Annotated in this window: 99 protein-coding genes (2 of these 99 only partly in view); 36 read left to right on the forward strand and 63 right to left on the reverse strand. The window is 44.3% G+C overall.

Annotated features, from left to right (window positions below):
- Positions 1-1,322, forward strand: partial view of a SulP family inorganic anion transporter gene (locus BUB19_RS10665; protein ID WP_178371478.1) — the 3' portion only. The gene continues 247 nt to the left of window position 1, outside the view; the window shows 1,322 of its 1,569 coding nt (coding positions 248-1,569); the start codon falls outside the window, past its left edge; its stop codon occupies positions 1,320-1,322.
- Positions 1,323-1,371: 49 nt separating this feature from the next.
- Here the strand turns inward: BUB19_RS10665 and BUB19_RS10670 are convergent, their stop codons facing one another.
- The 5 genes from BUB19_RS10670 to BUB19_RS10690 form a co-directional block, all read right to left on the reverse strand.
- Positions 1,372-3,438, reverse strand: coding sequence for an alginate lyase family protein (locus BUB19_RS10670; RefSeq protein WP_073094515.1), 2,067 nt, complete (start codon positions 3,436-3,438; stop codon positions 1,372-1,374).
- Between the two features lie 178 nt (positions 3,439-3,616).
- Complete coding sequence (locus BUB19_RS10675; protein WP_073094516.1) at positions 3,617-4,156, reverse strand: hypothetical protein; 540 nt, start codon at positions 4,154-4,156, stop codon at positions 3,617-3,619.
- A 134-nt stretch (positions 4,157-4,290) separates the two neighbouring features.
- Complete coding sequence (locus BUB19_RS10680; RefSeq protein ID WP_073094517.1) at positions 4,291-4,479, reverse strand: type II toxin-antitoxin system antitoxin; 189 nt, start codon at positions 4,477-4,479, stop codon at positions 4,291-4,293.
- Between the two features lie 4 nt (positions 4,480-4,483).
- Positions 4,484-4,966 carry a hypothetical protein gene (locus BUB19_RS10685; protein WP_073094518.1) on the reverse strand — a complete coding sequence of 161 codons (483 nt, stop codon included), beginning with the start codon at positions 4,964-4,966 and terminating at the stop codon, positions 4,484-4,486.
- A 3-nt stretch (positions 4,967-4,969) separates the two neighbouring features.
- The gene (locus BUB19_RS10690) at positions 4,970-5,818 is read right to left on the reverse strand and encodes an SPFH domain-containing protein (RefSeq protein ID WP_073094519.1); all 849 of its coding nucleotides are present in this window, start codon (positions 5,816-5,818) and stop codon (positions 4,970-4,972) included.
- A 554-nt stretch (positions 5,819-6,372) separates the two neighbouring features.
- On the opposite strand from BUB19_RS10690, the gene BUB19_RS10695 reads away from it, so the two are divergent.
- The 11 genes from BUB19_RS10695 (at position 6,373) to BUB19_RS10745 (ending at position 27,368) form a co-directional block, all read left to right on the forward strand.
- Complete coding sequence (locus BUB19_RS10695; RefSeq protein WP_073094520.1) at positions 6,373-9,624, forward strand: S41 family peptidase; 3,252 nt, start codon at positions 6,373-6,375, stop codon at positions 9,622-9,624.
- Between the two features lie 602 nt (positions 9,625-10,226).
- Entirely contained in the window at positions 10,227-11,462 is a 1,236-nt protein-coding gene (locus tag BUB19_RS10700; RefSeq protein ID WP_073094521.1) for an MFS transporter, read from the forward strand.
- A gap of 239 nt (positions 11,463-11,701) precedes the next feature.
- Positions 11,702-13,555 carry a hypothetical protein gene (locus tag BUB19_RS10705; RefSeq protein ID WP_073094522.1) on the forward strand — a complete coding sequence of 618 codons (1,854 nt, stop codon included), beginning with the start codon at positions 11,702-11,704 and terminating at the stop codon, positions 13,553-13,555.
- Between the two features lie 143 nt (positions 13,556-13,698).
- Positions 13,699-14,433 carry a DUF2589 domain-containing protein gene (locus tag BUB19_RS10710; RefSeq protein WP_073094523.1) on the forward strand — a complete coding sequence of 245 codons (735 nt, stop codon included), beginning with the start codon at positions 13,699-13,701 and terminating at the stop codon, positions 14,431-14,433.
- 7 nt (positions 14,434-14,440) lie between these two features.
- Positions 14,441-14,725, forward strand: a complete 285-nt coding sequence (locus tag BUB19_RS10715) for a hypothetical protein (RefSeq protein WP_073094524.1) — start codon at positions 14,441-14,443, stop codon at positions 14,723-14,725.
- Positions 14,726-14,729: 4 nt separating this feature from the next.
- Entirely contained in the window at positions 14,730-15,278 is a 549-nt protein-coding gene (locus tag BUB19_RS10720) for a DUF2589 domain-containing protein (RefSeq protein WP_073094525.1), read from the forward strand.
- Between the two features lie 34 nt (positions 15,279-15,312).
- Positions 15,313-16,305 carry a glycoside hydrolase family 25 protein gene (locus tag BUB19_RS10725; protein ID WP_073094526.1) on the forward strand — a complete coding sequence of 331 codons (993 nt, stop codon included), beginning with the start codon at positions 15,313-15,315 and terminating at the stop codon, positions 16,303-16,305.
- Positions 16,306-16,486: 181 nt separating this feature from the next.
- Entirely contained in the window at positions 16,487-17,605 is a 1,119-nt protein-coding gene (locus tag BUB19_RS10730; protein ID WP_073094527.1) for a mechanosensitive ion channel family protein, read from the forward strand.
- Between the two features lie 92 nt (positions 17,606-17,697).
- Positions 17,698-20,130 (forward strand): right-handed parallel beta-helix repeat-containing protein, encoded by a 2,433-nt coding sequence (locus BUB19_RS10735; RefSeq protein WP_084097179.1) that lies wholly within the window; start codon positions 17,698-17,700, stop codon positions 20,128-20,130.
- Positions 20,131-20,601: 471 nt separating this feature from the next.
- Positions 20,602-21,402, forward strand: coding sequence for an alpha/beta hydrolase family protein (locus BUB19_RS10740; protein ID WP_073094529.1), 801 nt, complete (start codon positions 20,602-20,604; stop codon positions 21,400-21,402).
- Positions 21,403-22,436: 1,034 nt separating this feature from the next.
- The gene (locus BUB19_RS10745) at positions 22,437-27,368 is read left to right on the forward strand and encodes a malectin domain-containing carbohydrate-binding protein (RefSeq protein WP_073094530.1); all 4,932 of its coding nucleotides are present in this window, start codon (positions 22,437-22,439) and stop codon (positions 27,366-27,368) included.
- Between the two features lie 351 nt (positions 27,369-27,719).
- Here BUB19_RS10745 and BUB19_RS10750 read toward each other — a convergent pair whose 3' ends face one another.
- From BUB19_RS10750 to BUB19_RS10835, 18 genes are all read right to left on the reverse strand, one after another.
- The gene (locus tag BUB19_RS10750) at positions 27,720-28,826 is read right to left on the reverse strand and encodes a glycosyltransferase (protein ID WP_073094531.1); all 1,107 of its coding nucleotides are present in this window, start codon (positions 28,824-28,826) and stop codon (positions 27,720-27,722) included.
- A 17-nt stretch (positions 28,827-28,843) separates the two neighbouring features.
- Complete coding sequence (locus BUB19_RS10755; RefSeq protein WP_073094532.1) at positions 28,844-29,803, reverse strand: glycosyltransferase family 47 protein; 960 nt, start codon at positions 29,801-29,803, stop codon at positions 28,844-28,846.
- A 74-nt stretch (positions 29,804-29,877) separates the two neighbouring features.
- On the reverse strand, positions 29,878-30,993 hold the full coding sequence (locus BUB19_RS10760; RefSeq protein WP_073094533.1) for a glycosyltransferase family protein: 1,116 nt from the start codon (positions 30,991-30,993) through the stop codon (positions 29,878-29,880).
- Positions 30,994-31,027: 34 nt separating this feature from the next.
- The gene (locus BUB19_RS10765; protein ID WP_073094534.1) at positions 31,028-31,783 is read right to left on the reverse strand and encodes a WecB/TagA/CpsF family glycosyltransferase; all 756 of its coding nucleotides are present in this window, start codon (positions 31,781-31,783) and stop codon (positions 31,028-31,030) included.
- A gap of 81 nt (positions 31,784-31,864) precedes the next feature.
- Complete coding sequence (locus BUB19_RS10770; RefSeq protein WP_073094535.1) at positions 31,865-33,100, reverse strand: glycoside hydrolase family protein; 1,236 nt, start codon at positions 33,098-33,100, stop codon at positions 31,865-31,867.
- The gene (locus tag BUB19_RS10775) at positions 33,087-34,226 is read right to left on the reverse strand and encodes a polysaccharide deacetylase family protein (protein WP_073094536.1); all 1,140 of its coding nucleotides are present in this window, start codon (positions 34,224-34,226) and stop codon (positions 33,087-33,089) included. The genes BUB19_RS10770 and BUB19_RS10775 overlap by 14 nt, the downstream gene beginning before the upstream one ends.
- Positions 34,213-35,316, reverse strand: coding sequence for a glycosyltransferase (locus BUB19_RS10780; protein WP_245802826.1), 1,104 nt, complete (start codon positions 35,314-35,316; stop codon positions 34,213-34,215). Before BUB19_RS10780 ends, BUB19_RS10775 begins: the two co-directional genes overlap by 14 nt.
- Before the next feature lie 5 nt (positions 35,317-35,321).
- On the reverse strand, positions 35,322-36,218 hold the full coding sequence (locus BUB19_RS10785; RefSeq protein WP_073094537.1) for an AAC(3) family N-acetyltransferase: 897 nt from the start codon (positions 36,216-36,218) through the stop codon (positions 35,322-35,324).
- Positions 36,219-36,266: 48 nt separating this feature from the next.
- Positions 36,267-38,429, reverse strand: a complete 2,163-nt coding sequence (locus BUB19_RS10790) for a bi-domain-containing oxidoreductase (protein WP_073094538.1) — start codon at positions 38,427-38,429, stop codon at positions 36,267-36,269.
- A gap of 24 nt (positions 38,430-38,453) precedes the next feature.
- The gene (locus tag BUB19_RS10795; RefSeq protein ID WP_143156003.1) at positions 38,454-39,134 is read right to left on the reverse strand and encodes a glycosyltransferase family protein; all 681 of its coding nucleotides are present in this window, start codon (positions 39,132-39,134) and stop codon (positions 38,454-38,456) included.
- A gap of 338 nt (positions 39,135-39,472) precedes the next feature.
- The gene (locus tag BUB19_RS10800) at positions 39,473-40,810 is read right to left on the reverse strand and encodes a glycosyltransferase (protein WP_073094540.1); all 1,338 of its coding nucleotides are present in this window, start codon (positions 40,808-40,810) and stop codon (positions 39,473-39,475) included.
- Between the two features lie 46 nt (positions 40,811-40,856).
- Complete coding sequence (locus BUB19_RS23965) at positions 40,857-41,390, reverse strand: hypothetical protein (RefSeq protein ID WP_143156004.1); 534 nt, start codon at positions 41,388-41,390, stop codon at positions 40,857-40,859.
- Between the two features lie 719 nt (positions 41,391-42,109).
- A complete protein-coding gene (locus tag BUB19_RS10810) occupies positions 42,110-42,793 on the reverse strand; it encodes a CatB-related O-acetyltransferase (RefSeq protein WP_073094542.1) in 684 nt (227 codons plus the stop codon).
- A complete protein-coding gene (locus BUB19_RS10815; protein WP_073094543.1) occupies positions 42,790-44,160 on the reverse strand; it encodes a lipopolysaccharide biosynthesis protein in 1,371 nt (456 codons plus the stop codon). Before BUB19_RS10815 ends, BUB19_RS10810 begins: the two co-directional genes overlap by 4 nt.
- Positions 44,161-44,196: 36 nt before the next feature.
- Positions 44,197-46,569 (reverse strand): GumC family protein, encoded by a 2,373-nt coding sequence (locus tag BUB19_RS10820; protein WP_084097181.1) that lies wholly within the window; start codon positions 46,567-46,569, stop codon positions 44,197-44,199.
- Positions 46,570-46,576: 7 nt separating this feature from the next.
- On the reverse strand, positions 46,577-47,374 hold the full coding sequence (locus BUB19_RS10825; RefSeq protein WP_073094544.1) for a polysaccharide biosynthesis/export family protein: 798 nt from the start codon (positions 47,372-47,374) through the stop codon (positions 46,577-46,579).
- Between the two features lie 403 nt (positions 47,375-47,777).
- Positions 47,778-48,359: a sugar transferase gene (locus BUB19_RS10830; protein WP_245802827.1), complete on the reverse strand. Its 582-nt coding sequence runs from the start codon at positions 48,357-48,359 to the stop codon at positions 47,778-47,780.
- A gap of 659 nt (positions 48,360-49,018) precedes the next feature.
- Complete coding sequence (locus tag BUB19_RS10835) at positions 49,019-49,711, reverse strand: sugar transferase (protein ID WP_073094546.1); 693 nt, start codon at positions 49,709-49,711, stop codon at positions 49,019-49,021.
- 117 nt (positions 49,712-49,828) lie between these two features.
- Between BUB19_RS10835 and BUB19_RS24660 the strand changes: the two genes are divergently transcribed.
- Positions 49,829-49,957: a hypothetical protein gene (locus BUB19_RS24660; RefSeq protein WP_262485837.1), complete on the forward strand. Its 129-nt coding sequence runs from the start codon at positions 49,829-49,831 to the stop codon at positions 49,955-49,957.
- A gap of 110 nt (positions 49,958-50,067) precedes the next feature.
- Here BUB19_RS24660 and hemE read toward each other — a convergent pair whose 3' ends face one another.
- From hemE to truA, 7 genes are all read right to left on the reverse strand, one after another.
- Positions 50,068-51,093: a uroporphyrinogen decarboxylase gene (gene hemE, locus BUB19_RS10840; RefSeq protein ID WP_073094547.1), complete on the reverse strand. Its 1,026-nt coding sequence runs from the start codon at positions 51,091-51,093 to the stop codon at positions 50,068-50,070.
- 112 nt (positions 51,094-51,205) lie between these two features.
- Complete coding sequence (locus BUB19_RS24160; RefSeq protein WP_073094661.1) at positions 51,206-51,751, reverse strand: hypothetical protein; 546 nt, start codon at positions 51,749-51,751, stop codon at positions 51,206-51,208.
- Between the two features lie 139 nt (positions 51,752-51,890).
- A complete protein-coding gene (locus BUB19_RS10850; protein WP_073094548.1) occupies positions 51,891-52,439 on the reverse strand; it encodes a hypothetical protein in 549 nt (182 codons plus the stop codon).
- Between the two features lie 152 nt (positions 52,440-52,591).
- The gene (locus BUB19_RS10855) at positions 52,592-53,107 is read right to left on the reverse strand and encodes a hypothetical protein (RefSeq protein WP_073094549.1); all 516 of its coding nucleotides are present in this window, start codon (positions 53,105-53,107) and stop codon (positions 52,592-52,594) included.
- Positions 53,108-53,112: 5 nt separating this feature from the next.
- Positions 53,113-53,700, reverse strand: a complete 588-nt coding sequence (locus tag BUB19_RS10860) for a hypothetical protein (RefSeq protein ID WP_073094550.1) — start codon at positions 53,698-53,700, stop codon at positions 53,113-53,115.
- 114 nt (positions 53,701-53,814) lie between these two features.
- On the reverse strand, positions 53,815-55,590 hold the full coding sequence (locus BUB19_RS10865) for an ABC transporter ATP-binding protein (RefSeq protein WP_073094551.1): 1,776 nt from the start codon (positions 55,588-55,590) through the stop codon (positions 53,815-53,817).
- A gap of 11 nt (positions 55,591-55,601) precedes the next feature.
- The gene (gene truA / locus BUB19_RS10870) at positions 55,602-56,357 is read right to left on the reverse strand and encodes a tRNA pseudouridine(38-40) synthase TruA (RefSeq protein ID WP_073094552.1); all 756 of its coding nucleotides are present in this window, start codon (positions 56,355-56,357) and stop codon (positions 55,602-55,604) included.
- A gap of 104 nt (positions 56,358-56,461) precedes the next feature.
- Here truA and BUB19_RS10875 point away from each other — a divergent pair, with 104 nt between their 5' ends.
- Together BUB19_RS10875 and BUB19_RS10880 are read left to right on the forward strand one after the other, a co-directional pair.
- Positions 56,462-56,941: a DUF4293 domain-containing protein gene (locus BUB19_RS10875; RefSeq protein ID WP_073094553.1), complete on the forward strand. Its 480-nt coding sequence runs from the start codon at positions 56,462-56,464 to the stop codon at positions 56,939-56,941.
- A gap of 280 nt (positions 56,942-57,221) precedes the next feature.
- Entirely contained in the window at positions 57,222-58,328 is a 1,107-nt protein-coding gene (locus BUB19_RS10880) for a trans-sulfuration enzyme family protein (RefSeq protein ID WP_073094554.1), read from the forward strand.
- Here BUB19_RS10880 and BUB19_RS10885 read toward each other — a convergent pair.
- The 5 genes from BUB19_RS10885 to BUB19_RS10905 form a co-directional block, all read right to left on the reverse strand.
- Positions 58,325-58,792 carry a bactofilin family protein gene (locus BUB19_RS10885; RefSeq protein ID WP_073094555.1) on the reverse strand — a complete coding sequence of 156 codons (468 nt, stop codon included), beginning with the start codon at positions 58,790-58,792 and terminating at the stop codon, positions 58,325-58,327. The genes BUB19_RS10880 and BUB19_RS10885 overlap by 4 nt on opposite strands.
- A gap of 136 nt (positions 58,793-58,928) precedes the next feature.
- Positions 58,929-60,467, reverse strand: coding sequence for a YifB family Mg chelatase-like AAA ATPase (locus BUB19_RS10890; RefSeq protein ID WP_073094556.1), 1,539 nt, complete (start codon positions 60,465-60,467; stop codon positions 58,929-58,931).
- A 46-nt stretch (positions 60,468-60,513) separates the two neighbouring features.
- The gene (locus BUB19_RS10895; RefSeq protein WP_073094557.1) at positions 60,514-60,867 is read right to left on the reverse strand and encodes a hypothetical protein; all 354 of its coding nucleotides are present in this window, start codon (positions 60,865-60,867) and stop codon (positions 60,514-60,516) included.
- Between the two features lie 35 nt (positions 60,868-60,902).
- Positions 60,903-62,735 carry an ABC transporter ATP-binding protein gene (locus BUB19_RS10900; RefSeq protein ID WP_073094558.1) on the reverse strand — a complete coding sequence of 611 codons (1,833 nt, stop codon included), beginning with the start codon at positions 62,733-62,735 and terminating at the stop codon, positions 60,903-60,905.
- Between the two features lie 73 nt (positions 62,736-62,808).
- Positions 62,809-64,479 carry a hypothetical protein gene (locus BUB19_RS10905; protein WP_073094559.1) on the reverse strand — a complete coding sequence of 557 codons (1,671 nt, stop codon included), beginning with the start codon at positions 64,477-64,479 and terminating at the stop codon, positions 62,809-62,811.
- Between the two features lie 201 nt (positions 64,480-64,680).
- Here BUB19_RS10905 and BUB19_RS10910 point away from each other — a divergent pair, with 201 nt between their 5' ends.
- The 9 genes from BUB19_RS10910 (at position 64,681) to BUB19_RS10950 (ending at position 72,891) form a co-directional block, all read left to right on the forward strand.
- The gene (locus BUB19_RS10910) at positions 64,681-64,926 is read left to right on the forward strand and encodes a type B 50S ribosomal protein L31 (RefSeq protein ID WP_073094560.1); all 246 of its coding nucleotides are present in this window, start codon (positions 64,681-64,683) and stop codon (positions 64,924-64,926) included.
- 73 nt (positions 64,927-64,999) lie between these two features.
- Positions 65,000-66,202 carry a GlmU family protein gene (locus BUB19_RS10915; protein ID WP_073094561.1) on the forward strand — a complete coding sequence of 401 codons (1,203 nt, stop codon included), beginning with the start codon at positions 65,000-65,002 and terminating at the stop codon, positions 66,200-66,202.
- A 9-nt stretch (positions 66,203-66,211) separates the two neighbouring features.
- Entirely contained in the window at positions 66,212-67,345 is a 1,134-nt protein-coding gene (locus tag BUB19_RS10920; RefSeq protein WP_073094562.1) for a DNA polymerase III subunit, read from the forward strand.
- Positions 67,346-67,400: 55 nt separating this feature from the next.
- Entirely contained in the window at positions 67,401-67,832 is a 432-nt protein-coding gene (locus tag BUB19_RS10925) for an ATP-dependent zinc protease family protein (RefSeq protein WP_073094563.1), read from the forward strand.
- Positions 67,833-67,844: 12 nt separating this feature from the next.
- Positions 67,845-68,756 (forward strand): 30S ribosomal protein S6--L-glutamate ligase, encoded by a 912-nt coding sequence (gene rimK, locus BUB19_RS10930; protein WP_073094564.1) that lies wholly within the window; start codon positions 67,845-67,847, stop codon positions 68,754-68,756.
- Positions 68,753-69,691, forward strand: coding sequence for a hydroxymethylbilane synthase (gene hemC, locus BUB19_RS10935; protein WP_073094565.1), 939 nt, complete (start codon positions 68,753-68,755; stop codon positions 69,689-69,691). The genes rimK and hemC overlap by 4 nt, the downstream gene beginning before the upstream one ends.
- Entirely contained in the window at positions 69,684-70,535 is an 852-nt protein-coding gene (locus tag BUB19_RS10940; RefSeq protein WP_073094566.1) for a peptidylprolyl isomerase, read from the forward strand. The genes hemC and BUB19_RS10940 overlap by 8 nt, the downstream gene beginning before the upstream one ends.
- A complete protein-coding gene (locus BUB19_RS10945) occupies positions 70,510-71,457 on the forward strand; it encodes an SDR family oxidoreductase (RefSeq protein ID WP_073094567.1) in 948 nt (315 codons plus the stop codon). The genes BUB19_RS10940 and BUB19_RS10945 overlap by 26 nt, the downstream gene beginning before the upstream one ends.
- 42 nt (positions 71,458-71,499) lie before the next feature.
- Positions 71,500-72,891 (forward strand): sodium-dependent transporter, encoded by a 1,392-nt coding sequence (locus BUB19_RS10950; protein WP_073094568.1) that lies wholly within the window; start codon positions 71,500-71,502, stop codon positions 72,889-72,891.
- Positions 72,892-72,979: 88 nt separating this feature from the next.
- Here BUB19_RS10950 and BUB19_RS10955 read toward each other — a convergent pair whose 3' ends face one another.
- Both BUB19_RS10955 and BUB19_RS10960 read right to left on the reverse strand, forming a co-directional pair.
- Positions 72,980-73,546, reverse strand: a complete 567-nt coding sequence (locus BUB19_RS10955; RefSeq protein WP_073094569.1) for a bactofilin family protein — start codon at positions 73,544-73,546, stop codon at positions 72,980-72,982.
- 4 nt (positions 73,547-73,550) lie between these two features.
- Positions 73,551-74,600, reverse strand: a complete 1,050-nt coding sequence (locus BUB19_RS10960; protein WP_317041585.1) for a ParM/StbA family protein — start codon at positions 74,598-74,600, stop codon at positions 73,551-73,553.
- 360 nt (positions 74,601-74,960) lie between these two features.
- On the opposite strand from BUB19_RS10960, the gene BUB19_RS10965 reads away from it, so the two are divergent.
- Positions 74,961-75,554 (forward strand): porin family protein, encoded by a 594-nt coding sequence (locus BUB19_RS10965; protein ID WP_449390448.1) that lies wholly within the window; start codon positions 74,961-74,963, stop codon positions 75,552-75,554.
- A gap of 17 nt (positions 75,555-75,571) precedes the next feature.
- Here BUB19_RS10965 and BUB19_RS10970 read toward each other — a convergent pair whose 3' ends face one another.
- The 12 genes from BUB19_RS10970 to rpsT form a co-directional block, all read right to left on the reverse strand.
- On the reverse strand, positions 75,572-76,108 hold the full coding sequence (locus BUB19_RS10970; RefSeq protein ID WP_178371479.1) for a helix-turn-helix domain-containing protein: 537 nt from the start codon (positions 76,106-76,108) through the stop codon (positions 75,572-75,574).
- 259 nt (positions 76,109-76,367) lie between these two features.
- Entirely contained in the window at positions 76,368-76,946 is a 579-nt protein-coding gene (locus BUB19_RS10975; RefSeq protein ID WP_073094573.1) for a hypothetical protein, read from the reverse strand.
- A 374-nt stretch (positions 76,947-77,320) separates the two neighbouring features.
- Entirely contained in the window at positions 77,321-78,073 is a 753-nt protein-coding gene (locus BUB19_RS10980) for a hypothetical protein (protein WP_143156006.1), read from the reverse strand.
- Positions 78,074-78,131: 58 nt separating this feature from the next.
- Entirely contained in the window at positions 78,132-81,242 is a 3,111-nt protein-coding gene (locus BUB19_RS10985; RefSeq protein WP_073094575.1) for an efflux RND transporter permease subunit, read from the reverse strand.
- Between the two features lie 30 nt (positions 81,243-81,272).
- The gene (locus BUB19_RS10990) at positions 81,273-81,566 is read right to left on the reverse strand and encodes a hypothetical protein (protein WP_073094576.1); all 294 of its coding nucleotides are present in this window, start codon (positions 81,564-81,566) and stop codon (positions 81,273-81,275) included.
- A 160-nt stretch (positions 81,567-81,726) separates the two neighbouring features.
- Complete coding sequence (gene rny, locus BUB19_RS10995) at positions 81,727-83,292, reverse strand: ribonuclease Y (RefSeq protein WP_073094577.1); 1,566 nt, start codon at positions 83,290-83,292, stop codon at positions 81,727-81,729.
- A gap of 70 nt (positions 83,293-83,362) precedes the next feature.
- Entirely contained in the window at positions 83,363-83,647 is a 285-nt protein-coding gene (locus BUB19_RS11000; RefSeq protein WP_073094578.1) for a cell division protein ZapA, read from the reverse strand.
- A gap of 1 nt (position 83,648) precedes the next feature.
- Complete coding sequence (locus BUB19_RS11005) at positions 83,649-83,936, reverse strand: hypothetical protein (RefSeq protein WP_073094579.1); 288 nt, start codon at positions 83,934-83,936, stop codon at positions 83,649-83,651.
- A 1-nt stretch (position 83,937) separates the two neighbouring features.
- Positions 83,938-86,349, reverse strand: a complete 2,412-nt coding sequence (gene pheT, locus BUB19_RS11010; protein ID WP_073094580.1) for a phenylalanine--tRNA ligase subunit beta — start codon at positions 86,347-86,349, stop codon at positions 83,938-83,940.
- A 54-nt stretch (positions 86,350-86,403) separates the two neighbouring features.
- Complete coding sequence (locus BUB19_RS11015; RefSeq protein ID WP_073094581.1) at positions 86,404-87,021, reverse strand: DUF1684 domain-containing protein; 618 nt, start codon at positions 87,019-87,021, stop codon at positions 86,404-86,406.
- A 6-nt stretch (positions 87,022-87,027) separates the two neighbouring features.
- On the reverse strand, positions 87,028-87,723 hold the full coding sequence (radC, locus tag BUB19_RS11020) for a RadC family protein (protein ID WP_073094582.1): 696 nt from the start codon (positions 87,721-87,723) through the stop codon (positions 87,028-87,030).
- Between the two features lie 175 nt (positions 87,724-87,898).
- Positions 87,899-88,153, reverse strand: a complete 255-nt coding sequence (rpsT, locus tag BUB19_RS11025; RefSeq protein WP_073094583.1) for a 30S ribosomal protein S20 — start codon at positions 88,151-88,153, stop codon at positions 87,899-87,901.
- Between the two features lie 454 nt (positions 88,154-88,607).
- Here rpsT and BUB19_RS11030 point away from each other — a divergent pair, with 454 nt between their 5' ends.
- Entirely contained in the window at positions 88,608-89,666 is a 1,059-nt protein-coding gene (locus tag BUB19_RS11030) for a zinc dependent phospholipase C family protein (protein ID WP_073094584.1), read from the forward strand.
- Here BUB19_RS11030 and BUB19_RS11035 read toward each other — a convergent pair.
- Together BUB19_RS11035 and ettA are read right to left on the reverse strand one after the other, a co-directional pair.
- The gene (locus BUB19_RS11035) at positions 89,557-90,888 is read right to left on the reverse strand and encodes a pyridoxal phosphate-dependent aminotransferase (protein ID WP_073094662.1); all 1,332 of its coding nucleotides are present in this window, start codon (positions 90,886-90,888) and stop codon (positions 89,557-89,559) included. The genes BUB19_RS11030 and BUB19_RS11035 overlap by 110 nt on opposite strands.
- Positions 90,889-90,985: 97 nt before the next feature.
- Positions 90,986-92,665, reverse strand: a complete 1,680-nt coding sequence (ettA, locus tag BUB19_RS11040; protein WP_073094585.1) for an energy-dependent translational throttle protein EttA — start codon at positions 92,663-92,665, stop codon at positions 90,986-90,988.
- 131 nt (positions 92,666-92,796) lie between these two features.
- On the opposite strand from ettA, the gene BUB19_RS11045 reads away from it, so the two are divergent.
- Both BUB19_RS11045 and BUB19_RS11050 read left to right on the forward strand, forming a co-directional pair.
- Positions 92,797-94,047, forward strand: a complete 1,251-nt coding sequence (locus BUB19_RS11045; protein WP_073094663.1) for a DUF349 domain-containing protein — start codon at positions 92,797-92,799, stop codon at positions 94,045-94,047.
- Between the two features lie 78 nt (positions 94,048-94,125).
- Positions 94,126-94,347: a DUF2795 domain-containing protein gene (locus BUB19_RS11050; protein WP_010855875.1), complete on the forward strand. Its 222-nt coding sequence runs from the start codon at positions 94,126-94,128 to the stop codon at positions 94,345-94,347.
- Between the two features lie 90 nt (positions 94,348-94,437).
- On the opposite strand, the gene BUB19_RS11055 is transcribed toward BUB19_RS11050, so the two are convergent.
- The 5 genes from BUB19_RS11055 to BUB19_RS11075 all read right to left on the reverse strand — a co-directional run bounded on the left by BUB19_RS11055 (position 94,438) and on the right by BUB19_RS11075 (position 98,536).
- Entirely contained in the window at positions 94,438-95,181 is a 744-nt protein-coding gene (locus BUB19_RS11055; RefSeq protein WP_073094586.1) for a LytR/AlgR family response regulator transcription factor, read from the reverse strand.
- Entirely contained in the window at positions 95,178-96,221 is a 1,044-nt protein-coding gene (locus BUB19_RS11060) for a sensor histidine kinase (protein ID WP_073094587.1), read from the reverse strand. Before BUB19_RS11060 ends, BUB19_RS11055 begins: the two co-directional genes overlap by 4 nt.
- A gap of 14 nt (positions 96,222-96,235) precedes the next feature.
- The gene (locus BUB19_RS11065; RefSeq protein WP_073094588.1) at positions 96,236-96,988 is read right to left on the reverse strand and encodes a LiaF transmembrane domain-containing protein; all 753 of its coding nucleotides are present in this window, start codon (positions 96,986-96,988) and stop codon (positions 96,236-96,238) included.
- A 193-nt stretch (positions 96,989-97,181) separates the two neighbouring features.
- Positions 97,182-97,880, reverse strand: coding sequence for a 2-C-methyl-D-erythritol 4-phosphate cytidylyltransferase (locus tag BUB19_RS11070; protein WP_073094664.1), 699 nt, complete (start codon positions 97,878-97,880; stop codon positions 97,182-97,184).
- An 8-nt stretch (positions 97,881-97,888) separates the two neighbouring features.
- Positions 97,889-98,536, reverse strand: coding sequence for a metal-dependent transcriptional regulator (locus BUB19_RS11075; RefSeq protein WP_073094589.1), 648 nt, complete (start codon positions 98,534-98,536; stop codon positions 97,889-97,891).
- Positions 98,537-98,737: 201 nt separating this feature from the next.
- On the opposite strand from BUB19_RS11075, the gene BUB19_RS11080 reads away from it, so the two are divergent.
- On the forward strand, positions 98,738-99,556 hold the full coding sequence (locus BUB19_RS11080; protein WP_073094590.1) for a ZIP family metal transporter: 819 nt from the start codon (positions 98,738-98,740) through the stop codon (positions 99,554-99,556).
- A gap of 8 nt (positions 99,557-99,564) precedes the next feature.
- Here the strand turns inward: BUB19_RS11080 and BUB19_RS11085 are convergent, their stop codons facing one another.
- Both BUB19_RS11085 and BUB19_RS11090 read right to left on the reverse strand, forming a co-directional pair.
- Positions 99,565-100,545, reverse strand: coding sequence for a 2-hydroxyacid dehydrogenase (locus BUB19_RS11085; protein WP_073094591.1), 981 nt, complete (start codon positions 100,543-100,545; stop codon positions 99,565-99,567).
- 54 nt (positions 100,546-100,599) lie between these two features.
- Positions 100,600-101,667: a M20/M25/M40 family metallo-hydrolase gene (locus BUB19_RS11090; RefSeq protein WP_073094665.1), complete on the reverse strand. Its 1,068-nt coding sequence runs from the start codon at positions 101,665-101,667 to the stop codon at positions 100,600-100,602.
- Positions 101,668-101,932: 265 nt separating this feature from the next.
- Between BUB19_RS11090 and BUB19_RS11095 the strand changes: the two genes are divergently transcribed.
- From BUB19_RS11095 to BUB19_RS11105, 3 genes are all read left to right on the forward strand, one after another.
- Positions 101,933-102,898: a Ppx/GppA phosphatase family protein gene (locus BUB19_RS11095; protein WP_073094592.1), complete on the forward strand. Its 966-nt coding sequence runs from the start codon at positions 101,933-101,935 to the stop codon at positions 102,896-102,898.
- Between the two features lie 75 nt (positions 102,899-102,973).
- Positions 102,974-104,053 carry an Ldh family oxidoreductase gene (locus BUB19_RS11100; RefSeq protein WP_073094593.1) on the forward strand — a complete coding sequence of 360 codons (1,080 nt, stop codon included), beginning with the start codon at positions 102,974-102,976 and terminating at the stop codon, positions 104,051-104,053.
- 8 nt (positions 104,054-104,061) lie between these two features.
- Entirely contained in the window at positions 104,062-105,312 is a 1,251-nt protein-coding gene (locus tag BUB19_RS11105; protein WP_084097205.1) for an NRAMP family divalent metal transporter, read from the forward strand.
- A gap of 403 nt (positions 105,313-105,715) precedes the next feature.
- On the opposite strand, the gene tnpA is transcribed toward BUB19_RS11105, so the two are convergent.
- Positions 105,716-106,168: an IS200/IS605 family transposase gene (gene tnpA / locus BUB19_RS11110; protein WP_073094595.1), complete on the reverse strand. Its 453-nt coding sequence runs from the start codon at positions 106,166-106,168 to the stop codon at positions 105,716-105,718.
- A 636-nt stretch (positions 106,169-106,804) separates the two neighbouring features.
- Between tnpA and BUB19_RS11115 the strand changes: the two genes are divergently transcribed.
- Positions 106,805-107,437 (forward strand): porin family protein, encoded by a 633-nt coding sequence (locus BUB19_RS11115; RefSeq protein ID WP_073094596.1) that lies wholly within the window; start codon positions 106,805-106,807, stop codon positions 107,435-107,437.
- 380 nt (positions 107,438-107,817) lie between these two features.
- On the opposite strand, the gene BUB19_RS11120 is transcribed toward BUB19_RS11115, so the two are convergent.
- The 4 genes from BUB19_RS11120 to BUB19_RS11135 form a co-directional block, all read right to left on the reverse strand.
- The gene (locus BUB19_RS11120) at positions 107,818-108,555 is read right to left on the reverse strand and encodes a DUF4397 domain-containing protein (protein ID WP_073094597.1); all 738 of its coding nucleotides are present in this window, start codon (positions 108,553-108,555) and stop codon (positions 107,818-107,820) included.
- Between the two features lie 219 nt (positions 108,556-108,774).
- Positions 108,775-110,967 carry an APC family permease gene (locus BUB19_RS11125; protein WP_073094598.1) on the reverse strand — a complete coding sequence of 731 codons (2,193 nt, stop codon included), beginning with the start codon at positions 110,965-110,967 and terminating at the stop codon, positions 108,775-108,777.
- A gap of 83 nt (positions 110,968-111,050) precedes the next feature.
- A complete protein-coding gene (locus BUB19_RS11130; RefSeq protein ID WP_073094599.1) occupies positions 111,051-111,743 on the reverse strand; it encodes a head GIN domain-containing protein in 693 nt (230 codons plus the stop codon).
- Positions 111,744-111,779: 36 nt separating this feature from the next.
- Complete coding sequence (locus BUB19_RS11135) at positions 111,780-112,859, reverse strand: DUF5060 domain-containing protein (RefSeq protein WP_073094600.1); 1,080 nt, start codon at positions 112,857-112,859, stop codon at positions 111,780-111,782.
- Positions 112,860-113,052: 193 nt separating this feature from the next.
- On the opposite strand from BUB19_RS11135, the gene BUB19_RS11140 reads away from it, so the two are divergent.
- The 3 genes from BUB19_RS11140 to BUB19_RS11150 form a co-directional block, all read left to right on the forward strand.
- Entirely contained in the window at positions 113,053-113,451 is a 399-nt protein-coding gene (locus BUB19_RS11140) for a DoxX family protein (protein WP_073094601.1), read from the forward strand.
- Positions 113,452-113,744: 293 nt separating this feature from the next.
- Complete coding sequence (gene fdhA / locus BUB19_RS11145; RefSeq protein WP_073094602.1) at positions 113,745-114,935, forward strand: formaldehyde dehydrogenase, glutathione-independent; 1,191 nt, start codon at positions 113,745-113,747, stop codon at positions 114,933-114,935.
- A gap of 151 nt (positions 114,936-115,086) precedes the next feature.
- Positions 115,087-115,343 carry the 5' portion of a sulfatase gene (locus BUB19_RS11150; RefSeq protein WP_084097189.1) on the forward strand. The gene runs 1,288 nt beyond the window's last position, so 257 of the gene's 1,545 nt are visible here — the first part of the coding sequence; the start codon lies at positions 115,087-115,089; its stop codon lies beyond the right edge, outside the window.

Consider the following 115,343-nt stretch of genomic DNA (forward strand, 5'->3'; position numbering starts at 1 on the left):
AGGCTTATGAACTCTTTCTGACGGCCCTTGTTCTGGCCGGCATCATTCAATTTGCATTGGGTGTCATCAAAGCCGGAGTGATCGGATACTATTTTCCGACATCGGTCATTAAAGGCATGCTGGCCGGTATCGGTATCATCCTTATCATTAAACAAATACCGTTTATATTTGGCACGAATTCCAGTGAACTGGTGGAGGATTTTATTCCTCTGGTGAACGATTTACAGGCAGTGATGGCGCTTCAGTCTCTTCGAGAGACCATAGATTACGGGGCTGTGATTATCGCAGCAATTTCCTTACTGATACTGATCGCATGGGAAAAGCCTGCCATCAAAAACCACCGTTTTCTGCAATTTATTCCAGGCCCCTTACTTGCTGTAATGTTAAGTATTGGAATAAACAAATTTTTTAAATTTGTCATTCCGGGCACGGGTCTGTATGTGGATGCCGAAGACAAAGTAACACTTCCGGAAATATCCGGGTTCTCGAGCCTGGGCGAGCACCTTTTCTTTCCTGATCTTTCGGGAGTCTTTATTCCTGAGGTTTGGGTTATTGCCATAACGATCGCTATCATTGCCAGCCTGGAGACGTTATTATGCCTGGAGGCTTCGGATAAAATTGATCCCCAAAAGCGGGTGTCACCTCCAAACCGTGAATTACTGGCACAGGGAGCCGGAAATTTTGTCAACGGTATGGTGGGAGGTATGCCCATCACCGCTGTTATCGTAAGGAGCTCCGCAAATATCAATTCCGGAGCAAAAACAAAAATGTCAGCAGTTTTCCATGGAATCTTGCTTCTTGTCAGTGTTTTGCTTATACCCAATTTACTGAATTTGATCCCGTTGGCGAGTTTGGCCGCTATCCTATTGGTGATTGGGTATAAACTGGCCAAAATATCCCTCTTTAAATCCATGTATAAATTGGGTTTGGACCAGTTTCTACCCTTCCTGATTACCATTCTTGGCATTATTTTCTTTGATTTGCTAAAGGGAATAGGGATGGGCATGATTGTAGGCATTGTCTATATCCTGAAAAGGAACTATAAAAACTCTCACTTTTTCAAAGATGCCCGGGAGGATGACGCAAATATCGTTCACATCATCCTGGCAGAAGAAGTAAGCTTTTTAAACAAAGGTTCACTGATCAAAACCTTAAAACAGGTGGGAGAGAACAAAAAAGTCATCATTGATGGCACCAATTCCAGAATCATTGATTATGATGTAATTGAAGTGATCAGGGACTTTCAGGTCAATGCCAAAGAAAAGAATATTACAGTAGAGGTCATCAATATTGACAAAGAAAACACTACTGTTTTAAATTAAATTGAAATCACGGATCTCCCATTAAAAAAACATGGGAGATCCTTATGGTTTATTCAATATTTTCGAGTTCAGCAGCATAGCTGTTTAGAAAAGGGATAGTCAATTGCCACTTTTGGTTCTCCCGTACAATTTCCAATTTCACCCGGTTTTCATTTTCACTCAGGATCCTGGCATCCGGCAGGGACTCATCGCCTCTATGGGGCACCAACAGCCAAACCAGATTTTTTGAATTGTTAGTAGCTATTTCGTATGCACTTACAGAATTGGGTTCATACAGGTTATATTCCGGACTGTACCAGCCTTGGATATCCGGTTCTTCCTGGCCCCTGATCATTCGGACTTCATGGTCTCGTTGGTTTCCTACCGGGACAATGGACAACTTATCCCCTCCCTGCTCACCTGTCACCATCTTTTCGTTTTGGGACAATGTAATATCGGGATGCCAATGCCATAGCGCCGTTAGCTTACGGGCTTGCCCGGTGAGTACCCGGTCCACTACCACCCAAAATTCATCGCGAACATAGAAAAGGCTACGAATGTGGGTCACCTGGCTTTCCATTCCCTCAAATTGGTCAAAGCTTTGAGAAGCGTAATCAAAATCTGCTGCTATTTTTACATATTTCTGATCCAATGCTTCAACTGCGTGAGTAGGGCCTGGGAGTTGGCCCTTGTCGTCAATGAGTAGCAGATTATGGCCTCGGCTACTTCTGGCATAAGGCCTGAATTTCTCTGCAACAGCACCGGTATAGGCAAATCTGCCGGCATCCACCAGAAAATCTTTTCCGAAAGCCGCAAGAGAAAGGTGCAATTTATCATTGTGCTGGTGTCCGCTCCCCCAGGGTCCCACATCAAAAAACGACCAATGTGCTTCAGGATCAAATCCACTTCTGGATATCAAATGCCCCGCCCAGGGAAAAAAGTAGGAAGGACCTGATTCAGGAGCAGAGCCTTTTTCACCATTAGTCGCTATAAAGATCCAATCCGCCTGATTAAATTTTTCCGCACCCTGTAGGATCAGCTCACGGTCGCTTCCCCGGTCTCCATCATTATTGAGAAGTCGGTGTCCGTCTGGTCGTACTGCATGGGCTATATAAGCATACATATCCTTGATGGTACTGGTAAAATAATCAGGTAGCTCCCGTCCGGCTTCCTTGCAAAGCGATTGGAACAACTCAAAATTATGCATGGACACATTGTGGTAGTGGGAGGCAAGTTCGGTTTGTACTCCGTCTGGATAAACCTGGTCCTTCATGCTTTCTACCATGGATTCGACGGCATAATCCAACCACTCATCAGATTTCTTAAACTCCGGAAAATAGGCTGCAATGGTAGCCAGAGCAGAAATCTCCATGGTAAGCCAGTTGTTACCCCCATGAAAGTTCCGGCTGTAATGAGCATGGTCCGGCAGACTGCTCAGGATCAGCAGACGGGTGGCCGGAGAAAGGTATTCGCTGTCCAACATACCGTAGAAGACCCTGGACCAGGCTTTGGCCCTGGCGGCTACCTCCAGGCCTCTCCAGATGGATCCTGTCCCTTTCTCTCCAGGGTAAGGCATGCTTTTGATGATAAAATCCCGCAAGAACAAATCCATATATTCCGCATACCTGGGATTACCGGTTTCAAAATACGCATGCATCACTTGCATCAACTGACTGTGTCGGTTTGAAAGCCATGCCCATTCTCTGTCATTATTTGGACCCTTATAATACCAGTCCCGGTGTCCATCAGGCAGCACCGGCACTTTGCCTCTCACATTCTGAATGGTAAAAATATCCTGCAAAATGGTATCTGCGGCGGCAACCCTTTGCGATGTTGGCGAGGCCGGAAGCTCTTTTCTCAGTGAAAGGCCATTGGCACTGTTTTCATAATAATCCAGTAATTTCTCCGCTGCCTCCACCCATTTGTCCTGCGCTACTGCTGCCTCCACCATATTTAAACCGGAACGACTTAAATCCAGGTGATCGAAAATACCTCTAACTGTTTCAGGATAAGCCTGGTAAAGATCTTCAGCAGTCTGGATGGCTTGCCAATTTTTCTGCGCCGATACTTTGATTACGGCAATCAGAGTGATAAAAAGAATCAGCAGGCATTTTTTGGGTTTTGAATTTATACACATCACTTTTCAAAATTGTTCATTATTAAATGTACCTAAAAACAGCAAAAAATACCTGTCATTTCGGAGGTCTTATGAAAAAAACCGGATCTGTGCTTGCCCGATGCTACTAAAAAAAGAAGGTGTTTACCAATAAACAATCAAATGTCTACAGCATTATCAGAAATAAAAAAATTCTGATTCACTCCGACAACAAATCTTCTAACTCCTTTAATATGGTTTCAGCTTCCTCCCTTTTCAACTCAAAAGCCTCGTCATGTGAGGCATTATTCAAAAAATGCTTCCAATGCTTTTCCGCCTTTTTCAACGTTCGGGGACTGATATCGAATTCGGTATAATCGAGGTGAACTTTGGCCAGTGCAGCCGCTTTGAAGTTACCAAAAAGGTAGATGCGAAACAGGTCCACAAACTTTTGGCTTAAATCAAATTCTTCCAACAAAGAAACCAACCCGCCATTATGGGTATGGTTAGCGGGTTTATGAATGACAGCCAATAGCGCATTTAATGATTTGTCACTTTCCTCCGGTATCATGGATAAAGTCTTCGCCGCCAGAAAAGCGTCTTCCATATCTCCTTCGTTCATTACCTGTATCAACTTATTACGTATCTCTGGGTTTCCCATGCGGGCCAGGTGCTCTCCATATTTTAAAGGCTCTTCCTGGTTCTTGTCCAGCATTTTCTCCAGTAAGCCATTGATTTTTTGTTCCTGTTCTTCAGTCATAAATTTAATATTGAATGATTAAATCCTTATTGAAGGTTAATTTTAGCAATTATTTCAAAACAAAAAACAATCCCACAAAAATTCGGGGATTGCAAGACAATTTAAACCAATTGGATTGGAACTGAGCATTACAGTTACCCTGAATCATTATCAGACTGGTTTTGCTGGTTTTTTTTAGGAAGCCGGCCTGCTTTTTTTAAAGCATCGTGAATTAGCCACTCCAGCTGTCCGTTGGTGCTTCTGAATTCATCCGCTGCCCACTTTTCCACAGCCTTCATCATTTTCTCATCTATCCTCAGGGCGAAGGGTTTCTTTTGCGCCATTTTATTATTTTACGAGTTTCCAATTTTCCCATGCTGCCATCAGTTCCTCCGGTTTTTGGGTACTCAATACAAAACTACCCTTTTTCAGGTGAACCCTTATGGCATGCCTTACACTGAAAATGTAACGCCACTCTCCGCTCAGGCTGTACCTGATCCCGATGCCTCCTGTTCTCCAGGTTGCACGGGTAGAGACAGGTTCAATATGCTGAATGTTCTCCCAGGAATACTTTTTCCAGGAATTGACAAAAGGCGGACTCTTAAAACTTAGCCCCCAATCATCCATCCTGATTTCCAGCTTCATCGTCAGTAACAACCATAAAACCAAGCCCATTACAGCCATGAGCAGTGTCAGGGCAATGCTATCCTGAAGGCCGGCATCTCCGAAGAGAGTCCTCAACAGCTGAATAATACCAAAAAGCAGCGAAAGAACCAGAAAAAGGGGAAGCAACCAGATTTTTCTGAGGTATTGCTCTTCCTTAAAAACCATGATCTATGAGTTGAGGGTTCCTACATTCACTACCGGACTGGCATTTTTGTCCGAGCAGAGTACCACCATCAGGTTGCTGACCATGGCCGCTTTCTTCTCGTCTTCAAAGTCGATGATTCCTTTGATTTTCAAATCATCGAGAGCCATCTCCACCATGCCAACCGCCCCATCCACGATCATTCTCCTGGCTGCCACTATGGCTGTTGCCTGTTGCCTTTGCAACATGGCGGAAGCTATCTCCGAGGAGTAGGCCAAATGGGAAATCCTGGCTTCGATCACTTTTATCCCGGCATGTTGCAGGCGGTCACTGATTTCATCCTCAAGGGACTTATTTACATCCTCCACCCCGGAACGAAGGGTCACTTCTGCATGTTCGTCCTCAAAATTGTCGTAAGGATAGGTCCCGGCCATTTTTCTGACTGCGGCATCTGCCTGAAGGTGCACGAAATTCTCGTAGTCATCTACATCGAAGGACGCCTTAAAGGTATCCTCCACCTGCCAGACCACAATGGTACCTACCATTACCGGGTTACCGATTTTGTCATTCACCTTTAATGGTTTGTTTTCAAAATTTCTTACCCGCAATGAAATCTTCTTTTTACTTATAAAGGGATTGACCCAGAAAAAACCATCCGCTTTCACCGTACCTTTATAGGATCCGAAAAGCAGAAGCACCATGGCTTTATTGGGCTCTACGATAAAAAACCCGGGAAGAATAAGAAAGAATGCCAGTGCGACCGGAAAGGCCAAAAGAAAGGCTTTTACTGCAAAGGCAAAAATGGTGAGGGCCAGAAGGCCTAAAGCTACAAGGATAAACAAGTATCCGGACTGGGGTTTTACAACTTTCTCCATACTATTTTAATATTAAATTGATATCATTTTAATTATACGAAATAATTTTCAGTCGGTTCGGTTATATTGAATTAATTATCAGGGCTATGCCTTAAAACAGACGGATCATCATATTTTTTCTAATTTCCCGTGCCGGACAGACCTGATCCTACCTGATAATCTAAAGAAAAAATAAACAGGTTGACCTTGCTTTAGCGCACACAGCATCAATTGAGGTTGTAACCTGAACCTGGCTCAGGTTTTCCCGTTGGGATACGAAAAAATTACCAGGAATCATAAATGCTGTCCGGAAATGGGACGAAAGTGTCCAGATAAGAAGCAAATCACTCTGCTGCTAATATCGTTATTTGTTTGAATGTGAGGCTGATAATAAAATGGCATGGTACTGGATCAATTATCCCGAGAATGGATTACATCGTCTATTTACCCGAATAACTGCTTATATTTAAAACCATTAAATCCAATTTCTGGTCGTTGTTTTAAACAAATATTTGTTTTTGAGATAAAAAATTACCATTGTCCGCCGACACTTCAATTGTAAATAATTATTAGTTATGAAAGGTAAAATATTCACTCTGTTTATACTGATGGTGACCTGGCCAGGATTTAGGGCCAGCGCACAAATTGATGCTAAAATTGCCCAATACCCGGATGTCTCCTCCACATCTATAACGTTTTCCTATGGAGGAGACATCTGGATAGTGCCAAAAAAAGGTGGGCTTGCCCAACGGTTAACCAGCGCAAATGGGGAAGAATCGTTTCCCCGATTTTCCCCTGATGGATCTGAGATAGCTTTCAGTGCGAATTATGATGGAAATGTGGACGTATATGTGATGCCTTCAGAGGGGGGTGTACCGGAACGAATCACCCACCATGGAATGAGTGACAGGGTAGTAGATTGGCATCCGGACGGCAAGCATCTGATTTTTGCTTCAGGAAGAGAAAGTGAAAAACAGCGCTTTTCACAATTTTACCAGGCAACTTCTCGCGGAGGATTCCCTCATAAGCTTCCTGTACCCTATGGCGAGTTTGGGATGCTTTCTCCCGATGGACAGAAAATTGCCTATACTCCTAAAAGTCGTGCGTTCCGAACCTGGAAGCGGTATACAGGGGGCATGGCTACCGATATTTTTATTTTTGATCTTGAGAATTTTGCTGCCGAAAACATCAGTAACAGCCCCTATAACGATGAATTTCCCATGTGGGCTGAAAACGAAAACATCTATTTTCTTTCTGACCGGGGTGAAAACCAACGCAATAATATCTGGCGATATGATTTGAAAGAAAAGTCTTTGCATCAAATCACACATTTTATGGATTTTGATGTGCATTTTCCAAGCCTGGGATCCGGAGATATCGTTTTTGAAGCTGCTGGCAAAATTTATCTTCTGGATCTAAGCTCAGAAAAATATGAAGAAGTGGCAATACAGGTCAGTGCTGATCTGGCCACTTTGATGCCGCGGAAAATCAAAGTTGAAGAACATTTGGCCAATGCCTGGCTGGCATACGATGGCAATCGTGCAGTGGTGGAGGCAAGGGGAGAATTGTTTTCGGTACCGGCCGTAGATGGAGCAGTGATCAACCTCAGTCAAAGTCCCGGTGTTGCGGAGCGCTATCCCTCCTGGTCTCCTGACGGCAGGTACATTGCCTATTGGAGCGATCGCACGGGGGAGTATGAATTAACTCTTAGAGATATGGAGATCCCCGGGGAGGAAACAACCTTAAGCGATTATGGGCCAGGATACCGTTACCGTATTTTTTGGTCGCCGGACAGTGAGAAAATGGCCTTTATAGATAAGACCATGACACTGTACATTTACGATTACAACACAAAAGTCACCACCCGGGTCGATCAAATGAAATTCCTATATGAAGGGGGATTGAGAAATTTTTCGGTTTCCTGGTCTCCGGATAGTCGATACATTACGTTTGAAAAGGACTTGGGTAACCGGAAAACTGCCATTGCCATATACGACTACCAGGAGAAATCCCTTCAGCAGGCGACATCGGGTTTTTATGACGACCAAAACCCAGTCTTCGATCCGGAGGGAAAGTTTATCTTTTTTATTACCCAAAGAAATTTTGACCCTGTATACAGTGATTTTGAAGGAAGTTGGGTATATGTCAACAGCAGTCAACTGGCGGCAATTCCCCTTTCAAGAGAAACGCCTTCCCCGCTTTCCCCTAAAAATGACCATACCCCGGTAAAGGATGAAACAGAAGAAAAACCCAAGGAGGAAGAAGATACTTCAGAAAAGAAGAAAACAGAGACAGAAATCACTACCATAGACTGGGAGGGAATGGAAGAGCGATTGGTAATTTTACCTCCTAAGGCTGGAAATTACAGGACCATGGGCGCTGCAAAAGGTAAAGTGACCTATTTGAAATATCCGGTGGCTGGTACTCCGGAGGCCAGGGCCGACCTGGTTTACTATGACATGGAAGAAAGAAAAGAACATACCATTCTGACAGAAGTGGACGGGTACCAATTGTCGGCAAATGGCAAAAAGGTACTTGTCAATAGCAATGGTTCATTGGCGGTAATCCCAATGAACAAAGACCAGAAAATAGAGGAAAAATTGCCCCTCTCAAAAATGGAAATGACGTTGGACCCAAAAAAGGAATGGAGGCAGCTCTTTATGGACACCTGGCGTTTTGAAAGAGATTTCTTCTATGACCCCAACATGCATGGGGTAAATTGGGAAGCCATGAAATCCCGTTACGAGAAACTGCTGGACCATGCCATTACCCGTTGGGATGTCAATTACATTTTGGGGGAACTGATCGCTGAAATTTCGGCATCACATACTTATCGGGGAGGCGGTGATACAGAAAAGGCGCTCAGTAAGCAAACAGGTTACCTGGGTATAGATTGGGGATTGAAGGAGGGAGCCTATTATATAAAAAAAATCATTCGTGCAGCTGCCTGGGATACGGAGGTCCGGTCCCCCCTGACCCAGCCTGGCATCGGGATAAAAGAAGGTGATTTTATCCTGGCAGTCAATGGCCTACCTTTGGATACAGGCAGGGATCCCTGGGCTCTGTTTGAAGGATTGGCTGAAGAAACAGTTGAGCTGACAGTCAACCACACTCCGGAAATCAAAGGGGCGAGGAAGGTATTGGTCAGGACCCTGGCAGATGAAACCCGGCTTCGAAACCTGGCCTGGATAGAATCTAACAGAAAAAAAGTAGCCGAGGCTACCGGGGGAAGGATCGGCTACATTTATGTGCCAAGCACGGGTCAGGATGGACAGGAAGAACTGGCCAGGATGTTTTACGCACAGTTTGACAAAGAAGGCCTGATTATCGACGAACGCTTTAACAATGGCGGCCAGATTCCCGATCGGTTTATAGAATTGCTAAACCGCCCTGCCCTTGCTTTTTGGGCGGTGCGAGATGGACAAACCTGGCAGTGGCCTCCGGTGGCCAATTTTGGTCCCAAAGTCATGTTGATCAATGGCTGGAGCGGCTCCGGTGGGGATGCATTTCCTGATTATTTCAAAAAATCCGGTTTAGGGCCCTTGATCGGTACCCGAACCTGGGGAGGATTGATAGGCATCAGCGGAGCACCCAACCTGATTGATGGAGGTAATGTAACGGTGCCCACTTTCCGGATGTATGATCCTGACGGGGATTGGTTCAGGGAAGGTTATGGTGTCGACCCTGATATTGGAGTCCCGGAAGACCCCACTCAGTTGGCACAGGGAAAAGATCCCCAATTGGAAAAGGCCATTGAAGAGGTATTGCATTTGCTGAAAATCCAACCAAACAATACACCTGTCGTTCCAGCCTATGAGGAAAAATAATGTGTATAACTTGAGTTTTTATCAAATTTATCTGTGTAAAAATTGTTTACAAATAAAATCTTATAAAATTGCTAATGGTTCAATAACTCACTATATTTAACAGTATCAAGTAAGAGATAAAAGATCGGAAGTAAAGTTCCGGGCAAGGGTAAGGACACAGGATAGAGAACGAAATGTACAGCGTCCGAAATGACACTGTTTGAAACGGGAAACCGCAGATGTTCCATAATCCAATGCCGATTTCCGAAAGGATTTAAGTGTAGTGTCATCGATACCTAAAGTCATTCCTCTGGGAAACTGGAGAAAAATCAAAATAACTGTAGCTTGGCATGATATGAAGACCACGGTCTTTACATCGTGAAACGGGAAATATTCACTAAGAATGCTTCCCGTTTTTGTTTTTATCCGGTTTCGGCAGCACAGGTTTCCATACCGCTAATAAAAAAATACACCTTCCTCTCCCTACCCTCTCAAACCGGTATTTTGTCATTCTTCACAATTTTTTACAAAAGCCAATAGATAAAATCATTTTTTTATATATTGTCGAAAAGTTTTGATTAATCAACCTCAAACAATATTTAAAACTTCTAAACCCAATCTCAATGAACGAAAACATCAACAAAAGCGCGCTCTTTAACGGGAGTTGTTTTGCTTTGATTACCACCGCCTTTACGTTTAGTATCAGGGCTGGGATCTTGCCGCAGCTTGGAGAAGATTTTGGCCTTTCCGCATCTCAACTTGGCTTTATCAATTCCATGTGGTTTTTGGGATTCCCCATCTCGATGATTATTGGGGGTATAGTCTATCACTCGTTTGGTGCTAAAAATATCATGCGGGTAGCTTTTGTCGCCCACACCCTGGGTATCTTGCTCACCATTTACGCGGGGGGCTATACTACATTGCTGATTTCCACACTTTTTATCGGATTTGGTAATGGCTGTACCGAAGCAGCCTGTAATCCAATGATTGCAGACATGTACTCCGGGGTTAAAATGAACAAAATGCTTAACCGCTTCCACATGTGGTTTCCCGGCGGCATCATGTTGGGCGCTATCATTTCCAACGTAATGACTACGATGAATTTGGGTTGGGAGGCACAGATGTGGATTACCATGGTACCGACTGTAATCTATGCAGTACTCTTTTACGGAAAAGCATTTCCAAAAGCAAAAGTGGAAGGAGCTACCTCCCTTGGAAATAATTTCAAGGCCTTGTTCAGCCCGGTCTTCCTGTTTTTGTTTGTTTGCATGTCGCTCACAGCCATTTCGGAATTTGGACCTCAGCAGTGGGTCAACATCGTATTGGCTAACAGTGGTGCCAACGCCATGATTATACTTGCATTGACTACAGGAGTAATGGCAGTAGCCAGATTCTTTGCAGGCCCGGTCGTTGAAAAATTGGGGCAGACTGGCGTATTGCTGGCCGGGTCCATCCTTGCCACTATAGGAATCTATCTATTCAGCATGGTTACCGGAGGAATTGCCTATTTTGTAGCCATCATTTTTGCCTTGGGAGTAGCTTACTTCTGGCCGGTAATGGTAGGTGCTGTAGCCCAGCGAGTACCGCTCAGCGGCGCATTGGGCATGTCTATTATTGGTGGCGTAGGTATGTTTTCAACGGCCATCTGGCAACCCATAATTGGTGGTTGGATCGACAGCTCCAGGGAAACCATGAGAGCCGAGGGTTTTTCAGGTGATGAGCTCGAATTGATGGCAGGTCAGGAAACTTTGCAGAACATGGCTTTATTTCCCGCCATCCTGATCGTACTCTTTATTATATTTTTCTTCTGGCAGAAGAATTCAAAAAAAACAGAAATGGTGAGCCCGGTTTCTCATTAAGAAAAATCATTCACAGAATAACTAAGGGAGTCGATAAAAATCGGCTCCCTTTTTTTTGGACTTAAGAATACCTGGTGGTAAAAGGTTTATTTTCAATTATTATTAAATCTTTGTTGTTTGTGCACTCCCATTGATAATTAAAAAAGGCGCTTTAGGATTGGTTAAATTTTTATACTAAATTTAAAAACAGAATATCTGGCTGATATTCAAGCCATATGGCAAACCAAACAGCATGAGTCGTGACCAAGGTTACTTTTTTTATACTGGCTACATTTATTCAGTTGGGGAATATTCAGGCGATCGGCTTTCAGCAGGAGGTAGATAATTTTGACAGCCTTCGCTTGCTTTTGGATCTTTCCAATCAATTGGCCTATACCCATCCCGAACGATCCTATTCCTATGCCCTGCAGGCATATGAGACCGCCAGATTTTCTACCTCTCCCGCAATCCATTCTGAGGCTGCCCAGGTGCTTGGATACAGTTATTACGATCAAAGAGAATATGGGAAGGCAGAAAAAAAATTTCTCGAAGCCCTGTCCATCAGCAAAAGGTACAAGATGGACACCTTAAATGAAAAAAACCACAACGCGCTCTATCAGCTTTACCGCAGAATGGAAGATTTTGACAGGGCAAAAACACATATTGATCTGGCACATGACTTTGCCATTGCGAATGGAGACCCAATACGGTTGGCCAATATTCTGAAAGGAAAAGGGCAGTTATTTAAAGAAATGGGGATATTGGAAAAAGCCGTGTCAAGTCTCCTCCTGGCCATCCAGGTAATCCAAAGTAAGCACAAACCACTGGACTACCCCTTATTTATCGACTGTGAAACAAGTCTGGCACTGGTCTATACGGAAATGGAGGACCATAACAAGGCCAGGTATTACCTGATCAGTGCCCTTGACCATGCAAAGACCCAACAACTAGCCGTCCAGACCCTTTATGCGCACCTTAATTTGGGATTGGTTTATAAAAAGCTGGCTGACAACTCCGGGCAGGAAAGTTTGTATGATTCCGCCAGGGCGCATAACATCCTGGCGCTTTCTCTCGCAGAAAAGCAACATCGAAAACCAGAAATCGCCATGATCCTGAATAACATGGCCTTCCTGGCCTTCGAGCAACAAGAACTTTCCGAGGCGAAAAGACTCCTTTCCAAAGCCATACCGATCAAGATTGAAATGGGCAACCACAGAAGCCTGGGTTATGCCTATTGGTTAAAAGGAAAAATTATCGCTGCCGAAAACCGGTCACTGGATGCTGTAAAAGTCTACCAGGAAGCCATTTCCTATGCCCGGAAGGGAAAAGCTCTTTCCCTACACAGGGATTTGCTAGAAGATCTTTCTGAGGAATATTACAAACAAAAAAACCTGCAGGCCTATCGCGCTAGTCTTCAGTTAAAAGAAAAATTAGCTGACAGCCTGATCAACCTGGAGAAAGCCAAAAATATTGCCAGTGCCGAAATGCTTTACCGCCAGGAGAAAAATACGGCATCAGCGCAAATCCCGAATGCATTCCCAAAAGAAACAACTGCATCCATTCAAATAGGCCTCGCGCTACTGGCATTGTCAAGTTTCATTTTTTTAGTCTACTTTTATTACAGGCTAAGCATTAAAGAAAAATTGCTTCGTGTTTTCGACACACAACTCAGGGACAGTAAAAAGAAACAGGAAAAGTTACAAAAAAAACTGCTGGTCTACTCAGAAAACCTGGCCAACTCCCTGAATAAAAACCAGGAACTGGTTAGGGAGCTGGAAAAATCGGCTACTAACTATGCCCGGCAGGAAGCCCTGGAGGCTTTGGCTCAATTCAAGATTTCAAGACAGGAAGATTGCCGCACTTTCAGGTTGTTGTTTGAAAAAGCATTTCCGGGGTATTGGGAACTCTTGAAAAAAGATCTTCCCCAACTAACTGAAAACGAACTGATGTTGGGAGCTCTTTTCAAACTGGGATTCAGCACCCAGGAAATGGCTTCGGTATTAGGGATTTCCTACGATGGTACCAAGAAAGCCAGATACAGGTTTAAAAAGAAAATCAGCAGCCTTTCAGAAAGCCATAAAAATGGGCAGTTCTCCAATGGTATGACCAAATAACCGTCCAAATTGAAAATTTGGTCTGCCTGCGGTATTGTCTACTTTTTGTCCACCCCTGGTTTTAAAACAATTCGTAGAAAGAATAGCATATTACCTCCTGCAAAACAGTATATATATTTTTAACCAAAAAAAATCAAAATAAAATGGCAGAAGGTTTAGTAAACATGTCAGATCAATTCAAGGGATTACCCATGCAGGACCTGATCGGAGGCCCCCTGAATGCAGCGGTATCAGCGAATGTTAGACTGGCACAGGCAACAGCGGATATTATCAATACCGTAGGATTTACCCAAGTCCCGGTAGACAAAAAGCCAGGGGAGTTCACCACCGGTGCCGCCCGGATGCTGGACTTTGAATTTGAAAGGCCTGGTATATATGTGCCAGAAGTCAGTGATAAAAATCCAAATCCAACACCACAGCGAACAATAGAGGAGGTAAAAATCCGCGTACCCATGTTGGCAGTAGTACCCATCCCCAACCTTCAGGTAGACACCGTAGACATTACCTTTGACATGGAGGTAAAAAGCTCAACCTCCGAGACCAGTTCTACGGACATGAATGCCTCTGCGGACGTGTCCGCCAAAATCGGATGGGGGCCGGTAAGTGCCACAGTAAAAATTCATGGCTCGGTGGCTACTCATAAAGAAAACACCAGAAGCTCGGACAATTCCGCCAAATACCACGTGGAGGTAACTGCTTCCAATCATGGTACTCCGGAGGGCCTGGCCAGGGTACTGGACATGATGGAAACAGCTGCAACTCCTATGGATGTAAACGTCGCACCTCTGGAGGCTGCTGGCAAAAGAGATCCAAAAACCGGCAAACTGGTGGATACCAAACCGGTAAGTCCGGATGGGTCTCACCCATCGCTCAGCTGATTATACAATGATCCAACAGCAAAACAAGGCAGCTGATTTGGGGGATGTTACCTATGTAAAAAGAGTCAGCATAGGTAACATCAACCCCAACCACCCACTCAATGAGGAGCAACAGGAAAATCAAATGGCCCTATTGAATAAATGTCTCAACGAATACCCGAAAGGCAGGATAATCGGAAAAGACATTTCTGTTGGCGTTTTTCAGGTGGGGGACCACCAGATCACCCTACAGCGAACCACCTATCATGTGGGATTTTTAAGAAAACCTGTATGGTTGGAGAAAAACAAATAAGCTCATGGCGAAAACGATAAAACTGGATAACCTGCTTCAAGCCATTCACCAGGCTGTGCTCGAAGCCCAGTTGCTCACCGAACAGCAACACCTGGAGCAATTGGACAGGTATTTTGAATGGCCTGAAGATGAAAACAAGAAAAACGAAGAAATGGCGGCCCATATGCACAGAAATGGAGGGATCGCCAAAACCTGGGCAGTAGAAGTACCGAACATGGATCCCAATGCCGAAAAAGGCAGCACGACGACCATTCAGGTTCCATTAATGAGCCTTATTCCCCCAACAGCCATAAAAATAAAAAATATGGAGGTTGAATTTAAGGTCGCCCTGGGCAATTTGGTGGAAGACCGGAAAGCAGGCCGGAATCTTTTCAAAAAAAATCAGCCCCGGGAAGAGGACCAATCCCTTGGAATTGACCTGGGAGGAGTGTCAGGGGGCGGCTTTTTCGGAAAAAAATCTTCTCTGGCAAAAATAAAAATAAGCTTTGAGGCAGGAGAACCCGCAGAGTCCTTCCTCAGGATCAATGACCACCTGATTAAATCCATTATCTAAACCATAGGAATGGCCAAATCGATCCTTTGGACCTATGAGCAAAAGGGAAATGTACAGAAGAATTGTATTTATCATGCTGCTTGGTTTTTTTACAATGAGTATCATGCTCCTTGTGATTTTACTTAATATGACCGGCATCGTGAATCTGGGTCAAACTGTGCACGAACACCACATCTATCTCAACCAGAATACATCAGGAGAACCGGAGCATCTTGATTCCATGCAGGTTCAACTGGCTGCAGGTCCTTTGTTTTTTGCGGGCCACTCCGCTCCTGGTGAGTCTGGAGAAATTACATTCAGAGGGCACCACTATGACAGTATACTCCGGATGTTTAACCTGCAGGATGAAGCCTGGAGCCCGGGACACCAAACTCATGGCTACTATGGCATAGATGTTTCTCATTGGCAAAATGCCATCAACTGGTCACAAGTAGAAGCTGACTCCCTCCCACACAAAATTCATTTTTCACTGATCAAAGCCACACAGGGTAGGAAATCCACAGATCCCTATTTCCAGGGAAACTGGAAAGCCGCAGGAAAAGCCGGCATCCTTCGGGGAGCCTACCATTTTTATCAATACAAAGACCCACCGCTGGACCAGGCAAAGCATTATATCAGGCAGGTAAACCTGAAAGCAAACGATATTCTACCTATCATAGATGTAGAATTGGATTGCACGGGCTGCAGCCGCCCGGAAATTTCCAATACCCTCCTGATTCAAAATCTGAAAATTTATTTGGGAGCAATTGAAGATCACTTCCAGGTAAAACCTATCATTTACACTTATGAAGCCTTCTACGAAAGTCATTTAAAGGGGCACTTCGATGATTACATTTACTGGATGGCTAAATTTTCAAGCAAAGCCCCAAAGTCATTTGTTGTAAAAGCCGACTCAACTTCTACCCTTTTGCCCGAAATCGCCATGTGGCAGTTTACGGATTCGGGAAAAGTAAAGGGAATCGCAGGAAAAACAGATATGAGCTTCCTTCCAGCTACATTAAAAGCCAAAATTTTGATTCAGCCCTGATACCTCTCAAGTCAAACCCCTCCAATTTTAACACAGGTAAAAATAGCCCTATACTGTTTTAGTCAAGCTTTATTTTGTTAAATTTGATGAAATCATATGGTGACTAATGACAAATCCATACCATTTAAACTACCTTATGTTCTTTTTTTCTTCTTAAATCCCAACCAAATTTCCACTTGCAATGATACAAGAATATTTAAACCAGGAATTCTGGAACAACAGCATGCAGGATTATTTACAGGCTTTTGCCTTTATTCTTCTTGGCATACTGGTTATCAAAGCATTTAAAAGGACCTTGTTTAAAAAAATCAAACGACTGACGGAAAAAACCGACAACAGCTTCGATGATTATCTGTTTGAGATTATAGAAAAGTTTGTACTTCCCGCCATCTATATTTCTATCGTATTCTGGGGCATACAGATGCTGACCCTCACTGAAAAGATAGCCTATGCGATTTCTACGGGTCATAAAGTCGTACTGACCTATTTTTTCATTCGGATAATCGCCAGCTTTATCATCATGGCACTTCGCACCTATGTGAGGAGGCAGGAAAACGGTGAGGAAAAGGTGAAACAGATCGGTGGAATCATCATTATCGTAAATGTGCTGATTTGGAGCATGGGTATCCTATTCTTGTTTGATAATATGGGATATGATGTTACGGCCATTGTCACCGGCCTGGGAATAGGCGGTATCGCAGTAGCCCTCGCAGCCCAGAATATTCTTGGAGACTTATTTAACTACTTCGTGATCTTTTTTGACCGGCCTATCGAAATTGGCGATTTTGTAGTGGTGGATGACAAGAATGGTATTGTAGAAAAAATCGGCATCAAAACTACCCGAATCAAAACCCTGTCCGGAGAGGAACTGGTCGTGGCCAATAGTGACCTGACCGGATCCAGGATCCACAATTACAAGAAAATGCAGCGGAGAAGGATTTTATTTGGCGTTGGCGTAACCTATGAAACCCCGGTCGGTAAATTAAAACAGATCCCGGATCTACTTCGGGAAATTGTGGAAAAGCAACACCCGGTAACCTTTGACAGGGCTCACTTCAAAGGTTTTGGTGATTCCAGTCTGGATTTCGAAATTGTATATTACATTGAGGATGCAGCCTATAATACCTATATGGACATACAACAACAGATCAACTTTGAGATCTTTGAAAAATTTTCTGCCATGGACGTATCCATTGCATTTCCTACAAGAACTTTGTATGTCAGAAATGAAAATGACCAAAAATTTAATATTGAAACATATGGAAAACAATTCCAAACTTCTGAAAAATCAAATACCTAAGGAGTTGGAACATCGATATTTTAAGAAAATACCAACCTCTCCGAAGCTACCCCGTTCCTATCCGGTACGGCAACAAATAAAATGGTTTGACTATGCACGGGACAAAATTCTTTATCTTAATTTTGTTGATTTGGAATTATAGCCACAGCTATTCTTCAAATTATTACTTTTCATCTTCGGACGGAAACGACGAACGAACTGCTGAGGAAGCACAGCATCCCTCCAGCCCATGGCGCAGCTTGAATAAATTGAATGAGCTTATTCCGAAATTGAATCCAGGCGATTCTGTTCTTTTCAGGTCTGGAGATTTTTTTTATGGGACCATCGACCTGAAAAAATCCGGAACCCCGGAAAAACCCATAGTTTTTAGTCAATATGGAGACGGGGCAGCTCCGGTGATCACCGGATTTACCCGACTTGAATACTGGAAAAAATCCGCTCCGGGGATATACTTCGCCAATACACCTCCCGCCATCGCCCCGATCAATGTATTGACATTAGATGGTAGACCTATGGCCATGGGAAGATTTCCGAACCAGACTGAAAACAATGGCGGCTATCTGATCCCAGATGAGATAATCGGAAAGAACCAAATACGATATCGATCCTTTCGGAATGAGGAACAGTGGAATGGCGCCGAATTGGTAATCAGAAAAAACCATTGGATCATGGACAAAGAAAAAATCATCTCTCATGAATCCAATACCCTCACCTTTATACCTTCATCGAGCTACGAGCCTAAAAATGGATACGGTTTTTTTATTCAAAACCACCTGAACACACTCGACCAGAAAGGTGAGTGGTACCATGATGTAGATGCAGACAGACTCTATATATGTCTGGGAGACGAAACCCCTGAAGACCTCTCCATCAAAGTCAGTACGCAGGCCAATCTCATCACCACACTTACCAATACCAGACATATTGTCTTTCAAGGGATACATTTTGAAGGGGCAAACAAAGACGCAGTGCTGATAAGAGGAGGCGACTCCTTCCATTTTAACTCTGTGACAATAAAAAACTCGGGTGAAAATGGGCTGCTGGTGCAAAATATGGATCGTTTTCGTTTTGAGAATTCGACAATACTACATGCTCAAAACTCGGGAATCTACCTGAAATCAGGAAACTATCAGGCCACCATAAGGAACACAACCATAGACAATACACATATTTTCCCTGGCATGGGGCAAAGTGGCGACAATAACGGGTATGCGATATTTAGTATCTCAGATGCCGACTCCATCACCAACAACACCATCAGGAATTCCGGTTATGTAGGGATTGGTTTCCGAGGCAGCAATGTTTTGGTAAAAAACAATTACATCGATGGTTTCTGTCTTGTAAAGGGTGACGGTGGGGGAATCTACACCTATACCGGAGGCAGCCGTAAGCAGTATACCAATAGAAAAATCATCGGTAACATCGTTAAAAATGGTATTGGAGCAAAAGAAGGAACATCCCTCCAGGGTGCTGACTTTCCTGCGCCTGCAGAAGGAATATACCTGGATGATGACGCGGCAAACATTCTGGTAGCTGAAAACACCGTTTCCGATATAGCCCACAAGGGGATATACCTGCACAATGCCCAAAATATTGAAGTAAGGAACAATCTGGTATACGATGCGAGTTTTCTAGTATTTCTGGCAGACGACGAACTGGGACAATCAATCAAAGACGTGAAAATTATAAAAAATACGCTGATCAGGAAAGAACCTCATCAGATTGGGATGGGAATTCGATCAACAAAGGCTGACTATGGTTTGATGGGCCTGTCCGATCACAACCTATACGTAGATTTAACAGGTTTGGGAATTTCATTTTTTGAACAGGACATCAATACTAAGGTAGAAAAACACCAAACCCTGGCAGATTGGTCAAAAACAACCAACTGGGAAACATCAACCAGGCAGGTGGACTACAGCCTGCAAAATCATTTGAGAGAACAGTATCCGACAAGTCCAGGTGACAACAATTTTTCAAATCTCACGGAACGTATGTACTGTAGCAAAGGTTGCGGGATCACAAAAATGAAGGAGGACGTTTTCTCAATTTCGTGTGAAAGTGAAATAGCATACCTCAAAATAGACCTGGGCCCAATCGACAGTGGGGCAAAATACCTCGCCTCTATAACCGGGTCAGCAGATGAACCAACAATCGTGGAAGTTTTTCTTCGGGAGAGAGGAACACCCTATCAAAAATTAGCAAATAGTCGCATTATTTCATTTAAACGTACTATTGAAAAATTTCAATTTCCGCTTCTGGAAGCCAAAGGAGATGAAGACGCGTCGATTATTTTAAATATATTCGGTCCAAACAAAAAAATCAGAATTAAAGAAGTTAAAATAGAGTTGCTTGCCAGAAAACCAAAACCCGATAGCGGGGAGGCTTTTCGGTTAATCTCTAACCCTGCCTCAACCACAAAGAAATTCGAACTAAAAGGTACTTATAAAAATCTATCCGGTACACTCCAGTCAGGAAGTTTAATGCTTACCCCTTATGAAAGTGTATTCCTGATTCGGCAATAATTCCTTCTCTATTGATTAAAAAAATAAAAATCGTAAATTTGAAAACAACTTTTTTTATTGCTATGAAAACGAGTTTTGATGCCACTGTTTTAAAGCAACATCGATTTAATGGATTACTAATTGAACGAAGAGGTCAAATTGGGGGAGGGATGAGAAAATGAAACTTACTCTGTTTGGCTTTAAACATGACGTTTTTTTGGAGATACATCCTATCGAAGCAGTTAGGCTCTTTTTTACACGTTGCCATGTGAAAACAAAAGCCGCCCGTATTTATCAAAATCCAGATTCTGTCAGTGAATCCTCTGCCTAATAAACACACTTTTCTTCTCATCGGTCTCTACAGCACACAGCAAATCAATAAGGTGCAACCAGAGATCGGTTTACTCATATTTAAAGGTCATTTATAGATAATTGGTAGTCTAAGCTATGTTACATTTACGAAAACATTCTGCATTTGAAACAAATTACAACATGAGCCAGCGAAAGTCTGTATTCGTAATTTTGGTTTCAGCTCTACTTCTATTTGCAGTTTCATCATGTCGACAGGATACAGTATTTGAAGAATATGAGATTAAGGAATTCACATTCATGGGTCGCGAGGCAAAGGTAGTTTTTCCCAAAATCAGGAATCCAGACAATTATTGGATATGGAGAGCAAGATTCTGGGGACATGAACCACAGGTTGACAAAGCCTTGCTGGAGAAAGGATTTCATCTCGTTTATGTTGACGTTGCCGATTTATATGGAAACAACGAGGCAGTAGCATTATGGAACAAATTTTATGACCATTGCATTTCGGAATACGGACTCAATCCTAAAGTGGTATTGGAGGGGATGAGTCGTGGAGGTTTGATTGTATATAATTGGGCATCAAAAAATACAGATAAAGTTTTTTGCATTTATGCTGATGCACCGGTTTGCGACATAAAAAGTTGGCCTGGAGGTATGTATAATGGAAGTGGAAGTCCGGAGGATTGGGAACGTTGTCTAAAGGCATACAATCTTGATACTATTTCGGTTAAAACGTTTGAAGATATCCCTGTAAACAATAGCGTTAATATTGCAAAAGCTGGTATTCCGGTTTTGCACGTGTATGGTGATGCCGATACTATCGTACCTTATAACGAGAACACTGAATTATTAGCTAAAAAATTCAGAGACGCTGGTGGGACAATCGAGATCATAAGAAAAGAAGGTGTAGGACATCATCCACATTCCCTGGAAGACCCTAAACCTATCGTCGAATTTATTTTAAAAAGTATTGAAAAGTAATAATTTCACGGGGTCCAAAATAATCCCGTCATTTTTTCTCCTGCGCTCAATTTAGGATTCACTGGCTGTGCTTGTGTTTTTGCCAGAATGGTAGAACTCAATAGAACGGCCTTTTTTTTTTGCTTAATGCTGTACCTCTCAAGGTTTCCAGTCCGTAATGTCGGAAAGTGTACTTCACAGGCACCATAGGTAATTTCAAATAAAAATGTCCGGAGAAGGCCGTAAAATCGGTAAATAAGGAAAATACTTCCACAAGACGCTCTCCCTTTTTCTTCTATACTGCCTACAAAAAGGAAACAAAGGATTTTCCCTGCTCAAATCAAGAACGGTGCTTTGATATCGAAGCCGACCGACGCTTTGGCGGTCTGAATCCGATTGGCAGCTGCTACTTGTACATCCTGGCCAACCTGTCAATGTTTTCAAAATGACACCTTCTTTTCAGTTTAACAGGTGTCTAATACATGGCACTCCCCCGCACTACCAATAAGTTTTATCGGCTAAAAACGCCAGGATCGGTTGAATCCTTCATTTTTCAGATTAACGGTCGATAACCTGTATGGTTGTAATTCCCCAAATTTTTTTAACGAGCCTCAACAATAAGTGAGTTAATTTTTTCCGGACTATATCATGCTCCCTACCTCCTGCCTTCCTCAAAGATCCACCTATGAAAAAAAAATCACTTTTTTTTTAAAAACCTCAATTTATGATTATCGGCATTAAAAATAATTCCAAAAACAATATTGAAATCACATACCTAAATTATCCAATTTTTTCTACGTCTTGAATAGAGTATAGTTAAAAATAAAATTTGGTAATAAATTTTTTATACCCTTTATTATCAACATAAGACGTTTTTAAAGAATATCATTTTGATATATACGAAATTCAAAAAATTTAATTGTAAGGTCTGAAATACCAAATAGACACTTTATAAACCAGAAAAGATTAAACAAAATGAATATTCTCTCTAAAAATATCAAGACGATTAAAAAACATAAAACACAAATAATTCGAAACTTTTAAATGCCAATTCGATGAAAAAGTTAATCTCAATTCTGCTACTGCTCCTGGTAACCATAGCAATTCCCGCAGTCAGCCATGGAGCCAGTTATTATTTTTCTCAGCAAAACGGAAATGACTCCAGAAGTTTTTCTCAGGCGCAAAACCCGGACACTCCGTGGAAATCTATTGAAAAATTAAATGCAATTTTCCCTTCATTAAAGCCTGGAGACAAGGTACTGTTCAGGAGGGGAGAAACTTTCTTCGGAACCATTGTAATGAGCAATTCCGGCACCTCGACCAGCCCAATTGTAATCGGCGCCTACGGAAGTGGCGACATGCCGGTTATCACCGGACTGGTAGACATAAAAAACTGGAAATCCGTTGGAAACGGTATCTATGAGTCCGTGCAAAGTGGCCTCAAGGCGCAGGCGACCAATATGGTCGTGATCAATGACAAAGACAAAGAAATGGGCAGATACCCCAATAGTGACAGCAAGAATAAAGGATATCTGACCTACGAATCAACCGGATGGAACAGCATTACCGACAAAGATCTTAGCTCCTGGCCAAACTGGACGGGTGCAGAAGTAGTGATCCGCAAAATCTATTGGATATTAGACCGACATAAAATCACCTCGCATTCCGGTAATACGATAAAATATGCGTCCAATAGCGAAACCGCTTATCAACCCAAAGCAGAGTTCGGCTACTTTATACAGAACCATATCAAAACATTAGATCAGGAAGGAGAATGGTACTACGACGCAAAGAATGCCAAAATCAATGTTTTCTTCGGTAGTGAGTCCCCCTCTCAGAACAAGGTACAGGTCGCCACTTTAAACTCTCTTCTGACACAAGTCAAAAGGGTAGACTACGTGACGATAGAAAATCTTTACTTTAAAGGAGCAAACTCCAACGCTATCGAGCTATCTACTGGCAAAAACATCATTATTAGGAACTCCAAAGTAGCATTTGCAGGGGTCAACGGGATCAATGCAGAAGGAAATCACAATTTGTTGCTCGAAAACAACGCAGTTTTAAATATCCACAATTCCGGCTTGGAATTAAAATCCTGTGACCATGCGGTAATCAAAAATAACCTGATCCAGGACATTCAGTTATTGCCGGGTATGGGTAAGTCTGGCGATGGCAGTGGGTTTGGGATTTTCTCACCCAATGACGACAATCTGATTGAAGGAAACCGCATCATCAACTCCGGGTATGTCGGGATTAGATTTGGAGGAAACAACTCAGAGGTCAAAAACAATTTTATCAATAATTTCAATAAGACAAAAAATGACGGAGGCGGCATATATGTCTATACGGGAAACAGCAATGAAACCTTTTACAACAGGAAGGTCATTGGCAACATCATTCTTAACGGTCATGGAGTAGTAGAAGGGACAAACATACGCTCAGCCTTAGCCAAACCACAATCTGAGGGCATTTACCTGGATGACAATACCACCGGTGTGGAAGTAGCTTACAATACCATTGCCCACATATCCAGTAAAGGCATTTACCTGCACAATGCGCGGCAAAATAAAATCCACAATAATCTGATCTACAATAGTACCTACCAGCTTTTCTTCAGAAATGACCATATGGGGGCAGATATCAGGAATAACTCTGTGGAAAATAACATCTTTTTTTCACAAAGAGGCGAGCAGAATAACCTGAACTTAAGCTCCATAAAAAACGACTTATCGCAGATGGCTGGTTTTAGCAACAACGTATACGCCAACCCGCTCACAGATAACTACAGGATAATCAACAAGTACAACATGGGCACTTCCTATGAGAAAACGAGGATACTTGACCTGGATGGCTGGAAGGCGCTTTACGGAAAAGACTATGGGTCAAAAATCCATCCGGTAAATATCCCTTCCTACGAGATAAACAGCCTGATTGGAAAAAACAAGTACTCCAACGAGGGATTCGATGGACATGCAGACTATGTAACAGTCAAGAATGGTAAGACTTCATGGGTAAAAGATTCTAAATTGGACAACGGAGCCCTTAGGGTCACTGGATCTGGAACTTTCGAAATCAACGTAAGCATAGGAAAGATAGTTGAAGGTAAAAACTACCTCGTGAAATTCAGTGGTATAGGCAACAAGGATTTTGCAGGTAAGGCCTACTTCAGGCAAAAATTCTCTCCCTGGAGAACTATTAGTGCGGTTAGCGCAGTGGAGTTTAACAGTGCAAGGAATGAATACGAAATATTGCTTACTCCAGCCACTTCATCGGACGAAACTGTGCTCATGTTTAAGTTTGAAAATGTAAGCAGTGCGGATTTCCAGTTGGATAACCTTAGTGTCTATGAAGCAGACCTTCGGCTGACCAATCCAGATGATAAGATATTTTTTGCTTACAATGACGAGGCCAAGGAAAAATCCTTCAGCCTGGCTGGTGAATATGTGGACATGCACGGCAAAACTTATTCCGGGAGTGTAAAGATTGCTCCATATCGTTCGATAATTCTGATCAAAACTTCGGATAACAAAATATCGCAGCCAGAGCCCATACAGCAGGCTAGAGTAATTATTCCCGAATACGGATCGGGAATGATCGAGGGAGACGACCTTGCGATAACGCTCGAAGTGGATGCAGGTAGAGAACCGGAAGTGGAGAAGGTAAACTACTATTATTGCGAAAAGTTGATTTCTTCCGAAACAGATACCCCATTGGCTTCTACCTGGAAAAGTGTTCCGTACGGCTCCCACTATATCTATGCCGAGGCAGTCGACATATACGGGAGAACCGTATTCTCTGATAGTGTAGCTATTCAGGTGAAAAAAGAAAATGTTTTACCGGTGATCAATTTCGTTGATCCTCTTGAGGATCTAACGATCGAAACACAGCAATCGATTCAAATCAAAGGTTCTGCGATAGATTTGGATGGTACGGTAGCACAGGTAAACTTACTAGTCAACGGCAGGAAGGTTGATACTTCAACCAGTAGTCCTTATGAATTTTCATGGGAATCGTCAGAAGCCGGCATGTATACCCTGGCTTTACAGGTTATTGATAATGACGGAGGTGTAGGCGTGTCAGGTCAGGTAAAAATTACCGTCAATAATATGCTCGGTGAAACCGGGTCGGTCCCTTCTGAGCCTATAGCTTCACCCGGGGAAGATCTCAACCTTGAGCCTCAATTTAGTTTATTTGTGAATCTGGGAACCCAGAAAGAAGTGTCTTATCAGGAAAAATCCTTTCAAGGAGAGCAGCTGGTTGCGGGTGACATTATCGGCAAAACCTATACTTATTCCAATACAAAATTTGCTGAACCCTTATTCCAAACCGAACGAAACGGGGAGGATTTTATGATTGCAGTGGATCTGCCAAACGATACCTATACTGTAACGACCTATCACAATGAATTATACTTTGGCCAATCAGGCCCAACTGCAAGACAGGGACGAAGAATATTTGATATCGCTATTGAAGGAGTTGAAGTTAAGAAAAACTTTGACATCTATGTATCCAGCAACAATCAACCAACTGCGCTGACCTTCAGGAACGTTGAAGTGAAAGATGGAAAACTAGATTTACGCCTGGCAGCTTCAGCCAACCGGGCTACCATCAGCGGTTTGTCCATTGTTTCTGAAACCGAAACTAAGGAATCAGCCTACGAATTGACACCAGTCATGCGGCTAAAAACAGGATACTATAGAGTTGTAAACTATGACGGCGAAGACTATACCCCAGACTATAATTTGGGATATTTCAGTCCTTCTTCTACTTATACCAACAGGAAAGCCAGTAATGATAAACTTTTCCAGAATGCCCGTACTGCAGAGGTATTAAAGTACAGTATCCCTGTGGAAAACGGCACATACACGATAAAAACCTTCCATAACGAACTGTACTACGGAAATGGAGGTCCACAAGGTGTAGCTGGTGGCAGGGTATTTGACATCTCCATAGAAAACAAACTCGTAAAAGACGATTTTGATCTCTTTGTAGAGAACAACAACAAACAAACCATCCTCACTTTTGAAAATATTCAGGTGGCCGATGGAGTATTGAACCTGGATATGGTGGCCAGTAAAAACCGGGCCACAATCTCAGCTCTGGCTATATACAAGGCAACGGGCACTAAGACAACAAGCGAAGTAACGAACCACGCCTTTTATATAAACGCTGGAGGTGACACTGATGAGACCGTGTCTGGTGACAAATACCTGGCAGAGGGAAACAACCAAAGTTATTACAACAAGGCCTCTTATCGCTTTGAAAATACCAGCGCTTCTCGGGAAAAGCTCTTTCAGACAGAACGAAATGGATCTGATCTCCGGTATTCCATTCCTGTCCCGAATGGCAGCTATACTGTTCTTACCCTGCACAATGAGCTTTGGTTTGGACTGGAGGGGCCTTCCGCAAGAGCAGGAAGACGAGTGTTTGATATCAACCTGGAAGGCCAGCTAGTTAAATCTGATTTTGATATCTATCTCGAAAACAGGAATGCCCCTACCATTCTTGCTTTCGAAAACGTAGAAGTAAAAGATGGGATTTTAGATCTGAAAATGATCGCCAAAGAAAACAGAGCCAGTATTTCCGGAATTGCAATAATCGGTACCTCGGCAAAAAGCGGAATAGCGGGTGCCAATCTTCGAGGTTACCGGGAGATGTTTGGCCGGGGCTATAAGGAAATGATAGGCCGGGGATACAAAGAAATGGATATTTACCTGGATGAGCCCATGGGCAACAGTACCAGGATATTCCCTAACCCTGCGAAGGAAAAAACCACCGTTGAATTGGGACAGGAAATAGGCCAGGGAAGGGTCCTGATTCACAACATGAGTGGTCAATTGGTAGGACAATATGAGCTTGACTGGATCAGGACCGCTGGTAATCAATATACCGTCCCGTTAGACAATTTGTCTCAGGGCATGTATCTGATTAGCATTACCGACGACCAAACCGTTGTAGACAAACAAAGGTTGATCGTCAGTCCGTAACAAAACAAATCACAAAGAAAAAAGCCCCGATTTTGTCAGGGGCTTTTTTTATTTTTTATAGGAGAGATCAGTCGTAGACCTACCCTATTAACACTTAAAGAGAGCGTAAATTGACCGCTGCCAGCCTGGATTTCAGGTAGCGTCAATTGACACTATTACTGCAACGACTCATTATCATTGGTTCCATATCGGGGAATAAAAACGTGAGCTGCCTAAGGTTTTAATCCACCAAAAAGGCCACTCTTATTATAATCAGGCACACTACTTCAAGTATGCCTTAATAAAGCCCCTCCTGAATACCAACAGGAAAAAAATCAGGCCCGATTACAACACAACCGAAAAAATCTCAATTCAGGCTCTTTCCACCACTTCATGAAATATCTTTCCCAATTGTCGTGCAAAATTCTCGATATTGTATTTACTAACATGCAATTCCTTGGCCCTTTGTCCCATTTTTACAAGCAATTGACCATCGCTATTCATTTGCTTTATCCTATTTGCCCAGCCTTCACTGGTATTGTCCTTAACCCAAAGTCCAATATTTTCCTTTTCCAAATCAATATCAAGAAAAGGGTGATAGGTCATTAACACTGGCTTACCTACGGCAATAGCATCTAGCAGGACCGTGAGCCCATAGGTGTTGCCCTTGTTTTTGATCTCTTCCTTCAGCGGAATGATTATGAATTCGGCATTAATATAGGCCTGTAACAACTTGTCATAGGGCACCCAGGTAGTATCAACGGACACATTTTTTGGAAGACGATCGGCTTGGGGTATTGTATTGGGTGTACAATAGATTTTGAGATTTAGGGGTATGTTTTCAAATGCCCTGATTAACATATCGTAATCTCTGTCTGCTGTTCCCGCACACACGGCATAGGGAACGTGGTCGGGAGGCTTCACGGCCTTGATATTCCTGTAAAAGTCTAAATCAGCTCCCCATTGGACAGAAAAACATTTTTGTTTAATATCTTCATGAGACAATTTTAAATCCGCAGAAGTTTTTTCTAAAAGACGCCTGGAAAAAAAAGCAAATGCATCAAATTGGCGAATCCGTTTAATTGCCAATTGATTTAATATGGAGTCTTTTTTTTTATAATATATAAAATTTTGGTGAGCCAGGCCAATCATCGGAATTTTTACCAAACCGGCCATTTTGAGTAAAGATAGCAACCGGCTGGTAGACAAGGGATAGGGCATGAAGATCAAATCATAATGTTTCAGCGAAAACAAAGCTCTGATCTGCTGATCCAGATAGGGTATTTTCAGGTACTTACCAACGGTATCCAGCCATCTGTATTTTTGGTGCGGATGAATGTCGACAACAAACTCCCCGGTTCTTTCGAGCTCTACCTTACCCATCAGGTAATGGCTGGGATTGATACCATTTTCCCAGTTGTGGTATATTTTTTCAAAAGAGTAAGAATTGATCAACAGAATCTTTGTCTTTTCTTTCATACTAAAAACTCAATTCACTATACAGCTAAGTTCTCTAACCGTTCAATGATATAATTTGCGGTAGCTTTTTCAGAACATTTCTCCAACCACCATTTTCGGGTTTGCTCGTGGATACGTTCCATTGTGTCTTCATCTTTTAACAGCGATTGAATCACTACTTTCCCCACATCCCAATTTTCAATTTGGATAATTGGCGACTCCTTGTAAAAAGGGGTGGCAGGAAGAGGCTCAGATATGATCACACAGCCTGCCCTCATCGCCTCAAAATGACGAAAACACTCCGTCATGAAGTACCCTTTGGGACACAGCACGATTTTAGAATCCGAAAGCACCTCTCCATATTTTTCAGGAGAGAAACCTACCTTAAACCCATCATTGAACATGACAATAGACTGCTCAAAAATACTGCTGAAATCATTTTTGATCCTAAGCAGAAGTTTCCTGTAGTATTCGTGGGTGGTGATCGACTCAGCGGGCAGCAAATACCTCAGTCTGGAAAAAGTCCTGTAGAAATCAATCCTGTTCATATTCAGGTTCCCTCTGAAAAACACATTGTACTTTCTTTCCTTTATCGGTTTGTCTGGAAATTCAGGTACCGCATTGACGTATCCTAATGCAAGTGGGAATACATTTGATGCCTGAGCTTTGTTGCCTATATAGGCCTTAAATATGGCGAAATATTTGTCGGCATAATCGCTGGGATCCAAACCTCCCTCGTCAGACAAGTACAACAATATCTTTTTTTGTTTCGAAACCAGGTTTCCACTCGGGGGCATGGTGTCCTTAACAGCATCTGGATTTCTTTTATTGACATTGTGATGTGAATAAATAAAAAATTCAAAATTAAAAAACGTATCTCCCAGTGCTTCCCGTAGTTCAAAGATAACTTGTTTTATGAACAAAGACTCGTTGAGTTCATCAAACCTGTAGTTTGACGTTTTTTCGTAAATTACATTGCTTAGTCCAAACAATTTCATGTGCCGTTAGTCTTTTCTAATGATAATCTTGTGACTGGTCCAATAGGCATTTTTAAGGTATTTGTGTGAGGTGCTCAAACATCAATATTGTAACTGTGGCAAATTTTAATTACTGCTTCTTCCAATTTCTTCGCAAACAAATCGGAATTAAACTTTTCCTGATACACCCGAATCGCATTCTTCTCCATTTCTTGAAATGCCGCTTTGTTTTTGACGAGTGACTCTACTGCCGCTACCCATCCCGATACATCTCCTTTTTCAACAGTTATGCCAAACCCCTCGGCTGCTGCATCTAAATTGAGAGACGGGTTTTTGGTAATTACAGTAGGCTTTCCCAATGCCACTACATCCTGAAGGCTTGTCATGCCCTGACATCCTTCCGAGCGCTCAGGGTATTTGAGGGGAATGAGAATCGCCATAGATTCCACGTAGTATTGCATCAGCTCTACATAAGGTATGAACTCAGCATATATGGTGACATTTTCAGGGATATCCGCTATTTGCGGCATAGAATTTGGCGTGCAGAATATTTTCAGGGGATAATTCAATTTTTTGAAAGCTTCGATCAGTGTACCATAGTCCCTCGCTGTATGCCCTGCACTGATAAAGTATCTGCCATTATTCTGAGCCTTAGCGTTAAAATATCGATAAAAGTTCGTATCCGGACCCCACTGGGCCGTATCAATTTTTGACAAGCTCTTTGGATCTTCAATTTTCAAAGCCTTGACGGTATTTTCTTTCAACTTCTCACTTAAAAAAAGAATTCCATCATATTGCAACAAGACTTTTTTCGTCAGCCACCTGATAAATTTGCTTTGGGAGTTTGTTCCCAAAAATGGCTGATGAACAGTAACCAGAATCGGTTTACGGTAGAGCCCCAGTAGCTTTAGGAAAATAAGAAATCGGGTATTGGACAGGGAATACGGGGCATACAAGATATCATAGTCACGCCCATGTGCCAGAATTCTAACTTGCTGGTCCAGGTGTTTGATCCCAAAAAGTTTTCCAATTTTGTTCAGAACTGGATATTTCTCATGAGGGAAGATACGCACCTCCACCTTTCCCCTATTTTCCAGCTCAATCTTTCCCCATACATGATGACTGCCACTATTGCCTTTTTCCCACAGTGCATATGCATTTTCCATGGAATAGTTATTCACCAGCAACAATCTAGGTTTTCTATTGTTCATCCCATTTGTTATATGAATTGGCCAGCCGTTCGATTTAAGCCCTACTGTTAAGTCTCATTCTTTCGGCGAAAAGCATTTTTACAAAGGCTAGATTTGTAGTAAGATATCGTTTCCACATTCTACCCGGCTCTTGCATGGTCCTGAAAAACCATTCTAATCCGATATTCTGCATCCAGAGGGGAGCCCTTCTGATCTTGCCTGAAACCACGTCAAAACTTCCGCCAACTCCCATTATAAAGGGTACCTGCATGAGGTCTTTGTATTTATTCAGAAATATTTCCTTCTTGGGTGAACTAATGGCTACGAATAGAATATCTGCTCCCGAATCTCTGATTTGATGTGCAATTTCTTCTTCCTCTTCTTTTTTAAAATAGCCATTTCGGTAACCGGCGACAATATCTCCACCGTATGATTTTGAGTATTTCTGTACTACACGGGCGACGATCTCCTCTTTGGCTCCGAGAAAGAAAATCTTGTATCGTTTCCTTGCGCTAAGTGCTACCAGATTCTCCATTAAATCTATACCCGCCACCCTTTCCGGTAAATCCTCTTTCAAAAACCTCGCTGCCCAGACGATAGACTGTCCGTCTGCATTGATGATGTCGCAGTCTATAATAGAGGCTCTGAGCTCCAAATCCTTTTGGGCATTGACCAACTTCGCTGCATTTACCACCACATGGTGCAGGCGCTCTTTCTTCTCAATACTATGGTCAATCAATTTTACCGTCTGCTCCATAGTGAGCGCGTCTACCGGTACATTGCAAATTTGTATTCTTTTCACATTTTCCATTTAGATATAATGATGGTTGTTCAATTTGGTTCAGGAAGACCAAAAAACATTCCATTTTTTATTGCCTGATCAATTTTATCATCAGGATTTATCGCTGCGCTCTTCCGCTTCAACTCCTGACTGCAGGGATACTGGCGGATCTTTTCTAAACCAAACCGTAAAACAAAGAAACATCCAGGCCTGAGCCCATCGCATATATGGTATTTTCGATGTAAAGTACTTATTTATCTGATAATAAAAGTATCCCCTGGAAGATTGCATGTTTTCTACCGTCCATTTCAATACCTTTTCGGCCAGTTCATTGTATTGCCCAAACTTACCCATCTTATCCAAAGTGATGACCAGCTGAGTGGGGGCGTGTATGTCTATGGGATAAGTGCTATTGTTGTAATATTTGGGCACTCCTTTTTCTGTGAAAAATGTAGAGATATAGTAATCGAATCCCCTTTCGGCATAATTTTCAAAGCTAATGTCTCCGGTGTACCTTGAAAAATCGGAAAGGCATTCCAGGTTATAGCCAGTGTGAAAATTATCTATCCATTGGTGAAACGGTAGTGTACCATAGCTCCACGCGCCATTTTCCTGTTGATATTTGCAGGCAAAAGCAACGGCCTTTTTTGCCTCTTCATAGAGATTCTGCTCCCGGGTATGGTGATATACCCGACTCAACAACCTTGCTCCCAGCAATGAGGCATTGAAAACCACACTTTTGTCCAGCGGTGAATAGGAAAAGGAGAAGTCTCCGTTTTCGTCATATGTCCTGTATAGGTCCTGCAAAATAAAATCACAGGCGCTCCTTGCTGCGTCAAAATAGGACTGGTTTTTGGTAATATCGAATGCGTCCAATAGAGAACAGGCCACAAATGTAGTTGCCACCACAGTAGGCGTGAAACGCGGCTGAAAAAAAGCCCTGGCCTGCCAATCAAAATTATACCCCCAACAGCTTCCGCTCCAACCTGCAGATTGCAACTCAAGGATTTTATCGCCGAAAAAATAAATTTTTTCGGCGAATTTCTGATCGGGATCGATCCTGTACAAATTGCAATAGCCCGAAAGGAAAAGACCCAGTGCTTTTGGATTATACTCTTTGGGCACACCTACCAATGGCCGTAAATTGAAAGGGGCTCTTTTAAAGAATTGTGTCCAGGCAAGTTTCGCAATTCGGGAGTCAGAAACCAGCGGTAACCGCTGAAAGAAGGTGCTATTCAAGCTGTCGTAAGGATCATAACCTTTGAATCCCTCCGCCTCACAAAATTTTTCCAAAGTAGAAAATGCGTCAAAAAATTGATGCTTGTTTCCGGATTTAAATGATTCCATTTTTTGAAATTTTGTTGTTTGCTGTTCTATAACTTTGCTGAATCTTGTATACTGTATCCTTCAGGGTCAGAAACTGGAGATTCTTTCGATTGGCTTCTACAAACCTTTCAAATGTGTTTGAATAAATAAACTCCTTGGAATGTCCTATCAGCACAAAGGGGTAAAATGATTCAGGTTGCTTCCTTGAAAAACTTCTGGCATACCGAAGGTATTGTTGCATTTTTCCCCGAGAAAACAGACAAAAGTCCCATGTCAGGTGTTCCTTCTCCAGAAAAAAACCTATCTTACTCCATAATGAACTCCTACCCTCTACCTTATCTTTAATTTTCACCATATTGGAACTCTTGTTCTTCAAAGCAATGCGGATGCGCTGCCCATCGTATTTTTTGTACCGTGTGATAGATTTGGAAAATATCGGAATCTCTATCAATCCCTTTGTGGTATCAGCCGGCCTTTCCACAGCCCGGTCTACCATCCAAAAAGGGGTATCCAGAGAAAGATGACGAAAGTCGTAGCTGTAGTATTCATTCTCGATAAAAGCTCCAGGGATCACCGAGGAATCAGCAATGAATCCCAATTTAAGTAAAACCTTCACAATTTCATCCGACGGAGTGAGACTAAAGCCCCCAGCCCTGAAAATATTGCAATCATAACCGGGATCCACCGTTCTGACTACCGACTCTATACCAGCTTTACCCCTGGCAATCAGTTCTTCCAGGCCAATAGGAAAATCCTGATCGGCTGTGAGGGGGACTTTCGTCAACTTCCAATACCTGTGATCCGGATGCCATCTCCCATCAGAATACCTCGCATTTATCCAATGCGGGTGGATATGCAGTTGTATATCGTGTCCTTCAAGATGGGCCTGCTGTATTTGCTTTTCGATGGCCTCCACCGGATTTTCCTCATAGCCCATCCGATTACCTGACGCCCATTCCTCTTCCATCCGCAGATATTCCATCACTTCAAAAAAAATTGTAGCCTTAATTCCATGCTTTTTGCAAACGCTCAGGAAGTTTGCTGTAGGATGAATCATCGTATCGAAAACACTTCCGGAACCATCTCCATAGAGCTCGTAATCCAGTGTAAGCACCAAATGCGAAACGGATGTTTTATTTGTCTTCATCGTAAACATTTTTTTCAATGTATTCTACAAGCTTTTCCCTTCTGGCAGCCCAGGAATTGCTCATAGCAAGATTGATCCTTTGATCAATCAATTGCTGATTATCATCTGTGTAGGCTTTTTTAACCAATGACACGAATTGTTCATCGTCATTAGCCTTATAGACTGTCCCTTCAGGAAAATCCCAATGCCTTACGTTCAACAGATTGGTAATCACAGCAGGTCTCCCGCATGCCAGATATTGCCACAATTTATTTGGCGTCCTGCCGGTATTCGGGTCGTCCATGTAGTACGGCGCAATGGCCACGTCCATTTGAATCAATTGTCGGTGAAGATTCTCTCCCATCATCGTACCATGTGCCACCACCCTGCCGGGTGACGAAAGGTGCTCAAGAAAATCATCTGCAATAGGCCCGATCAAATGAAGCTCTGAGTGAGGAATTTCAAGTATCGCATTCATTAGTCCGACAGGTGTTTTTTTTCTATCAATAAAACCCAATAAGACCACCCTGATAATTCCATCCCGCTTTCTGACCGTTACCGGCAGAGAATTGAATTTTGAAAAATCCGGTGCACCAAGTGGCAACTCAAAAGATCGTGGATTAATCTTTTTGAAGTCATCGACCAACTTCCTGGCTGTTGCGAGGGAAATGGTGGCCGTCTTTAACAATCGTTTTTGGGTAAAAATAGTATATGCCCTCACCAATGCCGGAACCTTAACATTGTTGATGTAATCGTCACTTGCATAATAGATAAACCTATTAAAGTATCGGCCTATCAGATGCGCCCCAAAATCAGAACAAATTAACACGACGTCTTTGCCCTTAAAATGATGTTTCAGTTTTGGAAAAAGCCACAATTGATACATCTCATTTACCAAAGGCATTCTGTATCTGATCCGGCGGCTTACGGGAAAGGAGGGTATGATCACCTGAAAATTATCGTTCACTTGACTGATATCCATTCCCGGGCGGCCATTTCTATTAGAAGAGACAAAGGTGACTTTATATTTCTCTGCTAATGCATGAGCCAACTGGTGCCTTGACCTTGGAGGACTATCCCAGACGGTGTTTGTATAGATCACAAATTCCATTGATATCAATTGGTTGATTTTTTTGAAAAAGTCGTCCTGGAAATCCCTTGTTCCAATAATTTTTTGGCATGCAGGTATACTGACTCGTTTCTGACGGAATAATAGGGTACTCCCTTTACCAGCACCAATCGGTAATCTGGGCAATCAGTCTGCTTAAGGAAATTGCAAGGAGAGATAATTGAATTGACTTTTTCAGGCTGATGCAAATAAGTACGTACTGTCTGCATTTCTCCGTAATAATTCATTTTACCTTCAAATAACTGCTCAGAATATATTTCTGATTTCTCTTGCAAAAATAAATCCTCGCAAGCATGAAAAAAAGAATTGATTTCAACTCCCAAGCCTACCGTTTTGCTGTTGGGAAGGCTTTTGGTTTTGAAGTAAGGGCTGTATTTATCATAAGGGTACCGTGACATGTGATGTTCACCAATTAACCAATCCCTATCCTTACCCCATGCAGATAGGGCCTTCGCTGGATGTGGGCTGAGCTTAACTCCGTTTGATTCTTTGAATTTTTGGGTCAAAATCCCCATGAATGATCGGGACGTGTACACATCAAAAACCCCCCCTTCCTGAATCCAGTAATAAGCATGCCCTGTGGGATAAAACGGCATTAGCAGATTACCCGATTCCCCAACTATTGTTTTCAAGAGTGTAATGGCCTCTTCAGGAGAAAAATCTGCATTCATATTGCCAAAGCTGGAATGAATGATTAGGGTATCTCCCTCTACAATATTCAAGTTTTCCCTAAGTATTTTTTCAAAGGACGCAAGACTTAGTGGAAGCCGATCTTCACCTGATAATTTTACCTGTCGCTCATACCTTCTTTTCACTTTCCTGTAAAAATTTTTCATTTCTACCGGAGTCCAGTATTTAATGTACTTTACTATCCTGTCTATCATCTTTCACCTCGTAAATATTACATTATAGGCCATTGACCTGCCAAAACACTAGGAATAAGCCTCCTCTATATCTACTTTCTGAGGGAGCCCGGTGGAAAGGCTATCGAGAATCTTAAAGGTGGTCAACGTAGTCAGACAGATAGATTCAAATGAAATGGGACTCCCCTGGCCTGATTTTACCTGATCCAAAAACCGGTGCACCTCCTCTTTATGCCCTTTTCCAAATGATTTTAGTTTAAGCTGTTTATTATCCTTATATATACTGCCGCTTCTGAAATCATGGATAATCCCTACTTTACCTCCGGAAAAAACTTCTATGTTCTCTTTAGGCAAAGATTTATCTCCATTGGCCAGGTAGGAAAGGTTGCCCACAGATCCATCACTAAACTTAATATTCACAGCCAGGTTATCTGCAGAGGTAATCTGTTCGTTGGAAGTGTTGATAGACTCCGCAAATACCCTTACTGGTTTCGCTCCGGTAAAGTATTGCATCAAGTCAATAAAATGGCATACCTCGCCAACTATTCGACCACCGCCTATTTCTGGTATCTGTGACCAATGATCCTTTGGTATAAAACCTGCATTCACCCGAATGTTAACCACCACGGGTTCACCTGTATTTTCCAATTCCTTTTTAATCTCTACGGCGACCGGGGCGAATCGTCGGTTGAAACCAACCATTACAGGCTTGTCGAAGGCCTTTTGCGCATGAATTACCTCTTTGAGCTGCTCCAAATTCATGGCTAGCGGCTTCTCAACAAAAACATTCTTACCCGCTTTCAGACTACTGATTACGTAGGCAGCATGAGATACGTGCGGCGTGGCGATAAAAACGGTATTGATTTCCTGTTTATTGAGAACATCATTCCCATCAGACGAGCAGAAATTAAATTTAAATTTATCCAATACACTTTTTGCAGTGATTCCCTTTGAGGTGACCACACCATCTAATGATCCTCCCCAGGATTTTACATTTGGAATCAAATAACTCTGAGCAAAGCTACCCGCTCCGATAAAACCGGCATTTATCTCCTTAAGAGGCTCCTGATTTACCTCGGTCCTGGATTGGAGCTTATTTGCGTGTGCTTCATATTTCAATAAAATACCTATATGTGGTTCATTTACTTTTCCCATCACGATATCGTAGGCCTTCTCTGCCTCAGCAATATCGAAAACGTGTGTAATGAGCGGTTTGATGTTGATGGCTTTTGCAGCGATAAGGTCTAAAAATGCCTCCATATTGCGCTGCTCTGTCCAGCGCACGTAAGCATAGGGGTAGTCATTGCCAAGTTCCTCATAATCGACATCATATCTCCCCGGCCCATAGGAGCAGGAGATCTTTAATTCCAGCTCATTCTTATAAAAATATGGCTCTCTGGGGATATCCATCTTGACGGCTCCCACTACAATTATTTTACCTTTCTTCCTGGCAATTTCGGTAGATAAAACGATGGGATCGTTGTTTGGGGTAGCAGCGGTGATGATAACAGCGTCAAACCCTCTTCCATTGGTGAAGTTTTCGCAGGCACTGATCAAATTGGAATCGTTTCGGTTAAGCGCCTGATTGGCACCGGATTCCTTTGATAGTGCCACCAATTTGTCTGACATGTCAATTCCGAATACGCCGCAGCCATTCGCTTTAAGCAGTTGAACAGTCAATTGGCCTAGAAGGCCGAGGCCGATCACGCATACTTTCTCTCCCAACCTCGGATCTGCCTGCCTGACTCCCTGCAGCGCTATGGCTCCAAGAGTGGTAAAAGCTGCCTCATCTGAATCTACCCCATCAGGAATCTTAGTGACCAAATTTTGTGGTACTGAGATAATCTCGGAATGGGATGCATAATCTGCTCCGGCGCAGGCTACCCTATCTCCTGGCTTGAACAAACCCTTGCTGTCCATTGATGCGATCACTTTTCCAGAGGTGCTGTATCCCAATGCCTTCAACGAATCCAGTTTGGTCCGTACCTTACTTATGGTTGCAGACAATCCCTCTTTCTGAATATTTTGAATTACCTGAGATACGAGATCAGGTCTTTGTTTAGCCTTCCCCAATAAATTCGCCTGCGCTACTTTCACAGTGCTCCTTTCTGTACCGGCACTGATCAGAGAATAATCATTTTCCACCAGCACCATTCCTTCGGAAATCGCCGGAACGGGCACTTCATCGACATACAATTGTCCTGTCTTAAAATTTTGTATTACTTGCTTCATTACCTTAAAAGAATAAATTATATATTACTTTATTGCTGTGATTCTTTCTAATTTCTCTACAAATTTTTCCCAGGTGTTCTCTCGCATAAACCTGGACCTATCGCTTTCGAGCATTTGATCATTTTCTTTGAAATCCTTCATAATCTGACCAATATCATCGAAGTCCCTGAAAGTGTGCATGAAAGCATAACCTTTCAAATCACTGAAAGCGCCATGATCGGGCCCTATAACCACTGCACCCATCCGGATCGCATCTATCAGTGATCCCGAGCTTATTACCGTTTTTGAATCATAGGTAAACAGGGTGAACCGGGACTGCATGGTGTAAGCAGCAATGTCCTCCAAACTCAATAGCTCGTCTTTAAATTCCGCACTATCAGGCAATATAGACATAATATCCCGTTTGTAGTCCTGGTCTTTACACCGCCCCAGTATCAATATCCTTACATTTTTCATCTCAGGGCTGGAATTACAAAATTTCAGGAATTTATCGATGCCTTTGTATCTGAATACACTACCCCAAATCAATAAATCATAGCTTTTTTCCCTTGTTTGATCATTCCCAAAGCCCAAAAGCCCACTAACCGGATGAGGAACAACATGAACCTTGGAAATATGTTCGGGATAGACCGTTCGGACAAATTCTCTTCCGGCATTTGCATGGGTGAGGATATAATCGGCATGCCACATCAAGGCATCAAACATTTGACGGGTTTTTGAATTATCTCCTTTATGATGGGATCCTTTATTGTGCAATACCCATACAATTTTCTTTCCAAAAATTCTCCTTAACCAAAGAAATAATTGAAACAACCATTGTTGAATTATTCCAAACTTCTTTTCTGGTATTGTCTCCGGCCAGTTCAATACAAATAGTTCCGTCTTGAAAAAAAATAAAAAGAAACCTAGCACACCCCGATTAGGAGATTGGGCATTGACTACCGAGTGATTTTTCGCCAGGGCATCTTGAAAATTAAGAATATAAGGATTGGGTGAACCAATCATCTTATCAATTTTGGGATATAAAAAAATCGCTGCCATCGTCACACTTTTCTTGCTGCTTTCTTTTCTAAAGGTATCAATTTAATAATTTCATCTCTGAACGCCTCTCTTACTTTCGCAGCATCGTGTTTATCACCCGCTAGCTGAATGGCGGTTGCTGCCAGTTCTTTACGTAAACTTTCTTTGTCGATGAGCTCCAGTAATGCGGCCTTCAAGGCCTGCACCTGGTCTGATGTGACCACCTTTGCCCATTTGTGCTCACGCGCATAGCTGACCAGAGCGGTATCTGCAGGTGCGAAAACAAGTACAGGGGTACCGGAGATCATATATTCTGAAGCTTTGGTTGGCATAGAATATTTGATAAACGCAGTAGCTGATGGGGTAAAATCATACGGCAGAAACAATATATCAGCTTCGGCAAAGCGGTCTGGCAACTCCTCATAGGGAACAAATCCCCTATGCCTGATACCGGGGTATTTATCCGACCAGGCTGGCTTTTTGCCCACCTGCAAAACAAGTTCAATCGGCAATCTTCTTTCGCGCCTTATTTCTTCCAGGCACCTTGCCATTAATTCCAGGGAACTTTGTATACCCAAACCCATCCGACCTGCATAAAGAATCTGGATTTTGGCTCCAAATGCCTGGCTCTGCCTCTGGCTCTTGCTCCAAAATGTGAGATCGATAGGGTTGTGAAAAGTTTTAAAAGGATGGCCATACCTTTTCTCATATTCCCGGGCCATGGGTTCGCTGATGCTAAAATGCCTGGAACATACATTGAGCATTTCTTTAAACTCTCCTTCGATTTTGTTGTGCCAATAGTCTCCCAGAATACCTTCGCCACGCACCACCTCCAGCCAATCATCCATCATGTGAAATACCATAGGTTTCTTTAAATATTGCTGCACCAATCTACAAAAAACCACCGCTTCCCTCCTTTGTGCCTGAGCGTAGATCACATCCGGTTCAAAAGTATCCAGCCATCTGCAAAGTTCTGGCGAAAGCTGCAGGCTTGAAGCCCAGTTCAATACACCCAATTTCTTTAAAAAAGGATTGACATGTTCCTTTAACAGCATTTCTCTAAGAGGTGATTTTTTTATCAGCTTTACCTTCTTTTTTCTTTTATTAATAGTGATGGGTCCAGAAGGATATTTTCTTTTTAACAGATTTAATGGAAATTTCCAAACGTGTTCTTTCCAGCCTAGTTGATAATACCTATCACAGGGTTCCAACTGGGTATGTTCGTTCAACAGATTCCCCAAACACACCACCGCCAGCTTTTCCTTAGCCCAGCCTTTAAACAGGTTTGAAAGGGTAATCCCACCGCCCGATACATTGTTAAAAGGCTGGTTCAATATCAACACTTTTGGAAAATCCTTCATTATTACTTTCTAACTCAATATTTTTAGTTAATAAAAAAACAGTGGCCTATCCCGAAAAGCTTTCTTTTATGGTTTCATCAGACATATTCCTCAAGTCTTTGGAAAAGCCTATACCGACGCAAACCCACAAGAGCATGTGATTCAAATCAGTATTAAAAACATTAAGCGGATATAGAGATAAAATCCAGAGAACTATCCAGATTCCCGCTGCTTTGGATAACAGATTATTTGAAAAAAAGAAAGCTTTAAAGGCCGCCGGAATAGCCATTATCAGTATCAATCCCAGATAAATGACTCCCCCCTTCAATATGATATTCAAATAATCCGTCTCAATCATAACCCTATACCCGGACGTGTCATTCAGGTCAATGTTAGGACACCAATATTTGCCATTGATTCCCCTTCCTATCACCCAATCTACCGGCTCAAAATCTCTGGCCATGGCTATCTCTACCCCTGTTCTGGTATCTTCGGTTCCCCGTTCATTTAATTCTCCGAAATAGGTATATTTATTCTCCTTGTAAAACTTCGGTCCGTAAACGGCCAGCACTCCGATAAACAATGCCAGTATTCCACTCATAACAAGCTTATAGTTGGATTTCAAATAAAAAATCACCATAAAAATAAGCAGATGAAATGTGGAAAGTACCATAATCGCTCGTCTGGCCTTAAAGGTTGAGGTACCGATAATCATCAGCAATACTAACAATGCGAGCAAAATTCGGTTTTTACTATGGTATTTGTAGGTAAATAGTAAAAACGCAACAGTTATTCCCAAATTCTTAAAAAATCCTTCGAAGGCAAATTTTTGGTTAATATTCTTCTCATAATGGACAAACACAAGATCCGCAAAAATAATATTCAAAAATATGAAAGCTACCGAATAAATGATAATCACATCAAATATCCTGGAATAAAATTTTAAATTCTTTGGTATTAAAAGGATTAGTGGAAAGAAGTACTTGATGAAGCTGGAAAAAAAGAGTCTTTTGGTAAATTCGTAAGTATATTCATAACCATGAAACAAGATAAAAATAGAATACATAACATATAAGACCAGCGTAATCCTCAAAAAATTGTTTTTCACTGAGAACTGGGCCGTGGAAGAAACTACATAAATGATTCCCAGAATGGCAACGGCCTGAATCACCTGTATTACCTTTATCATACCTGTGGAATAGGTAGCCGTAAAGGCAGAACAAATACCATATACTGCGAAACATGACCAAAAAATCACCATTCTTTGGTCCAGATAAGATGTGAATTTTCTGTATAGTAATATTTGACTGGATGGATTCACTATTTAACCTTGTTTTCAGTACTTTCTGCTACTCTGGTAAGAAATTTTTCGACGTCAAAAAACATCTCTTCGACATTCTTTAGTGTAGCCTCATCTTTTTCCCACCATTTCGATGCCAATAATCCCTGAATGGTTTTTTCGTCAAACCGATATTTAACAATTTTGATCGGACAACCTACAGCTACAGCGTAGGGAGGTATATCTTTACTAACTACCGCACCTGCCCCGATCACAGCTCCGTCTCCTATGGTAACCCCATCGAGGATGGTCACATTGGCACCAATGAAAACATCGTTCCCAATAGTAATGGGTATCAGTTCTTTCACTTTTGTCTCTCTGCAATAGGTAAAACCTACCTGGCAGCTCGTCGAATAAAAAACCGGAGAGGTGGAGATTCCATTGATGGGATGTAATCCCCAACCTGCCACCAAATTCGGACCAATCGAACAGAACTTGCCAATCGTCGTATTGTAAATTCTGGCATTCAAAGAAATGTAGGATCCAAGATCTACCTTGGTATTGCTGAGCACATGGTATTTAAAGACCCTGGCCTTGGGGTGTATATCACAATTAATCAAATTGCTTCCCAGGATTTCCCAATGAACCTTCTCATTTTTTGCTGAAGCTTTAATCAGTAAATACAGGTTAGTAAAGAAATTCAGTATGGGTTTGATCGGGTTCATTCGTTCCAAATATTTTTGGCAGTTTTATTCAATATTTTATGGGTTTGTATGGAAAACACAACACCCATCAGAGCAAATATAAGCGTACTTGTCATGGTAATACCTACCAGACCAAACCATTTACCCAGTAATATCGCCAGCGGTATATTCAGCAGGGCAGTGATCATTACCAAATACAATTGAAGTTTAATCTTGCCAATACCGTTCAAAAAGAAAACGTGCATGGTCTGCCAAATGGCCACGATGACGTAAAGGCACATCGCTACAGATAATGGAAAAGGGACATCTACAGAATCTCCAACCCATATTTGATACAAAAACGGAGATGCTAATAAGATGCCTACGGACATCAGCATTGCCATGAACCAAATTTTTCTCATTTTAGCCAGACTATTTTTGATCCAATCGTACTCTTCCCTTACATAAGCATCCGTAAACGCACTCCACATAGGAGTCACCACGATACCAAATCCCATGGTAACGATTGAAAATAATTTAAAGGCAATATTAAACGGAGTTACTTCTTCGGGACCAAATAACTGGGTGATGATCACATTGTTTGTACTAAAAAGGACCAATGCTCCGATCTGAATGATAAAAAACTTTGCTCCCAGAGACATCAGGTCCCTCGCCAGGCTGAAATCTACCTGGCGAAACGAAGGAGCATAACGCTTGTACTCCTGGGTATAAAACCAAATACTCGAACAGATCAACACAAGCACCGGAGTAAAGCTCAATGCAGCACCAAGGTAGATCAAATTACCCTCCGTTGTCTTGGTAAGGATGAAAATTACCAACAACGAAAACAAACTGCCAAGAAAATTGAAAAATGAGGCTTTCGCAGGTTCCTGGTTTGCGGTCAATACGGTAGTCATTAGCTTTAGCACAAACTGCATGCAAAAGAAAGTGAACACAATAAGTGCAACAGTGCTCAATTCACCTTCAAGCTCTGCTGTGGTATTTAGTATACTGGACCAATTTAAAAAAGGGTTAATCCCAACAAAGATTAACAAAACAGCGCCAATTATCAGGCTAAGAATTGCATAGGTGGTACTTACATATTTTTTTGCCAGCAAAAATTCCTCTTTGGCGATGCTCTCAGCGAGCTTATTCCGCAGGCCGTGGCCAAAACCTATATCGAAAAAACCAAACCAGCCCACCATGGAACTTAGCGTGAGCCAAATACCGTAGCTGGTAGGGTTAACGTAATTGATTGTAAGGGGTACCAAAATCAAGCTGATCGCAATGCTTCCTCCCTTGATCAAAAAAGAAGCCAGGATATTTTTTTTTGCTTTTACACTCCTTTTGTGCCCTTTATTGATCGTTTTATTGATATACAAATAAAGCGATGCAAATTGATCCTTCATACAAAAAACCTTCCCTCTAAATAAAATAAAAATCCACTATATTTTTTTGGCCATTTTTTTATACACCGTCTTCTTTTTCTTTCTGATATCGCCTTTCTGATAATAATCGTAGCCGTAGCTTAACTTGGCTTTGGCATCATTAAGTACAATGACAGGATTTCTAAGCTTCTTTTCCTTCTTGTTTTCATTGATAAAATCAATCATCTCCGAGGTGGTATAATTGTACCTCATGATGTAAGTAGTGATATCTGAAAATTTTGAAAGGGAAAATGCGTCTGCCACCTGACCTACAGGTGCAGAATCAATGATGATAACATCGTATACTTCCTGTAACCTGTCTATAAAATATCCTACTTTAGGAAGTAGCATCAATTCTGAGGGATCATCCGGTAGTGCGCCACAGCCAATAATATCGAGGTTTTGCGGAAGCTTATCGTTTTTTACTATTAAATCTGAAATAGTAAGGGAATCGTTTTGTAAATAATCAGAAATCCCAATTTCTCCTGACATTCCCAGATACTCCAGCAGTAGCGGTTTACGCAGATCAAATTCAAGTATGACTACCTTTTTATCAGCAAGGCTCATGCTTACCCCCAGATTGAGCGAAAAGAAAGTTTTTCCTTCTCCACTGGTACTCGAGGTAACCAATACCACCTTTTTATCCTTATTCGGCAGAGCAAACTGTAGGTTGGTTCTGATCAACCTGAATTGTTCTGCAACAGGCGTTCTTACCCCTTTGGAGATCGCAATTGGCACTTTCTTATCGTGGTGAGATATTTCTCCAATAATCGATATATTGGTTTTGGAGGTCACATCCTTTTTGACTTTAATTTTAGTATTGAGTTGGTAATAGGCAAATACCAATCCTAGAGGTCCCCCAAATCCCAGAAAAACTGCAAATCCCAATATCAGCATTTTGTGCGGCTTTGTCGGTTTACTGCCCGCCATTGCCGGATCTATGATCCGGGAATTACTCACGGTAGTCGCTGCAAGCGACATGGCAGCCTCCTCACGCTTTTTTACCAGATATTGATAGTGTTCCTGTTTTATAGCCTGTTGGCGGTTTATTTCCAGCAACCTTCTTTCAATTTCAGGAACTTTTCCGGTCTGAATCTCTACTTCAGTAGTCCTGGCCAACAAGTTGTTCCTGGCAATTTCGATGCTGGACTTAATGTTTTTTATATTTTCTAAAATATTTCTCCTAATCGTACCCAATTGCTGATCCTTTTCAATGATCAGAGGGCTTCCAGGTTGCGCAGTACGCAGCATGCGCTCTCTCTCACGCTGCAATTCGTTGAATTGACTGATATAGTTCATCAACGTTTGGTCCTCAATATTCAAGGAACTAGGCACGGCCTGATACCCTCCGCCCTGATCTGCAAGGTAGTCCTCGATAGAAGTCAATACGTCCAACTGAATCGAATATTCTGCCAGTTGCTCTTTCCCCTGATTGAAGCTGGACGCATACTGCTGCGCATTGGAGCTCAGTTCTGTGATCTTATTCTCTTTCTTATATTGTTCGACAAGCGATTCTATTTCCCTTAAATCAGTCGTGACGGAATCGAGCTGCTCATTGATGAAATCTATGGTGTTTCTTGCCGTTTGGTTTTTATTTAGGACGGCCTCTTTATTATACGCTTCAATGAGGTTATTTAAAACCAAAACACCCTTCTGTGGAACCGGGTCTGTGAAGCTAAGGCGAACCACACTGGCCAATTTGTTGACAATCATCACGTCCAACTTACCACTGTATCGGCCTGGCAGGGCGTAGGGATTATTGAAATTAATGATCACGGTACTCGGGTATTCCATCTCCTGTACGCGTTCGATGGCCACCTCACCAAATGGGAAAGCGAGCATTTCTCCAAACTCATGAGTTGACCTCTTCTCCTCTTCGTTTTCCAGTTGGAAGGTTCCCTCGTTCAAAACGTGTACCTTGAATTTGGTCAACATGTCTTTGTCGAAAAATGCAGCCGAATCATACCTCGCTATATTCACTTCAATCGGCACCTGATTACCAAAGATTTCCTTGTCTCTGAAATAATTGTCTTTCACATAGTAGGAGACGTTCAAGTCCAGCTTCTGAATGGCGTGTTGCATCAAACTCACTGACTTCAATACTTCCGCTTCATTTTCGACCTGCTTGACAGATTGGTAGGTTTCCAGCTCGGAATAAACCGCATTTTGTGAAAAATCAGAACCTTTGTTGCCATTGATCAATATGGTGGCGCCAATCGGGTATTCAGGCGTTGCATACTGGAAATAGAAAAACGCCAAACCAACGCAAAAAGCAACGCCCAAAACGTACAAGTACCAAAATTTGAGATACTTCATGATCAGGTACTTATAATCCGTATTCTCAACCTCCTTTGGCTGAAAATCATCCATCAACATGTCCGACATTTTCATAGTATTCTTATTCTAAGTAGAAGCGTAGATTAAACAAAAGCGAAACGCCAACTGAAACCAATAACCCCAATACTGCGAAGGTACGTTGGTTAGTACTTGCCTGAACTGCTTTGATCTTATCAGGTTCTACGTATATAACATCATTTTGATGCAACATAAAGTAAGGAGAGTTCAATATTGACTTGTCGTTGAGATTCAATCTCACAGCTCTTCTCACACCATCTTCGTCCCTTATGATCAGCACATTTTCACGTTTACCGTATTCTGTCATATCACCTGCCAGACCTAGTGCCTCCAAAATTGATATCCGGTCGGTCTCCAGGGTGAAAGTATTCGGGTTCGAAACTTCTCCAATGACAGTAATCTTGAAATTGAGGTACTGAAGATTAACAATGGGATCTTTCACGTACTCCTCCAATCTGCGTGCCATTTTCTCAATAGCCTCCTCTTTGGTCAATCCTTCTAATTCTATCGTACCCAGTACAGGAAAATTGATCAATCCGTTTTTGTCCACCAGATATCCCTCATTGATCGGCACCGCTGCATTCATCATTCTTCCATCATCTGTAGAAGACATTACTCCCGCATTAAACAAAAGATTAGATTCGGCGCTGAGGCTACTGACGGTTATTTTCAACAAATCACCTTTTTGAATTTTGGGCTCTGGAAAATCCGTGATCTCAGTAGAAAAATCTGCTCCGGATTCAATGTCACTGAAATATACCAGGTTCCTCTTTGCGCAACCAAACAGGCCAAAAAACAAAATAATGCAAACCAAGCTGTTTAATAAAGTAATTTTTTTCATAAAATATCGAGACTGTTACATCCATTTTTACTCACCGCAATTCCGCCGGCGAAAAAGCTAAACAATAATTTCTAAAACATTAAACCATATTTGGGACCGCAAATTACTTAATTATCAGAACAATAAGAACTTTGCTGAATAATTTTAATTAAACTGTTGATTTTGAAGAATTGGTAAGGCTCAATCTAATCCGGTGGACCCTGCGGTGCACACCAAAACAAGGGCCTGTTTGCGTTAAGACACGTTTTCGACACCGATGCGGAAAACACCTGACCAAGCACAGCAAACATTGAACCAATTACAATTACTTCTATGGGAAAAAGGGAAGCTGCCGGAATAGCTATCCCTTTTTCATGCCTGATTTTTCAGAGAAAACCAGTTTCTCTTAGCGTCAGAGAAAATTTCAATACGCCTTTTCATTTCTGGACATAAGTGAAATTGCTGTTTCAATGACAATCTTAATATCAAAAACAAGACACCATTTCCTTACATAAAAATAATCCAATCTGAAGCGAGAATATAGTTCCCGGAAAGAAGAAATCTCCCCCCTGTAGCCTTTGCATTGGGCCAGTCCGGTAATCCCCGGTTTCACCTGATGCCTTTGCATGAAATTCTCGATTTCCCTCGCAAATTCAAGATTCATCGGCACTGCGTGGGGCCTGGGACCAACAATTGACATGTTTCCAAGAATCACATTGAAGATCTGAGGCAACTCATCCAGGCTTGTTTTCCTCAATAACTTTCCTACCCTCGTTATTCTTGCATCATTCTGGGTGGCTTGCCGGGTGTCAGCTTCATTGTTTTTCACCATCGTACGGAATTTGTAGCAATAAAACTTCACATTTCCCCTTCCATGGCGCAGTTGCCTGAAAAAAACCGCGCCTCTGGAATCCAGTTTTATCAGTAATGCTATCACAGGAAATAACCAGGAGACAAGAAAAACTACCGTAAAAAAAGAAATAATCAGATCAAAAGTCCTCTTCATTATCCTTTTCCTTAAATTATCATTTTGACCATACAAATTGATAATTTTACCTTGCTGCTGCTGTTTAACAAAATTTTCCCTCTTTAGGGAACGGCCAAATTTTTGACCTACTAAAACATCTTCCATCGCTAACAATCTTTACATTCAACTTCAAAACCAAACTACTTGTTTAAAAAACATTTTTATATATCTGAAATACATTTTTACAAATATATAATTACTTTGAAGTTTACACAAGCAAACGGATGGATATTTTTTAATAAAAATCGTTTTTTTGTATTCAAAAACCTTTTTTATGCTTTTAAAACTTAGTTTATAAACCAAATCTGGAAAGTATTCCGGAGAAATTTTTGATCCGAAACAGTATCTCCACTGGTCCTGGCAGTGACCGGCTACTTCCTCGATCTTTATTTATGCATTTTGATTTTTATAGCACCGAAAGAGCCGCTTTACGATAAAAGGAATTGGCATGGACATGCGTTAATACAGGAAGCTGGACACTTACAGAATCGATCTGAAGAAAGGGAACAATATTACCCAGAAATTAACGGGTAGCCTTTCCCAGCCCTGCAATTTCTCCGTCCGCATTTTTTTTTCTATATACGGAAGTGAAACCCTGACATTAAAGTACGATCAGGCATACACACTTATCTCATATCTCAGTAAGCCTTCCCGTTTTTAAAAAGTATGGTGCTCAGGGTCCAGAAAACTATTTTAAGATCTAGAAACAAACACCATTTCCTGATGTAAAAATGATCCAGTTTCACTCTCCCGTAAATGTCAAAATGGTCGATTATTTCTCCTCTATACCCCCTGGACTGAGCAAGACCAGTAATGCCCGGCTTCACAACATGCCGAAACATATAATTGTTGATCTCATTTGAAAAAACATGGTTCATCGGAACCGCATGCGGCCTGGGACCGATCAGCGACATCTCCCCGATAAGCACATTGATGACCTGAGGGATCTCATCAAGGCTAGACTTTCTCAGGAATCTGCCTACCCGGGTTACCCGTTGATCATTTTTTGAAGCCTGCAGCAAATCCGACTCGGTATTGGCCTTCATTGTCCTGAATTTGTAGCACCAGAAGGCTTTATTGCCCTTTCCATGTCTCAACTGTCTGTAAAGAATCGGTCCTCTGGAATCTATGCGTATCATCAATGCAATCAGTGGAACAACCCATGACATTACAAATAAAATCAAGAAAACGGAAATGGTGAGATCGAAAAAACGCTTAATCAGCAATTTCTGAGGATCTGTCAGGTAAACGGCTCCATCCGGGGTGATGTATCCACTCAGCTTTGCCGAAAAAATATCTGGCTCTTTTGCTCTACGTAAAAACTTTTCCATCGTCAAAAGTGGATACCTCAGATAAAGCTATACATCGTTTTACTGTATTTAAAATACATTAAAACAAATATATTTAGCAATTCTGATAATACCAAATTATCGGAATCAAAATATACCATGCAAACACATGAAATCGACATGATTAATATCATCAGTAAACACACGCAGGCGATGATTATTTTAATCGTCAAAGTTTACCTGTCTGCCGGCCAGGCAGACACCTGGACATTAAAAATCAAATTGTAAACAGATCAAAAAATCAGATAGCACGCATGATGAGGATGCACACTGTACTGCGGGAGAAATCTATCATTTGCGTTGTTTCTATTCAATTACGAGGAGCGCGTCATGCTGTGTTATCGGTATGCCTTAACCGTCTCTATGAAAAGTCTTACTTTGTCTGGGTCAGTATCGGGGTATACACCATGTCCAAGATTGGCAATATGCCGGCATCCGTTAAATGCGCTCAACATTTGATGGGTTTCGGAAACCAATACCTCATCAGAAGCGTACAGCACTGCTGGGTCCAGATTACCCTGAAGCGCCTTTTTCCCAGCTGTTTGCTTACAGACTTCTCCCGGACTCATATTCCAGTCCAAGCCTATCGTATCACAGGGCAACGCAAGTATCTCATCCATGGCAAAATAGGCTCCTTTCGCAAAAACGGTTACCGGCACTTCAGTCACTGCCTCGCAGATTTTCCTGATATAGCCAAGCGAAAACTCACTGTAATGATGAGGTGGCAATATACCCGCCCAACTGTCGAATACCTGTATCACATTAGCACCTGCTTCCACCTGAGCCTTTAGATACTTAATAGTGGTTTTGGCAATCATATCGAGGAGACGATGCGCCAATTCAGGATTTTGATACAACATGGCTCTGGCCCTGGAAAAAGTTTTACTCCCTGCCCCTTCTACCATGTAGGCAAAAATAGTCCAGGGTGCACCGGCAAAACCAATCAATGGCACCCGCCCATTGAGTCCTTTTTTGGTAATCTTGATAGCCTCCAATACGTAGTGGAGCTCTGATTTCGGATCAGCTACTCTCAGTTTTTTAATGCCTGCTGCATCCTTGATCGTTTCTGGAAACCAAGGCCCCCTTTTTTCCACCATCTGATAAGGAAGGCCCATGGCCTCCGGAACGACTAAAATATCAGAAAAAATGATGGCGGCATCGACTCCCAACAAATCAACCGGCTGGATCGTGACCTCGGCAGCAAGCTCCGGAGTCTTGGCCAGCTCAACAAAGCCACTTACACTATTGCGTACCGCCCTGTATTCCGGTAGTATTCTACCTGCCTGCCTCATCAACCATACTGGAGTTCGCTCTACCTTTTCGCCCCTGATAACCCGTAAAAGAATGTCATTTTTTAATTGCATGACGCAAATATAGTCCAAGATAATTCAAAAAGGAATAACACACTTAAATGAAAAAAGTGCCTACTCATTTCTGAAAAAGCACTTAAAAGTGATCCCTTCAATCAGCGACTACTCACTGAAGATCGATCTTTACGATATCTTTCTCCTCCTTACCGATCAGCTCCATGACTGCATCAAAATCACTGAAATCGATTCGTTGGTTTTCTTCCACAAAGAAGCCGGGCAACAAGACGATTCTGATCCTTTGATCATCAGTCCATTCAGGTTCCAGTTCCGCCAGGTTGAAGTTTGCCTGCATAAATACATTGAAAAAAGTAGTTGTGTATTGGTAGTTATAGGTAAGGATAGCGCCCTCATCGAAAAACACATTCTGAGGCAATTGCCTCCAGACTGGTGCCCCCTCTGCCTGAGCCCATTCAAGGAAGACCAACAAATTGTCCCCTTGTCCGATTTCGAATTGTGAACCAATTCCAAAATCGTTTTCCTCGGAGAAAGTTACCACTCCCTCAAACACCAAATTCAACACTTCCAGCCCATCTTCTCCATCCTCGCCATCAACACCGTCCAGGCCGGGAGGACCTTGAGGACCTTCAGGTCCTTCGCAAGCTGGTATTGCCAGCACAGTTACGAATGCAATTAGGTATAAAATCTTTTTCATAAATCTTGGTTTACCTGTATGATATAATGCTTTATTTGAAAGATAGAGCGTATTTTTTGCATATCCAACAACAAACAAAAAAAACAGCCTACCCATAAGGTAAACTGTTTTTCGCAGGTATTGTTGATCCGCTTAGGTTTTATTCATTCAACTTTATGCGTTGAATATCGGCTTCTTTTATATCAAGCATATCTAAAACAGCCTCATGGTCTGTATAATCCATCCTTACATCTATCCTGTCAGCCGGTAAGATCAAAACGCGAAAAATCTGCTCATCGGTCAATGCCGGCTCCAGATTGTTAAAATCTGCTTCCCCATTCAAAAAGATGGTGTAGTCAAAATAGGTAAAATCATAATCATACACGAAAATCCCTTCCTCGTGAAATACTACCTGAGGAATAAGTCGCCAGATATCGACTCCTTCACTGTCGGTAGCGTCCAACCTGTAGATCAGCACTTTGTCTGACTCCAGAATATCAAACCCATATTCACCTCTGATGCGAAAATCACTTTCAGGAACAAAATCGGCAACAATTTCAAATACTTCCCCTACGATGTTGACGCCGTCTAAACCGTCTGAACCAGGAGGACCCGCTGGTCCCGGAGGGCCTTCACATCGCCAAAACAACAAGGCAGCTACAAAGAATAAAATCATTTTCGATGGGATCGCCGGATGTTTATCTTTCATAATAATACTGTTTTAATTCAAATTCCTCGTCACCAAAATCATACCAGCTCTTGACTACGGGGAAAAATCTATGCCCCTAAGTGCCAAAAGAATTCCTCAAAGATTTTTTAAAAATGCCGAAAGCCGTTTTGGGCGAAACTATAAACCTCCGGTTAATCGGCTACCGGCACCCAGACTTCCACCTTATTTCTGGAAATAATTTTGTCTATATAAATTCCCTTTGGATTTACCTGTTCCTTTTGCGCAAACTCAGCGATCATTTGTTTCACATTCTCAGCTGCCGGCATGACCAATTGGTGCATGTCCATAGAGGCCCTGATCGCCTGATGGCATCCGACAGGCTTTTTTACCCAACCTTCAGGTACGTTTAGTAACTCCTTTCTCACTTCTTTCCCAACAAACACATGTAGGGTATCCCGCTTACCCGCCGGCTCAGAATAATAAATGGTGTATAGGGGGCTTTTAGCAAAACTGGATTCCACGTCACGAAAGGCCAGGCCCAATGCCTCATCCTGTGGCGTCCCGATAAACTCCCGCCCTACGAGAACGAAATCTTTACATTGCACCAGTTCCATCCTTACCCGGTTAAAGCCTCCCAGGTAGGCATAAACGCCAATGAGACCTAGTACAGAAACTACCAGCAGCGCAATAATTGTAATCCGCTTCATCCTACTCAAAATCTATATCGTGCACCGACTGCACCCTGAACTTTCAAATGTCCCAATCGATTCATCAATTCCATGAGAAGCCCCATTTCAGCGAAAGCCTCCACGGGAAAATCTGCAAACAAATACGCCGCTCCAAAAAAACCCTCCGGACCTAAATCTATATCAGACCGCTCTGCAACACGACCCGAGGATTGCTCCTCCGGATTTGGGGTGTGGTAAAAGTAGCTAACAGCCACATTCCTCAATTGTACCCCCAGCCCGGCATATCCTTTTAAATTGCCTTCTGTAATTCCAAACTCATTGTTAATTGATTCCTGATAAGCAAGCCTGGCTTGTAAGGACAAGGCACCGGAAACCTGCTGACCATCGTATATGGCAGAACTAAATGGCTTATTTTGATCGAAGGTTCTCCGGTAGTACTGGCTGCTATTCGGACTTCCTCTGCCGATAATTACTTCTGCCGCATAATTCTCATTTAAATCTGTTTTCGCCGAGATACCATAGGGGTCCCCTAACCTCAGGCCTGCCTGGTAATTCTGTCCATAACCATCCCATGCGAAGAGCATCAGGATCATGAAAAAAAACTGTTTCATAAATGATAACAATACGATTTCTAAATGCTAACTGAACTTCCAACGAGGCTTACCTGGCTGATGTTACAATAGGGTGCGAAACTTTTTAAAACCCACCAGAAACCGGAAAAAAAATCAGCCAATGACCATGGTTTTGAGTTGCATTTGATGTAGCTGTGCATAATACCCATCCCGCTTAAGCAGGGTTTCGTGTGTACCTTCCTCAACAATTTCTCCTTTGTGCAATACAATTATTTTTTCTGCCTTTTGTATAGTAGAAAGCCGGTGGGCAATGATGATGGCGGTCCTTCCCTGCATCATTTTTTCGATTGCTGCCTGTATGAGTTCCTCAGTTTCGGTATCCACAGATGAAGTAGCCTCGTCCAATATGATGATCTCCGGGTCGTACACCATGGCCCGTACGAATGAAATGAGTTGTCTTTGTCCTACGGAAAGGGTACCACCCCGCTCTTTCACATCGTAATCCAGCCCTCCGGGCAGGCGTTCTATAAATTTCCTGGCCCCCACCAGGTCTGCCGCATGCATTACCTGTTCCCGCGAAATATCGGGATTACCCAGGGTGATGTTCTGAAAAATTGTATCTGAAAACAGAAATACATCCTGTAAAACCACACCCACATGTTTTCTCAGCGTAGACAGCTCAAATGAATCAACGGGTTTGCCATCTATTTTAATTTGTCCCTTATTGGTATCATAAAAACGGCTGATCAGGTTTATTGTGGATGATTTACCCGCTCCTGTAGCGCCTACCAGGGCGACAGTTTCCCCATGTTGAACCTCAAAACTGATATCTTTCAACACCCAATCTTCCTTCTCATAGGCAAACCAAACCTTCTCAAAAGCAATATCTCCCTTAAGTTTCTCCGGCATATGGCTGCCTTCATTAGGGATCTGTCCGTTATTCTCCAGAATAGCAAAAATCCGGGATGAACTCACCACTCCCATTTGCAGGGTATTGAAGCGATCGGCAATCATGCGAATGGGGCGAAAAAACAACTGGAGGTACATGATAAAGGAAATCAAGACGCCCACTTTAAGCTGCATATCAAATACCCCCGTAGCCCCATACCAAACCACCAGTCCGATACCTATGGCCTGTATGATCTCTGCTACAGGATAGTAAATGGAATAATACATCACCGATTTCAAATGGGCCTGCCGGTGCTCCTTATTGATCGCCTTGAATTTTTCGTACTCCCGGTCTTCCCTGTTGAATACCTGAATGATATTCATTCCGGTAATGTGCTCCTGTAAAAAAGAATTCAGATTGGAAACGGCGTTTCTTACATCATTGAAAGATACTTTCACTTTTTCCTTAAAAACGTAAGTAGAGATAATCAGCAAGGGTAATGTACACAAACTCACCAAGGTAAGCTTCCAATCCACATAAAACATTACCGCCAGGATAGACACCAATTGCAACAAGTCACCGATAATCTCTGCCAGACCCTGGCTGAACACATCTGAAAGCGTTTCCACATCGGAAATATTCCGGGTCACCAATCTCCCTATGGGAGTATTGTCAAAATATTTCAGGCGCATTTTTAACAAGTGCCTGTATAGCCTGGTCCTGATATCCCTGATGATCACCTGGCCTATCCAGCCGGAAAGGTAGGTATGGCCAAACTGGACAACAGCATGCAAAACCAATAATCCTACCAAAAAATACATCATGGTAACCAATCCATCTGCGTCCCCCAGCGCCACATAATCATCAATAGCAATCTGAATCAACAGGGGTCTGGATGGTGCCAATACTGCCAACAGCAGCGTCAGCAGTACCAAAAGATAGAAACGCTGCTTGTAAGGGTTGACAAACTGATATAGCTTTTTCAACACCCTGGTATCAATGATGTCTCCGCTTTTTACATTTTCTTTCTCCAGTCCCAATGTGCTATGGTTTAGATAAAAATTTGTCGGGGATAATGTACTTCAGACAAATAAAGTCCCTGTGCCGGAACCGCTATTCCTGCTTTGCTCCGGTCTTTACTTTTGATAATGGCAGCAAATTGTGCCATGTCCACTTGTCTCCTGCCCACTTGAACCAAGGTTCCCACGATGGCCCTTACCATGCCCCGCAAAAACCTGTTCGCCTTAATATGAAATATCAATCCATGGCTTGTTTGTTCCCAAAAGGCACTTTTTATTTCACAGTCAAAACCCTTAACACCGGTCTTTGTTTTACTGAAACATTCAAAGTCCTGTTTGCCCAATAAGAGCGCTGCAGCCGATTCCATGGCCGCGAGATCCAAATCATAATAGCAATGCCAGGCACGTCCGGCCTGAAATGGATCCTTTCTGAAGCATATGTGGTATTCATACCTCCTCCATAATGCATCAAATCTGGCGTGGGCATTGCTGCGAACGGCCAAAACGTCAAAAACTGCAATATCACCTGCCAATAAACCATTTAAACGCTTTAAAAATTCCCCTTTATGCACTTCTTCCCCGATATCAAAATGGGCAAATTGCTGCCGGGCGTGTACTCCGGTATCGGTCCTGCCACTCCCCATGATGCTAATCCCGGTCCGAAACAAGGTGGATAGCGCCACCTGGATACTTTCCTGCACTGAGGATGCGTTTGCCTGCACCTGCCAGCCATGATAATTGCTCCCATTATAGGCAAGCTCAATAAAATATCGCCTTGCGTTTGTCATGTCAGCTGCAAAGTTAAAAATATAGCCCTATATCAGGTTGGATTTTCCGTATTCCTTGCGAAAATTCAAATAACCCGTTTTCTTTGTCAAAAGATTTAAAATATATGATTCAAAGGATCCAGTCCATATTTCTTCTGCTGGTAGCGGTAGCGATGGTTACCGCCGTTTGTACCCCTATCTGGCTGCAGGTAAATGCCATGCAAAACCAAACCATGGAAATGACCGCCTGGTACATCACGATCAGAGATCTTCCACAGGAAAACATTGCTACACAAACCAGTAATTTTTACATCGGGATCATGGCAATATTGGCTGCATGCCTGGCCATTTACAGCTTGTTTCAGTTCAAAAACAGGAAGACACAACTCATGTTAAACATGATCAACGCCCTGCTGATGGGGATAACGCTCGGACTGGTGGTATACACCAGCTACCAGGCCAATATGGATTTCAATCCTGCCGTAAGCGGTGTCTTCGTTTTGGGGTTTTACGCCATAGCATTTGGCCTCGTGATGAACCTGTTTGCCAATCGGTTTATCAGGAAAGATGAAATGCTCATCCGCTCTGTTGACCGGATCAGGTAGCACTTTTCATTGATGGACCGTACCCGGGAATCCCCATCCCCATAGAACCGGATGGATCCGACTGGTAAAAAGGACCGGTATGAAGTAAAACTACCAGTAACTGGGGACTGTCCTCATCCAGGGTACGCGCCAGTGAGAGCAGGAACGGCAGCCGTACGAAGCAAACCAGACCTATACCTGATAAAGCAGCGATGTTAGAGCAGCCGCTCAGGCGGGTAATGTTACGCTAATGTCTTTCTGCCTGCATTCGCAGGATTGTAGCAAGCAAATTATTGTCATTATGAAATTGGAAACCAAAGCGGTTCACGGGGGCAACCAGGTCAGCGACCCCACAAAACCTGTCATACAACCCATCACCCTATCCAGCACCTTTGGACATCAGGAGGATTCGATGGTATACAGTCGCCTGGACAACCCCAATCGCAAATCTCTGGAAAATGTCATGTCTGCCTTGGAAAACGGGGCCGATGCAGCAGCTTTTTCTTCTGGCAACGCTGCTGCCAATGCCGTATTTCAGGCACTACCGGCAGACGCCCATATCATCGCTCCCGATGACATGTACCATGGACTGAAAACATTATTGCTCAACGTGTTTAAACATAAAATAGCGGTGGATTTTGTAGACCTCACCAAACCCGAGTCTGTAGCCGCTGCTATACGGACCAATACCCGCTTGCTTTGGATAGAAACGCCCTCCAATCCCTTACTTAAAATTTCCGATATACAGACCTTATCCGGGCTGGCTAAAGAAAACGGCATTATGGTCGCCTGTGACAGCACTTTTGCCAGCCCGGTATTTCAGCAACCGATCAGTCTGGGAGCAGATCTGGTGATGCACAGCAACACCAAGTATATTGGTGGGCACAGTGATATCATAGGCGGTATTTTGATCACCAAAGAACAAAATAGCTTCTGGCAACAGATCAGGGATGTCCAAGCATTAGGCGGAGCAGTTCCTTCTCCATTTGATACGTATTTTCTGTGCAGGAGCATCAAAACGCTCCCCTATCGCATGCAGGCGCATGCAGCCAATGCAGCAAAAATTGCGGAATACCTGAACGGACATCAGTCCGTCGAAAAAGTATATTATCCGGGTTTAACAGAGCACGAAGGTCACCGTATAGCAAGTTCCCAGATGCAGGGATTTGGCGGAATGTTGTCATTTGTCATCAAAGGTACTGCCGATGATGCCGACAAATTTATTGATAAACTGCGCTACTTCACCAATGCTACCAGCCTGGGGGGAGTGGAGAGTCTCATAGAAAGGCGATCCAGGGTACAGGGCGTAACCCCGGGAATACCGGAACAGTTGATCCGGATGTCAGTAGGGATAGAAAATATCGGGGATTTGCTGGAAGACCTCGAGCAGGGCTTATCTGGGTTTTAGTCATCTATCTTGACCATTTCCTTGCCAGAGGGAGCAGTTGTATGTCTTTTTTCGAGACCTTTATGTCCGGCATCGCTGGTTTCGGAATCCTTGCTTTCACTGTTTTTCTTTGGTTTAGACAGCGTCACCTCCATATCAGCGCCCGACTCAATTTCTATTTTTCCGGAATAAACATTTCCTCTCATCCTGGCTTCGGCCGTAAATCTGGCTAGTTCATTTACAAATATATCGCCCTTGACCTCCCCCATCACGCAAATTTCAGAAGCCCGGATATTGCCAATGATTTTTCCGGATATTCCCACAATCACCTTTTTTCCAGTAGTAACATCCCCAAGGACATCGCCTTCGATCCGGATATCACTGCTTGCTTCTACATTGCCTTTGATATTTAATCCCGGTGCAAAAACTGAAGTTGCGCTAGCCATTTCCATTTCTTCCTGAATTTTTCGTTCTTTAGTCCACATAAGGTCAACTGCTCATTTGATTTTATTTATTCCATACCACCGGCAATATATCAGTTGTAATCGACCAGAGGTCAGGCAAATATAAAAAATAATGGCTAAAATTCTTAGTATACCGGGCGAAATGAATCTGCTCAGCTTATCCTGCCCAGCCCTCTCTGTCAAGACTTCGGTATTGAATGGCTTCGGCCAGGTGCTCTACCCTGATTTCAGCGGATCCATTCAAATCTGCAATGGTCCTGGACACTTTTAGAATTCGGTCATAGGCCCTGGCTGAGAGCCCTAACCTTTCCATCGCCGTTTTCAGCAGGGTTTTCCCGGCCTGATTGATTTTACATATTTCTTTGACCATGTGAGAGGGCATCATCGCATTACAATGCACGTCGGCATTTTCGTTAAACCTTTTCAATTGCCGCTCCCTGGCTCTGCCTACCCGCTCCCGAATGGATTTGCTGGATTCTGACCGGGCTTCAGATGTCATCTCATCGAAATTCACCGGGGTCACTTCCACATGCAGGTCAATTCTGTCCAAGAGGGGACCACTCACTTTATTGAGGTATTTCTGTACCACTCCCGGTCCGCAGACACATTCCTTTTCAGGATGGTTGTAAAACCCGCAGGGACAGGGATTCATACTTGCGATCAGCATGAAATTGGCGGGGAAGTCCACAGAAATTTTGGCTCTCGAAATGGTCACTTTTCTTTCTTCCAGTGGCTGCCGCATCACTTCCAGTACAGTTCGCTTGAATTCCGGCAACTCATCCAAAAAGAGTACACCATTGTGCGAAAGGGATATTTCACCGGGCTGTGGATTGCCCCCACCACCGACCAATGCGACATCGCTGATGGTATGATGAGGAGAACGAAAAGGCCTGCGAGCTACAAGCGATGCTTCCGGACCGAGTTTCCCAGCCACGGAATGAATTTTGGTTGTTTCCAGGGCCTCCTGAAGGCTTAGGGGAGGCAATATGGAAGGCAATCGTTTTGCCAGCATGGTTTTTCCGGCTCCGGGAGGACCTATCATGATCACATTGTGCCCACCAGCCGCAGCAATTTCCATGGCCCGCTTGATATTTTCCTGACCCTGCACATCAGCAAAGTCGAAGTCATAATCTTCCATGGAGTTGTAAAAAATATTTCTCGTATCTGTCACCAGGGGGGAGATTTCCTCTTTCCCTTCTAAAAAATGAATGGCTTCCTGAAGGGTCTCCACACCGATAATGTCCAGTTTGTTGACGATGGAGGCCTCTCTTGCATTTTCCTTGGGCAAAATGAAGCCCTTAAAACCTCTTTTCCTGGCTTCAATGGCAATGGGCAATACGCCCTTAATAGCGCGCAATTTCCCATCGAGTGAGAGTTCCCCCATGATCACATATTCTTCCAGAGCAGGAAAAAAAGATTGCTCTGAGGCTTGCAGAATACCCATAGCGATAGGTAAATCGTAGGAAGACCCCTCCTTTCTGATATCTGCCGGCGCCAGGTTGATCACCACCTTTTGCCGGGGCATCCGGTACCCGTAAAATTTCAATGCAGACTCTACCCTTTGCTGGCTTTCCTTTACTGCGCTATCGGGTAGGCCCACCATATAAAAACTGGTCCCCTGACCCACATTGACTTCGATCGTGATCAGGTTTGCATCTACGCCGGATACGGCACTCCCAAAAGTTCTGGCTACCATAAATACAGCTTCAAGTGAAAAATCTAATTCAGGCCAAAATCACATTTTATTTAAAATTTTCTCTGGGTTTGATGGCAGAAGAGTCTTTGTCCTCCGGCTGCTCGTCAATTTTCTTATCCATACGTTCCATCTTTACTCCTCGTTCCAGATCAAACACCAGCGCTTTCAATTCCTTCTTTTCCAGCTCCAATTTTCTGATCCGGCTGTTCAGACTGCTTAGGTGCCCCCAGCCCGTTCCCCAGGTAATCAAATAGACTACCAGGCCTGCCAACAACCAGGAAACTACCTCTGCTGCCTCCGGGCTTCCTCCCCACATCCTATCATAGGTCAGAAAATAAACGAGGCCCAGGCCGAAAAACAATGCCGTTAGAAGTTGAAATATGTTGCTGACTTTTTTCATAAATCTGTTGATTAGGGTTTTCTTAACACAATATACTAAACAGACTGCATTTGGGAAAGTTTATTATACAATCCGTTATTCGATACCAATTGCTCGTGAGTGCCCCTTTCCACAATCTTCCCTCCCTCAATAACCAATATCTCATCGGCATACTGAATGGTACTCAGCCTGTGAGCGATCACCAGGGAAGTCCTGTTTGCCATCAGATTGGCCAATGCTTCCTGCACCAATCGCTCTGATGCCGTATCCAGGGCAGAGGTGGCCTCATCCAAAATCAAAATATCGGGATTTTTCAATACCGCCCGGGCAATACTCAAGCGCTGTCGCTGCCCGCCCGAGAGCTTTGTCCCCCGCTCTCCGATATTGGTATGGTACCCATGCTCCAGCTCCATGATAAAATCATGGGCATTGGCAATTTTTGCTGCCCTCTCTACTTCTTCTTTTGCAACCCCTTCCATTCCAAAGGCGATGTTGTTGAAAACAGTGTCGTTAAACAAAATCGATTCCTGCGTGACGATACCCATGATTCGGCGAACATCGTTTTTCTTTAAGGTTTTCAGATCCATACCATCTATTTTGATCTGACCTAAGGTAGGATCATAAAAACGAGGCAATAAGTCCGCAAGAGTAGATTTGCCACCACCCGATGGCCCGACCAAAGCGATCGTTTTCCCTTTCCTGAGTTCAAAATTAATGTCTTTCAAAACGAGTGATTCCTGATAGGCAAAGCCTACATTCTCAAAAACCACCGCCTCCGAAAACCCCTTGAGCTCCCTGGCAGCAGGTTGATCCTCTATCATCGGCCTGGCATCTACCACACCAAAAATCCTTCTTGCGGACGCCAACCCGCGTTGAATGCTACTAAGTGCCCTCGAAATTTCTTTGGCAGGATTCAAAACCTGGGTAAACAAAATGATATAGGCAATAAACTCACTTGCACTTAGCGAAGAATTGTTGTTCAACACCAAATTGCCCCCGTATAGTAGAATTCCGGCGACCACCGTCACCCCCAGAAATTGGCTGATGGGTGAAGCCAATTCGTACTTACGGGCCATGGAAACATTTATTCTGGCGTATCGATCTGTTTCCGTTTCAAATTTCTGCTGTACAAATCTCCTTGCACCAAAAGCTTTTACGACCCGCATACCGCCGATTGTTTCATCCAGAATATTGACAATTCTCCCTAGTGATTCCTGACTTTGCTCAGCTGTCTTTTTTAATCTTTTGGTCACATAGCCGATTACTGCCCCCGACACCGGAATAAGCAATATGGTGAACAGGGTAAGCTGCACGGACATAAAAAACAATACTGCAAAATAAAGCACCACTGTAACCGGTTCTTTGAAAACTACCCGCAGGGATTGAACGACGCTATTTTCCACCTCCTGAATATCATTCGTCATTTTAGAGATCAAATCCCCTTTCCGCTCATCCGAAAAGTACCCCAGGTGCATGCTGCTGACGGAATTAAAGATATGTGTACGCATTCCCTGGATGATGTCGGCCCTCACTTTTGCCAGGACCACTCCCGATAGGTAGGCAAAAAGGTTACTCAAAAATACTGAGATCACTATGATGATACATACATATACAAGTGTCCCGAATTTCCCGTAAAGTGTAGCGATTTCCAGAAAATAATGGTTAAACAAATGCATGAAATACTGCAACGAAAAGGAGAACTCAGGCCTGGAGCTGTATTCCTGCAACTCCTCCGGACCCACCTGCTCAAATATCACGTCAAAAAGCGGTTTCAACAGCGTGAAATTGAGCAGTCCAAAAACGATGGCCAGCAGGGCATAGAGTACATAAATGGGAAAATACCGCCTGTAGGGGCGGGCATAGGCAAGAATGCGCAAATAGGTATTCATAGGACCTTAAGTCATTTGAGCGCGCAATTTACAACTTTTTTGAGGGGATTGAGGCCTGAGTGCTGCGCGGCAATCAAAAATGAGGATCAAATCTTCCCATATTCAGGCGCAAGGCCATCTGACCAAACGCAGTATCCGGCAGGCTTCCTGCTCCTCCCTTGTCTTTCCTGATGGTGTGGGCAAAATCCAAAAATAAATTGTGCCGCAACATGTATTCTGCCTGCAGCGTAAACATGAGGGTTTCTTGCCGAACCCCCTGTCCGATAAAATTCCCGAAAAGCCCCGTACTGGTCTGTTGCCTGCTTTTCCGAATATCCCCCCCAAAATTAGCCGATTTTCCCGGATCCACCCCCTTCGTTTGAAATACAAAGATGCCGTTCAGCCTAAGTTTGGGAAGGGGTTGAAATGTAGTGCTCGCCATGAATTCCCTGAAGTTAGCCCCCAATGGGTGTGTCAGGGGTATGTTGTAATTGGTATAGGATTGATACGCAAACTTTTCCTGGTAGGTAAAGGGTCTGGCATGATTGTATTCTATTTGCATGTCCAGGTTACTGATACCTGCCAGGGATATATATTTATAGCCAAGCTGAAAACCATGCTTGTTTCTGCTGGAGCCTTTGCCGGAAATGCCAAAAAACTCATTGAAAACAAATTCATCCAAAACAAATTGCCCATAGGCCTGCATGTTTCGTGCCGGGTGCCATTTAAAATCTGCACCGAGCATCACTTTGTCAGGGGTGCCCAATTGATGCTCCACCCAGCGGTAAAAAATAATTGGATTCAGGTAATTCCAATCCATCTGGCTGGCCATGACAGATTCATACACCCCCAAATTGAATCGATTGCCCAAATTCAAGCCCAGACGATGAAAGGAAAACCATTTTTGGGGATACCGCCCATCTGTGGGAAAACCCCTGTCGGTAATGATATCTGCTGTCATTTGCCCCCAAAGGTTTGTAAAACTGAGGCGCCCGATCTGCGTATTCAATTTCAGAAAAACAAAGGGATTGGAAAAGTCTGAGAGGACAAACGACCGAAATCCCTCCCCAATGAAATGACTATCGTGTCCGAAAACGACCTGAATATGCTCGGTCGCTTTGAAATTCAGGTGGCCACGTGCGGAGAAAAAACTGTAGCCCTGCTCCCCGTATCGCTTCCAGAAGCCCTGGCCCGGAATGGCACCCTGATGGCTGACGTATCGTTTGATCCAGGATGGAAAAACCAAATCGGTGGTGGCTAACATGGTATAAAAACCTATCTTGCGGTCAATGCTGCCCCGAAGAGCAACACCTCTGGTATTCCTGAATCTTAAAGCATTTTCCTGGCTTTCAATGCCGCCTTGCAGGTAAATGATCGGATTGATGTGGACATCCAGCACCGGATCCCGGTAGTAATAAAAATCAGCGGGACGCTGGTAAATGTGCTTACCCAGTGGGGTCTGGGAGGGAGACAGGGTATCGGATACATATTCCCAGCTATCCTGCAACAAAAAATTGAGATTGAAAGCATCCACCGCAGAGAGCGCTGGCACAGACTGCTTATAGGCTGCTACAAATCCCGCCACGGCCTTTCTGGTGTAGGGTTTCGTTCCGGAATGAAACTGTTCTGTAAATGCACCTTGTTTTATTTCGTATCTTTCGATCAGCTGGTAGTAGTCCCGGTCAAAGGGCAGAAATGGACTCTGCGACAGGGAATAGGTGGTGGTATGTGCTGTCAGGAATATAAAAATAAAAAATGATCTCATACTAAACTCTCCTATACCTGAAGGACCGACACATCCGCATACCGGAAATGCCTGTGATCCTGCAGCTTCTCTCCAAAGACAAACTTTCGCATAAAATTAAGGAAGTATTTTATATTTGAAAGGGAATATTTTGGAGAAAATTATAAAATGAGGTAAATTTGTGCCTCAATTTGGAGAAGTAAAAAGATAACAGACCATATAATGAAAAAAGAAATCCATCCCAATTACAGAGAAGTAGTATTTTTGGATACTTCAAGTGATTATAAGTTTATTACCAAATCTACAATAGAAACCGGTGACACCATTACCTGGGAAGATGGCAAAGACTACCCTCTGGTGAAGGTGGAAGTAAGCTCAGCCTCACATCCGTTTTATACTGGCAAGAAGATGCTGTTGGATACTGCTGGTAGGGTTGAGAAATTCAACAGAAGGTACAAGAAAGATTAATTTCTCAAGCACAATCTTTGAGATATAAGTCTACCGGAAGTTTAATTCCGGTAGACTTTTTTATTTTTGTGTCATGGACCATATCATGATGTTTGACGATCCCCGCAGCCGGGGCAATTTGTTGCCTTTTACCTTTACCCGGCCTGTGGCTGAAATCAGGATAGGGATTTTGAAAATCAGCGAAAAATGGGAACATCGCCTTCAGGCGAAGCAGGTGGGATTCCTTACTCAGGATTATTTGCAAACCCGATACCCCTCACTATCCGCTCCGGCATTGTACATCAATGGCGCCTTGTGTCCGGATGATGAGCTGGTACAGGCCGTTGAGGCATTGAATACCAACGAATCGCTCTGGCACCAGGACACCCTTTTGGCCAGCTATCTGGACAAACCCGGGCAATTTCAAACCGATCATATCCCTCAGAAAAAAAGAGTAGACTACGAAAAGGATATCCGACTGCTGGGAAGAAACTGGCAAATATTTCAATGGAACGGATCGGAGATCGCCAAAGATTTTGAAATCCTTACAAAAAGGCGGGTCTCCTGGGGAACCGACGACCCGCATACCCACCTGTACAATGAACCGGATATTTTTATTGAGAAGGGAGCGAAAATCAAGGCTGCGATACTCAATGCCAGCAATGGCCCCATTTATATTGGCAAGCATGCAGAAATCATGGAAGGAGCACTGATCAGGGGTCCTTTTGCCCTTTGTGAAGATGCAAGCATCAGTATGGGCGCAAAGATCAGGGAAAATACTACGGTAGGCCCTAAATGTAAAGTAGGTGGAGAAGTATCCAATGTCGTTTTTATGGGATATAGCAATAAATCGCATGACGGCTACATGGGTAATAGTGTAGTGGGTGAATGGTGTAATTTTGGTGCCAATACGGTGGTCTCCAACCTGAAAAACAACCACATGCCGGTGAAGGTCTGGGACTATACCAAGGGAGGCTTTGGCGATACCGGATTGCAATTTTGCGGATCAATGGTAGCAGACCATGCCAAGTTGGGCATTGGTACCACCTTGAATACAGGTACTGTCATTGGAGTGGGCGCCAACTTATTCGGAGAAGGATTTCCCCGTAAATTTGTTTCCTCATTTGCCTGGGGCGGAGCCGCAGGGTTCAGTACGTTTAAATTGATGCGATTCGAAGAAACGGCCCAAAAAGCCATGGCCTTTAAAGGGATGGAATTTGGCGAGGCAGAAAGGGCCATCTTGCAGAAAGTGTTTGAACTTACCAGGCCATACCGGATTTGGGATAAAGAATTTTAATACAATCACATGCTTTTTTCATCTATTCCCGGGCTCGGGGAGACCAAACAGAAATTAATTCAGGCGATTCAAAAAGATCACCTTGCCCACGCCTTGCTTTTCCATGGAAAAGAGGGGAGCCCAAGCCTGACCTTGGCGCTGGCAATGGCCACCTTTATCAATTGCGACCAACCGCAGGAGGAAGATGCCTGTGGCAAGTGCCCGTCGTGTCTGAAAATGGAAAAATTGGTCCATCCGGACCTTAATTTTACCATCCCACTTCCCGCCGCGCCTAAGAAAAAGACGGATAAGAAAGAGGAAGAAGCGTCTGACTTCACGTCTCTCTGGAGGTCCTTCGTTCTGGAAAAACCCTACGGTAACTTTCAGGACTGGAATGCGCACCTGGGAATCAACAAACCGCTGAGCATATCCAAATCCGCTGCGAGAAACGTAGTCAAAACGCTCTCCCTCAAATCGTTTGAAGGAGGCTACAAGATGATGCTGATCTGGGCACCGGAAACCCTCAACCTTTCCTCTGCCAATGCACTGCTCAAAATCCTGGAAGAACCACCGGAAAAAACCATTTTTCTTATGGTCAGCCAGCAGCCTGAAAGCCTGCTAACCACGATATTATCGAGGACACAGAAAATACATGTCAGAAATTTTACCGATGAGGAAGTACAGCATTTTTTGGTAGAACGGTCATTGGCCAGCTCCATAGCTGCGCAGCAGATCGCTCCATTGGCCGATGGCAATATGCGCGAAGCCATCCTGCTATCACAAAATGTCGATGATAAAAACACCCTGCTTTTCAGAGACTGGCTGAGGAATTGTTATAAAGCAGACATTCAGTCACTGATTGATTTTTCAGAACGCATCAGCGCTGCAAGTAAAGAGGAGCAAAAATCAATACTCCTCACCGGGATCAATGTAGTCAGGGAGGCCCTGCTCAACAGGAGCCAGCTGACAAGCCTGATGCGGAGCGGCGAAACGGACAGGGAGTTTATCGTGAATTTTAGCAACACCGTTCTGAATGATGAAAAAATCATGGAAATTTACCGCTTGCTTAACGAGGGCCATTATCACATCGAAAGGAATTTAAATTCCAGGATCCTGTTTCTGGACATGGCTTTTAGTCTGGCCAGAATAATCCGGGCCGAATAGTTTTAAAGCCAGGGAGAAGCCCGATAAGTATCCGAAATAAATTACCTTTGAACCCATGGAAAAACAAGTAATTGGAAGAAAAGAACGCATTTCCCTTCCCGATTGGGGTATTGGGTCAGTAATTGCAAAAGTGGATACCGGTGCCTACAATTGTACCATACATGCCTCATCCGTCAACGAGGTCCGGGAGGGTGGAGACACATTTTTGGAGTTTGTTCCGCTGGCCCCCAGTCATGCTGCATATACCGGTGATAAAGTAAAAACCAAAACGTATAAAGTCAAAAAGGTGAAAAATTCCTTTGGCCAGATAGAAAAACGCTACCTTCTCCGTACCACTCTTGCTCTCGGAGACTTTACGTTTCCTGCCGCATTCACCCTTTCTGACCGGTCAGAAATGAAAAATGCAGTGTTGCTGGGAAGGAAAATCCTGAAAGGCAGGTTTATGGTGGACGTAGATAAAGTCAATCTGATCGGGAAAACCGGGTAAAAAAAAACAGCAATGAAAATAGCCATACTGTCCAGAAACTCAAATTTGTATTCTACCAAAAGGTTGGTCCAGGCGATTCGGGAAGCCGGACATGATGCCATGGTAATCGACCATTCAGCCTGCGATTTAATTATTGAACAAAATGGCCCCTATATTCTTTACAAAGGCGAAAAACTCACTGCTATTGATGCCATTATCCCTAGAATTGGTGCCTCCGTTACTTTTTACGGGACGGCAGTAGTCCGGCAATTTGAGTTGATGGGGGTATTCTCAGCGGTGGAGTCTCAGGCGATTGTGCGCAGCCGGGACAAGTTGAGATCCTTACAAATTCTATCACGGGAGGGGCTGGGAATGCCAAAAACGGCCTTTACCAATTTTTCAAAAGGGGGTGAAAAGCAGTTGGTAGAAATGGTGGGGGGTGCTCCCCTGATCATCAAATTGCTGGAAGGCACACAGGGCCTCGGAGTGGTATTGGCGGAAACAAAAAAAGCAAGCCAATCGGTCATTGAAGCCTTTCACGGGCTCAAAGCCAGAATCATAGTACAGGAATTTATAAAAGAGGCCAAGGGAGCAGATATCCGGGCCTTTGTGGTAAATAACAGGGTAGTAGGAGCCATGAAACGGCAGGGAGCAGAAGGAGAATTCAGGTCAAATTTACACCGTGGCGGAAAGGCGGAAGTCATTCGGCTAAGCCGCCTTGAAAAATCAGCGGCACTAAACGCAGCCAAAGCACTGGGCCTGTCTATAGCAGGAGTAGACATGCTGCAATCTGACCGTGGCCCATTGATATTAGAAGTCAACAGTTCGCCGGGACTGGAAGGCATAGAAAAAGCAACAGGCATCAATATTGCCGGAAAGATCATTTCCTATATAGAAAGTGCCGTAGAGAAGAAAAACATGAAAAGAAAAAACGGGCAGCAATGAAACCGATTCGAATAGGAACAAGGGGAAGCAAACTGGCGCTATTTCAGGCCCACCATGTCGCAAACCTTTTGGAACAAAAAGGGATTTCTTCAGAAATTGTCGTTATAGAAACCAAAGGAGATCAGGTACTGGATGTTGCCATTTCAAAAATCGGTAGCAAAGGCGTATTTACGGAGGAGTTGGAAAATCGACTGGCAGAGGGCTTGGTGGACATTGCCGTCCACAGTGCCAAAGATCTGCCGTCACGCCTTCCGGACGGATTTGAGGTAATCGCCTTCACAGAGCGGGAAAAAGTAAATGATGTCATCATCAGTCACCATGACAAACTGCCTGATCTGGCTGCGCAGAAAGTGCCTCTGGTTTTGGGTACCTCCTCCACAAGAAGAATTGCTACTCTGAAGCATTTCTACCCCAATGTGAAGACCACAGATATCCGTGGAAACCTGCAAACCAGAATTGCGAAAATGGAGAATGGTGTCTGTGATGGCCTGCTGCTGGCTTACGCGGGTGTCCATCGAATGGGCTATGACCATCTGATCCGGAAAGAACTGAACCTGCAGCAATTTATACCGGCCGTGGGGCAGGGAAGCATAGGCATAGAAGCCTGCCATCATCTTGCCCCGGATACCAGAAAAGCCATCATCGATGCGGTAAATCACCCCGCTACGGCCATTTGCCTGCGGGCCGAGCGAAGTTTTCTGAAAATTTTGGAAGGAGGATGCAGTATTCCTGCATTCGCTTTGGCCCAATGGCAGGGAGAGCAGGTGGAATTAAAGGGAGGATTGATGTCTCTGGATGGAAAAAACCGGCTCTACGACAGCTTTACAGGAACAGAAAACGAGGCGAAAAAATTGGGTAACAGGCTGGCAGAAAGCATTCTCAGCCGCGGAGGTGCGCAGATCTTGAAGGAAATAAAAAACAAATTGAATGAATAGAAGTAAAACGATAGGTCGGATAATCGGCCTGGCCTCCCTGAGTCTGATGCTTTCCTGTGCCACCGAAAAAGACTATCTGGTGACCATCGATACGCGGTTTGGCAAAATGTACGCGATATTGTATGATGAAACCCCGGGCCACAAAAACAATTTTATTGAACTGGCAAGTTCGGGGCGCTACGATTCAACGGAGTTTCACAGGATCATCGATGATTTCATGATCCAGGGTGGGGATGTATTTGGCAAAGAAAACCTGCCTGAAGAGCAATGGTATACCATCCCGGCGGAGTTTGATCCCGCATTGATTCATGAGAAAGGCAGTATCGCCGCTGCCCGGCAAGGGGACAATATTAACCCGGAACGGGAATCCAGCGGGTGTCAGTTTTACATTGTGGAAGGCAGGGTGTATGCAGAGCAGGAACTTACCGTCGACATGCAGAAACTCCGGCTTGCCTTTTCGAAATACATCCAATTGGACAGCAACACTGATTTAAGGGAAAAGTACAGGGAATTTTACGAAAATCAGGAAATTGACAGCTTAAATGCACTGATGCTTTCCAATAAAGTAGTGTTGGAACAATTTTTTAACTTAAATTTGGGAAAAGACGTCCGCGAAAACCAAATCGAGGCCTACACCAGCGTAGGAGGTACACCTCACCTGGATGACACTTACACCGTATTTGGCAAAGTGATTAAAGGACTGGAGGTAATGGAGGAGATCACACAACTGGAGAAAGGCCCGAATGACAAACCCGTTAAGCCAGTTTTTATCAAAGTGAATGTTGAATTAATGGCCAAGAAGAAAATAGCTGAAGAATATGGATATCAATATCCTGAAGAGTGAAAAACCCAAAATACTGATTACAGGAGCCAACGGTTTGCTGGGGCAGAAAATCGTCAAAAAGATTCTTATAGACGGACAGTTTGAAGCCATAGCTACCGGAAAAGGCCCGTGCAGGCTGCCAGGAGAGTGGGATGGATACGATTATGAGGAGATGGACATCACCAATCACAGGGAAGTCATGCAGGTTTTCCAGATCTATGCTCCTCAATATGTCATCCATGCCGCTTCTATGACCGACGTTGACCGGTGCGAGGTGAGCCGGCACAATTGTTATGAGCAAAATGTCAAGGCCACCAAAAATATCATCCATGCCTGCTCCCGGAGTAAGGCTCACCTGATTTTTATTTCAACAGATTTCATTTTTGACGGAAAAAACGGCCCTTATGATGAGGAAGACAAACCTAATCCACTTAATTTTTATGGTCAGACCAAGTTAGAGACAGAGATCGCCGTCCGGCAGTATCCCTACCACTGGTCAATAGTTCGGACAAATCTGGTGTATGGCATCTCCCACGACATGAGCCGTTCCAATATCATCCTTTGGGTAAAAAAGGGCTTGGAACAGGGCAAGACACTGGAGTTGGTTGATGATCAATTCCGAACACCTACCCTGGCAGAAGATCTGGCGGAGGGTTGTTTGCTGATTGTCACCAAAAAGGCCTGTGGAATTTTCAACCTGTCCGGCGAGGAGCTGCTCACTCCCTATGACATGGCCGTGATGACCGCCGAATTTTTTAATCTGGACAAGAAAAAAATCAAAAAAACCGACTCAAGTCATTTTGGTCAGGTAGCGATCAGGCCTTTGCGTACAGGGCTTATCATCTCAAAAGCCAAAGAAATCCTGGGATTCAGCCCAAAAAGTTTTGAGGAAGGAATTGGTATTATGGCAAAACAAATTAAATTAGCCGATTATAAAACCTGACATTCTTTTTTATTTTGTACATCACTCAATCCATCTGACAATATGCAAAATTCTATCAAGCCACCCTCAAGAGGGCAGTGGGGATCTTCATTTGGTTTTATAATGGCGGCGGGAGGCTCTGCTGTAGGCCTGGGTAATATCTGGCGGTTTCCCTACATCACCGGCCAAAATGGAGGAGGTGCGTTTGTATTTGTGTATGTACTTTGTGTGTTGCTGATCGGCCTTCCTCTACTGCTCAATGAAATTGCATTGGGTAGAAAATCAGGTAGAAATCCGGTGGGTGCCATCAAGGAAACCGGCGGAAGTGGATTTTGGCAAACAGCCGGAGTCCTGTGCGTCCTGGTATGTTTTGCCGTGTTGAGTTATTATTCAGTCATCGCAGGCTGGACCATTGGCTACATTTTTACCGAATTGATCAACATACCTGTGGATTTTGAGGACTTCGTACAGACTCCGCTATACGTGATTCCTCTGTGCATGCTTTTCATACTGATGACCATTAGCGTGGTCTTAGGGGGCATCTCAGGTGGTATTGAGAAGGCAGCAAAATTTCTAATGCCCGTGTTGTTCCTGATCATCATTCTTATTGCTGCCAGGTCTGTCACCTTGCCCGGAGCAGGAGCGGGAATAGAATATTACCTCTCCCCGGATTTTACCAAAATCAATGGCAAGGTGATTCTTTCTGCGCTCGGCCAGGCCTTTTTCAGTCTTAGCGTTGGGTGGGGTCTGATGATCACCTTCGGCTCGTACCTGCCCAAAACCAATAATGTCATTCAATCGTCCGGGTGGATAGCCGGAATGGACAGTATGGTAGCCTTAATGGGGGGACTGATGATTTTCCCGGCCTTGTTTGCGTTACTCCCCGGCGTGAGCCCTGATGAAGGTCCGGCGTTGGTATTCAACGTACTTCCGAGGGTTTTTGATCAAATCGAACCCTTTGGCAATATTATCGGTGGCATGTTCTTCTTGTTGTTGCTGGTGGCCGCTCTCACATCCAGCATTTCCATGCTGGAAGTACCCGTCGCTTATTTCATTGACGAGAGAAAATGGTCCAGAAAAAAAGCGGCCTGGACTATAGGTATCGCTGCCATGTTTCTCAGTATTCCCTCTTCCCTGGCTGCGGTGAAGGGCAATTTCTTTAATCAGCTCGGCTTTAACTTCTTTGGCCGGCAAATAGCCGGATTCTTTGATTTGATGGACTTCTTCTTTGGCACGCTGGCCATTGTGATCATTTGCCTGATGCTTAGTCTCTACACGGGTTGGGTAAAAAATGTTAAGGAATATGCCAGCGAATTGGCTATGGGAGCCGTTTCCTTTGATGGTTTCCCAAAAAAGGCCTGGGTATTTTTCATCAAATGGATATGCCCCATCGTGATCACGCTCGTACTGTTAAATATGATCGGGGTATTTGGCGAACCCGGAGAAGGTGGGTAATCGCCTCCTGCCTTGATCGCCACAAAAAATGGCAAGCGTTTTCAAACGCTTGCCATTTTTTATGAAAGTATCTGTTGAAAAGTGCCCTCTACCAGGATCGCGGATAATCGATGGTATTGTTGTCATCTTCGCTTTCCGAAGGTTGGTTTTGCGTTCTTTTCTGCGTTTGCGATATGGGCTTTACGGGGACCTCCCTGCTTTTCCGGGTAGCAGATCGGTCTTCCAACATTGAATATAGCTCCTCTCTACTCACAGAATTGATTTTACTTGATTTGGACGCTTCTTCTACTTCCATGCTTTTAAGTACCTGGATACCGCTATTGATCTGCGCACCCTTGTGGATGAAGATGGAGCTGGTCTTGATATTACCCGAAACCCTGGCATTGGCATAGATGGTCGTCTCTCCCTTGATATACAGGTCCCCGACCACTTCTCCGCTGATACTGATTTCCTCGGCAATTATATCACCGGTAATAGAGGCCTTCTCTCCCACTACCACTCTTTTGTCCGTCCGGATACTACCCACCAGGATGCCGTCTGCCCGAATATCACTCTTAGAGATAATGTCTCCCGTAAGTTCAAATCCAAGTGACAATACCGTCACCTTTCCTACATTTGGCTCGTCGTTTTGTTGCTTATTGGATCCAAATTTCATACGCTTATTCTTCTTTTTCCTGCTTGAAAGTTGTGAGGATGGTGGAACTGTTGCCCAGGTCTAAACCTACCGCCTTGTCTTTTGCTCCACCTCCGATGGCCAGACTATTGTAACAATAGCCGATAGATGCCATTTGTTCTGGTGCTTCCGGCACATGAACGTTCAGCAATCCATCAAATTCTTCCTTAAATAAATTGACCAATTCCGCATAATTCGCTCCTCCTCCGGCGAGATACAAATCAGCTGATTTGGCAAAATCGCGGTCAGAAAAGGCTTTTCTTATGGAAGGAGAAATCACATCATTGTAATACTGGGTGATCACCTGCTTGCGCAGTTCCCTTAAGTCCAAACGCTTTCGGTTCAGAATAATTGTTCCTTCACTAAAATATTGATCAATTTGGTGCTCTGTCTTCAGGTCCAGATAATTGTCCTTCTGGAGCTCCCTGGTGATCAGGTTGATGGCATACCGCAATCCGAAGGTAGAGACGCTGGACCTTTGCACAAGTCCTCCTTCTGTGCTCAGAATGGCTTCCATGGTACCATAGCCCAGGCTTATCATGAAGAAATTCTTCGGAGCATCAGTATACATTTGCCTTACGGCCATGCTGCAGCCGACCACTTCAGGTATCACGGCAACCCTGTCAACTTCAACAGCCATTTTTTTCCTTCCACCCCCACCAAAAGTCTGGGTGTCATATTCTATGATGTGCTCATTTTCTAACAGTCGGTAGGCATTTTCCTTAAATACCTGAAAGGTAGAAAAAGGAAAACCGGTGGTCACTGTGATCGGACTTCCCAATTTCTGCGAAGCCAAAAGAAGGCCGGCTTTTAAAAAAATCCGGTAGTCGATCTCTTCTGGTGAACTATTGATATTTCTATGCGGGGAAGTTCCTTCAGACAGCGCCAGATCCCCCACCAAATACCCAATATTATCATGATAAATTTTAAGTCCTGAAACCAAATCTTTCGCTACATTCCTGAGTTCAAGATTACTACTTTCCAATACACTGGGGTACTTTATTACTTCTATCATGGAATTTTTATTTGCTTTTATCTTTTATAAAACAATTTACCAAGTCCTTTTCAAATACGAAATTAAAAATTGTACAGACCTACGGAAATTAATCAACCTCACAACAGGCGCAGGGGTGTTCCTACAAACTTAATTATTTTTACCAATATATTAAGGCAGCAAGTGATTAACCTTCTGTTTGGAGACAAATTAAAGCAACCTTTGCGAAATAACAAGCTACTCCGGCAAGTTTATGCCCATAATTTTGTATTTGATGTAAAATCGGTCAATTTTGTATCCTATTACCAGAAATTGGCGTTACCATTTTGGTTTCCTCGTTGATCCTATGCTGATCGATTTCCATTGTCGCCTCAAAAACTAAAAGGATTCCCCATGACAAAGGTGCTCAAAATCAATATTATCTTGTTTGTATTGCTAATGCCCCTGGGCAAAGGGCTGGCTCAGGAATTTTCGATAGGCCCTAAAATTGGCGTATCTCAGGGTAATATTGCCGTCAACGGAACCAACTTCAGCAAAGGCAACGAAAAATTGGGCTACCATGCAGGTTTATTTGCGAGGTTGGGTGGCAACCGTATATATATTCAACCGGAGGTTCTCTATACCAGCACCGGAGGTGAATTTCAAAATGTTCAGGGAAACAACTCGGTAACCTATTCGGCCAGCTTCGACAGGCTAGATGTCCCGCTGATGGGCGGTTTTAAGATTGCCCGGTTTTTCAGGGTGCAGGCAGGCCCTGTCGCTACCTTTATCATCGACAGCGCGATCGACGCGGGTAGTGCCCCCGGCAGTACGGACCCGGACTACAATACGGCCACGCTGGCCTACCAGGCGGGAATAGGCGTAGATATAGCCAACATGATATTGGATTTCAAATACGAAGGCGCCCTGGGCAAACATGCAGAAGCGATTGCGGGATTTCCTACAGACCAGCGGCAAAACCAACTGATGGTTTCATTGGGCATTCGCTTATTTTGAACAGCATAGCAAGCAAGCTAGCAGAGCTTTGCTTTGCCCACCTGATCCAATGACCGCCTCGGCTTTTGGTTCAGGCTTTTGAAATGACTTGGTGTAATTCCGGCAACTTTTTTGAATTGGCTGGAAAAATGCTGTACGCTACTATACCCCAGAGACCAGGCGATTTCGCTGATATTCATAGATCCGTAACTCATCCACTCTTTCGCCTTCTCAATCTTGAGGCCGATAAAATATTGTTCTATTGACAGGCCCTGCTCCCTACTGAAAAGATTACTTAACCTGCTGTAAGGAAGCCCGGTTTTTTGGCTCAGCAGAGAGGAAAGCGATACCTCTCCATACACCTTGTCTCCCTCCAGCAGCGTTATCAGCTCAAGCTTCACTTTCTCTACCCACATCGCTTCACGGGATTTGGATAACGAAAACCCCATATCGACAAGCTTCGCCTCAAAATCTCTCAAAAATGATTGCTCCGGCTCAGTCTCAAAGCAAACTTCACCAAGTTCTACCTTTTCAAACTGAACGTCCATCGAATCGAGCAGGTTTGTGACAGCCATGATACACCTTGGGCATACCATATTCCTAATACCGACCTTATGCATGAACTGTTAACAAGCGAGGAAAGGAATAAATTTCAAAATGTCAAAAAATCAAAAGTATTTGGAGCTTGGGTCAACTGATGTGGACCATTTGGTCAGGTGCTTCGAAGTAATACAATATCAAAAAAAGGCAGCGCCGTAAACCTTCCTGATTGAAAAAAAAAAAAATAGGCTCCCGGTTGGAAGCCTACTTGAATTATTAGTGGCTGAATTTACTTTACAATGCTGAAATATAATTTCCAAATCCATTTTTATCGGAAACTTTGAAAGAGATATTTTCCAGCGTACCGATTTTTTCGAATTTAAACTTTTTCCCAAAGGTATCTCCTACTATAGGCTCTTCAAAAACCAATTTTCCGTTGTCGAAGATCTCCAGCTTCTTTTCTGAACCGTCCAGGTTCTTCAAAATGAAGGCCAGTGTTTTGTTGTCCAATACCTGCACCTTTGCAAAGTAGGACTTCTCCACACTTTTAGGTCCCAGATAAACATCAAAATCTTCCAGTTTACCTGACTCAGCAGTGAATACCTCTATCTGATAGTTGCCAAGATCCAGCTTATTGAGGTCATAATTTTTAAAAAAAACCTTTTCTGCTTCAATGACATCCCTGAAAATCACCCTGTTGTCTTCATTTTTGAATGCCACCGTAATCCTCCCCTCGGGTATACCCATGTACTTCAATTGAAACTTGTTCTGACCTACCTTTTCCAGAGTTACGATAGGATTTTCTTCCGGAGCTGTAGCGAAAACCGATGTGCTCAACGATAAAACGAGTAATGATGCAATAATTAATCTCATGGTAATAAATTTTAAAGGTTTAGAAAGTAGTAAAACCTCTTCCCGGGTGTTTCCCGAAAAATTTTCGTTTGAGGCTAATTATTTTGGGCGGGTAATTGATTCACTTACGTAAGTATGACACAAATGTAACTGAGAGGATTTTACATTGCAAATATATCAATGAAAATATGTTTAAATTAACTATTAATTAACATTAATAGTTAAATATTATGTATTCCGAAATGAAGAAGTAGTGATTTAAGCGGACAAAAAACAGGAAACAGGGTGATTTTTTCACTCTAAATACAGAATTCAACAAAATAAAATTTTTTTTAACGGTAAAAAATACCCGAAAATAGAATAATATTAAAATAAAAGAGAAAACCGGATCTTATTTAATCTAAACCACTGATTTTGAATTTATAAAAAACATTATACGCCCTTTCTGCCTCTGGTTCGAGATTATCATTCACATAAATAAATCCATTTTCGTCTGCAAAATCCAATGCACCATGCACTGGTAGTCCATCCAATACCCCAATTTGTTCGCCCTTTTCCACCAAAAGATAATAAGGCTTGATATATGCTTTTGAGGCCGCTTTAAATTCGGGAGAATTGTAATACTGGCCTGAACCTGATCGGAGCTGTGCCATGATATCTTCCGGATTAAACAGATTCTGCTCCTGACCGATAAGCATGCCTCTTCCTGCTTTAATGTACCCCCTGAAAAATATGCGGTGCGTATAGATAGACATGGCAAAGATATCTGTATGAATCGGGGGCAAAAGCTTTGTTTTTTTGCCTTCGCTATTGTACACATGGTACCCATTAAACAGACCTTGCGCCACCCATTGGTCCTTATCCAAAAAACTATAACCCAGGGCCCCGTTTGAACCCAAACCATCAGGTCCCTCATGCAACAAGTCATACACCTGTAAAATCTCTCCCGTTTCGGAAACCAGGTAGGGCTTCCTGCTTTTGGTCCCCCTCATGAGGAAAACCTGTTCCTTCTCCAGGTAGTCATCCATGGCCAGAACTTCCAGTTCGTCCACCACTATACTATCTGCCAGCTCTAAATTTAATTTTTGCAAGGGCCCGGCATCGCCGGTTTGCCTGTCGCAGGATAAAGCGCCAAATCCAGCAAGCACCAGGAAGATTTGACATAAAGGCTTTTTCAACATATAAAAAGGTAAGCTATTGAATACACTAATTAACCGGCCGATCCCTTTTCCATAGAAAGACAGGTAAGGCCAAAAATACGCCAACCATACTAAACAATAGACCTCCGATGGTACCGATGGCCAGGGAAAACCAAAAAATCTCATTTTGCCCTTCCATTACAAAAGGTATCAATCCAAAACAAGTGGACATTACGGTCAGCAATATCGGCGTAGCTTTACCTGCCACGGCCTTAAGCACATTTCTGTTATAAATTCCCCTGGTCCGGTTGTTCAGGTCATTGACAATAAAAATCGCTGCATTTACCGCCAATCCTCCCAGCATCACAAAGGCAGCATAGCCTCCCTGGTCGAAATAAAAGTCAAATACCGAGAAGATCAGGAACAAGCCTATGAAGGAGATTGGAATGATAAAAATAATAAAGAGCGGCTGCTTGAAATTCTCAAACAATATGGAACAAATAAAGAAAATGCCCAGTACCAGCACCAATAACAAGCCGTATTGTCTCTTGGCCTGTTCATAGTTCCAACTATAGGTCTGCCGGCTGGCAGAATAGCCAATAGGCATACTTGCTTTCATCTCTTCCAACACTTCGTCCAGGTATTCTCCGCCAAATTTAGCTGAACCCATATAATCAAAGGAGACCAACCGGATGTATTGCCGGTCCTCCTTATGCAGGGCATTGGTAGTGGTTTCTTTTCGTAGAGAACCGAATCCTGACACTTTAAAGATCCTGTCTTCGCCGGAGATGAGGCTGCTGTTTTCCAAATCGAACCTGGAAAACCGCTCTGAGTGTTCTTCCCTAACCACCAGGCCATACTGCTCCGCTGCTACCTCCAGGTATAGCGAGGGTTGTTCATGACGCGACATGTCGTTAAGGGCATTTACCAACTCATACTGATTGGCGCCGGCCATTGCGAGCAGCTGCTGATCGAGCCGCAAAACGTATTCCTCTGTTTTCTGCTCACCATAGCTCAGCCGTTCGTTTGTGTTCACTTCCTGAATACGCCGATGTGCCAACAGTTTCTCTGCCAGTATTTCCGCCTGTTTTTCCAACTCAGTAAAATTGTATCCTCGCAGTTCGGCCCTAAAGGAGGGAATGCCCTCTCCTCCCGGACCGGTGTAAAACCCCTGCCCTACTCCATATATATTCCAGCGTACACCACTCCAGTCTGTAGACTTCATCGCCAGCTTGCCCTTCAGGCTATAGGGAAGCGAGGAGGTTTCGTAGGCTTCCTTGAAGGTGATTTCAATCCGTGCATTCTGGCCGGAATTGACCGTCGTTACAAATTTGTCGATGCCTTCTACCCCTTTCAGGTATTCTTCAAATTCACGGATGATAAAATCCATCTGATCAAGGGTATTGCCAAATGGCAAACTGGCATTGACATACAGACGGGTGCGTTCGGCCTCCCTGTAGGCCGATTTTTCAAATACCCCGCGGACAAACATCCTGAGTGTCCCCCCCAGTGCCTTATCCACATAGGGGCGGATCTCCTCCTGATATACCGTGCTACCCACCGTTTTGTTGTACCATTCCTTGTCATCCCATTTTGCGGGGAGGTAAAAAACCGGCAAACCGAATAAAAGCAGCAAAACTGCTACAAAAGCTTTTCTGTAACGGGCAAAAAATGAAATACTGCGCCCATATCCATTGAAAGCCTTTACCCGCTTTCTCAGCCTGCCGACAGAAAGCCGCCTTCCCCTGCTCCGGCTATTCCCAAAAAGCAAGTCATAAACAGCCGGAGTAAACAACAATGCCACCAGCAGGGAGTTGGCCAGCATTACCGCCACGACTATAGAAAATTCACCCAAATTTTTGCGGTCCTCCTCTGGCAACAAAAACACCATCAGCAAGGCCACGATGGTGGTGAGGGACGCTGCCAGTAGTGCCAGAAAGACCTTTCTGTTTTTGTGCTTGTGCAAATGGTCTATCATGATGATGGCATTGTCTACAATCAAGCCAAACGAGATCGTCAGGCCTGCCAGTGAATACAAGTGTATATCAACTTCAAGCAGATACAGAATAATGGCGGTAAGGCTGACATTTACCAGTATCCCCAAAAACAAAGTAAGCAAATAGCGCCAATTTCTGTTGATCAGAAAAATAAACACGATCAGAATCAATATAGACAGCCCTGATCGCTGGTAAATCTTTTGGAGTTCCTTTTCCAGAAAGGATGTATTGTCAAATTCCAACCTTACATCCATACCCTCCGGCAAAAGGGATTCGGCGGCATTTAAATTATCCTTGATTTGCTGGGCCAGTAATACCTTATTAACTCCCTCCCGGCTGAAAATGGTCAGGTTAACGGAATTGTTTCCATTGATCCGGTAGTACCGCTGCGGTGCCGCTTCTTCCATGGTTAGCCTGGCCACGTCTTTCAGGAATACCTCCTTTCCATTGATCCTGCCGATAAGCAGGTTTTCCAGAGTCTCCAGCGACTGCAGGGAACGGTCAATTTCAAGAAAAAGGGTCTCTCCCGATACATTCATGGCCAGTCCCGGATAGTTTTTCCCGAAGGAATTCCTCAGTTTGTTTTCCAAAAACGACCTGGATAGCTGGAATGCCTGTAGTTTTTTGATGTCGTAAGTTACATACAGGTAAAGTTCATTAGCCCCCCTGACCTCCATTTCATCAATTTCTTCAATGCGGTTTAAAGAGGCCACCAAAACATCTTCGGTGATTTTCTTTATTTCAAATGAGGCGAATGGTCCGTTGATGCTATAGGTAAGAATAGGACTTTTTTCCTGTATATTCCTCTGCGAGGACTGGGTGATAATCGGATAGCTGACCTTACTGTCCATAGAGGGGTACACCTGCCGGACCAGCGCCGCCACTTCAAACTTCTTGTATTCCATATCGGTCTGTTTGTCAAACCGGAGCTGAATGGAGCCCTGATCATAATTGGAAACTGAGGTGGTTTTCTTCAGCCCTGAGAGTTGGGACAATACTCCTTCCAATGGAGCGGTGGCAAGTTTTTCCACCAATTCCGGAGAGGCACTTCTTACCGAAAAGCTGATATTCAAAACCGGTTCCTTTTCCCTTGGATTAAGATCAACCGAAAGCTCCGGAAGCAATGCGAAACCAATAATAGAGACGACAAAAAAGGCGATGACCAGACGAAATGGTGTCATGTTTAAAGGGTTAAATATGTAGTATCGACCTCATGCAGAATTGGATATTTTATTGAATCTCATAGAAATAAAAGGCCACATGGTCCAATTCTTCTTCCACTTTTGGAAATCATGCATGAGATACGCTGAACCTTCCGCTTTGATGTCCAGTATACTGAGCCTGCCAAGATAATTGACCACCAGGCTGTCGGTAAGCACAAAGCGGGGTTCGAAGTCGCTGGTTAATGGCTCTCCCTTTTGGCTTCCGGTACAGCCAATGTTACCGCTTACCACCACACCAAGAAACGCAAGGTGACGAATACTTTTGGCAAGAATATTCAACATTCAGACACTTAGTTAATTGTAATTCCAGTACCCATTAAAACTAAATAAATAATTTCTAAATCAAAAATATTTTGCAACTTTTAACCTGAATTAAAAAAAGGGCAGCCATCCCTTCCGGATCGCTGCCCTTTAATATTTTCGGGAATGTCCTTACTTCCCGCTATTTTGCATAGTTCACAGACCGCATTTCACGGATCACCGTAATTTTTATTTGTCCGGGATATTGCATTTCCTTTTCGATTTTTTGAGATATTTCAAAAGAGAGGCGACCTGCAGTCGTATCGTCCACATTATCCGCATCTACCAAAACGCGCAATTCTCTACCGGCCTGCATGGCGAAGCATTTGTTGACCCCGTCAAAACTAAGGGCAAGGTCTTCCAGATCCTTGAGCCGCTTGATATAGCTGTCCATGATCTCCCTTCTGGCGCCGGGTCTGGATCCAGAGATGGCATCACAAGCCTGCACGATAGGCGAAAGCATAGAAGTCATCTCTATTTCATCGTGGTGGGCCCCTATGGCATTGATGACCTCAGGGTGTTCCTTATACTTCTTGGCCAGCTCCATTCCTAAAATGGCATGCGGCAATTCGGCTTCTTCCGGATATACTTTTCCGATATCATGAAGCAATCCTGCCCGTTTGGCCAGCTTGGCATTGATACCCATTTCTGCTGCCATGGTAGCACAAAGCTTGGCTACCTCTCTGGAATGCTGTAGCAGGTTTTGTCCGTACGAGGAGCGAAAACGCATCCTGCCTACCATTTTGATCAATTCGGGATGCAACCCATGGATCCCAAGATCAATACAGGTTCTTTCGCCAATTTCGATAATCTCCTCATCGATATTTTTTTCTGTCTTGGCCACCACTTCCTCGATGCGGGCGGGATGAATCCTGCCGTCCTGAACCAGACGGTGCAGGGACAAGCGTGCTACCTCTCTTCTGACCGGGTCAAAACCAGAAATAATGATCGCTTCCGGCGTGTCATCCACGACAATTTCTATACCTGTAGCCGCTTCCAGTGCCCGGATATTTCTACCCTCCCTACCTATAATTTTTCCTTTGACATCATCGCTTTCGATATTGAATACAGAGACACAATTTTCTATGGCGTGCTCCGTGGCGGTGCGCTGAATGGTATCGAGCACAATCTTCTTGGCCTGTTTGGTTGCACTCAACTTGGCCTGATCCAGAATGTCTTTGATATGTGAAGAAGCTTTGGTAGCGGCCTCATCCTTGAGCATTTCTATCAACTGATCCCTGGCCTCTTCACGTGTAAGCAATGCCACTTTCTCCAGGTCAGTAATACGCTGTTGGGTCACTTTGTCCAATTCTTCTTTCCGGACCTGCACGGCATGCAGCTGAGCATTCAAGTTCTCCTTTCTGCTGTCCAGCTCGGCTTCTTTGCGCTTGAGCTGCTCCATCTCCTTGGACAATACCTGTTCCCTCTGCTTGAGTTTGTTTTCATTGGTAATCAGAATATTCTTCTTCTTCCCTACCTCATCTTCAAACTCGGATTTAAGCCGCAGGTATTTTTCTTTGGCTTCGAGTATCTTGTCCTTTTTAAGCCCTTCAGCAGTTATTTCCGCTTCTCTGACAATGCTCTTAGCCTTTTCCCTGGCTTCAGCTTCTACTTTTTTACTGTTGTTCTTGATAAACAATCCCGCCAGGAGCGCCCCCAGCAGCAAGCCGACAACGCCTGATAAAATAATGTATATTGGAATTCCCATAGATATATTTGAGTTTATCTACCGGAAAAAACAGGAAACTGCTGTGAAGAAAAAAGCTGCTATAAACTCATTAAAGTAGGGCTTCGAGACGCTGGTTGACCTGCAGGATGGCTTCTTTGACCTGTTCGCTGCCTTCTGCATGATCCTCATCCAATTCCATGGACTCTACCATGCAATCAAAGGCTACCATGGCCAGCAGATCCTGCCGGTCCTCCAATCCAAACTCTTCCCTGTACTTTTTAATTTTATCGTTAATTAATTTCCCCACCCGTCTGATTCTGGCCTCCTCATCGGCCTTCACTTTCATAGGATATTCTCTATCTCCTATTTTTATTCTGATTGAAAGTGTATCCATATTATTCAGACAGGTAAGCAATAATTTTGTCGATTTCTTTTATATAGTCATCAATTCTTCCCTTCAATTCAGCAGATGCTCTATTTTCTACCGGTATGTTTCTTACAATTTTACTAATTTTAATTTGATTTTTAAAATCATCCAATATTTCTTCCTGATCCGAAAGCTTTTTTTTGTAATCCAAAAGTTGATTTTTAAGGGCAGTATTTTCCTGTTCAAGCCTGCTGACCTTATGTTCAACCTGCTCAGATAGCCGTTCCAACCTTTGAAGTTCATCAAAAACCCTCATCCTATTTTCTGATCAGCGCTCCGGTATTTTTTTCAAATGCAGCCATCAGCCTACCCATCGTTTTGTCTATCACCTTGTCCGTAAGGGTCTGCCGATCGTCCTGCAGATAAAAACTCAGGGCATAGGCCTTTTTTCCTGTGTCCACTTTGTCTCCTCTGTAAACATCAAAAACATGGATCCTTTTCAACAATTTGCCGCCTGCCTTTAAGGCCAATTGTCGCAATTGATCGAATGTGACTGTCCGGTCAATGACCAGGGAAAGATCTCTTCTCACTTCCGGAAACTTTGAGATTTCCTGAAATTTTTCCTGGCTCCTGGCAAGTTTGCCAAGTGTATTCCAGTTTAGTTCCGCAAAATAAACCTCCTGTTTCACCTCCGCCAATTTGCATGTCGACCCATCCAGCAATCCAATCTTTCCAATTTCCTCCTGGCCTATTTTCAATGCAAGGCCAAAGGAAAACGGTGCTTCTTCCAGCAGATCTACTTCAGGCTGCCGGATATTTAATTTGGTCAAAAGGGCTTCCACCACTGCATACAGCTCAGGAAAACCATTTGGCTTTACTGCCTCTATCCAGTTTTCCTGCCTGGCATTGCCGGTAAGGAGGAGTGATAACTTTTTTGCCTCTCTGTATTCTCCATTGCTTTGAGAGTAAACGGATCCAAACTCAAATAATTTCAGATCTTTTTGCCTTCGATTGATATTGTGAGCCAGAACTTCCAGACCGGTAAACAATAAATCTTGTCGCAAGACCCCCAGATCTTCACTCAGTTTGTTCAGGATGACCACATCCTGCGCTGCATCGATATGCGGAGATTTTCCCGAATAGCTGGATTTGGTAAGTGAATTGGTAATGATCTCGCTGTACCCCATTCCCGCCAACATTTCCGAAACCCTGTATTGCAATTTGTTCAGGTCCTTCTCCGGATGTTCGGCCAGAAAATCAGACTGATAGTTTTCCGCCAGAGGTATGGCGTCAAATCCATAGATCCGTAATATTTCTTCGATAACATCGGCTTCCCGGGTCACATCTACCCGATAGGGCTTGACCAGCGCCACAAATCCTTCTTCCGATTCCTGGGTAAGCAATATATCCAGCGATTCCAGAATCTGCTTGATTTCCTTCCTGTCAATGACCTTGCCGATTAGCCTGTCGACGTTACTGTACCGTACCGGAACCTGAAAATCAGCCACCTCTTCCGGATAAATATCGGTGATCTCCGAGCTGATCTCTCCACCGGCCAACTCTTTGATCAACAGGGCTGCTCTCTTGAGCGCGAATACCGGCATGTTTGGGTCTGTCCCCCGCTCAAACCGAAAGGAAGCGTCGGTTTTTATACCGTGGTGCTGTGCGCCCTTACGAATAATATCTGCTCCAAAACAGGCACTTTCCAGAAATATGGAGTGGGTAGAATCGCTCACTCCAGAGTCCAGACCACCCAGGATGCCTGCAATACACAAACCTTCATCCCGGTCGCAGATCATCAACTCATCTCCGGTGAGCGTTCTTTCCTTGCCGTCTAAGGTGACAAATTTCGTACCTGCAGCCAGCTTTTTTACCTGTATTTCATTCCCCTTTATAATTCCGGCATCAAAGGCATGTAAAGGCTGTCCCAGATCATGCAAAATAAAATTGGTCACATCCACCACATTATTGATGGGCTCCAGGTCCAGCGCTTTGAGGTAATCCTGAAGCCATCCGGGAGAGGGCCCCACTTTCAGACCACTGATAGTCAACCCGGCATAGCGCGGACAGTCTTGGGTATCGGCCACAGTTACCTGAATTTTCAGCGTTTGATTATCAGGTTTAAAGTCACTGAGGTCCGGCAAGACCAATGGCTTGTGCAACAGGGCTTTCAGGTCCCGGGCTACACCCAAATGGGAAGCAGCGTCTGCCCGGTTTGGCGTAAGCCCGATTTCCAGCACATCGGTAGTGTGGAGCTCAAACAAGTCAGCCGCCGGGCTGCCATTGGGCAGATCGGTTTCCAATATCATGATCCCAGCATGTCCTGTTCCCAGGCCCAATTCATCTTCAGCACATATCATTCCCATCGAAACCTCGCCCCTGATTTTTGCTTTTTTGATTTCAAAAGCAGTACCATCCTTTGGATACAAAGTCGTTCCCACCCTGGCTACCGGTACTTTCTGTCCCTGAGCCACATTGGGCGCACCGCACACGATGGGCACTATTTCTGATCCGATGTCTACTTTTGTCAGGCTGAGTTTGTCGGCATTGGGGTGCGGTTCACAACTGATCACTTCACCAACGACCACCCCCCTAAGGCTGCCTTTCACCGATTCGAAAGTCGCCACTCCTTCCACTTCCAGACCTGATGCAGTCAGTAAATCGGATATTTCCTCTGTAGATTGCTCAAATGGAATAAAATCTTTAAGGCGGTTGATCGAAATTTTCATTTTTTTGGATTTGACTAAAATACAAATTTACGATAATTGACCTCTACTGAAAGGTTATTTATCGTAATTTTTCTCTCCTGCCCGGATGGCTATATCGAGGATATTTTCCCGGGGAGGGATGGGGCAGGCAAAATCCGGATTATACGCACAGTAAGGGTTAAAGGCCAGATTGAAATCAATGGTGATAGAAGACTGGCCATCCTGCCTCAGATTTAAATAACGGCCTCCGCCATAGGTTTCATCGCCACTGGTTTCGTCGGCAAAAGCCAGAAAAAAGTTTCTCCTGTCCGTTTCATCCTCCGCCTGCAGCAACAGTAACTTCAGCCCCTTGCCCCTCAAATCAAATTCTGCGTAAGAATGGCGGATGTACCTTTCCAGGGAACCGTCTGTCATGGGGATTTCGAGTATCCGCCTGTTTTCCACCGGCACAAGTCTTGCTCTTACCTTGTATTCGGGATCTATGGGATAAAAATCAAGAGAGTCCAGTTCATCTTTTTGCTCCTCCTCCAGGGGCGAGTCAAGATTGTACTTCAAAAATTTAAATTGCCGCTCTCTTTCTGCTGTTATGCTTTCCTGATACAGCTCGGGATCTGTTGTTCCGGTAAACGTATATATGAGGGAAATGCCGACAACCAGGCCCACCAGGACCATAAATATGCTTTTTTTACTCATCATGTATCAAATCATGCCTTCATCTGCAAAGCTAAAATAGCCAACATCTGTGAAAATAACATGATCTAATACAGGAAGGTCCAGATTTTGACCTACAAGGCACAGTTTTTTGGTCAGGCTGATGTCCGCATTAGAAGGCTTGAGGGATCCTGAGGGATGGTTATGAACCAAAATAATGGCATTAGCCAGGTATTCCATACCATATTTGAAAATCAATTTGGGATCAGCTATGGTGGCAGAGGTACCCCCCTGACTGATCAATTGCTTCTTGATGACCAGATTACTGCGGTTCAGGAATAAAGCATAAAAAAATTCGACGGTCTCGTCCTGCAGTTCCTGCCGCATCAATCGGTACACATCTGCAGAAGAACTGATTTTGGTTTTCTGCCTGGGCTCGGTCATCTTTCTCCTTCTCCCAAGTTCCAGGGCGCTGACAATACTGATGGCCTTTGCCTCTCCTATCCCTTTAAATTTTCTGAGGTCATTTACAGAGAGTCTGGCCAATTGGCTGAGGTCATTGCCCACACTCTGCAGAATGTGTCTTGCCAGATCTACAGCACTCAGGTATCTCGTGCCCGACCCGATCAAAATTGCAATTAGTTCGGCATCCGTCAAATGAGTTTTCCCCCTAAGCAATAATTTTTCTCTGGGTCTGTCTTCCTCCGCCAATGCAGCGATGCGTATAGAACGATAATCTTCCATGGTAAAAAAAATATGGCTGAAAACTTTCGCTTTGGCAAACCCAATCTGCCCGCTAATTCTATCGAAAAACCCATGGTTTGACCGAAGTCTTCACTAAAAGTATAAAAAAATCGACAATAAAAAAACCCTGTTCGGCGAACAGGGTTCTGATTATTCTTACAAACAGGTAGCCAACTTATGACAGGCTGTTGACAAACCTGGTCAGTTTTGACTTTTTATTGGCTGCATTGTTCCTGTGGATCACATTTTTCTTGGCCAGCCTGTCGATCATGGAAGTCACCTGCTTCAACAGCTCCTGCGCCTCGGTCTTGTCCTCCGTGTTTTTCAATCTTTTGATAAAGGTCCGGGTAGTTTTGGCCTGGTACCTGTTCCTCAACCTCTTGGCTTCATTTGCACGAATTCTCTTTAAAGCCGATTTGTGATTTGCCATATGTGTTTATGATTAACTTTTTTCGTATTCTTTTAAGGATTGCAAATTTAACTGTTTAATTTCTAATTGCAAAAAATTTAATCAAAATAGCGCATCATTACCAGACCTTTCTGATATCAAATAGGCCGGCATTGACCCGGACCTGATTGAATGCTGTGTTATCATTAGCGCCTGATCATGCTCTCAACAGCACCTATCGGGTATCGACTTTGACCATGCAAACAGGCTTTTCGCTTCCGATCCACCGATATCGGCAGGAACAAATACAGAAGTGTCGTGTACCTGGGCTGGCACATAATCAAATGTACTGTTTTTTTGGTATATTCAGTTCCCTATGTAGTATTCAGACCGCCCATTGTCGCAAGAAAATGTTGAAATCATTATCCTTTGCGGATTTGGGAATTTCTTTCAAAAATCCTTAAATTAATGGCTTGTGTTCATTTTGTAACCGCCTATGCGCCTGCTGCTGGTAATACTGGCCCTGCATCTGCTATGTTTAAACCGGGGTTTTGCCTGGGGTTTTTATGCGCACCGACTGATCAACCGCCAGGCGGTATTCTCCCTTCCACCAGAAATGATGGTGTGTTTCAAACCTCACATCAACTATATCAGTGAAAAGGCGGTAAATCCGGACCGGCGTCGGTATGCAGTAAAGGGTGAAGCGGAAAAACACTTTATCGACCTGGATATTTACGGAGACAGTGCATGGGTTAAATTGCCACGATATTGGTCAGATGCTGTCGCAACGTTTGGTGAGGACAGCCTGCGAAACTCCGGTATTGCGCCATGGAGCACCTATCAAACCTTCCTACAGTTGACCAGGGCATTTGAGCAAAAGGATTTGAGCCTTATTCTACGTCTTGCCGCAGACCTGGGGCACTATATTGCAGACATCCACGTACCCTTGCATACCACCAAAAATTACAACGGGCAGTTCACGGGGCAGTATGGCATACACGGCTTCTGGGAAAGCCGGCTTCCTGAATTGTTCGCTTCGGACTATAATTTTTTTGTAGGGAAGGCCGAGTACATTTCGCAACCTCAGGCGGCCATATGGGAAACCATTGCCCGATCACATGTAGCGCTTGACTCGGTTTTGGGGTTTGAAAAACAATTGAACGACCGCTTCCCTGAAGATAAGAAATATAGCTTTGAAGAAAGGGGAGGAATCAATACCCGGGTTTACGCCAAAGCCTACAGCCAGTCCTACCACCAAATGCTATCCGGACAAGTGGAAAGACAAATGCGTAATACCATCAAGATGATCGCCGATTTCTGGTACACCGCCTGGATTCTGGCTGGCCAGCCAGATATGGGCACAGACATTGTACTGCCAGAAGAAAAGGATAGCCTCTACCTGCCGGACGAGTCCCTGAAAGAAATCCGGCAACATGACAGTAGCTTTAATGCCCCGCCAGGACCCGTCTGGATGAATTCAGGTACTGCCCGATACTTTTGGCCAGTCGTTCGAAAGTATCGCGAAAGACGTCCTCGTTTTCTTCTAACAGGGTAACTCTGAAGCCTCTTAGGTCGGAGCAAAACGAACTTACGGGAACTACGCATATCTTCTCTGAAGCCAGCAGGTTGTAGACAAATCGTTTGTCATGCGGCATTTCTTTCTCCTGCAGCCAGGTATCCAGGTAGCCCTGGATTCGCTGATCCTCTACTGGCAGGGACTGGTCTGCATCCAGCACCCCGTCGTCAAAGATGACCGTGTTGTAAAATGCCCCTTTGGTTTTGTTAAATTTGATGCCCTTCACATTCCCCAGTACCTCTTCCATGATCCGGCTTCTGGTTCCTATTGCAGCATTGGCCTGCTTGCGGTAGGCCTTGTAATCCGGGTGACTCATGATTTTGGGTATGGCCAACTGAGGAAGCGTAGTAGAACAAACCTCTATCATTTTTGCGTTTTCCAATGTAGCGCAAAGCTTGGAAAACTCTTCGGAGGTATGTTTGTTGTAAAATTCCATCCAACCACAGCGAGAGCCTGGCCAGGGAAACTCTTTGGAAATGCCCTTCAGGGAAATCCCCGGCAAATCATCTCCCAGAATCTCCGCGAGCCCTATGGCTTCATATCCATTATAGGTGATATTTTGATAAATTTCATCCGCTATGAGAAGGAGGTTAAACTCGCGGGCTATTGCTACAAAGCGGTCCAACACCTCTCTGGGATACACCATCCCGGTAGGATTGTCGGGGTTGATGATCAGTATGCCTACTATCGAGGGATTGTACTTTACCTTATTGTACAAATCGTCCATATCAGGGTACCAGCTGTTATCGGGATCCAGATTATAGGTAATCGGTCGGGTATTGGCATGGGCCGCTTCTGCCGAACTGTGCGTGGAATAGGCAGGTGAAGGTCCAATGATCCTGGCAGTAGGTATCAGAAACTGATACAGCTTTGCAATTCCATCTCCCAGACCATTAAAAAACAGAATGTCTTCCGGCCCGATTTGCACACCCCCCTTTTGGTTGTTACAGGACGCGAGATACTTGCGCGTAGCCATCATACCTTTGCTGTCGGCATAGCCATAGCTGTGATCATCCTGCACCAATCCTGAGACGATCTCCTTCATCCATGCCGGGATGGTATTGTTTTTCTGGATGGGGTCTCCAATGTTTTCCCACGTGATCTCATATCCTAACTCCTCAATCATACGGGCTTTTTTTACAATACCCCTGATTTCGTAGTTCAACTCTTCGGCTCCCGGTCGCAATAACAATTGTCTCATCATATATTTACCTGGTATTCCCTTTATATCACAAAGAAACAAAAAAAGGATTTTAACCTATTCACTTCAGAAAATAAAAGCAAGGCATATAGGGATTTTACATTAACTTTTTATATTTAATCCTCCCGGGAGTAAGGTCGCCCAGCCTTTTTCTTTTGTTTTCTTCATACTCTGTAAAATTGCCCTCAAACCAATATACTGCGCTATCTCCTTCAAAGGCAAGAATGTGCGTACAAATCCTGTCCAGAAACCACCTGTCATGGGAAATAATTACGGCACATCCTCCAAAATTCTCCAAGGCTTCTTCCAGTGACCTGAGGGTATTGACATCCAGGTCATTGGTAGGCTCATCCAGCAATAGCAGGTTACCTCCCTTTTTAAGTGTCATGGCCAGATGAACGCGGTTTCTTTCTCCTCCAGAGAGTACACCCACCTTTTTTTCCTGATCTGCACCACCGAAATTAAACCGGCTCACATATGCCCTGGCATTGATTTCTTTATTTCCCAACTGGATAAATTCATTTCCCTCCGAGATGATCTCGTAGACAGATTTTTTTGGGTCAAGGTCATCATGTTCCTGGTCTACATAGGCGATTTTGACTGTCTCGCCGATTTCAAAATGGCCCGCATCGGGCTTTTCCCTACCGGTGATCAACTTAAAAAGCGTGGACTTTCCAGCCCCGTTGGGACCGATCACACCCACAATTCCTCCCTGAGGAAGAGAAAAGGTAAGGTCATCAAACAGGAGTTTGTCCCCGTATGCTTTCGACACTCCTTTCACTTCGATCACCTTACTTCCCAGACGGGGACCCGGTGGAATGTACAACTCCAGTTTGGATTCTTTTTCCCTGGCCTCTTCTCCTACCAGTTTGTCATAGGCATTGAGCCTGGCCTTGCCCTTGGACTGTTTGGCCTTGGGAGACATGCGGATCCATTCCAATTCTCTTTCCAGCGTTTTTTGTCGTTTGGATTCGGTCTTTTCTTCCTTTTTCAACCGTTCTTGTTTCTGTTCCAGCCAGCTTGAATAATTGCCTTTCCAGGGAATACCTTCACCACGATCCAATTCCAGTATCCAACCCGCCACATTGTCCAGAAAATAGCGGTCGTGGGTCACGGCGATGACCGTGCCCTTGTACAATTTGAGATGCTGCTCCAGCCAAAGCACCGATTCTGCGTCCAGGTGGTTTGTAGGCTCGTCCAGGAGCAGCACATCCGGCTCCTGCAGCAATAGCCGGCAGAGGGCAACCCTCCGCTTTTCACCTCCGGAAAGGTGACCCACCACCGCATCAGCAGGAGGAAGACGGAGGGCATCCATGGCCTTTTCAAGCATGGTCTCCAATTCCCAGGCATTGGCAGCATCCAGCTTTTCCTGCACCTCGCCCTGCTGGTTGATGAGCTTCTCCATGGCGTCCGGATCCTCCATCACAGCAGGATCCATAAATTTTTCATTGATGGCCTCAAATTCCCTGAGCAAATCGATGGTAGACGCCACAGCCTCTTCCACCACTTCTTTGACAGTTTTGGCAGGGTCCAATTCCGGCTCCTGCTCCAGCATTCCTACAGAATATCCCGGCGACCAGACCACTTCTCCCTGGTATTCCGTATCCCTGCCGGCAATGATCCTGAGCAGAGAACTTTTTCCAGAGCCATTGAGACCTAACACTCCAATTTTTGCACCATAAAAAAACGACAGGTATATATCCTTCAACACTTTTTTCTGTGGAGGGTAAATCTTCGATACACCCGCCATGGAAAAAATTATTTTTTCATTACTCATGCTTCAATAACGTTTTAATTCAATCAACAAAGATGGTAAAAAATCCGCTTTCTTAGGATAAATGAAGCATTATTAATTAATTTGCAGAAATTGGAAAAACCACTTCAGAATTACAACCAACCTTGCTGATCATGACGGAGCATCCCTATGGATATATAAAAGAAGACAAAATTTATTTAAAGGGTTTTTTGGGCCAGGAAGACCGGATCATCGGAGAAGTGAAGGAGGATGAAGCATCCACAATACGCTATTTCGAGGATCGGTACGATACAGTGAAGGGCAAAGTTGAAAAACTCAAAGCCGACATTCAGGAAAACCAGAATAAAGGTTCTTTTCTGATGAAACTTATCCACCTCAAAGATTCCCTGATGCATTATGACGGCCTGGGCGATTTCCCCTCCCTGATCAAAGAGCTTGAGGAGCAGGAGGCCTATCTGGAAGAGATCATTCAGGCAAACCGAAAGAAAAATCTGGAAATTAAAGAGGCTTTAATTGCTGATGCTGAATCTATTAAAAACAGTACAGACTGGAAGGAGACCTCCGAGGCATTTAAGGAATTGAAACTGAAATGGCTCAAAACAGGTCCGGTAGAAAAAGAGCTGGAGGAGGAAGTAGAGCAAAAATTTCAGGCCATTCTTGATGTTTTTTATGGCAATAGGAAAAATTATTTTGAGGGTCTGGCGCTTCAGGCTGAGCAAAATATAAAGGTGTACGAAAGCCTCCTGGAGCAAGCCAGGGAAGCCCATGACCTGCCCGATGCAAAAATGGCATTTGAGATCAGTAAGAAAATCCAGAAACAGTGGAAATCTTCCGGCCGGGTACCGGCGGCAAAACGTCAGCCTATCTGGGATGAATTTTCAAAGTTAAACAACCGTATTTTTAGCCGATACAAGCGCATGGCGCAAAATACCCCCAGGTTGAGCCCTGGCCTGGTCATCAAAAAAATCGAAAAGATGGCGGAGGAGATGAAGCAACTATCCAGAGGAAAGGTGGACGATAGCAAACTCTCGCAGGCCAAAAGACTGCAGGCTGAGTGGAAAAAATTGCCGCCAAAAAAACCGAGAAACGCACAACAAAGCATTGGGTCTTTCGTATTCTTTTCAGAAATCGTTTTTGAGAAATCCTTTCTGGATAAACTTTGTCATTCCAAGTATCCCGGTTTTGAGAATAAACCGTTTGAAGAGCAAATCACCCTCAAATCCGGGTTGCTTAAAGATCTGATCGCAAGAGATCAACGCGAATTGAGCACGGTAAAAGAAAATGCAGAAAACTTCCGGACTCAGGAAGGAGATTTTGACCAAATGATGCGGCGAAAAATCGGTGCCTACAAAAGAAAAGTCGATGTAAAAAATCACATATTAAAGGAACTTACAAACAATTGATCCGTAATTGTTTGAGAATTAAAAAGAATTCATATTTTTGCACCCCGTTCGAAGGGGACGTTAAAACTTGTGTAGACTATGTATTGGACTTTAGAACTTGCCTCCTATCTGGAAGATGCTCCGTGGCCTGCCACTAAAGATGAGTTGATTGACTTTGCCATCCGTTCCGGAGCGCCTTTGGAAGTTGTAGAAAACCTTCAGGAGCTGGAAGATGATGGAGAACCTTATGAAAATATTGAAGAGATCTGGCCGGATTACCCGACCAAAGATGATTTCTTCTTTAACGAAGATGAATATTAAACAAGGTCTGGCGTCTTCCCCAACAGGAGGACGTTTTTTTGTTCAGTACCCGCTGACATTTTTTGACCGGCAACAGCCCAGATAATCCGCTTAAATCCGCAATGCCTTTCTCAGTTTTGCCATCCCCGATTTGCTCACGGGCAATTGGCTGCCATCCCTGAGGAAAACCAGGTGGTTTTCTTTTTGATAGGGCTCTATTTTGCTTATCTCCAGAATATTTACCAGATAGGACCGGTGGATCCGTACAAATCTGGATGGATCAAGCGCATGCTCAAGATCCGTCATCGTGTTTAATTTCAGATAGCTATTACCCGCTGAGACGATTTTGACATAATCCCCGTCTGCTGCCAAATAAGTGACTTTTTCTACCGGGATGATGTGAATTTTGCTTCCGGTTTTGACAACCAACCTTTCCAGTCGTTCCCTGACCGGCATTTCTCCCCCCATCGGCGGCGATTTGTAGCTGTTTACCCTGTTTTCCTGAAACTCTTTCATTACTTTGTCAAGTGCTTGTTTCAGCCTCTCCCTGGAAAATGGCTTCAACAGGTAATCCAGCGCCTGCTTATCGAAAGCCCGCAAGGCATAGGCCTCGTAGGCTGTGGTAAATATAACCCTGGGTGCCTGGTCGAGCAAATCGAGCAATTCAAAACCATTGATCTTAGGCATCTGAATATCCAGAAACAGCAGATCAGGCGCCAGCTCATTGATGGACTTAAATGCCTCAAAACCATCATTGCAGGAGCCAATTACCTGAAAATCCGGAAATTCTTCCAGATACTCCTTCAGGAGTTCCTGAGCCAATGGCTCATCATCTATAATCAGACAACGTATCATTTTACCAACGGAATTTTGAGTGTAGCAGAATATATGCCTGACTTCTGATCACAATCAAGGAGGTCATTTCGTCCAAAAATCAGAAACAATCGCCTTTTCAGGTAATTGAGTCCAAAACCCGTTCCCGCTAACTTCAGGGATTGATCATCCATAGGATTGTGGACGGAGATGACTAACAGGCTCTTTAGCCGTCTTGCCTCAATCCGGATTATGATCTCACCAGTAGTACCATACAGACCGTGCTTCACCGCATTTTCTACCAGTGTCTGTACCATCAATGAGGGAAGTTTCAATTTTTTCAATTCATCGGGAATATCAATCTCATAGGCTAGCCGGTGTCCGAAACGGATTTTTTCAAGCGCAAGATACTGAGATATCACCGCCAGTTCCTTTTCCAGACTCTCCCATTTTTGTGGATCTTTATTCAGATTTTCCCGGTAAAAGTCTGCCAACCCCTGCACCATTTGCCTGGCTTTATCGGGTTGCTTGCCCAGGAGCGCATTGATAGAATTCAGGCTATTGAACAAAAAATGCGGTTGGATCTGCTGCCGCAAATAATGCAATTCGGCTTCCCTGGTCAATTTCTGGTATTGTTCTCCCTGTTGTATCAACTGAAAATCCTTTTCGGTGGTTTTGCCTGACATTATCTGAAGTGCCAGCAGATGAAAAAGCAGCACAGCTACTGTCAACCTGAAAGGGATGGATGCATCAAAAAAAACCAGGAAAGAGGGATCTCCGAAGAGATCAGCTTTCCAAATCAATCTGCAAAGAAAAACCAGGGCAGTACCGGACAATATGGAAAACATGAGCGCCGGCCAGGACCGGAATTTTCCTGCAGGATAATAGTACAGTATCAGGTTCATCCCCAATACGCCTATCCCGAAAGCAAGCGTACTCATCAAAGCATCTTTCAGGACCCAACCCCAGTCCTGATGCCAGTAAAAGGAACTGAATACCACTCCGCCAAAAACCAGTAGTAAAAAAAATGCCTGATCCGGTAGGTTACCGGTAATTTGGTAGGGTTTTTCAGCTGCATTCATCCTTGACCTTAGTTTCAGTACGAGGAAATTTCCATGCCGCCAAATATGACAGATCCTGTGAGGACAAGTTTCTTCTCCGGATCCTGTGTGGCCTGATGCAGGTACCGCTTGTCTTCTACTCCTGCTGCCAGATTGCTTACCCCCAATTGTACATCCCAGTGAGGAGGGACGATGAGCTTCACCCCACCAAAGACAACAGAAACCTTCAATACCGCCTGCCCCTGAATGTCTGCATGCATCAGATCGATGTCTGTCCCACCAAAGACTGTAGTAATTTCTCCTCCCTGGAAGTTTTTTGAGATTACCTTTCTTTTTATGCCGCAAAAAATGGCTTCTACATTGAGGTAATCCGGATTATCCTTGGTGTCGGCTTCAGCGGCTGCCTGCCCTGTCCGGAGCTTCTTTTCCCATTTGTCATAGTTGCCCTCCCAGTCCTTCCAGTTTATCGCCGGATTATTGTTTTTTTTAAAAATAATAAGCAAGCCAAGTACGATCAATGCCACAGGAAAGAGGTACGGCCCCAGCTCGTAGGGAAGGAAGATTTTATCTCTCAAGAGGAAAAAACCTCCTATCAGCAGTAATACTACCGAGCCTGTATTCGTAAATCCATTTTTATAGCCTGAGTATAAGCCAATGGCGATCAATATCATGGGCCAGGAAAATAACCATCCCGGTATGAACATGCCAGCCTGCTTGAGCAGCAGCAAGGCCCCAATGACCAGAATCAACAAGCCCAGGGCGTGGTTTCCGTTACGTTTGTTTTTCATTTTTTTACCATTTGATTGCTAAAGAACATGCCTTACTCTTTCATCAGTAACAGTGCCCGGCTGGATTGCTCCTGCCCTGCTCCCTGATTGGCATATGTGAAATTACCGGATAAAACTAACGCACATTTGCCGTCAACCAAAGTATACCTCTGTCAGACCAATCCAACAATCGATAAACGACATGATTTTCCCGTTAAATCCGGTTTTGAGATCTGGAAATCAGGAAATCTGCATAGTCCAGGTCTTCGGGCGTGGTCAACTTTATATTTTCCAGGTTACCCGGGATAAGGTGAACCTTCCAGCCCATATTCTCATATACCGTGGCATCATCGGTAAAGAAGTCCCTTTCGCCTACCGCAAAGGCCGCCCGGATCTTTGCCAGTTGAAAAGTCTGAGGGGTCTGAATCAGCCGGTACCGATGCCTTTCCCGGTATTCAGAATGATCTGCATCCCAGACCTCCCTGATCGAGTCTTTTAAGGCCACCGCTGGCACGGCACTGCCCTTGATTGCTGCCATTGCAAAACTTTCCCGGATTACCTCCGGACTGACAAAGGGCCTCACCCCATCATGGATCGCCACAAGTCCATCCGGTGCCCCAATGCCGCTGAGCCCATTGCTGACACTACCGTATCTGCTCCTGCCTCCCCTGACCAGGGTGTGCGGAATGGCGAAGGAATACGCTGAGCAAAGTTCACCCCAATACGAAAAATCCTTTTCCGGTAAGACCAGCAGTATTTTCATTTCCGGATCGTAGGCATAAAACCGTTTTAAAGTATGCATCAACACAGGTAAATCACCAATCTTCTGGTATTGCTTGGCGACAGCTCCTCCCATCCGCATTCCGGAACCTCCGGCAACAATAATGGCATATTTCGGGCCTATATTTCCCATGGCTTCACTCAACTTACCAATAACTTAGCACACACCAAAGCCGAAAATACCTCCCTGTGGTCTCCGTAGGCTACTTTCATGTTCTTGTCAAATTCCTCCACTTCCAGAATTTCTACCTGTGCACCCAGTGCAAGCCCCTTGCTATTCAGGTATTTCAAAAATTCATCAGAGGTATGGCTCAAGGCCTTTAATTCTACCCGCTCTCCGGAGCGGCAATCTGCCAGCGAGCGGTATTCCTGTGCTGCGATCTGCCCGTCCTTATTGGGAATGGGCGAACCGTGAGGATCACGCTTCGGAAAGCCCAGCAACTCATCCATCCGGTCGAAAAATGCAGGAGACTGAATGTGTTCCAACTGTTCGGCTATATCGTGCACCTCCTCCCAGCCAAAACCCATTTTCTCCACCAGATACATCTCCGTCAGCCTGTGTTTGCGAATGATCCTGGCCGCCATCTTCCTGCCTTTTTCTGTGATTTTGAGGGGCTTGTATTTTTCATATTCCAGCAGTCCCATAGCCGCCAGCTTTTTTACCATGCTATTGACAGAGGGTAAACTTACCTCCAGCGCCTGGGCAATGCCGGTCGTATTGACCTCATCACTGGTAAAGGCCTGATTAAAAATAACCTTCAGATAATTTTCTATGGACTGGCTGTTCATCAACTCAAGTTTTCAAACAAATATAAAAAATATTTGAAATAAATTTGTTAGTCTATCCTAACTATTTAAATTTGCTAAAGCTAAATGCTTTTCAAAATCAGGATTGATCAGTACATCGGACGCCTATTGCAGAATTTTGTATTTGATCTTTCAAGGGTTTGACCGAAATCTTTTGAAAAGGCCACCAAAAAATTCAGCGATATGTTTGACACTCTTATCGAATATTTGGGCAGTATTGCTCCGGTAAATGCAGCACTGATTGCTACCGTATTCACCTGGCTGCTGACAGCGGCCGGTGCTGCCTTTGTCTTTTTCTTCAAACAAATGAACAGACCGCTATTGGATGCCATGCTGGGGTTCACCGGCGGGGTGATGATCGCCGCCAGTTTCTGGAGTTTGCTGGCACCAGCCATCAGTATGAGCGAGGGAGAAGGCTTCGTCAAGGTGTTGCCCGCGGCTATTGGCTTTCTGGGGGGCTCTGTTTTTATTTTTGTTCTGGACAAATTTCTGCCGCATATCCATGTGAATTTTAAGCGGGCGGAGGGCATCAAAACGCCCTGGCAAAAAACTACCCTTCTGGTTTTGGCCATTACCATGCACAATATCCCGGAGGGACTCGCAGTAGGAGTATTGTTTGGAGGAGCCGCTTCTGCCATATCAGAAGCTACCATCTCGGGGGCTGTCGTTCTGGCGCTTGGGATAGGACTGCAAAACCTGCCTGAGGGTATTGCCGTGGCGGTTCCGTTGCGACGTATGGGCATGAGCCGGAGAAAAAGTTTCTTCTTTGGTCAATCCTCCGCACTGGTGGAGCCAATAGCCGGAGTGATGGGTGCAGCAGCGATTACGATTTTCACTCCCGTACTGCCTTATGCGCTCGCATTTGCAGCAGGCGCCATGATATTTGTGGTCGTTGAGGAAGTAATTCCCGAGAGCCAGCAAGACGGCAATACGGATCTGGCTACCCTGGGCTTTATTGGCGGTTTTACCATCATGATGATCCTGGATGTTGCGCTCGGATAAATACTGTTTTAGCTACCTTGGTAGACTTCCGGATTGACCGGGTAAGGGATTTGCTCTCCTTTGAGCCCGGCAATGATATTTTCTACTGCACATCGGGTCATTTCATCCCTGGTCTCCCGCGTAGCTGATCCGATGTGCGGAAATACCACCGCGTTATCCATATCCAACAAGGGATTGTCCGGCTGCATGGGTTCAGGATTGGTTACATCCAGGCCTGCTCCCCAGATAATTTTCTGATCCAGGGCTTTGATCAGATCTGCCTCCTTGTGCACGCCTCCCCGGGCCGTATTGATAAAAATTGCCGAAGATTTCATTTGCTTGAATTGCTCCAGCCCGAACATTTCTCGGGTCTCGTCTGTAAGTGCTGTATGCACCGATACCACATCACTCTCCTGCAGCAGCGTTTCGAGACTTACCCGCCGGGCTCCGTAGGCCTTTTCTGCCGCATCGTTGCGGCCGCGGTTGTAATAGAGAATATTCATTCCCCAGGAACGGCTGCAGATTTTGGCCAGCTCAGCGCCAATTCTTCCCAGACCCACGATTCCTAAAGTCTTCCCTGCCAGGTCAAAACCCAAACCCTCGGTAGGTTTGGCTATCCCCCAGGCTCCCTTTTTGATCCTCCTGTGGTGGTACAATGCTCTTCTGGCCACTGTCAGCATGAGCAACAAGGCGGTTTCCGCGGTGGCTTTGTTCAACACATTCGGGGTATTCCCTATGGGTATTCCCATTTTGGTAGCCGCCGCTATGTCCACTCCGTCAAAGCCTACCGAATGTAGTGCCACCACTTTAAGGTGCCGGCACTGGTCAAAGAAGTCAGCGTCCATCCCTGACTGCCCCGCACTTAAAAATGCGTCGTGACCCTTGCAGAATTGTATGGCCTGCCCACGATCCAATATGGGTTTTTCCTTCCAGACCGTGTAGGCTATTCCAGCCTCCTCCAGCATGCGGTAGCCGCGTTCTGGGATGATCTTGTTGATAAATACTTTCATTGCTTAGGTTTTGGGCTGTTTACAGAAACTACTCCATTTGAAATTTTCACTTCCCTATTTCACATATCTGAAATCAAACCTTTTGTCAAAATCCTCCAAAAAGCCGGCAATCAGCCCAATTACATGTTCAATGTCTTTCTTGCTTGCCGTTTCTACAGTGGTATGCATGTACTTGATAGGCAGGGAAATCAAAGCGGATGGTACGCCGCCATTGGAATAGGCAAATGCATCTGTATCGGTACCGGTACTTCTGGACGAAGCCGATCGCTGAAATGGGATTTCTCTCTTCGTGGCACTTGCTATGATCAGGTCCAACAGCTTCTTGTGCACTGCCGCACCGCAGGTAAGCACCGGACCACTGCCTGCGGAATAGTCGCCGCTGGTGATTTTGTTGTACATCGGAGCAGTGGTGTCGTGACACACGTCAGTGATGATGGCCACATTTGGTTTGATTCTGGCCGCTATCATTTCGGCTCCACGCAGTCCGATTTCCTCCTGTACAGCGTTGACGATATAGAGTCCGAAGGGCAGGTTGATTTTATCCTGTTTGATCTTTCTTGCGACTTCTGCAATCATGTAGCCGCCGATACGGTTGTCCAGCGCCCTGCCCGAATAAAACTTATTATTCAGCTCGGTCAGCTCGTCTTTAAAGGTGACCACACAGCCCACATGGATACCCATTTCCAACACCTCTTCTTTGCTGCGGGCTCCCACATCCAGAAAAATATTCTCCATTTTGGGTGATTCTTCCTTGGCTTTGTCCCTGACGTGAATGGCCGGCCAGCCAAATACACCGGGGACGAGCCCTTTATCTGTGTGGATATTTACCCGCATAGAAGGGGCAATCATGTGGTCCGAACCGCCATTTCTGATCACGTAAATGTATCCTTCGGCAGTGATGTAGTTGACAAACCAACTGATCTCATCGGCGTGCGCTTCAATGACTACCTTGAAATCTGCCTCCGGATTGATCACTCCCACCGCCGTACCATAGGCGTCTGTGAAGTAATCGTCGACTAACGGGCGGACATAATCCAGCCAGATCTGCTGGCCGGAAGCCTCAAAACCTGTAGGTGAGGCATTGTTTAAATATTGGTAAAGAAATTTTTCGTTTGTATCCATTTGGTGATTTTTGTTGAACGCATAGCAGCTACCAAAAATTAAAAGGTCGATTGGCTCTGCTGCCTGAATGAAAAGGTAAAAATACAGATTACACGGGGTTAAAAAAACGTATGCCTCACTTTTAAACCGAAAGGTAGCAGAGGACCATGCAGTAATAATCCCTGTTTTTTTTCCCCAATGACCTGCCTTTTCGAATTTAAAACGCTGTCTGTTACACATAAACGATAAACTTTATATATTCGCAAAACTTTTGAAGACCGTGTTTATGAAAAATAAAGCCGCCGTAATCGATATGGGTACCAACACCTTCCATTTGCTCATGGTGGCATTGGGCGAAAAAAGTTTTGATACCCTCTACAAGGAGAAGGTAGCCGTAAAGATCGGCCAGGGAGGCATTAGCCAGAACCTGATTTTGCCTGATGCGCGGAAAAGAGCCCTCCATACCCTGCGCCATTTCAGGGAATTGCTTCAGGGCGAAAAAATAGATCAGATCTATGCCTTCGCCACCAGTGCGGTCCGGAATGCGGAGAATGGCCCAGCCTTTGTCAAAGAGGTCCGGGAGCAAACCGGCATCGCTATTCAGGTCATTGATGGAGAAAGGGAGGCAGAGCTGATCTACAAAGGGATCCGGATGAGCGGATGCCTGGACCAGACCAATGCGTTGATGATGGATATTGGCGGAGGATCTGTAGAATTTATCATCGGAAATGAGGATCAGATCCACTGGAAAGGGAGTTTTGAAATCGGGGGGCAACGTATGCTTGACCTTTTTCACTACCACGATCCCATTTTGCCGGAAGAAATCGACAAGCTCAATCAGTACTTGTTTCAGCACCTGCAGCCCCTGATCAGGGCGATCCGGCAGTTTAATCCCCAGCAACTGGTGGGTGCCTCCGGCACCTTTGACACCCTGACAGACATCTACCTGGCCGGCAATCAGCAGCCCAAATCAAAAAGCAAGCACAAACACCTGCTCCCCATCCAGGCTTTCCGCGAAATCGCTGCCATGCTCACCCACCTGAACAAGGAAAAAAGACTTGCCATACCCGGAATGATCCCCATGCGCGTGGACATGATCGTGGTCGCATCCAGCCTGATCTGTTTTATTCTCAATCATCTGGCTCCCAAAGATCTGCTCTGCTCTACTTATTCTCTAAAAGAGGGCGCATTGGCAGAGATGATAGAAAAGGTTTCTGCAGGTCTTGAACTGACGGTCCAACCCTGGCAATAATCCCTGCCGACATTTCCCAAATTCTTTAACTTTTTGCACTTTTGCACCATTATCCTATCTATTTCGCCTCTTGACATGCAATTTGAATTCACCCAGCTAGAACAATTTACCAAAAAGGTCCTGACAAAAATCGGCTGCCCCGAAACAGATGCTGCCACAGCAGCAAAAGTGCTTTTGGCGGCAGACCTGAGAGGGGTAGATTCCCATGGTGTAGCCCGCCTTTCGGGCTATGTACGCCTGTGGGAAGCCGGTAGGATCAATGTAAAGCCAAAGATCAGGATCACTCACGAGACACCGAGTACGGCCGTAGTAGATGGAGACGCCGGTCTGGGCCTTGTGGTCGCACCCTTTGCGATGCAGGTGGCCATTGACAAAGCAAAAACGGCCGGTACAGGTTGGGTTTCGGTTAAAAATTCCAATCATTATGGCATAGCGGGAATCCATGCCATGGAGGCTTTGAAGCAAGACATGGTCGGCATATCGCTGACCAATGCCAGCCCACTTGTAAGTCCCACCTTTTCCAAAGAAAGGCTTCTGGGCACAAACCCTATTTCGGTAGCGATTCCTGCAGGTAAACAACCTCCTTTTGTATTGGACATGGCCACTACCACGGCGGCCAATGGAAAACTTGAAATCCTGCAGCGCAAGCAGCAAGAGGCACCTTTCGGCTGGATACAGGACAAGGATGGAAAACCCAGTCAGAGTCCCTTCGCGGTGAAGGAAGGCGGGGCTTTGTTGCCATTGGGAGGAGACCGGGAGCATGGTTCACACAAAGGCTATGGACTGGGATCGGTGGTCGATATTTTTTCGGCAGTATTGTCGGGAGCCAATTACGGGCCCTGGGTGCCCCCCTTTGTGGCATTTCTGGAGCCTCATCCCCATCCGGTAGGTGAAGGACTGGGCCATTTTTTTGGTGCCATGCGGGTAGATGCCTTCCGTCCGGCGGAAGAATTTAAAGACCATATGGACAACTGGATCAAAAGGTTCAGGGAAGCAGAACCGGTGACAGGTCAGGAAAAGGTATTGATCCCCGGAGATCCCGAGCGGGAACTGGAAACAGAAAGAAGACAGCATGGTATTCCTTTGCTTGAACCTGTCGTGAACGACCTGAAAGATCTGGGTGAAAGGTTGGGTGTTGATTGGGTGCGAAAATGACCCAAAGTGTGAAATTTAACGTGTTTCTGAAAACCCTGGGACCGGGCATACTCTTTGCCAGCACGGCCATAGGGGTATCCCATCTGGTGCAAAGTACCCGGGCGGGAGCAGAATATGGCTTTGCACTCGTGGGTTTTATCCTGGCGGCCAATCTTTTCAAATGGCCTTTTTTTGAATTTGGATCCCGCTATGCCGCAGCCACAGGGCGGTCTCTGATCGATGGCTACCAAATGATCAGTCCCTGGTATTCCCGGTTGTACCTGCTGATCAACCTGCTTTCCATGTTTTTTGTCAATGCGGCCGTTACCTTTGTGGCAGCCGGATTCCTGCAGAATCTCTTCAATATTGAACTGGCTCCCACGCTCTATTATATTCCCTCTCTGATTCTCCTGATGTTTTCATTTGCCTTTCTGGCACTGGGGAGATACTCGCTACTGGATACCGGGATCAAAATCATCGGTTCATTCATGCTGATCAGTACCTTGCTGGCCTTTTTTATTGCCCTTTTTAAAGGTCCCCAAAAACCGATTGTCTACGAGCCGCTTTCTGCCATGATAGGCCTGGAATCCTTGCCCTTTATTATTGCACTGATGGGTTGGATGCCTTCTGCCATAGACTCCTCCACCTGGAACAGCCTCTGGACCATGGAGAGAAGCCGGCAAAGCGGCTACCTGCCTACCGTGAAGGAATCGGTTTTTGAGTTCAATATGGGTTTCTGGACCTCTGCGCTACTGTCACTCTGCTTTGTGGTATTGGGTGCCTACCTTTTGTACGGCACTGGCAACAGCCTCCCCGACAATAACGTAGGCTTTGCTTCCGGAGTGGTCAACCTGTATGCTGCCCAACTGGGCTCCTGGACCTTTCTGATCATTGCTGCGGCCGGATTTACCATCATGCTGGGCACTTGCATCGGGGTGATGGATGGCTACGCCAGGTCCACCGCAAGGGTGATCGCCGTGATGCAGGGAAAGGCCGAAAAGCCTGCTGCCTACCTCTGGTGGCTGGTTCTGATCACTTTGGGGGGATTTCTGGTCCTCAGCCTTTTTATGCAGGCTTTCAACCAATTGGTAAGCCTGGCCACCACCATCTCCTTTCTGATCGCACCGGTCATTGCCCTGCTAAATTACCGGCTGGTATTCAGCGAGCACTTGTCCAAAGCCGACCAACCCGGGCCGGCCATGCGGCTGCTTTCCCTGGCAGGAATTGGATTTTTAGGCTTGTTTTCTTTGGTGATGCTGTATTATTTGTGGTGGGGGTAAAGAACCCGTTAGTTTAATCCGCACCTTTACCAGGAAAAAATATCCCGCCCCTACAGGGCTCAGACCGTTTGAGTGATTTTATAACGATGGGCTGCACCCATCGCTGGGATATCCCGCCCCTTCAGGGCTTGGTTGAATCGGTAAGCTCTTTGAGATGGGATGCATGTATTTCCAAAGTGCTTAGTGACAACAAAACTTGGTTGAATGGAAAATGAACGAGTACCCAAGCACTGAAAGTGCGAAATACCATAACACAGGGTGTAGCCCTGTGTAAAAATCGATTAAGCCAGTCCAAGCCCTGAAGGGGCGAAATAAACCGATCATAAGATAATACTCAACCAAATAAAAAAGACATGAAACCTATTTACCTCAGGAAAACCAAAAATTTACAAACCCATATCCCCTAATCCCAAACATATCTCTCGTCGTATTCAACATCATATTTTTCAAAAAACGCCCGGTACTCTTCCTGAAATGTCCTTTTGGCATGGTGTGTATGTTGGTTGGAAATGTATTGAATTATGGTGTCGACCTCAGTGGGATTTACCGAAAAGGCACCGTAACCCTTTTGCCAATAAAAGTTTTCCAATCCTGGTCCCTGTGTCTTTACCCATTTAGAAGAATGGGATTTTAAGTCCTCTAGTAATTCCACCAATGCCTTCTTTTTTGATAGCAAGCAAAGAATGTGAACGTGATCGGTGTACCCTCCTATTTTTATTGCGGAACATTCCATGTTATTGCATATCCCTCCAAGATAACGATGGAGTGCATCTTCAACCATATTATTAATCAATGGCATTCGTTTTTTTGTACTAAAAATAATGTGAATATAATTTCTAACGTGAGACTGTCCCATAATGCGTTTATTAGATTCCTACATTAAAGGAAAAATTTATAAACACCTGATACCCTAATCCTTATAAAAATATTTTATTTTTGGTTTAATCGCAAATTTGGTTGTCAATTGCCAATTAATTTTTAACGGGATTGCGAAAAGAGTAAAATATTCCACCCTTTCAGGGCTGGAATTTTGTATAAGCTCTTTGGGATGGAATGTATTTATTTCAAAAGTGTTTCTTGGCTGAATGGAAAACGAAAGAGTACCCAAGCACTGAAAGTGCGCCATATCCATGCACAGGGTGAAGCCCTGTGATATAGAACCGGTAAGCAGATCCCTAGCCCTGCAGGGGCGAAATATATTATTCAATCGTTACGCCCGATTCGAGAAAATATCAAGCCCCTTAGATTATCTGGCCCATTTTGTGATTTCCTATCACACCGCGTTTTTTGTTTTTTTAATTTAAACCTATCTTATTAATCATTTTCAAGTATTTTTAGTTACATTTAATAAGTATTGTTGGATTGGTGAAAACATGCCTTTGTGAATCTGAAGTTGGGACCGCACAAAATTTCACCAGAAAATCGCTGGCTTTTTTAGGGAAATGGATACAAACAAAAATATAATTTCCTTTCATCATAAATTAACCGGATCATGAATTACAGAATTAAGGTGGTGGCTTTTATTGGCGTTGTACTTTTTTTGAGTGCTTCCTGGGACGGGTACGGACAGACTGGTATCCGGGTAGGAATTACTGGTGGGGTTAATGCCGGTCAGCTTAAAAACAGTATTAACCTGACAGATAGGTTATGGAAGTACAATGCAGGGCTTGCATTTGCAAAACCACTTTCTGGAAATTTTTCCCTGGCAAGCGAACTGGTCTACAGCAAACAGGGTAGCAGTATAGACGGGTCCCAATCGAACAAATTACTTACCCATTTTGACTACATCGCGCTTCCTGTCCTGGTTCGTTTCAGACCAGGTGGGAAAAATATTTTCTTTCAGGCAGGTGGCAAGTTTGGGTATCTGCTAAAAGGAGAAAGGTTAAATACCAACAATAGTTCTCCAAATGACATACCGCATCTCCGCCATTGGGATGCAGGAGCTTTAGCGGGTCTGGGATATCGATTGGGAAACTATATTGTATTAGATGTCCGCTATTATAATGGACTGACGCCTTTGATTAAAGATCATTGGATATTGGATGGCGATTTAAATCCAATTTTTTATGGGGCCGACCGATTGGTTCACCGGGTTTGGTCGATGAATCTGACCTATTATCTCTGAGAAGAAAATATTCCGCCCCTACAGGGCTCAGACCGATTTGAGGCATTCTATATCGATGGGCTGCACCCATCGCTGGGATATCCCGCCCCTTCAGGGCTTGGTTGAATGGGTAAACTCTTTGAGATCGGATGCATGTATTTCAAATGCGTTTTGTGCCAGCACTGCTTGATTAAATGGAAAACCAACGAGTACCCAAGCACTGAAAGTGCGAAATACCATAGCACAGGGTGTAGCCCTGTGTAAAAATGGATTAGGCCAGTCCAAGCCCTGAAGGGGCGAAATATGTTCCGCAAGCCCAGACCCCGTATTAGAAAAAAACCCGGTACTGGCCAAATGCCTGCACCGGGTTTTTTTCCTCTATTTTATGGGTTTACAACTCTTTAATTATTAACCAGCACATTCGCGCTGAGATTGTTGTTATTTCCTGCCGGTGGACTGCTGTATCCTCGCGCCACAATGGTATATACACCGCCGGATCGCAGGTTTACATCCGGGATGGACAATACTTCGTCTCCTCCTTCAGCCAGATTGACATTAAAAGACTGTACGCCGCTATCTACTGTAATAAATTCGGAAACATCCTGGTAGGAACTTGCTTCAACCAGGTTGGTCATGTCGTCTTCCATAGATCTGACAATATCTACTTCGGGAGAATCAGGAGACAGGTGAGCAAAACGCACAGCGGACTCCCCGGGAGAGATAGCAACTTCCTCATCCTCTAACAGCAGCGCCTGAATATCCTCGTACTCATTGACATAAAATATCGAATAGGCCGCTCCGGTCTCGAAGGTGAAAGTCGTATCAATCACCACATTAGATGCATTAACAGGACGCACACGCATGGTTCTTTCTCCAGCGAAAAAGTTGAGGTAATTTGTATAATCTGCATACCTCAATGGATAGTAATTGATGCGACCATTTTCCATGAGTATATCCAGTGATGGGGCGTTGGGTGATGCATGGTATAACCCTACATAGGAAATATCCGGCAGGGGCACCACATCGTCGTCATCAACTTCACATCCTGAAATCACACCGGCCATTACTACGAGCAACACAACAGGAATCAATTTTATTTCTTCCAGTTTATTGATCTTTTTTCTTGAAACATTGAACATACTTCTACTTCTTTTACTATTCCACATTCATTTAATGTTCATAGCAAAAGGCCACAATGCCCATGCCAGCCAACCGTTTGAGAAAACTATATCGGGCAAGTAGAAATCAGGAGTCGAAAAAGATGAAATTTTCGCCCCGTCCGTTTTGCCTGGTATGACAAAAATGTGGATCAGGTGGTATAGACAATCTGAAAGAGGTGATATTTGGTTGGTGACCACCTACCGCAACACCTGATCGAAAGCTACATCCTGGCCCGCCAGCACGAATACTTTCGTGGGCAAGGCATTGGTTTTGTCCTTTAAGGAGAGGTAATACTCTTCAAAAGCGGCTTCTCCCTCCGGTACCGCCAGCCCCATCAGCACCAGATCGCTTCTTTTTGACTCTACCGCCATGATATCCCAAAAATTTCTGCCTTCGGCCACCAGAATCTGGTAACCAAACCCTGTGCGCATGCCTGCAAAAATATGCTCCAGATTTTCCCTGGCGCCGGTGTAGGCTTCCTGCGTGGGTACCACCATTTTCACATTTACCTTCGCCTGCTGCCACTCCCTGCTGTTTTTGAGCAGATAGGCAAGTATGATCATCAGGCTTCCGTTTTTCTTCAAACCTCCCCACCAGATGTCGATGTGCTGCTTTTTCCTGAAGCCCCTGTTTTCATCATCCTGTACGATTAGGACATTTTTCTTCGATTTGTAAAAATGCCGGATCATTTCTGAGTATGGATGCAAATGTTCCTTTTCTCTGGTATCGCCGAGCAAAATGGTGTTGGGAACCAATTGCCCCAAGCCGTACGCGCTCACCAATTGAATACCTCCGGTAAAGGGATCTGGGGCGCGGATCACCCTCACCAGAGCCTGAATATTTTTATTGCCCAGAAAATCCATGATTTGTGATTCGTACCCTTTTACCTTCTCCTGAGGAACGTTTTTTTCTGAAACAATGGTGCTCACTGTAAACAGCGCATTCCCATTGGTGATATCATCTGCCAGTTCTATCAATCGCCAGCGTTTTACCGGCGAGCCTGACAATACCAGGATATTGGGCCGCCAGCTTTTGGCATCCCCTTCCTTTTCCAGCCGCAGGATGGCATAACGGATAATAGAAGACAAAACTCCTCTACCCAATCCACCCCAGGTGGCGGTAATTTTTCTTCTTTTTAACCAGATAAAAATAATGGCAATAACCAGAAATGCGGCTATAGTAGCCAGGGGGTTGATCAGAAACATCACTCCCGCGCAACCCAGGGCCCCTAATAGTGAAAAAAGCCAATGCACCTTGAATTTTGGACGGAATGACGGGGATTTCAGCAAGCGCTCAACTCCCGCGGTAATGTTTAACACCGCATAAGTAGTCAGGAAAAACATGGTGAGTACAGGTGCAATCAGATTAAGGTCTCCAAAGTAAACCGTTACCAGGGTCAGGGCAATGGTAAACAAGGTAGCTGCCTTTGGGATTTTCTCCTTTCCGGTCACTTTACTGAAAAAACCAGCCCATTTCGGCAGGATCTTATCATTTGCCAATGCCTGAAGCACCCTTGGGGCACCAAGCAGGCTGCCCGTTGCGCTGGATAAAGTGGCTCCCCATATGCCCAGCAAAATGGCTCCACCCCATATCGCAATACGCTGCATGATCAGGGGATCCTCCACCAGCGTTGCTGCATCTGCCCTGCCTGCCAAAATTATAGGCAGAAGCATGTAGATCACATATCCCACGCCTACTGCCATAAAGGTCCCCTTGGGAATGGACCTGGCCGGATCCTTCAAATCTCCGGACATGTTCACGCCCGTCATGATGCCTGTGACCGCAGGAAAGAAAATCGCAAACACCTGCCAGAAGCTTACAGACTGAGCGGCAGGCACACCCCAAAGTTCGATCTGAGACTCTTCCAGCGGACTTCCCAGCACCAGGGATACCAAAGACAGCCCTATCAAAACCATGATAACGTATTGGGCCTTTATCGTAGCCTGAGTGGAAAATAAAGCCAGCGCACCCAATACCAGGGTGGTAGTGATGCTGATCCAGCGAACCTCCAGAGCAGGGAACACGGCCGATAAACTTTCAGAAAACCCTATGATGTACAGCGAAACGGATAGGGCCTGGGCCAGATAAAGCGGGATACCCACTGCTCCGCCGATTTCGGCACCCAGAGAACGGCTGATCAGGAAATAGGCTCCTCCCCCTTTCACAGGGGCATTGGTAGCAATGGCAGATATGGACAAGGAAGTCAGAAAAGTGATTGCAGTAGACAGCGTCACGATGAGCAAGGTGCCAATGAGTCCCACATTTCCCACTACCCAACCAAACCGCAGGTACATGATTACCCCCAGAATGGTCAGCAGGGAAGGCGTAAATACCCCTCCAAACGTCCCCAATTTGTGACTCGCTTTTCCCTTGGTGCTATTTTCCGGCATATACCTTATTTTGAAAGGCCAAAAAAGAGAAAAAATACGCCATTTCCCAAATAGAAAAAATTCATTCCCTGCGGCTATGTTCCCTATTCCTGAATCAAGGTGCCTGAACCAGACATTTTTATTTGCTCCATCCGGGGACTGCCCTGGTAGACGATGTTTCCGGAACCGGATGCGTCTACGGTCAGGTCCAGCACGTTACCCAGGGCGGTATTGCCCGATCCGGATTTCCTGACGACCACTGCTTCTGCCTGTACGTTCCCGGCCAAAAAATCGCCTGAACCGGATTGATGGATGTTGACCTGTTGCACAGCTCCTTCATGGATACTTAGTACTCCTGAACCGGATTGGCGGACATTCAAGCCCCGGGAAACCAGCGCAGGAATATCCAAATTTCCCGAGCCGGAAAGTTCAATATTGACATCATTGTCCGTCTCCAGTCCATCAAGCAAAAGGATGTCACCAGACCCTCTATTACTGATTCCCTGCAGCTCGGTGTACACCACAGTCAATTCCAGATCAGGCTTCCTGAACCTTCCCTTATCCAGCCGGATTTCAAGCACCTCATTCTCTACAGTAGTCAGCACCTTTTCCAGGTCAATATTTGATGCCCTGAGGGTAACGGACGGCTGTACGCCTTGCTTCATGGTCAGGTGCCAACTGCCTGAAGTTTTTACCTGATTAAATGAACTGAGTTTTCTGGTTTCCTGCTGTTGGGCTGCAAGGAGAATAGGAAAAATCAACGCGAGAAACAGTACTGTCGGTAGCAGAGATTTCATGGCAAGCCTTGTTTGATGTTTCTAAAGTTACAAAATTTATTCAAAAAAGACCATCAAATAGGCAGCAAACTGCTTCTGCTGGCTGGTGGTAATGCCTTTTCCATAAGTAGGCTCATTGTCCCAGCCACTTTCCTCGCCAATGTTCCAGGTAACGGCATTCAGGTAGCCAAATCTTGCTGCCATCTCGCGGTAAAACACTTTTCTGGACCTGGCAAAATCCCCGCCTTCCTTGTGCTCAAAATAGGATTGATTCTCCTGTTCGGAGAGGACCAGTTGGGGCATCAGACCGACTTTCATCATGTGATCAAAAACGAATTGCCATTGATCCAGTTTGGAGACATCATATTGGTAATAATCGTCAGGACCTGTCCAGGGGAAAGCCTGCTTGCCATCTCCATAGGCATTCATCAGCATAAAATAATGGGTATTGATGCTCTGGCTTTTCAGGTAGTTGATTACTCCGATAATCCCCTTTCCCTTATTTTCCTGCCAGAGTGGATCGCCGCTTTTCCAGTCCGTCACATGTGTGGCATAAGACCTGTCAGAGCCTGTTCCATCAAATTCCCCATATTCCAAAAACACCTCCGGGGAATTGGCTCCCATCTTCAAAAAATAGCTTTCGTCGGTAAATTGTAAGAAGTGCTTCCCTACGTATTGGAGTTTGCCTTTGCTCAAAAATCCCGGTGCTGAGGTATCAGGAGGCAGAATCTCAAAACTGCCGGTATCACCATGAAAAGCTGATCCCTGTGACCAATCAGGGTCCTGACTGATGGCCACCTGATCCCCTTGGATAAACCTGGCTTCAAAGGTCCATTCACCCGGGACAAGTGGTAATAAGTGGGCCCGCCAAATATTTCCTGCTGAAGCTCCACTCTGCCCCGCAATTCCATCCCCGGCAAAGTAGCCGGGAATACGTATTTTCTGTCCATCTGGACTGGTAAAAACCACCTGCAGCCTGCAATCCAAAAATGTTCTTTCTTCTTCCGCAGCATGGGGACCTTCCCAGGAAAACGTCAGTTTTTGGTAAGCCTTAAAATTACCCGCAATATCCGCTTTTTGGGCAAAGACCAGGACCAGGCTGAAAGAATAGAGAAGTAAAGTAGCTAGAAATCTCATGAATAGCGTCGTTTAAACTTAAAGATAGGCAAATAGAAAATAAAAATCAGGAGAACGGCTATTTCGATACTCCTTAGATGCATTATTCGGACATAGAACATCTATACTTCCAGGATTTACCTGTTGATTGATTGGTTTCTGATGGATATTTATTAAATTCATTCATTCATCTAATCAATTAACAATAAAAACTATGGAAACGTATTTAGGAAAATTTGCACCACAGTTGTATGCCATTTTGAGGATTGTAGCAGGATTTTGCTTTGCCATGCACGGATCACAAAAATTGATCGGATGGCCGGGAGGTGATGAACCGAAAGAATTGTTCTCCATGATGGGATTTGCCGGCATCGTAGAACTTGTGGGCGGTATTCTTATCATGATTGGGCTTTTGGGAAGCATTGCTGCCTTTATTTCGAGTGGCCAGATGGCTGTAGCCTTTTTTATGGCCCATGTGCCCCAGGGTTGGAATCCGCTGTTGAATGGAGGTGAAAAAGCCTTGATCTATTGTTTCCTTTTCCTTTTTATTGCCGCTAGCGGATCCGGCATTTGGAGTGTGGATGGCAATAAGAAATCCCCGGCTCCGGTATAGCAACCGGGCTAGAGAATGCTCCCGCGGAAAAGAAGGCTCATTCTCAGAGGCCAGCATGTAGCGAGAGTAAAAACTTTGCTGAACAGTCCGGATAGTCGTACCATCCAAAAATATGGATTCAGGGATTATCCGGGCTTTTTCAAATTTCGGAAAGATTATGATCAAAATTTAATCCTTCATTGGGGGATATCGACCAAATTCCCTACCTTATATCCCGATGGATAAAGTAGTGGCATCCCCTATAACACCGACCCACACAAAACCTTTAAAAATTAACCAAAAACCCAAACAACATGTGTAAAAACCACGGCGTAGCCTACGTCAAACCCGGAAAAGTAGAAGTCAGAGAAATTGACTATCCCAAGCTGGCTTTAGGTGACAGAAAATGTCACCATGGGGTCATTCTTAAAATCGTCTCCACCAACATTTGTGGCAGCGACCAGCACATGGTGCGAGGCCGAACAACCGCACCGGAAGGACTTATCCTTGGCCATGAAATCACTGGTCTGGTGATTGAGGCCGGTAGGGATGTTGAATTTATCAAAGAGGGTGATTTGGTTTCTGTCCCTTTTAACATTGCCTGCGGACGCTGCCGCAATTGCAAGGAAGGCAAAACCGGCATCTGCCTCAATGTAAACCCTGCCAGACCTGGAGCTGCTTACGGCTATGTGGACATGGGTGGCTGGGTAGGCGGACAGTCCGAATACGTAATGGTCCCCTATGCAGATTTCAATTTGTTGAAATTTCCGGATAAAGATCAGGCCATGGAAAAAATCCGGGACCTGACCCTGCTATCTGATATTTTTCCTACAGGCTATCATGGAGCAGTGACCGCCGGCGTAGGTCCTGGAAGCATTGTGTATGTGGCCGGTGCCGGTCCTGTAGGGCTGGCATGTGCAGCATCTTGCCACCTATTGGGTGCCGCAGTAGTAATCGTGGGAGACATGATCCCTGAGCGACTGGCCCAAGCCCGCAGCTTTGGCTGCGAAACCATCGACCTGAGAAACAAAACCCCGCTGGCCGATGCTATCGCTGAAATCGTGGGTGTACCTGAGGTAGACTGTGCAGTGGATTGTGTCGGATTTGAAGCCAGAGGCCATGGTGCGGATGCCGACAAGGAAGCTCCCGCCACCGTACTCAATTCGGTAATGGATGTGACCCGGGCCGGAGGAGGCATTGGAATTCCAGGTCTGTACGTCACGGGAGATCCGGGAGCGGTAGATGAAGCCGCAAAGAAAGGCAGCCTGAGCATAAGATTAGGTCTGGGATGGGCCAAAAGCCACAGCTTTCATACCGGCCAATGCCCTGTAATGAGGTACCACCGCCAGTTGATGAATGCAATCCTGTATGACAAAGTGCAGATCGCAAAAGCTGTCAACGTACAAATCATTTCCCTGAAAGAATCGGTACAGGGATATAAGGATTTTGACGGGGGTGCGGCCAAGAAATTTGTGATTGACCCACATGGCTTGATCCCCAATTGATCGGATCCCCTACCGGGCTGATCTGGCCTGGCAGGTATTTTTACCTGTAGGAAAACAACAAAACCCGGGTCGGGCGCTTTTAGCCGGTCCGGGTTTTTTCAAACTCCCGTGAGGGCCTACCTCCAGCCTAACGCCCGCAAAAGGCAACCAAATGCATGTATTTAGACTCGAAAAACAACTCAAAAGAGGTATGAACTCCCGATTACTCCTCAGCAGCCTCATGCTAGGCATCCTCACTTTTTTTGGTTGTGAAAGCCGGGAGGCAAAAAATGAAAAACCCAATGTCCTTTTCATTGCCGTAGACGATTTGCGTCCGGAATTGGGTTGCTATGGTGTGGATTACGTGCATACCCCAAACATCGACAAATTAGCGTCGGAAGGGAGGATATTTTTCAATCACTTTGTCCA

Source organism: Cyclobacterium lianum (genome assembly GCF_900143075.1).
In the GTDB taxonomy this organism is placed as follows: Bacteria; Bacteroidota; Bacteroidia; order Cytophagales; family Cyclobacteriaceae; genus Cyclobacterium; species Cyclobacterium lianum.

Bases quoted from the DNA above. Each gene is read 5' to 3' on its own strand.
- BUB19_RS10670 (WP_073094515.1), bottom strand. From the start codon at position 3,438: ATGTGTATAAATTCAAAACCCAAAAAATGCCTGCTGATTCTTTTTATC.
- BUB19_RS10675 (WP_073094516.1), bottom strand. From the start codon at position 4,156: ATGACTGAAGAACAGGAACAAAAAATCAATGGCTTACTGGAGAAAATG.
- BUB19_RS10680 (WP_073094517.1), bottom strand. From the start codon at position 4,479: ATGGCGCAAAAGAAACCCTTCGCCCTGAGGATAGATGAGAAAATGATG.
- BUB19_RS10685 (WP_073094518.1), bottom strand. From the start codon at position 4,966: ATGGTTTTTAAGGAAGAGCAATACCTCAGAAAAATCTGGTTGCTTCCC.
- BUB19_RS10690 (WP_073094519.1), bottom strand. From the start codon at position 5,818: ATGGAGAAAGTTGTAAAACCCCAGTCCGGATACTTGTTTATCCTTGTA.
- BUB19_RS10695 (WP_073094520.1), top strand. From the start codon at position 6,373: ATGAAAGGTAAAATATTCACTCTGTTTATACTGATGGTGACCTGGCCA.
- BUB19_RS10700 (WP_073094521.1), top strand. From the start codon at position 10,227: ATGAACGAAAACATCAACAAAAGCGCGCTCTTTAACGGGAGTTGTTTT.
- BUB19_RS10710 (WP_073094523.1), top strand. From the start codon at position 13,699: ATGGCAGAAGGTTTAGTAAACATGTCAGATCAATTCAAGGGATTACCC.
- BUB19_RS10715 (WP_073094524.1), top strand. From the start codon at position 14,441: ATGATCCAACAGCAAAACAAGGCAGCTGATTTGGGGGATGTTACCTAT.
- BUB19_RS10720 (WP_073094525.1), top strand. From the start codon at position 14,730: ATGGCGAAAACGATAAAACTGGATAACCTGCTTCAAGCCATTCACCAG.
- BUB19_RS10725 (WP_073094526.1), top strand. From the start codon at position 15,313: ATGAGCAAAAGGGAAATGTACAGAAGAATTGTATTTATCATGCTGCTT.
- BUB19_RS10730 (WP_073094527.1), top strand. From the start codon at position 16,487: ATGATACAAGAATATTTAAACCAGGAATTCTGGAACAACAGCATGCAG.
- BUB19_RS10735 (WP_084097179.1), top strand. From the start codon at position 17,698: ATGCACGGGACAAAATTCTTTATCTTAATTTTGTTGATTTGGAATTAT.
- BUB19_RS10740 (WP_073094529.1), top strand. From the start codon at position 20,602: ATGAGCCAGCGAAAGTCTGTATTCGTAATTTTGGTTTCAGCTCTACTT.
- BUB19_RS10745 (WP_073094530.1), top strand. From the start codon at position 22,437: ATGAAAAAGTTAATCTCAATTCTGCTACTGCTCCTGGTAACCATAGCA.
- BUB19_RS10750 (WP_073094531.1), bottom strand. From the start codon at position 28,826: ATGAAAGAAAAGACAAAGATTCTGTTGATCAATTCTTACTCTTTTGAA.
- BUB19_RS10755 (WP_073094532.1), bottom strand. From the start codon at position 29,803: ATGAAATTGTTTGGACTAAGCAATGTAATTTACGAAAAAACGTCAAAC.
- BUB19_RS10760 (WP_073094533.1), bottom strand. From the start codon at position 30,993: ATGAACAATAGAAAACCTAGATTGTTGCTGGTGAATAACTATTCCATG.
- BUB19_RS10765 (WP_073094534.1), bottom strand. From the start codon at position 31,783: ATGGAAAATGTGAAAAGAATACAAATTTGCAATGTACCGGTAGACGCG.
- BUB19_RS10770 (WP_073094535.1), bottom strand. From the start codon at position 33,100: ATGGAATCATTTAAATCCGGAAACAAGCATCAATTTTTTGACGCATTT.
- BUB19_RS10775 (WP_073094536.1), bottom strand. From the start codon at position 34,226: ATGAAGACAAATAAAACATCCGTTTCGCATTTGGTGCTTACACTGGAT.
- BUB19_RS10780 (WP_245802826.1), bottom strand. From the start codon at position 35,316: ATGGAATTTGTGATCTATACAAACACCGTCTGGGATAGTCCTCCAAGG.
- BUB19_RS10785 (WP_073094537.1), bottom strand. From the start codon at position 36,218: ATGATAGACAGGATAGTAAAGTACATTAAATACTGGACTCCGGTAGAA.
- BUB19_RS10790 (WP_073094538.1), bottom strand. From the start codon at position 38,429: ATGAAGCAAGTAATACAAAATTTTAAGACAGGACAATTGTATGTCGAT.
- BUB19_RS10795 (WP_143156003.1), bottom strand. From the start codon at position 39,134: ATGTTTGATGCCTTGATGTGGCATGCCGATTATATCCTCACCCATGCA.
- BUB19_RS10800 (WP_073094540.1), bottom strand. From the start codon at position 40,810: ATGAAGGATTTTCCAAAAGTGTTGATATTGAACCAGCCTTTTAACAAT.
- BUB19_RS23965 (WP_143156004.1), bottom strand. From the start codon at position 41,390: ATGAGTGGAATACTGGCATTGTTTATCGGAGTGCTGGCCGTTTACGGA.
- BUB19_RS10810 (WP_073094542.1), bottom strand. From the start codon at position 42,793: ATGAACCCGATCAAACCCATACTGAATTTCTTTACTAACCTGTATTTA.
- BUB19_RS10815 (WP_073094543.1), bottom strand. From the start codon at position 44,160: ATGAAGGATCAATTTGCATCGCTTTATTTGTATATCAATAAAACGATC.
- BUB19_RS10820 (WP_084097181.1), bottom strand. From the start codon at position 46,569: ATGAAAATGTCGGACATGTTGATGGATGATTTTCAGCCAAAGGAGGTT.
- BUB19_RS10825 (WP_073094544.1), bottom strand. From the start codon at position 47,374: ATGAAAAAAATTACTTTATTAAACAGCTTGGTTTGCATTATTTTGTTT.
- BUB19_RS10830 (WP_245802827.1), bottom strand. From the start codon at position 48,359: ATGAAGAGGACTTTTGATCTGATTATTTCTTTTTTTACGGTAGTTTTT.
- BUB19_RS10835 (WP_073094546.1), bottom strand. From the start codon at position 49,711: ATGGAAAAGTTTTTACGTAGAGCAAAAGAGCCAGATATTTTTTCGGCA.
- BUB19_RS24660 (WP_262485837.1), top strand. From the start codon at position 49,829: ATGCAAACACATGAAATCGACATGATTAATATCATCAGTAAACACACG.
- hemE (WP_073094547.1), bottom strand. From the start codon at position 51,093: ATGCAATTAAAAAATGACATTCTTTTACGGGTTATCAGGGGCGAAAAG.
- BUB19_RS24160 (WP_073094661.1), bottom strand. From the start codon at position 51,751: ATGAAAAAGATTTTATACCTAATTGCATTCGTAACTGTGCTGGCAATA.
- BUB19_RS10850 (WP_073094548.1), bottom strand. From the start codon at position 52,439: ATGAAAGATAAACATCCGGCGATCCCATCGAAAATGATTTTATTCTTT.
- BUB19_RS10855 (WP_073094549.1), bottom strand. From the start codon at position 53,107: ATGAAGCGGATTACAATTATTGCGCTGCTGGTAGTTTCTGTACTAGGT.
- BUB19_RS10860 (WP_073094550.1), bottom strand. From the start codon at position 53,700: ATGAAACAGTTTTTTTTCATGATCCTGATGCTCTTCGCATGGGATGGT.
- truA (WP_073094552.1), bottom strand. From the start codon at position 56,357: ATGACAAACGCAAGGCGATATTTTATTGAGCTTGCCTATAATGGGAGC.
- BUB19_RS10875 (WP_073094553.1), top strand. From the start codon at position 56,462: ATGATTCAAAGGATCCAGTCCATATTTCTTCTGCTGGTAGCGGTAGCG.
- BUB19_RS10880 (WP_073094554.1), top strand. From the start codon at position 57,222: ATGAAATTGGAAACCAAAGCGGTTCACGGGGGCAACCAGGTCAGCGAC.
- BUB19_RS10885 (WP_073094555.1), bottom strand. From the start codon at position 58,792: ATGTGGACTAAAGAACGAAAAATTCAGGAAGAAATGGAAATGGCTAGC.
- BUB19_RS10890 (WP_073094556.1), bottom strand. From the start codon at position 60,467: ATGGTAGCCAGAACTTTTGGGAGTGCCGTATCCGGCGTAGATGCAAAC.
- BUB19_RS10895 (WP_073094557.1), bottom strand. From the start codon at position 60,867: ATGAAAAAAGTCAGCAACATATTTCAACTTCTAACGGCATTGTTTTTC.
- BUB19_RS10900 (WP_073094558.1), bottom strand. From the start codon at position 62,735: ATGAATACCTATTTGCGCATTCTTGCCTATGCCCGCCCCTACAGGCGG.
- BUB19_RS10905 (WP_073094559.1), bottom strand. From the start codon at position 64,479: ATGAGATCATTTTTTATTTTTATATTCCTGACAGCACATACCACCACC.
- BUB19_RS10910 (WP_073094560.1), top strand. From the start codon at position 64,681: ATGAAAAAAGAAATCCATCCCAATTACAGAGAAGTAGTATTTTTGGAT.
- BUB19_RS10915 (WP_073094561.1), top strand. From the start codon at position 65,000: ATGGACCATATCATGATGTTTGACGATCCCCGCAGCCGGGGCAATTTG.
- BUB19_RS10920 (WP_073094562.1), top strand. From the start codon at position 66,212: ATGCTTTTTTCATCTATTCCCGGGCTCGGGGAGACCAAACAGAAATTA.
- BUB19_RS10925 (WP_073094563.1), top strand. From the start codon at position 67,401: ATGGAAAAACAAGTAATTGGAAGAAAAGAACGCATTTCCCTTCCCGAT.
- rimK (WP_073094564.1), top strand. From the start codon at position 67,845: ATGAAAATAGCCATACTGTCCAGAAACTCAAATTTGTATTCTACCAAA.
- hemC (WP_073094565.1), top strand. From the start codon at position 68,753: ATGAAACCGATTCGAATAGGAACAAGGGGAAGCAAACTGGCGCTATTT.
- BUB19_RS10940 (WP_073094566.1), top strand. From the start codon at position 69,684: ATGAATAGAAGTAAAACGATAGGTCGGATAATCGGCCTGGCCTCCCTG.
- BUB19_RS10945 (WP_073094567.1), top strand. From the start codon at position 70,510: ATGGATATCAATATCCTGAAGAGTGAAAAACCCAAAATACTGATTACA.
- BUB19_RS10950 (WP_073094568.1), top strand. From the start codon at position 71,500: ATGCAAAATTCTATCAAGCCACCCTCAAGAGGGCAGTGGGGATCTTCA.
- BUB19_RS10955 (WP_073094569.1), bottom strand. From the start codon at position 73,546: ATGAAATTTGGATCCAATAAGCAACAAAACGACGAGCCAAATGTAGGA.
- BUB19_RS10970 (WP_178371479.1), bottom strand. From the start codon at position 76,108: ATGGCTGTCACAAACCTGCTCGATTCGATGGACGTTCAGTTTGAAAAG.
- BUB19_RS10975 (WP_073094573.1), bottom strand. From the start codon at position 76,946: ATGAGATTAATTATTGCATCATTACTCGTTTTATCGTTGAGCACATCG.
- BUB19_RS10985 (WP_073094575.1), bottom strand. From the start codon at position 81,242: ATGACACCATTTCGTCTGGTCATCGCCTTTTTTGTCGTCTCTATTATT.
- BUB19_RS10990 (WP_073094576.1), bottom strand. From the start codon at position 81,566: ATGTTGAATATTCTTGCCAAAAGTATTCGTCACCTTGCGTTTCTTGGT.
- rny (WP_073094577.1), bottom strand. From the start codon at position 83,292: ATGGGAATTCCAATATACATTATTTTATCAGGCGTTGTCGGCTTGCTG.
- BUB19_RS11000 (WP_073094578.1), bottom strand. From the start codon at position 83,647: ATGGATACACTTTCAATCAGAATAAAAATAGGAGATAGAGAATATCCT.
- BUB19_RS11005 (WP_073094579.1), bottom strand. From the start codon at position 83,936: ATGAGGGTTTTTGATGAACTTCAAAGGTTGGAACGGCTATCTGAGCAG.
- pheT (WP_073094580.1), bottom strand. From the start codon at position 86,349: ATGAAAATTTCGATCAACCGCCTTAAAGATTTTATTCCATTTGAGCAA.
- BUB19_RS11015 (WP_073094581.1), bottom strand. From the start codon at position 87,021: ATGAGTAAAAAAAGCATATTTATGGTCCTGGTGGGCCTGGTTGTCGGC.
- radC (WP_073094582.1), bottom strand. From the start codon at position 87,723: ATGGAAGATTATCGTTCTATACGCATCGCTGCATTGGCGGAGGAAGAC.
- rpsT (WP_073094583.1), bottom strand. From the start codon at position 88,153: ATGGCAAATCACAAATCGGCTTTAAAGAGAATTCGTGCAAATGAAGCC.
- BUB19_RS11030 (WP_073094584.1), top strand. From the start codon at position 88,608: ATGCGCCTGCTGCTGGTAATACTGGCCCTGCATCTGCTATGTTTAAAC.
- BUB19_RS11035 (WP_073094662.1), bottom strand. From the start codon at position 90,888: ATGAGACAATTGTTATTGCGACCGGGAGCCGAAGAGTTGAACTACGAA.
- ettA (WP_073094585.1), bottom strand. From the start codon at position 92,665: ATGAGTAATGAAAAAATAATTTTTTCCATGGCGGGTGTATCGAAGATT.
- BUB19_RS11045 (WP_073094663.1), top strand. From the start codon at position 92,797: ATGACGGAGCATCCCTATGGATATATAAAAGAAGACAAAATTTATTTA.
- BUB19_RS11050 (WP_010855875.1), top strand. From the start codon at position 94,126: ATGTATTGGACTTTAGAACTTGCCTCCTATCTGGAAGATGCTCCGTGG.
- BUB19_RS11055 (WP_073094586.1), bottom strand. From the start codon at position 95,181: ATGATACGTTGTCTGATTATAGATGATGAGCCATTGGCTCAGGAACTC.
- BUB19_RS11060 (WP_073094587.1), bottom strand. From the start codon at position 96,221: ATGAATGCAGCTGAAAAACCCTACCAAATTACCGGTAACCTACCGGAT.
- BUB19_RS11065 (WP_073094588.1), bottom strand. From the start codon at position 96,988: ATGAAAAACAAACGTAACGGAAACCACGCCCTGGGCTTGTTGATTCTG.
- BUB19_RS11070 (WP_073094664.1), bottom strand. From the start codon at position 97,880: ATGGGAAATATAGGCCCGAAATATGCCATTATTGTTGCCGGAGGTTCC.
- BUB19_RS11075 (WP_073094589.1), bottom strand. From the start codon at position 98,536: ATGAACAGCCAGTCCATAGAAAATTATCTGAAGGTTATTTTTAATCAG.
- BUB19_RS11080 (WP_073094590.1), top strand. From the start codon at position 98,738: ATGTTTGACACTCTTATCGAATATTTGGGCAGTATTGCTCCGGTAAAT.
- BUB19_RS11085 (WP_073094591.1), bottom strand. From the start codon at position 100,545: ATGAAAGTATTTATCAACAAGATCATCCCAGAACGCGGCTACCGCATG.
- BUB19_RS11090 (WP_073094665.1), bottom strand. From the start codon at position 101,667: ATGGATACAAACGAAAAATTTCTTTACCAATATTTAAACAATGCCTCA.
- BUB19_RS11095 (WP_073094592.1), top strand. From the start codon at position 101,933: ATGAAAAATAAAGCCGCCGTAATCGATATGGGTACCAACACCTTCCAT.
- BUB19_RS11100 (WP_073094593.1), top strand. From the start codon at position 102,974: ATGCAATTTGAATTCACCCAGCTAGAACAATTTACCAAAAAGGTCCTG.
- tnpA (WP_073094595.1), bottom strand. From the start codon at position 106,168: ATGGGACAGTCTCACGTTAGAAATTATATTCACATTATTTTTAGTACA.
- BUB19_RS11115 (WP_073094596.1), top strand. From the start codon at position 106,805: ATGAATTACAGAATTAAGGTGGTGGCTTTTATTGGCGTTGTACTTTTT.
- BUB19_RS11120 (WP_073094597.1), bottom strand. From the start codon at position 108,555: ATGTTCAATGTTTCAAGAAAAAAGATCAATAAACTGGAAGAAATAAAA.
- BUB19_RS11125 (WP_073094598.1), bottom strand. From the start codon at position 110,967: ATGCCGGAAAATAGCACCAAGGGAAAAGCGAGTCACAAATTGGGGACG.
- BUB19_RS11130 (WP_073094599.1), bottom strand. From the start codon at position 111,743: ATGAAATCTCTGCTACCGACAGTACTGTTTCTCGCGTTGATTTTTCCT.
- BUB19_RS11135 (WP_073094600.1), bottom strand. From the start codon at position 112,859: ATGAGATTTCTAGCTACTTTACTTCTCTATTCTTTCAGCCTGGTCCTG.
- BUB19_RS11140 (WP_073094601.1), top strand. From the start codon at position 113,053: ATGGAAACGTATTTAGGAAAATTTGCACCACAGTTGTATGCCATTTTG.
- fdhA (WP_073094602.1), top strand. From the start codon at position 113,745: ATGTGTAAAAACCACGGCGTAGCCTACGTCAAACCCGGAAAAGTAGAA.